Raw genomic sequence first — 114,542 nt, 5'->3', positions numbered from 1 at the left:
CCGCGTCATCGACCCAGCGCGGGCGCAGGCTTTTGGCGCCGGCGTGTCGCAGCTCGAAGGCGCGCACACCACGCACATGACGGCGGCAGACGCTTTCGGAAACGTGGTCGCGACCACGCAGACCATCAACAATTTGTTCGGCGCCAAGATCATGATCCCGGGCTTGGGGGCCATCGCCAACAACTACATGAATCTATTCGATCCGCGGCCGGGCCACGCGCTCTCGCTGGCACCGGGCAAGCGTGTCACCACCTCGATGTCGCCGATGATGGCGTTAAAGGGCGGCAAGCTGCGCTATGCGCTCGGCTTGCCGGGGGGCAAGCGCATCTTCCCGAGCGCGATGCAGGCGCTGGTCAATCTGATCGACCACGGCATGAGCCTGCAGGAGGCCGTCGAGGCGCCCAGGGTCTGGACCGAGGGCAACGCGCTCGAGGTCGAGCAGACGGTGCCGGAGAATGTGCGCGCGAAGCTGACCGGGCTCGGCCACACGGTGCTGCCCGTTGCGACCGTCGCCGGCGGCATGAACGGGATCGCCTTCCACGACGACGGCACCATGACCGGCGCCGCCTGCTGGCGCGCCGACGGTACGCCGGTCGGCATTTCGGGCGGCCTTGCGGGGAGCGGGATCAGGTTCAGGCTCGCCTGACGGCTCTCATTTTTGTGCTCCGCTGCCCGCGAGGTCGGCAGCGGCGCGCGCAACAAGGTCGGTGGCGGTCGCATTGGTCTGGAGCGATCGGATCTTGACGTCGATCGTGATCAACTTCCATTCGCCCTCCGACATGGCGTAGTCCAGCGCGTAGCTCAGCCGCGATGGAGCCGTGTCGAAATGGCCGCGCAACAATAGCGCGCCGTTCTCGCCGATCCTGGGCTCTTCCGTGGTCACAATCGGCATGCCGGCAATGGCGTCGATGTGATGTCCGGCAAAGGTCGCGAATGCCTGCTTCAGCGTGGCGGCTGAAAAGCGTTCGCGAAAGGGTCTCGCCATTTTTGCATAGAGGACATCGTAGTTGCCGGTGAGATTGGCGTCGTTGAGCGACAGCAGCGCCACCTTCACCATTACCTCCTCCACTTTCGGCGTTGGCAGCGCCGGCGATTGTGCCCAAGCCGAAAAGCTCAGCAGCGCAGTCGCTGCCGTCGCGGAAAGAGGGATGAGACGCCGCAACATGCTATTTCCGAACGCAGATGACACGGACGACGGCAGATTTAGCATCCGTCGACGTGCCGTTCGCCGCGACACCGTTCGCCTTCAGGAAATCGCGCACCGCATCGGCAGACACCATCACCGCCTGCGAGGCCGGCACCGATATCGCAGGTCCTGCCACCATTGCCGGCTTCAACAGCGCAATGCCGGCGAACTTGCCGTCGCCATCGATCGCCGGAGCACCGGAAAATCCGACCGCCGGCGGCGAGGACAGCACGGAATCGCTGCTCGGGACCGGCGCCAATGCAGCCTTGACGATCGACACGCCGCCTGCGCCGCCCTGGCTCTGCGGATCGGCGATACCGACGATATCGACACTCGTCTTCGCTGCGCCACCGGCAAGGCTGAGCGGCTTCAGGCCGCGTGCGCCGTAGATGTGCAGGAGCGCAAGACCATGCTCCTTGTCCTCGGCAAGGCGATCGGCACTACCGTGACCGGCGATGGTGATCGCAAGACAGCTGTCGGTGACGAGGCGGTCGGCAACGATCGCGCCATCGTCGCTGACGACGAGGCCGGTGCCGTATTCGACGGTCTTGCGCGGCGGCGGCCCGGCCTGCGGTCCCGGCGGGAACGGATTGAAGGCACTCGACATCGCGATCACGACCGGCTCGACCGTGTTCTCCGTCGCCTGGTCGTAGAGGATCGTCATGGTGCGGACCTCGTCGCCCTTGAAGGTGCCGCGGACGTAAAACTTCTTCAGGCCCTGCAAGCCCGACAGCACGAAGAAGTCGGGCTTCACCACGGTGTAGTCCACCTTGCGCCCGGACGGCCCCTTCTCCAGCTCCGCGAGTTTTGCCGCGGTCGGGTTCGCTTCCTTGCGGCGGCTGAGCAGCACCTGCACGGTCCCAGTCGGCGAGGTCCATTTCGAGCCGTTGGCGTCGCTCGTCTGCTGCGGCACCAGTTTCGAGGGGATGCCCAGCCGGGCGCCGCTGGTCGGCTCCGTCACGATCTTCCAGCCGACGCTGTCCTGCTTCTTTCGCGCCGTCTCTGCGAGCGCGGCGCGCTCCTGCGGATTGAGCACGCCGGTCGGCTTGCCGCCCTTGGCCTTCTGGTATTCCTTGATGGCGTTGACCATGCGCTCACTGACGTCGCCGGTGATGGCGCCGTTGTACTGGCCGACCCAGGCGAGGTCGGATTGCAGCGCCAGCCGCTCGGCTTTTGCCATGGCATCCGCCGTCGCCGACGGCGTCTGCATCGCGGGAGGCTGGATCGGCACGGTCTGGACCGTCTTCGGCTTGGTGCCGGGGATCTGCGGCGTCGTCATCTGGGCGTTCGCAGCCGTGGCAGCCGCAAACATCAAGGTTGCCGCAAGCATCGATCTCATGACAAATCCAACCAGCCCATTGAACGCAGTGCCATTGAAGCACATCTCGTTGGTCGCGAACAATATTGGGTGGTTCAGGTGTTGGCTCCTCACCATGAGGAGTGAGAGGAACGAAAGACGATGCTGGGCCCGGACGAACTCGAACGCTATGCCCGCCATATCGTGCTGCGCGATGTCGGTGGTCCCGGCCAGGCCGCGCTGAAGCGGTCCTCCGTGCTGGTGATCGGCGCCGGCGGCCTCGGCGCGCCCGCTCTGATGTATCTCGCCGCTGCCGGCGTGGGCACGCTCGGCGTGGTCGATGACGACGTTGTGTCGCTGTCCAATTTGCAGCGCCAGGTCATCCACGCCACGCCCGACATCGGCCGGCACAAGGTCGAGAGCGCCGCCGAACGGATCGCGGCGCTCAATCCGCATGTCCGCTTCGTCGGCCACGCCACCTGGCTGAATGCCGACAATGCGCTCAGCCTGATCGGCGACTACGATCTCGTACTCGACGGCTCCGACAATTTTTCGACGCGCTATCTGGCCTCTGACGCCTGCTTCTTCGCCAAGCGGCCGCTGATCACCGCGGCACTCGGTACCTTCGACGGTTCGCTTACGACCATCCGCGCGCATGAGAGGAACGAGCAGGGCGAATTCAACCCGACCTATCGCTGCCTGTTTCCGGAAGCGCCGCCGCCCGGCACCGTGCCGGCCTGTGCCGAAGCTGGCGTGATGGGGGCGCTGGCGGGAGTGCTCGGCTCGATGATGGCGCTGGAAGCGATCCGCGAGATCGTCGGTTTCGGCGACGGCCTGGTCGGCCGCCTCCTGATGATCGATGCGCGCGCGATGCGCTTCGAGACGCTGCGCTACGCGCGTGATCCGGCCAATCCGCTCAACGGCGACGGGCCTGTGGTCGCCGACCTCAGCGCCCATCGCACCTGAGCGTCGCGGCGATCAGAGCATGCTTGGCAGCACGCGATCCGGCGGCTTGTGGGCGTCGAGGAAGGTGCGGATGTTGATGATCACCTTCTCGCCCATCTCGACGCGGCCTTCGATCGTGGCTGAACCCATATGCGGCATCAACGTCACCTTGCCGGCCTTGGCGAGCCGCACCAGCTTCGGGTTGACCGCGGGCTCGTGCTCGTAGACGTCGAGCCCGGCGCCGGCGATCTCGCCGCCTTCGATCAGCTTGATCAGCGTGTCCTCGTCGGTGACCTCGCCGCGCGCGGTGTTGACGATATAGGCGTCCTTGCGGATCAGCTTCAGCCGCCGCGCCGAGAGCAAATGATAAGTCGCCGGCGTGTGGGGGCAGTTCACCGAGATGATGTCCATCCGCGCCAGCATCTGGTCGAGGCTTTCCCAATAGGTCGCGCCAAGCTCTTCAGCGATGACAGGCGCGACGGGACGGCGGTTGTGATAGTGGATCTGCAGGCCGAAGGCGCGGGCGCGGCGCGCGACCGCCTGGCCGATGCGGCCCATGCCGATGATGCCGAGGCGCTTGCCGCCGATGCGGTGGCCCAGCATCCAGGTCGGCGACCAGCCCGCCCAGGGTTTTCCCTCGGTCAGGATCGAGGCGCCTTCGATCATTCGCCTGGGCACGGCGAGGATCAGCGCCATAGTCATGTCGGCGGTGTCCTCGGTGAGAACCTTCGGCGTGTTGGTGACGGTGATGCCGCGGGCGTGGGCGGCCTGGACGTCGATATTGTCGACGCCGTTGCCGAAATTGGCGATCAGCCGCAGCTTGCAGTCGGGCTGGTTGACGATGTCGGCGCTGATATGGTCGGTGACCGTCGGAACCAGCACGTCGGCGGTGCGCGCGGCTTCGGCGAGCTGTTCGGTGGACATCGGCGTGTCATCGAGATTGATCCGCGCGTCGAACAATTCGCGCATGCGCGTCTCGATCGAATCCGGCAGCTTGCGCGTCACGACGACGAGGGGCTTTTTCTTCACCGACATGTCCTGCTCTCATGAGGCGTCGCAGGCCGCCTCTGTCGCCAAAGGCTAGTCGTTGAGGCCTCATTAACCCGGTTGTTCGACACTGCCCTTGCCGTGTCCGTCCCCGGCGTTTCCTTCAAGCTCTCCCGAGATTTCCGGCCGGAAAATCGGGGCAAACTGGTTGTTCAAGTGCCCGTCCTCTCTAGCAGAAGGCCGGGCCAAGACAAGAACCACGGGCGAGGCTTGGGGAACACCCGCGTGGGGCGGGTCGGGATCTGCGCGGCAGGGTTTGGAATTTCGGGGTGAGGGTCCGGCAAGGCCGGGTCCTCGACAGGAGACGGGTTGATGGCGTTGGGGCGTTTTTGTTCGGTGATGGCGCTCGTTTGCACCTGGTGGAGCGCCTCGGTCGGTCCCTCGCATTCGGCCAAGGATAATACCCCGCAGACCGCCAGCGGCCTGCCGGTGCCGCGTTACGTCAGCCTCAAGTCGGATCACGTCAATGTTCGCGCCGGCCCGACCAAGGACAATGACGTGGCCTGGGTCTATACCCGCGCGGGCCTGCCGGTCGAAATTACCGCTGAGTTCGAGAATTGGCGCCGGGTGCGCGATTCCGAGGGCGCCGAGGGCTGGGTCTATCACTCGCTGCTGTCGGGCCGCCGCACAGCGGTAGTCACCATGAAGCACAAGGACGATCTCGCCCCGATTTACGATCGCGCCGATCCCGACAGTGCAGTTGCAGCAAGGCTCCAGGCCGGCGTCGTCACCCAGGTGAAGAAGTGCGCCGCAAACTGGTGCCGCGTCACCGGCAACGGCTTCGACGGCTGGATCCAGCAGGAACGACTCTGGGGCGTGTATTCGGACGAGCAGGTGAATTGACGCGAAGCGTCATCCCGCGATGGTGCGAAGCACCAGACCTCAGGTGCGCGAGCGTGCACCATAGTTCGGTGCTGCGCACCGCCCCCGGAATGACCCCGTAAAACGACAATGGCCGGGACAAGCCCGGCCATGACGTCTCAGTTCGATTTCAGGACGATCTCAGCGCTTCTTGCGCAGCCGCACGACCATGTCGATGCGCGCGATCTCGTAACCCTCGGGCACCTCCGGCATCTTGGACAGCGCCAGATGCGGATCCTCGATGTCCACCAGCTCATGGCTGTTCTCGAGGTAGTAATGGTGGTGGGTGGTGACGTTGGTGTCGAAATAGGTCTTGGTGCCGTCGACGCTGACCTGTCGGAGCAAGCCGGCATCCGTCAGCTGGTTCAGCGTGTTGTAGACGGTCGCCAGCGACACCGGGACCTTGGCCAGGGTCGCTTCCTCGTACAGCATTTCAGCCGTCAGGTGGCGTGCCCCCTTGCCGAACAATAGCCAGCCCAGCGCCATGCGCTGGCGCGTCGGACGGAGCCCGGCGGACTGGAGCATTTCGTTGACGTCGTGCCAGGGGCAGCCGGTCAAAGCCGGCTGGCGGCCGGACAAGAGGGCCGCGGCGTGGACGTCGTCGTCGTGATGGGGCGCGGTATTCTCGCTCATTTCCAGATTTCGGGCACACGTGAACAATATCTCTCCGCAATATAAGAACAGAAAGATGCAGATGCAAGTTTCTCGCAACTAGAGAGGTTCTAATCAAGCTTGGAACCCGGCCGGGATCGCGTCATTTTACCTTCATGGATGCACTTTGCCACCCGAATGGCCTGTGTTAGAGAGCGCGCGGTTCCGCTTAGCCGATTTTGGCGCAGCCGGGCATGGAAGCCCGGCCGGCAGTCCATCCGGGACATGCGGGAGCCGCGCCTGACGGTGGCAATTGGCGTTGCTCTCCGACCGAGACGGGGCCCATTTTCGCCAAAAAACGCCGCTCAACCGGAATTCAAACAGAGGCTCGTCCATGCTGAACAGGCGCAACGGTTACGAATACGAAGATCTGCTGGCCTGTGCCCGCGGCGAGATGTTCGGCCCGGGCAATGCCCAGCTGCCGTTGCCGCCGATGCTGATGTTCGATCGCATCACCGACATCAACGAGGATGGCGGCGAGTTCGGCAAGGGGCTGGTGCGGGCCGAGCTCGACGTGAAGCCCGACCTCTGGTTCTTCGGTTGCCATTTCAAGAATGATCCGGTGATGCCCGGCTGCCTCGGCCTCGACGCGCTGTGGCAAATGGTCGGCTTCTATCTGGGCTGGACCGGGGGCGAAGGTCGTGGTCGCGCGCTCGGCCTGAACGAGCTGAAGTTCAGCGGCCAGGTGCTGCCCGAGGCGCGCAAGGTTGTGTACAACGTCGATATCAAACGCGTGATGCGTTCAAAGCTGGTGCTCGGTATCGCCGACGGGTGGCTTTCGGTCGACGAGCAGATTATTTATCGCGCCAAGGACCTGAAGGTCGGTCTGTTCAAGCAGGGCACGAGCCTGGGCTAACGCGCATCACCACGAAGAGAACGAGAAGACAACGAGCAGGGCGAGGCTGTCATGAGGCGGGTTGTGGTCACCGGGATGGGTATCGTCTCGTCGATCGGAAACAACACCCAGGAAGTGCTTGCGAGCCTTCACGAGGCGAAGTCGGGCATTTCTCGGGCTGAGAAATATGCCGAGCTCGGCTTTCGTTCGCAGGTGCAAGGCGCGCCGTCGCTCGATCCTGCGACCGTGGTCGACCGCCGCGCCATGCGTTTCCTCGGTCAGGGCGCGGCGTGGAATCATGTCGCGATGGAGCAGGCGATTCAGGACTCCGGCCTGTCGCCTGACGAAGTTTCCAACATCCGCACCGGCATCATCATGGGCTCTGGCGGTCCATCCGCCCGCACCATCGTCGAGGCCGCCGACATCACCCGCACCAAGGGACCGAAGCGCGTCGGACCGTTTGCAGTGCCGAAGGCGATGTCGTCCACGGCCTCCGCGACGCTTGCGACCTGGTTCAAGATCAAGGGCGTGAACTACTCGATCTCCTCGGCCTGCGCGACGTCGAATCATTGCGTCGGCAATGCCTATGAGACGATCCAGATCGGCAAGCAGGACGTCATCTTCGCCGGCGGCTGCGAGGAGCTGGACTGGTCGCTGTCGGTGCTGTTCGACGCCATGGGCGCGATGTCCTCGAAGTACAACGACACGCCCGCCACGGCCTCGCGTCCCTACGACGTCAACCGCGACGGCTTCGTCATCGCCGGCGGCGCCGGCGTGCTGGTGCTGGAAGAGCTCGAGCATGCCAGGGCGCGCGGCGCCCGTATTTACGGCGAGATCGTCGGCTACGGCGCGACCTCGGACGGCTACGACATGGTCGCGCCGTCAGGCGAAGGCGCCGAGCGCTGCATGCGCATGGCGATGTCGACGGTGAAGACCAAGGTCGACTACATCAATCCGCACGCGACCTCGACGCCGGCCGGCGATCCTCCGGAGATCGACGCGCTTCGTCGGGTGTTCGGCAGCGGCGAGAAGTGCCCGCCGATCTCGGCGACCAAGGCGCTGACCGGCCACTCGCTGGGAGCCACCGGCGTGCAGGAGGCGATCTACTCGCTGCTGATGATGAACAACGGCTTCATCTGCGAAAGCGCCCACATCCAGGAGCTCGATCCTGTTTTCGCCGACATGCCGATCGTGCGCAAGCGCATCGACAACGTCAAGATCGGCACCGTGCTGTCGAATTCCTTCGGCTTCGGCGGCACCAACGCCACGCTGGTGTTCAGCCGGATGGATGTGTGAGGGCTTGCGTACGAACTGGTAGTTTCTTCGTCATGGCCGGGCAAAAGCGCGAAGCGCGTCTTCGCGAATGATGTCCCGGCCATCCACGTCTTTGCTACCGGTTGCGGAAGAACGTGGATGCCCGGGACATAGGCGAGCGAAGCGACGCCGTCCTTAGGACGGCTATGCCCGAGCATGACGGACAGCGGAGAGTAATCGCGAGATGGAAGGTTTGATGAGAGGCAAGCGCGGTCTGATCATGGGCATCGCCAATGATCATTCGATCGCCTGGGGCATGGCGAAGACACTGCATGCCCACGGTGCCGAGCTCGCCTTCACCTTCCAGGGCGAAGCCCTGGGCAAGCGCGTCAAGCCGCTGGCCGAGCAGCTTGGTGTCGATCTGGTGCTGCCTTGCGACGTCGAGGACATCGCCAGCGTCGATGCCACCTTCGCCGTGCTCCGCGAAAAATGGGGCAAGCTCGACTTCGTCATTCACGCCATCGGTTTCGCCGACAAGAACGAGCTGAAGGGTCGCTACGCCGACACCAGCCGCGAGAATTTTTCGCGCACGATGGTGATCTCCTGCTTCTCGTTCACGGAAGTCGCCAAGCGCGCCGCCGAGCTGATGACGGAGGGCGGCAGCATGATTACGCTGACCTTCGGCGCCTCGGAGCGCGCGATGCCGAACTACAACGTGATGGGCGTGGCCAAGGCGGCGCTGGAAGCCTCGGTGCGCTATCTCGCCTCGGATTTCGGACCGCGCGGCATCCGCGTCAACGCGATCTCCGCAGGTCCGATCCGCACGCTCGCGGGCTCCGGCATCGGCGAGGCGCGCGCGATGTTCGCCTTCATGCAAAAGCATTCGCCGCTGCGCCGCGGCGTCACGCTCGACGAGCTCGGCGGCTCGGCGCTGTATCTCTTGTCGGATCTCTCCGGCGGCGTCACCGGCGAGATCCACTATGTCGATTCCGGCTACAACATCGTCCTGATGCCGCGGCCGGACGATTTGAAGTCGGAATAGGCAAGATGGCGTAGGGTGGGCAAAGGAGCGCTCTTCGCGCGCCGTGCCCACCATCTCTCGGCGATCGCGCCGCGACGTTTCCTCCTGCCCCACGATCATGGGGCTGACTCCGCAATAGAATTATGCATGCTTCCCGCGGTGGCGCCGCAGGGTCGTATCCCCTGCGGTTCGGGAGGAGTGGTCGTGCCGACGGTGCATGCGATGGGTCGCGCGAGCGCGCTGGCGTCCGTTGCGGGCGCCATGCTGCTCTGCGGGGCTTCGCATGCCTTGGCACAGTCGGCGATCTGGGACCCGACCCTCTCCAACACAAATTGGTACGTCCCCACGGCGCAGCTGCTGGCCTATGCCGCGCCGAAGACGGGCTTTTCCAGTCCGATCCCGATCGGCGACCAGACGCTGTGGTCGCTCGCGACGGCGACCAACGGCTCGTTCACGGGAACGAGCGTTGCGCAGCTCAAGCTTGGGCCGGCGCTGCTGACCGACACCTCGACCATCCAGGGTTTCGTCACGACCGCGGGCCAGATCACGATGCTGTTCAGGCCGACGTCGGGCGGCGCGGTGACGGTCGGCCTCGGCCACATGCGAACCATCAACGGCGTCACCGCGATGGAAATGCAGATGATCACAGGCGACAGTCTGCTGGTGACGCACTGGGCCTATATGCTGCCCTACGATCCCGCGACGTTCACGCCGCCGGCCTCGCAGCCCGTTCCCGCCAACTCCGTCCCGCAATGGGCGTGGACCTCGGGCACGCCGTGGCGGATTGCCAGCAACGCGTTGTTCGGCACGTCGGCCCCCGGCCGTTTCGTCATTACGAATTACCAGAACGGATATTTCTGGGGCGCGGGCGTTGCACCCGCCGGCAGCTCTGCCGCCAACTTCACGCTGCTGGGATCTGTCACTCCAGAAGGCAATGTCCTCTTCAACACGCTCTCGAAGGGCACGCTCGCCAGCCTCTATGGCACCGCCGGCGGCGACGCGTCGGGCGCACAGATGCTCGTCAGCACCTACGATCTCTCGGGCAATCCGACCGGCGGGGTCGCCTATCTCTCCCTGGTGCGCCCCTATGCCGAAACGCTTCAGGCGCAGAACAGCCGCGCGGGCTTAGGCGCGGCCGACATGCTCTATCGCCTGTCGGCGACATCGCTCGGCTGGACCGGCAGCATGGCAACCGGCTTCACCGCGCTCGACAATCTCAGCGGTTCCGGTCTGGTCAACGCGGTCAACCAGACCTTGCCGGTTCTCACCGGTGCGGCATCGCAGGCGACCTACGCCACGCAGCGCGTGTTCCAGCAGGCGATGACGGGGCGACTGGACGATGTGATTGGGCTGAACATGGGCGTCACGCCTGAGCGGAATCTTTGGATGAAGCCGCTCGGCGGCAGCATTCGGCAGGACAGCGTCGGCGGCGTACCGGGCTATAACGCGTCCGGCGGGGGCATTGCCGTCGGTGCGGACACGACGATCTCCTCGCGCGCGATGCTCGGCGGCGTGTTTGCCTATTCGCATCAAGCCATCACCGGCAGCGACGATGCCGTCCCGAACCGGCTTGCCATCGATTCCTATCAGGCGGGTCTCTACGGGGCCTATGCCCTCGGCCATGGCTTTCAGGTCGACGGCCAGCTCGACGGCGCGCTGAATGACAGCGGCGAGAGCCGTTCGCTCACGTTCATCAACGGCATGGCCGCCGCCGGTTATCGTTCCTACAGCGGTCACGTGGGGGCCGGCGTCCGCAAGCTGATTTCGGCCGAGCCGGGGCTTACGATCGCGCCGTCGCTGCGGCTGGACTATGGGCAGGTTCGCTCACCCGCCTATCAAGAGGGTGGCGCGGGCGGCTTCAGCCTCAACGTGGATTCGCAAACCTATCGCGAACTGACACTGACGGCAGGGCTGAAGAGCGCGTACCAGATCACGAAGCAGGTCTATCTCACTGGCGATGTCGGCGTCGGCTACAACACGTTGAGCCAGGGACTGCAGATCAAGTCGGCATTTGCCGGCGGCGGCGATAGTTTCGTCACAGGCGGCCTTGCGTTGTCGCCCTGGATCTACTCGACCGCACTGGGCCTCGTCGCGGCCGACGGCAAGGGGTTTGATCTCGGCATCCGCTACGGTGTTGCAGCGACATCTTCCGGACTGCTTCAGCAGTCCGGGCTCGCCGTGCTCAAGATCGAATTGTAAGCGTGCGGTTTCACCCCGCCGCGATCTTCTCCGCGCGCTGGAACGCCGGCCGCGCCATGCAGCGCGCCAGATAGGCATCGAAGGCGGGGCGCGTCGGCACCATCTTGAACAGGCGCACTGCGAAATTCAGGCCCGAGCCGATGGTGATGTCGGCGGCCGAGAAGTCCTCGCCCAGAATCCACGGTCCCTTGGCGAGCGCATTGTCCAGCACGTCGAATACCTGCGCGGCGCTGCCCCAGGCCGCGGTCGAGGTCGGAATCTCGATCTTGGTGAAGATCTGGATGATGGCGGGCTCGATGCAGCCCGGCGAGAAGAACAGCCATTGCAGATACCGTCCACGGCGCGGATCGGTCACCGCCGGCGCCAGCTTGGTCTCGGGATAACGGTCGGCAATGTAGGCGCAGATCGCGGCGGCTTCACCGAGCGCGACGTCGCCGTCGGTCAGCGCCGGCACCTTGCCCATCGGGTTGATCTTCAGATAGTCCGGCGCCTTCTGCGCGCCGGTCGAGATGTCGGTCAGCACGCGCTCATAGGCCAGGCCGCTCTCCTCCATCAGCCAGAGCGTCGTGAACGAGCGCGAGCGGGGCGACCAATAGAGCTTGATCATGGTGAGGGACCTTTCGTGGGCGAGAGGCGAAGAGCGGGCGATTCATGCCGCGTTTGCCGCGCATTCGCAACGTACTACGCCTGGGCGTATGCGGCGTCCGAGAGCCACAACTTGGTCAACAAACCCGGCGGGCGTCTTCAGTCAGCGCGGCTGAGTCTGCGCCGGTCGTTGCAGCAAGGAGGGTAATGTCTTGTCGAGGCTTTTCGTCAACATCGTGCGTACGCCCTCGCGGAGCACAGGATTGCCGACCACGTCCGCAGGCTTTTCCGGAAACATCGCGCGTTCCAACTGCATCGAGGGGCCGCCGAGAAAATTAGCCCGCATGCGCTCGATATAGGTGTCCTCGGTCATCAAGGCAGGCGCCTCCTTGAGCAACTCGAAGGTCCGGCCGTCATAGATCCGGATGAACATCATGGCGAAGAGGTGTACGGGTCCGCCATACGGGTATTGCGAGATGCCAATGCCGTATTCCCGCTGCGTTCCGCCGTGCCGGTGAACGACCAGGTAGCGTTCGCAGCGGAGCCGTGGCGCGAGAAATTGAACGAAGCTCCCGATCGCCGCCGCTTCGCGGTAGGGCCTGAAGAGTGAAGTCTGCTCCTGACGACCTCCCGATCTGAGCTCTTTCGGCGCATACGGGATTCTCCGGACCAAACTGCCGGACGCGGCGGCGCGAACGCGCGAGACGACGAGGTCGTCGAGCGCCCACGCCGCGACCGAAGTCCGCGCATACTTGTCGAGAAACTTCAGGGGACCGAATTTCTCGACCATGAACAGGTCGCCGGCAATCGGAATGACGCCGATCTGGCACGGACCCCCTTCTGCGGGAACACGTGGAGCGACAGCCGGCTTCTTCGCCGCAGGCGGCCTGACCACCTCCGGCTTCGGCGCCGGTTGCACCTGCCCGCCCGTCGGCGACAGCAGCGCATACGATACCAGTACCGCAGCGAGAATGTTCATCGTCGCACCCGAACGCGTCTTACTGCGCGAAGTAGGGCGGCAAGATCTTGTCGAGCCGCTTTGTCAGAAAGTCGCGCGTGGTGTCGTGCAGGGCGGTGTTGTTGGCGGAGTCCGCGGCCGCCTCCGGAAACATGGACTTGTCCACCTTCTGCAAAAGCTCGTTCGACACGAAGTTGTCCGCCATATGCTTCATAACACCTTCGAACGTCACGGCGGGGCCTTTCATGATTTCGAAGGTGTGGCCGTCGACCCATGTCACGCCGATATAGGCGAAGACATAGGCGTAGGAGATGAGACCGACACCCCGGCTGAAGATGCCGACGCCGCTGAGCGACTGATTGGTTCCGTCAAGCTGTCCTTCGCTACGCATGATGACGAGATAGCGCTCGCAACCGGCATTGCCCGCAATCTGTCGGATCAGGTTCGACAACTCTTGGCGCTGATTGCGGAACAGGCCCGATTTGGGGTGATAGTAGGAATCGAGCGCGCCCTTGGCGTAAGCAATGCGTCGGACCGGCGCGTTGCCTGCTGCGGCCCGCGCCCGCGCAAAGACGAGATCGTCGAGACCCCAAGATACCGGGACTTCTGCGTAGTCGTTGCCGAACACGGTCAGACCGATCTTCTGGACGACGAAGACGTCTCCGATCCCCGCAATCACGCCGACGCCACAAGGACCGGTCGTCGCTGGCTCCGCAGACTTGGCTGCCGCCTTTGGTTTCGCGGTCGCTTTCTTGGCTGTCGGCTTTGCCTGTGGCGCGGACTGAGCGGCGGGCCCGGTGGTTGCAGGCGGGGATTGTGCTGCTGCCGGAGCCAGAAAGATCAGCAGAACGAGCACTGAGGCAGCAGATCGAAACATGGATTCCAGAGGGGATCAGAAGCAGGAGGTCATCGCACGCACCACACTAAGGGGGGGTCGTGACAACCGCAAGCTGCACCCCGAGATCGTCGCCTATCCGTTGGATCGCTGCCGCTTCCACCGATAATATTTCATCATGAATCCGTTCGACGGCTCGATCTCTTCCTTCTCGAACACAAAACCCTCGCGCTCGTACCAGCGCCAGGCCTTTTCGTTCTCGCGGACGCAACGCAGGTACATCTCATCCCGCATCTGCGTGCGAGTGAAGGCAAGCAATTGCCGGCCGAGCGATCGGCCCTGATAGGCCGGCGCGACGAACAGCATGTCGAGATAATGCTTTGGCAGATGCAGCGCCAGCATGGCGGCGATGGTGCCGCGATCATCGGCGACGAACAGGCTCCAGCCGTCCTCGATCTCGCGCCGGATGCGCGCGCGCAGGTTTGCCAGCAGGAAGTCGCTGGCCTCGCCGAGGCCGGTCGAGACCCAGCTCTCCATCCAGACTCGGCCGACCTCATCGTATTCGTCTGCGCGGGCGGGACGGATGACCGGATGCGACATCTGGCGCTCAGGTCCGGTGAATGCGCGCGGCCGGACCCGCCCGCACCTTGCCAGCCGACAGGCACACCACTTCGGAGATCTGCAGCAGCTGCCGGGCCAGCGGGCTGGTCTTGCGCCAGACCATGCCGATGGTGCGCGACGGCTCGGGGTCGCGGAAGCGCGTCAGCGAGACAGAGGCCGAGCGCGTCTCCACCGGCACCGCCATCTCCGGGATCAAGGTCACGCCGATGCCGGCGCTCACCATCTGCACCAGCGTCGACAGCGAATTGGCATCGAGCATCTCGCGCGGCGGCGCCGACTGCATGTTGCAGAACGACAGCGCCTGATCGCGGAAGCAGTGGCCCTCTTCGAGCAGCAACAGCCGCATCTCGCGCATCCTCTCGCGCGAGGGGGCCGGCGTCCCCTCGTCGGAGCTTGGCCGGACCAGGAGAAATTTTTCCTCGAACAAGGCGACTTCGGTGAGCGAGGGCTCCGACACCGGCAACGCGACGATGGCGGTGTCGAGCCGCCCCTCCACCAGCTCCTGGATCAGCCGCGGCGTCATGGTCTCGCGCACGCGGATGTCGAGCTCTGGATGTAGGCGCGTGAGATTCTTGGTGATCGTGGGCAGGAGATAGGGCGCGATGGTCGGGATCATGCCGATGCGTAAGCGGCCCGCGAAGCGATCCTGCGAGGCGCGGGCGAAATCGCCGAGCTCATCGACCGAGCGCAAAATGTCGCGGACGCGTTGCGCGAGCTCCTCGCCGAACCGGGTCAGCGCCACCTGGCGCGCACTGCGCTCCAGCAGCAGGCCGCCCAGCGCCTCCTCCAACTCCTTGATCTGCATCGACAAGGCCGGTTGCGAGATGGAGCAAGACTCGGCCGCACGGCCGAAATGACCGTGGCGCGCCAGCGCATCAAAGTACCGGAGTTGACGCAGCGTCACGTTGATCATCAGAAAAACCTATCGCAGCGATCATTAAAGTCAACTTCCCCTGATCGATTGCGACGCTTAGAGTGGTTCTACCTGGTCCAAGGCGCCGTCGGACGCCACCAGAGGAGGTAATCATGGACGACACTTCGAAGTGCCCGTTTTCGGGCGGAAAACCCACGCGCGTGAACCGCGACTGGTGGCCGACGCAGCTCAATATCGAGGTGCTGCACAAGAATTCCAGCCTGTCCGATCCGATGGGCAAGGAGTTCGACTACGCCAAGGAATTCAAGTCGCTCGATCTGAACGCGGTCATCAAGGACCTGACCGCTCTGATGACCGACTCACAGGAATGGTGGCCCGCCGACTTCGGTCATTATGGTGGCCTCATGATCCGCATGGCCTGGCACAGCGCGGGCACCTATCGCATCACCGATGGCCGCGGTGGCGCCGGCGCCGGACAACAGCGCTTCGCGCCGCTCAACAGCTGGCCTGACAACGCCAACCTCGACAAGGCGCGCCGTCTGCTCTGGCCGATCAAGCAGAAATATGGCCGCAAGCTCTCCTGGGCCGACCTGATGGTGCTCGCCGGCAACGTCGCGCTGGAATCGATGGGCTTCAAGACCTTTGGTTTCGCCGGCGGCCGCGCCGACGTGTGGGAGCCGGAAGAGCTGTATTGGGGTCCCGAGGGCACCTGGCTTGGCGATGAGCGCTACAGCGGCGAACGCCAGCTCGCCGAGCCGCTCGGCGCGGTGCAGATGGGCCTCATCTACGTCAATCCGGAAGGCCCCAACGGCAAGCCGGATCCGGTCGCCGCGGCCAAGGACATCCGCGAGACCTTCGCGCGCATGGCGATGAACGACGAGGAAACCGTCGCGCTGATCGCCGGCGGCCACAGCTTCGGCAAGACCCATGGCGCGGGCGATCCCTCGCTGGTCGGACCGGAGCCGGAAGCAGGCGCGCTCGAGGATCAGGGCCTCGGCTGGAAGAGCAAGCACGCGTCGGGTCATTCGGGTGATGCCATCACCAGCGGTCTCGAGGTGACATGGACGACGACGCCGACGAAGTGGAGCAACAACTTCTTCGAGAACCTGTTCAATTTCGAATGGGAGCTGACCAAGAGCCCGGGCGGTGCGCACCAGTGGACCGCCAAGGGCGCCGACGCGATCATCCCCGACGCCTTCGACAAGTCGAAGAAGCATCGGCCGACGATGCTGACGACCGACCTCTCGCTGCGCTTCGACCCGGCCTACGAGAAGATCTCGCGGCGCTTCCTTCAGAACCCGGCTCAGTTCGCGGACGCTTTCGCCCGCGCCTGGTTCAAGCTCACCCATCGCGACATGGGTCCGATCCAGCGCTATCTCGGCCCGCTGGTGCCGAAGGAGACGCTGATCTGGCAGGACCCGATTCCGGCGGTGAACCACGAGTTGGTCAGCGAGCAGGACGTCGCCGCGCTGAAGAGCAAGATCCTGGCATCGGGCCTGTCGGTGCCCGAGCTGGTCTCGACTGCCTGGGCGTCGGCCTCGACGTTCCGCGGCTCGGACAAGCGTGGCGGCGCGAACGGCGCGCGCATTCGCCTGGCCCCGCAGAAGGACTGGGAGGTCAACCAGCCGGCTCAGCTCTCGAAGGTGCTCGGCAAGCTGGAAACGATCCAGAAGGACTTCAACGCCTCGTCAGGCGCGAAGAAGGTCTCGCTCGCTGACCTCATCGTCCTCGGCGGCACCGCTGCGGTCGAGAAAGCCGCGAAGGATGCCGGCGTGGACGTGAAGGTCGGCTTCACGCCGGGCCGCATGGATGCCTCGCAGGAGCAGACCGACGCGGAATCCTTTGCACCGCTCGAGCCGCGGGCCGACGGCTTCCGCAACTATGTCGGCAAGAAGCATCAGTTCCTGCAGCAGGAAGAAGCCCTCGTCGATCGTGCCCAGTTGCTCAGACTGACCGGTCCTGAGATGACGGTCCTGGTCGGCGGTCTGCGCGTGCTCGGCGCCAATGCGAACGGTTCGAAGCACGGCGTCCTCACGTCGAAGGTGGGTACGCTCAGCAACGACTTCTTCGTCAACCTGCTCGACATGAGCGCGCAGTGGACGCCGGCCGCCGACGGCAGCTACGAGGCCCGCGACCGCAAGACCAATGCGGTGAAGTGGACCGGCACGCGCGTCGATCTCATCTTCGGCGCGCACTCGCAACTCCGCGCCTTCGCCGAGGTCTATGCGACCTCAGATGCGAAGGAGAAGTTCGTGCAGGACTTCGCCAAGGCCTGGACCAAGGTGATGAACCTCGACCGCTACGACGTCGCGACATGAGGCACTTCACCTCTCCCGCTTGCTTGCGGGAGAGGTCGCGCCGAAGGCGCGGGTGAGGGCAGTCTCCGCGTCGGGAGTCTCGCTGAGGAAACACCCTCTCCCCGACCCTCGCCCGCAAGCAGGAGAGGGGGCGCAGATCGCCCGGAGCGAACACAAACAAAAAGGGCGGCCTTTCGGCCGCCCTTTCTATTTCTGACACAGTGAAGCGACTACTCGCCGGCGGCTTCGCGCGGGGCCTTCTCGCCCTCGCCGCCCTTGCCTTCGAGGTCTTCGCCGGTGGTCTGGTCAACCACCTTCATCGACAGGCGGGTCTTGCCGCGATCGTCGAAGCCGAGCAGCTTGACCTTGACCTTGTCGCCTTCCTTGACGACGTCGGAAGTCTTCTGCACGCGGTTGGCCGCGAGCTGGCTGATGTGAACGAGGCCGTCCTTGGAGCCGAAGAAGTTCACGAAGGCGCCGAACTCCATCACCTTGACGACGGTGCCGTCATAGATCTGGCCGACTTCAGGATCGGACGCGATCGACTTGATCCACTTGATCGCAGCCTTCATCGCTTCGCCGTCGCTGGAGGCGACCTTCACGGTGCCGTCGTCCTCGATGTTGACCTTGGCGCCGGTCTTCTCGACGATCTCGCGGATCACCTTGCCGCCGGTGCCGATCACTTCGCGGATCTTGTCGGTGGCGATCTTGAAGGTCTCGATGCGCGGCGCGTATTCGCCGAGCTCGGCGCGGGCGTTGGTGAGCGCCTTCGCCATCTCGCCGAGGATGTGAATACGACCTTCCTTGGCCTGGCCGAGCGCCACCTTCATGATCTCTTCGGTGATGCCCTCGATCTTGATGTCCATCTGGAGCGAGGTGATGCCCGCTTCCGTGCCGGCGACCTTGAAGTCCATGTCACCGAGATGGTCTTCGTCGCCGAGGATGTCCGAGAGAACCGCGAAGCGCTTGTCTTCGAGGATCAGGCCCATCGCGATGCCCGCGGTCGGCCGCTTCAACGGCACGCCGGCGTCCATCAGCGCGAGCGAAGCGCCGCAGACCGAAGCCATCGACGAGGAGCCGTTGGATTCGGTGATCTCCGAGACCACGCGGATCGTGTAGGGGAACTCGTGATGCGGCGGCAGCACCGGATGGATCGCGCGCCAGGCCAGCTTGCCGTGGCCGATCTCGCGGCGCTTGGTGCCGCCGAGGCGGCCGGTCTCACCGACCGAGTAGGGAGGGAAGTTGTAGTGCAGCAGGAACGTCTCTTTGTACGTTCCCGACAGCGCGTCGATGTACTGCTCGTCTTCGCCGGTGCCGAGCGTGGTGACGACCAGGCCCTGGGTCTCGCCGCGGGTGAACAGCGCCGAGCCGTGGGCGCGCGGCAGCACGCCGACTTCGGCGACGATGTTGCGCACGGTCTTGCTGTCGCGACCGTCGATGCGCTTGCCGGTGTCGAGGATGTTCCAGCGAACGATCTTGGCTTCGAGCTCCTTGAACACGGCGCCGATGCGCAGCTTGTCGTATTTCGGTTCCTGCCCTTCGGGGAAGTAGTGGGCGATCACCTTTTCCTTGACCTTGCCGACCGCGGCGTAGCGGTCCTGCTTGACCGGAATGGCGTAAGCGGCGCGCAGCTCCTGCTCGACGAGGCCGAGCATCTCCTTCTCGAGCGCGGCATTGTCGATCACGGTGACTTCGCGCGGCTCCTTGGCGGCCTTCTCGGCGAGCTCGATGATGGCGTTGATCACCGGCTGGAAGTGGCGATGACCGAACATCACCGCGCCGAGCATGATGTCTTCGTTCAGCTCCTTGGCTTCCGATTCCACCATCAGCACGGCGTCGGCGGTGCCGGCGACGACCAGGTCGAGCTGGGTGTCGACCATCTCGTCAAGCGTCGGATTGAGGATGAACTCGTCATTGGCGAAGCCGACGCGGGCCGCGCCGATCGGTCCCTTGAACGGAGCGCCGGACAGGGTCAGCGCCGCGGACGAGGCCACCAGCGCGACGATATCAGGGTCGTTCTCCATGTCGTGCGAGAGCACGGTGACGATCACCTGGGTCTCGTTGCGCCAGCCGTCGACGAACAGCGGGCGGATCGGACGGTCGATCAGGCGGGAGACCAGCGTTTCCTTCTCGGTCGGACGGCCCTCGCGCTTGAAATAGCCGCCGGGAATGCGGCCAGCAGCGTAGGTCTTCTCCTGATAGTCGACGGTCAGGGGCAGGAAGTCGACGCCTTCGCGCGGCGCCTTCGCCGCGACGACGGTGGCAAGCACCACGGTCTCGCCATAGGTGGCGACGACGGCGCCGTCGGCCTGGCGGGCGATCTTGCCGGTTTCGAGCTTGAGAGGGCGTCCGCCCCAGTCGATCTCGACTGAATGCTTATTGAACATAGAGGTCTTCTTTCATGGGTTCTCGAAAGAGGGGCGACCCCGAAAAACAAAAACCATGCGCAAGATTGCGGGACGCTGATCGGAGCGGATGATCAGCGTCCTGCGATCCTGCCATGGTTTTTGGATTTCGGATGGCGTCCATCCTTTCGGGTCATACGGGCGCCTTGCCCGTTGTGCCCAGCCGCCGGATTGCTGCTGGACTGTCAGTCGGCACGAATGCGAACACCGAACCTTCGGTCTTCGCCCATCATGCCCCGGATGCTGGCCGTCAACGGCCCGCATCCGACGTGCGCGCAACCTCGATCAAAAAGCTTTAAATAAGTGCTTTCGTTCGAAACCGCGTGCGAAAACGCGCGCCGGTGGCGCGCGCAGGGACTCTTAACGACGAATATTGTGCTTCTCGAGCAGCGCCTTGTACCGCGCCTCGTCCTTCTTCTTGAGGTAGTCGAGGAGCGAGCGGCGGGTCGAGACCAGCTTCAGGAGGCCGCGACGCGAATGGTTGTCCTTCACGTGGGTCTTGAAATGGCTGGTGAGGTTGTTGATGCGTTCCGACAGGATTGCGACCTGAACCTCGGGCGAGCCGGTATCGCCGGCTTTGGTGGCATTCGTCTTGATGACTTCCGCTTTGCGTTCTGCGGCAATCGACATCGTCAATTTCTCTCGTTGCGACCGGGGCTGGCAGTCAGGCCGGTCAGGTTGAACACACGCTTGGGGATGATTTCGCCATTGCCGACTTCAGCAAGCGCGAGAAGCCGGCCTGCCACCGTGACATAGACTGTGCCGCTACAAGTGGGCGCATCCCGTCCGCGCAACAAAACGGCCTGGCCCCGATGGAGCCTTGCCGCATCAGCCCGAGTGACGGCCAGTGCCGGGATGTCGTCCAGCGCGGTCTCAACGGGCAAAAGCGCGTCGGCGAGGCTGCCCTCGCCGGACGCGGCTCTATCGCACAAAGCCTCCAACTGATCCAGCGGAATCATGTCGTTTTCGCCAAATGGGCCGACCAGGGTCCGCCTGAGCGCGCAAATATGGCCGAAAGTGCCGAGAATCCGGCCCATATCGCGGGCCAGCGCGCGGACATAGGTGCCCTTGCCGCACTCGGCCTCGAATACGGCGTGGTCGTTATCCGGTTGATCCACAAGGGTTAAATGATGGATCTCGACCGGGCGGGGGGCCAGCTCCACCACCTCGCCGTCGCGAGCGAGGTCGTAGGCGCGCTCGCCCTGGACCTTGATCGCGGAATAGCGCGGCGGGATCTGCTCGATCACCCCGGTGAAGCGGGGCAACAGGGCCAGGATGGCCTCCCGGGTCGGACGCTGGTCGGAGGTCGCGGTCGCCCGGCCCTCGATGTCGTCGGTGTCGCGCTCCTCGCCCCAGCACACCGTGAATTGGTAGCGCTTGCGGCCGTCCATGACGAAGGGAACGGTCTTGGTGGCCTCCCCGAGCGCGATCGGCAGCCCGCCCGAGGCGAGCGGATCGAGCGTGCCGGCGTGTCCGGCGCGCTTGGCGTTGAACAGGCGCTTGAGCACCGCAACCGCCTGCGTCGAGGTCATCCCGATCGGCTTGTCGAGCACGACCCAGCCGTGGACGTCGCGCCGGTCGCGGCGAACCTGGTTGCCCTTCTGCTGCCTGGCGCGCGGATCGTTGTTGACGCGGCGCGGCTCGTGATGCGGCTCAGAATTGCCGCCCATGTCCGGAAAATTATTTTTCTGCACGTCGCGCTGATCGGCCTGTTCGCCGCTGATCGTGTCGTGAGCCGGGTCCATCGTCATCGTTCTTCTTCCCGATCCGTCTCCGGATCCTGTTCCAGATCCTTCTGCACCGCAGGTGTTCGCAAAAGCTTCTCGATTCGTTCCGCTTCGTCGAATCGTTCGTCGACGCGGAAGCGAAGGTCGGGTGCAAATTTCAGGTTAACGCGCCGCGCGACTTCGCCGCGCAGGAACTTCTTGTTGCGTTCGAGCGCAGCGATGACGATCTCGGTGTCGCGGCCACCGAGCGGCATCACATAGACTGTCGCGAGCTTCAGGTCGGGCGACATCCGCACCTCCGGCACGGTGATGATGTGACCTTCGAGGTCCGCATCATGCACATTGCCTTGCGCCAGAATATCGGCCATCGCGTGGCGAACCTGCTCGCCGACGCGCAACTGACGTTGCGAGCCTCCGCCGGGTGCGGAACTCTTCTTCTGATGATGGCGTGGCATTCTCGAAAATCACCTCGTCATGCCCGTGTTTGGGACACGGGCATTGTCATTTGTCCTGTTGAAACGAAGAGGGGTGGATGGCCGGAAAAAATCCGGCCATCGCACTCCCGCAATTTCAGTTCAAAAAGATCCGGGCGCTTCGGTAAGATTTGGACTTACAGGGAGCGCTGGATCGTCTCCACGCGGTAACACTCGATCACGTCACCGGCGCGCATGTCGTGGTAGTTCTCGAAGGCCATGCCGCATTCCTGACCGGACTGGACTTCCTTCACTTCGTCCTTGAAGCGCTTCAGCGTCGACAGCTTGCCCTCGTGCACGACGACGTTGTCGCGGATCAGGCGCACATTGGCTCCGCGTTCCACGGTACCGTCGGTGACGCGGCAGCCGGCGACCTTGCCGACCTTGGAGATGTTGAAGATCTCCAGGATCGCTGCATTGCCGAGCATGGTTTCGCGCAAGGTCGGCGCGAGCAAGCCGCTCATCGCCTTCTTCACGTCGTCCACGAGGTCGTAGATGATGTTGTAGTAGCGGATCTCGATGCCGTTGCGCTTGGCGGCCGCAGCGGCTTCCTTGTTGGCTCGAACCGAGAAGCCGATGATCGCGGCGTTGAAACCTTCGGCCAGCGTCACGTCGGATTCCGAGATGCCGCCGACGCCGGCATGCAGGATGCGGGCTGCGACCTCGTCGGTACCGAGCTTCTCCAGCGAGCCGAGGATCGCTTCCAGCGAGCCCTGCACGTCGGCCTTGATGATCAGCGGGAATTCCTTGCGGCCCGCGGTCTTCAATTGCGACATCATCTGCTCGAGCGAGCCGCGCATGCCGGAGATCGAGGCAGCCGCGTTCTCGCGCTTCTGGTGCGCGCGGTAGCTGGTGACCTGGCGGGCGCGGGCTTCGTTCTCGACCACGGCGAGACGATCGCCGGCTTCCGGCGGACCGTTGAAGCCGAGCACTTCGACCGGCACCGACGGACCTGCTTCCTGCACGGTCTCGCCCTGATCGGAGATCAGCGCGCGGACGCGGCCCATCTCGGCGCCGGCGACGATGATGTCGCCGACCCGGAGCGTGCCGCGCTGGACCAGCACGGTCGCGACCGGGCCGCGGCCGCGGTCGAGCTTGGCCTCGATCACGGTACCCTCGGCCGGCCGTTCCGAATTGGTCTTGAGGTCGAGGATGTCGGCCTGGAGCGCGATCATCTCGAGCAGCTTGTCGAGATTGGTCTTGTTCTTGGCGGACACCTCGACGTCGACGACGTCGCCGCCGAACGATTCGACCTGCACCTCATGCTGGAGCAGTTCGGTGCGTACGCGCTCGGGCTTGGCGTCGGGCTTGTCGATCTTGTTGATGGCAACGATGATCGGCACCCGCGCCGCCTTGGCGTGGTTGATGGCCTCGACCGTCTGCGGCATCACGCCGTCGTCGGCCGCGACCACCAGCACGACGATGTCGGTGACCTTGGCGCCGCGGGCGCGCATCGCGGTGAACGCGGCGTGGCCGGGCGTGTCGATGAAGGTGATCTTCTTGCCGCTTTCGGGCGAGACGACCTGATAGGCGCCGATATGCTGGGTGATGCCGCCGGCCTCGCCGGAGACCACGTTGGCGTGACGGAGCGCATCAAGCAGCGAGGTCTTGCCGTGGTCGACGTGACCCATCACGGTCACCACGGGCGAGCGGGTCTCGGTGTCGGTGGAATCGTCGACCTGGTCGAACAGGCCCTCCTCAACGTCGGAGGCGGCAACGCGCTTGACGGTGTGGCCCAGTTCTTCCGCGATCAGCTGCGCGGTGTCGGCGTCGATCACGTCGGTGATCTTGTGCATCGCGCCCTGCTTCATCAGCATGCGGATGACGTCGACGGCGCGCTCGGCCATGCGGTTGGCGAGTTCCTGGATGGTGATCGCTTCCGGGATGACGACCTCGCGGATCAGCTTTTCCTTGGGCTCGTTCGAGGCGTGGCCCTTCAGACGCTGGGTGCGGCGGCGGAACGAGGCGATCGAGCGCTCGCGCACCTCGTCGGCATTGAGCGCGGTGACGACCGTCAGGCGGCCGCGCTCTTTCTGCGGGCCGGGCTTGTGGGTGGTCTTGGGGGCCGCCACAGGACGCGCGGCGCCGCCGGGACCGCGACGGATCTGGCGCGGACCATCGTCCTCGTCCGGTCCGGCCGCGACCGCGGGCGTGCGACCCAAAGGTCCGCCGGCCGGCCGCTGCGTGCTGGTTCCGGGGCGCGCCGTCGTCGTTCCCGGGCGTGCCGTGGTCGTGGTGCCGGGGCGCGCTGCGGGCGCGCCGGAACGCGGCGCAGGAGCGGCCGGGGCCGCGGTTGCGGGGCGCGGAGCGGATTGCGGTTGCTCGCCTTCGCCAAAGCGCTTCTTGGCTTCGGTCTCGGCCTTGCGCTTGGCCTCGTCCTCGTGGCGGTGGCGCTCTTCCTCGGCCTTGCGGCGGGATTCGGCGGCCTCGCGCTCGGCGCGTTCGGCGGCCTCGCGGACCGCGCGGCGCTGGGCCTCTTCCTCGGCCTGGCGGCGCTCTTCGACTTCGCGCACCTTGGCATCGGCCAGCGCGCTGGCGCGGGCGGAGCGTTCGTCCTCGGTCAGCGTGCGCAGCACCACGCCGGATCCGGAGTTGCGCGGCGGCGCGGGCCGTGACGGGGCGGGCGTGGGCGCGGCCGGTGCGGGCTTCGCCACCTCGGCAGCCTGCGGCTCAGGGGTGCCGTCGATGCGGCGCTTGCCGCGCTTCTCGACCACGACCTGCTTGCTGCGGCCATGGCTGAAGCTCTGGCGCACAGTGCCCGTTTCGACGCGCGGCTTGAGCGATAGCGTCTTGCTCGGAACGCTCAGCTTCTTGTCGCCAGGGGTCTTGGTATCAACCATTCAGCAGTCCTAATCCTGATTTATCAGTGTTGTGCGTTCCCGCACCGTCCAATTGGGTCGTCGTTGTCTCTCAGAAATCCTGGCCGTGCTTTTCGGCAGTCTTGTCATCGTCCGCCATCCGGTATCGGACCAGCATCTGGCTACGTGACAGGAATGACTTGCTCGCCGGGCCCGCGAGCAGGGCAGCATGTATCACATTTGACCGGGTCAGTGCCAAATCCAATTCTACCGATTTCAGTGCGGTGACGACGGGAATCTGCGGCTTGGCGCCGCGATTTCCGGCATTTTGACGTGCCAGCGTGTCCAATTTGCGGATTCCGTCCGCGGCCCCGTCGCTGGCATGGATCAGGACCTCGACCGTGCCTTCCTTGAGGGCGCTTTCGACCTTGCCGAAGCCAGTCACGATCTGGCCGGCCTTGGCGGCGATCCCAAGGGCTTCCGTCACGCTCCGAACCAGGAGCGCCTCGATGTCGGCAGGAAGCGTCTGAGGGGGGCGCAGCTCGCGCCTGAAGGCCTTGCTAAATTGGTGACGCCGCACCGCTTCCGCAACCACCCCGCGGGAGGCCGTGAGCCACATGCCGCGTCCGGGCAGCTTGCGCTTGAGATCTGGAACTACGTCGCCGTGCGGGGAAATGACGAAGCGGATCAGCTCGTCGATCGGCCGGACCTGCCGGCTGACAGCGCACATCCGCATGGTCGCGGACCTTTCGGTCCGCGGTCCATTGTCGAGTTCGCTGTCAGTATTGGCGAGCATCCGGGCGACATCCTCCTTCGCCTTCTAAGTCGCGTGTTCTCTAAGCAAAACCGGCCTCCACTTTTGCTGAATACGCCTCAAGCCGGCTGATCTTCGGTCGCCTCAGCCTCTTCGGCGGGCTTGGCGAGGTCGGCCTCGGTGATCCAGCCGGCCTTGACGCGGGCCTGCATGATCATCGCTTCGGCATCGTCGCGGGAGATATCGATTCCATCGAGGGCGCCCGGGAATTTGGTTTGCTCTCCGCCTTCCTTGCGCTCGGTCCAGCCGACCAGATCGTCAGTGGCGCAACCGGCGAGGTCTTCGACCGTCTTGATGTCGTTCTCGCCGAACTTCACCAGCATCTTGGAGGTGACGCCGGGCACGTCCTTGACCGCGTCCTCGACACCGAGCTCCTTGCGCCTGGCCTCGATCTCGGCTTCCTGCTGATCGAGATATTCGCGGGCACGGTTCTGGAGTTCCTGCGCGGTTTCCTCGTCGAAACCCTCGATGCCGGCGAGTTCCTTGAGGTCCACCATGGCGACTTCCTCGACCGCGGTGAAGCCTTCGGACGCGAGCAGCTGGCCGACAACCTCGTCGACATTGAGCGATTCCATGAAGACGCGGGTGGAGTTCTCGAAGCCGGCCTGACGGCGCTCCGATTCCTCCTGCTCGGTCAGGATGTCGATGTCCCAGCCGGTGAGCTGCGAGGCCAGACGCACGTTCTGGCCGCGGCGGCCGATCGCCAGCGAAAGCTGGTTGTTGGTGTCGGGCACGACGACCTCGATGCGCTCGCGGTCTTCGTCGATGACGACCTTGGACACTTCGGCCGGCGCCAGCGCGTTGACCACGAAGGTCGCGATATCAGGCGACCAGGGGATGATGTCGATCTTCTCGCCCTGCAATTCGTTCACCACGGCCTGCACGCGCGAGCCGCGCATGCCGACGCAGGCGCCGACCGGATCGACCGAGGAATCGCGGGAAATCACGCCGATTTTGGCGCGCGAGCCCGGATCGCGGGCCACCGCCTTGATCTCGACGATGCCGTCATAGATCTCCGGCACTTCCTGCGCGAACAGCTTCGCCATGAACTGCGGATGGGTGCGGGAGAGGAAGATCTGCGGGCCTCTCGTCTCGCGGCGGACGTCGAAGATGTAGGCCCGGACGCGGTCGCCGTTGCGGAACACTTCGCGCGGCAGCATCTCGTCGCGGCGGATGATGGCTTCGCCGCGGCCGAGATCGACGATCACGCTGCCATATTCGACGCGCTTGACGACGCCGTTGACGATGTCGCCGATGCGGTCCTTGAATTCCTGGTATTGCCGGTCGCGCTCGGCCTCGCGCACTTTCTGCACGATGACCTGCTTGGCCGACTGCGCGGCGATGCGGCCATATTCCAGCGGCGGCAGGGTGTCAGCGATGGTATCGCCGACCTGGGCGCCGGGATTGGCGCGCTGCGCGTCGACCAGCGAGATCTGGTTGGAATGGTTTTCGACCTTCTCGACCACCAGCATATGGCGCGACAGCCGCAGCTCGCCCTTCTTCGGGTCGATCTCGGCGTGAACGTCAGTCTCGCTGCCGTAACGGGCGCGCGCGGCCTTGGCGATGGCGTCCTCCATCGCCGCGATGACGATGCCGCGGTCGATCGATTTCTCGCGCGCAACGGCGTCGGCGATCTGGAGCAATTCAAGTCGATTGGCGCTGACTGCCATGGCTAGTCTCCTTCGTCAGGCTCGATCTCGCCCCGTCGCGCACGTTCGGCGGCCAGGCGATGCTTCTTTGTATTGGTCGGGGCCGGCTTCTTCTTCGGCTTGGTGTTCTTGGTGGTCTTCGCGCTGATCTCCGCGTGCGGGGCAGCCGGCGGCTCCAGGCCGAGATCCCTGCGCATCTTGCGCTCCTCGGCCTTGCCGCGGCGCATCGATTCCGCAATCAGTTCGTCGGTCAGCACCAGCCGGGCCTCGCCGATGTCCTCCATGGTCAGGAGCACGTCGGGATCATCGCCCGCCTTGACGTCGTCGCGACGCAGATGCACGCGGTCGCCTTCGACGGCGCCGAGCATGCCGCGGAACCGCTTACGTCCTTCATGGGCGACGGCCATCTCGATCTTCACCAGATGGCCGGAATAGCGCTCGAAATCGGAGCGGCGCACCAGCGGACGGTCGATCCCCGGCGAGGAAATTTCCAGCCGATAGGCGCGATCGATCGGGTCGGCGACATCGAGCACGGGCGACAGCGCCCGCGAGATCGCCTCGCAATCTTCGAGCTGCATCGAGCCGTCCGGCCGCTCGGCCATGATCTGCACGGTGCAGCCGGCTTCGCCGGAAATGCGGATTCGCACTAGGCGGTAGCCCATGCCCTCGAGCACCGGCGCTGCGACCGCGGACACCCGTGCCGCCACGCCCGGCTCGACCACGAGTCTCGGCTCGGCCAGCAATTCGGCGTCCGTGGAACCAGGGTTCGGTTCGGTCATGTCCAGGATCAGGCGCTCGATGGTTAAGGCTTGGTTAAGATCTCAAAGCCCGCTTCGGAACTTCCCCGACACACGTCGGGCCGCGCATCTTCCGCCAAGCCGCGTTCAGGTAATAAAAAAGAGCGGGTCCTTTCGGGCCCACTCTCACTACGCGGATCGTATGAGAAGATGAATTGGCGCTGATATAGCGCTTTTGATCCGCCCGGACAAGGCCCATCGCGGGTCAAACGAGGCTTTTTGCGCCCGATTCGCGGCGTCCCGGGCCTAACGCTTCCTTCACCTGGGGAGGCTAAATTCCATGATTGTGGGGCGGCTTGGACCAAGGGCGCACCCGCGGCGTGCCCTGCTCGAGTTGCGTTTTCATGACCGTTGCCACGTCGCTCATTCCCGGACTGGACGATATCGTCAAACGCGGCGATCCGCGGCGGCGCGGCGAGATTGCGCGCGCCATCTCCGAATTGTTCTTTCAGGGTGCCGCCAATCTTCGTCCCGAGCTCATCGATCTCTTCGACAATCTCCTGATCGATCTCGTGCCGCATGCCGAGCTTGCCTCGCGCGCCGACCTGGCCGAGCGCTTCTCGCACCTGAACAACGCGCCGCCGCATCTGGTCAATCAACTCGCGCGCGAAAACGAGATCATGGTGGCCGGCCCCGTGCTGCGCCGCTCGCCCGTGCTCGATGACGCCGCTCTGGTCGAGATCGCGAGGCTGAAGGGCCAGGGTCATCTGCTGGCGATGACGGAGCGCCCGGCATTGTCCGCCGGGATCACCGACGTGCTGATCGAGCGCGGCGATCGCGACGTCGTACGCCGCGCCGCCGGCAATGCCGGTGCGGTGTTCTCACCGGCCAGCTATTCCGAGATGATCAAGCGCGCGGCGCGGGACGGCGTGCTGACGCTCAAGATCGGCCAGCGCACCGATCTTTCCGGTGAGAACCTGAAGCATCTTCTCGACGGGACACTCGACGTCATCCGCCGCCGCCTCTCCAGCGTGGTCAATCCCGTGCGCCAGGTCGAGATCAAGCGCGCGATGGCGGCGATCGAGGAAGCCGCGCTGCCGCCCGGACCCCGGCGCGATTTCTCGGCGGCCCAGCGCACAGTGCTCTCCTTGCATCGCGGGGGCAATCTTGGCGAGAGCGCGCTGCTCGGCTTCGCCAAGGCGAATAAATACGAGGAATCGATCGCCTCGCTCTCGGCGATGTCCGGTGTTCGCCTCTCGGTTCTCGACCGCCTGATTTCAGGCGACCGCTACGATCCGATTCTCATCGTCGGCCGCGTGCTGAATCTGGGCTGGCCCACGGTGCGTGCGCTCATCCTGCTCTGGTACGGTCCGCATCGCACGCCCGCCGATGCCGACATCGAGGCCGCGCGCGTGAACTTCACGCGCCTGATGCCGACGACCGCCGAACGCGTCGTGAATTTCTGGCGCAACCGGCAGACGATTTAAACTCGCTTGAACCGTAAGTATGCCGCCTTGCGGCCTTCGCGCGCGGCCTTCCGGCCGTAGCGGGTCATGGTGTAGCCCGGCCATGGCTGCCTGAAGTCATCGGCGCGTTCGGCCAGCCAGACGAAGTCCTGCGAGCGCGCAAGATGCGAGAGCGTCCAGGCGCAATAATCGTCGATATCGCAGACGAAGCGGAATTCGCCGCCGCTCCTTAGCACGCGCGCCATCGCGGCGATGGTGCGGTCCTGGACGAAGCGCCGCTTCCAGTGCCGCCGCTTCGGCCAGGGATCGGGATGGATCAGGTCGATCCGCGACAGCGATCCCTTCGGCAGCCAGGCCAGCAGCTCCGCGGCATCGCCCGCGAACAAGCGGATGTTGCCGATGTTGGCGGCCTCGATCTGCGCGAGGATCTTCGCCATGCCGTTGACGTAGGGTTCGCAGCCGATGAAGCCGGTCGTGGGGAATTTCTGTGCCTCGGCCGCAAGATGCTCGCCGCCGCCGAAGCCGATCTCGAGCCGGACATCTTCAGTTGCGGGGCCAAAGATCTCGCGGGCGTCCGTCGGTGTCTCACTGTGGATGTCGAGCGCAAGATGCGGCAGTAGGTGATCGACCAGCTCGGCCTGGTGCTGCCTGAGCTTGTGGCCCTTGCGGCGCCCGAAGAAGGCGCGCTCGCTGTCGTCGCGATCGGGGTCTGATTTGCGCTCGCTCATCGCAGCGTCTGATACAGCCGATGGAGCAGCCGCGCGCGCGGCGCGAGCGACGAGACATAGAGCTGCTCATAATGGGTGTGCGCGCCCTTGCCGTCGACCCCGAGCCCGTCCAGCGTTGCAGTGTGCGGGGCGGTGAAATTGCCGTCCGAGCCGCCGCCGGTGTGGGTGTCGATCAGCTCGAAGCCAATTTCGCTGGCGAGCGTCTTCGCATGCTCGAACAGCGAGGCGCCCGCATTGCTCTTCTCGTAAGGCGGACGGTTGAGCTCGCCCGTGACGGTGACGGCGACGCCCTCGGTTTTCGAGGTCAGAGCGAGAATCTTGCCGACGAACTCGTCTGCATCCTTGAGGCTCAGCACGCGCAGATCGACTTCGGCATAGGCCTCTTCCGGCGTGACGTTGGGGCGCGTGCCGCCGCGCACCACGCCGACATTGACGGAGACGCCACGCTCGAGGTCGTTCATGCCTTCCAGCGCCAGGATGACGTTGGCGAGTTCGCGGACGGCACTGCGGCCGTCCTCGGGCCGCGAGCCGGCATGCGCCGGCACGCCCTTGACGAACACCCGGAAGCGTCCGACGCCCTTGCGTCCGGTGACGATCTTGCCGCCGTCGCGCGCCGGCTCCGTCACCAGCACGTATTTGGCCTTGCGTCCTTCCTGCTCGATGAGCGCGCGCGAGGTCGGGCTGCCGATCTCCTCGTCGGAAGTGAACAGGTGCGTGATGCCGAGCGGCGGTCGATCGGCCGTCGCACACAGCGCGCCAAAGGCGTGATGGGCGATGTAGGCGCCGCCCTTCATGTCGTAGATGCCGGGACCGTAGGCGACGTCGCCTTCGACCTTGAACGGCAGACGCTCGATGAATCCCATGGGATGGACGGTATCGAGGTGGCTCAGCACCAGAATGCCCGGCTGGTCCTGGCCCCAGGTCGAGCGCGCCAGCAGATGATCGCCGCAGCCATCGACGCCGGCGACGCGCTCGAGCGTGACGGGCAGATCGCGGTATTGCTCCGCGACGACCGAGACGAGCTTGTTGACCTGTTCAGGCGCTTCCGTCGGCGTCTCGATCTCGACCCAGCGGCGGATGCCATCGAGAATAGTTTGAGAATCGAACCAATTGGTGCTGACCATGGGTGCATCTGTGCCTTTGAATCGTATCATCGAAGCGGACGCACGTCGAGGCGCGGCCACAAATGACGACATAGGCCAGATTTGACGTGGTCTCAAATCGCCATCGAGACGGCGCGTCAGCGCTTGTCGGGACCTTCGCGAGCCGCAATCTGCTCGACGAGATCGACGATCGAGCGACGCATCTTCGAATCGGTGATTCGCGTGAACGCCTTGGTCAAGGCCAGGCCTTCGGAGGTCGCGAGAAAATCCGATACGTAAGACGGCGAGGCGCCTTCGCTGAAGCCATCCGGCCCCGGCACGCCGCTCGGACCGCCCTCGAACAGAAACGACACCGGCACCTGCAGAATTTCGGCGATCTGCTGGATGCGGCTCGCGCCGACCCGGTTGGTGCCCTTCTCGTATTTCTGGATCTGCTGGAAAGTCAGGCCCAAAGCGTCACCGAGCTTTTCCTGACTCATGCCCAACATGATGCGGCGCATACGCACGCGACTGCCGACATATTTGTCAACAGGGTTGGGCGCTTTCGACATTTCCTCACCCCTCCAAACACCACCTTCAGCGCAATCAACCGGAGTGCCTCAGGTGCAAGCAACGTCAAATCAAACCCTGTTATTGGGAAACATTGCGGAGAAATTTAGCAATGCACCACTGTCTTTTGCAGCCGGTGCAGAATGGGGAGCCTGTGTGCAGTCTGTCAACCGTGGGACTGCGGTTGTCAAAAGTTTCCGGCTACCTCCGCGGCGACGGCGCGATCAGCTCTTCCGCTTGGTGACGCGTCGGCGGACCGCCAGAATCACGGCCAGCGCGACGAGCATGGCTGCGGGCGCATCGCCCACCCGCGCATAGACGGTGGGCGGGATCGCGGCGGGCAGGTTTGCGTCCAATATGCCTTCGATTCCAAGACCGAGGCTCGCGACGGTGCGGCCCACCGGATCGATCACCGCGGAGATCCCGGTATTGGCGGAGCGGACCAGCGGCAATCCGAGTTCGATCGCGCGCATCCGCGCCTGCTCCAGATGCTGATAGGGGCCGGTCGAGATGCCGAACCAACCGTCATTGGTGAGGTTCACGATCCAGCCCGGACGCTCGTTGCGACCGGCCACTTCACCGGGAAAGATGGCTTCGTAACAGATCAGCGGTAGCGCGGCCGGTGCGCCGGGTACTGGCAGCGCATGCCGTACCGTGCCGGGAATGAAGCCGCCGCGCACACGCGTCAATTGCTCGAATCCGAGCGTCTCCATCAACGACTGGTACGGCAGAAATTCGCCGAACGGCACCAGATGCAACTTGTCGTACACGGCCAGTATGCTGCCGTCGTGGTCGATCACGTAGATCGAATTGTAGGCGCGGGTGATCGGCGTGCCCCGCGGTAGGTCAGGCGCGCGGACCGAACCCGTGATCAGCACGGTGCCTTTCGGCAGAAGCTCGGCGATTTGCGCCATCGCGTCGGCTTCGCGGGTCAGGAAGAACGGAAAGGCGGATTCCGGCCAGATCAGGATGGTGGCATCGCGCACGCCGGTCGATCGCGGGCCCGAGGCGCGGTCCGACAACGCCAGGTATTTCTTCATCACCTCCGGCTTGGCCGAGTAGTTGAATTTCGCGTCCTGCTGAAGGTTTGGCTGCATCAGGCGCAGCTTGGCGCCTGCGACCATCGTGGTCGGATGCAGCGACAGGCGGATCGCGCCGAAGACGCTCATGACAATCAGGAGCCCGATGGCCGCCGCCGGCGCGCGCCAGGGCAGGCGGCGATCGGGCGTGCGGTCGATCAGCGTCGCGGGGCTCGCGAAGATCGCAACCGTCAGGAACGTCATGCCCCACAGGCCGATCAGCGACGCCGTCTGCGCCAGCGGCAGCGGCTCGGACAGCGCATAGCCGAACGCGTTCCAGGGGAAGCCGGTCAGCGCGTGGCCGCGCACCCATTCGCTGACGGTGAGGCTTGCCGCGAGCGCAAGCACGCGCGTGGCGTTCTTGGTCCAGAGCAGGCGCGCCAGCGCAAAGCCGATGGCCGTGAAGATGGACAGATAGGCCGGCAGGCCGAGGACGGCGAACGGCGTCAGCCAGGCGAACACATCGGCATCGACGAAGAAGGCGTAGCCGATCCAGTAGAGTCCCGGCACGAAATAGCCGAGCCCGAACCAGTAGCCGGTCAACGCCGCGGCGGGGACGCCGCCATATCGTCCGGCGCCGGTGCCGTCGATCAGCCAGACCAGCACTGGAAAGGTGATGAACAGCACTGGAAAAAAATTGAATGGCGCCAGTGCCAGCACCGACAGCGCTCCGCACGCCATGGCGATCACGGCGCGCTTCCATCCCCAGGCGAGGATGATGGCAAGCGCGATCTGCCGAAGTCGCTGGAACGGACTCACTGTTGGCCGGTCCCGTCGCTCGGCGGCGGGCTGGGCGTGTCGCCGGCCGGCGGCTGGCTGCCATCCGGCGCGGCCTCGCGGCGGCTTCTCTCGCGCTGGGTCCGCGGCGCGGGACGCTCCTTCCGCGTCGAGATGCGCAGCCGCTTGACGCGGCGCGGATCGGCATCGAGCACTTCGACCTCGTAAGTGCCGGGGCCCGAGATCACCTCGCCGCGCACCGGCAGGCGCCCGACGAAGCTGACGAGATAACCGCCCAGCGTCTCCACCTCCTCGCCGGCTTCGCCGGTGACGAAATCCTCTCCGATCACCGAGCGGACGTCGTCGAGGCTGGCGCGCGCGTCGGCGATGAAGGCGTTGTCGGGCAGGCGCACGATCGAGGGCGGCTCGTCGCTGTCGTGCTCGTCATCGATCTCGCCGACGATCTGCTCGACGATGTCCTCGAGCGAAACCAGCCCGTCGCTACCGCCATATTCGTCGACCACCAGCGCGAGGTGAATGCGCGTGGCCTGCATCTGCGCGAGCAGGTCGATCGCGCGCATCGACGGCGGCACGTAGAGCAGCTTGCGGATGATGCGCGCTTCCTCGAGCGGCAGCGCGAGATCGACGGCGCGCAGGTCGAGCCCGGCCGGCAGCGGCTTCTTGCGCTTGGTCTTGGTGGTTTCCGACGCGCGGGCGCGCGCGGTCATGAAGGCGAGCAGGTCGCGGATGTGGACGATGCCGACGGGATCGTCGAGCGTCTCGTTGTAGACCACGAGGCGCGAATGGCCGGCGCTCTCGAAGCGGTCCATCAACTCGCCGAGCGGGATATCGCGCTTCACCGCGACGACGTCGGCGCGATGCACCATGACGTCGGCGATGCGGCGCTCGTGCAGGCCGAGGATGTTGCGCAGCATGGTGCGCTCGACCGCCGAGAAGCCGGAATCGCCAGGCGTCGTCGCATCGAGCACGACCTGGAGGTCGTCGCGCACCGATCCCGCCTTCCAGCCGAACAGCGTGCGGATGGCGCGCAACAGCCAGCCGTCGGCGGTCGGGCGCATCACCTCGCCTGGCGTCACCACGGCCGGAAGATTGGCCGTGTTGCGCGGGTTGTCGTGGATCGGGTCGGAATCGGGCATCTCAGTGCGTCCCCGCGCGGTCTGCATAGGGATCGGGGATTCCAAGGTGAGCCAGGATCTGGGTCTCCAGCGCTTCCATCTCCTCGGCGTCGCCGTCGTTCTCGTGGTCGTAGCCGACCAGGTGCAGGAAGCCATGCACGGCGAGATGGCTCAAATGGTGGTCGAACGGCTTTTGTTCCTCGTCCGCCTCGCGCCGCATGGTCTCGTAGGCGATCGCGATGTCGCCGAGCATGCGCGGCGCATCGCCCGGCTTCCACTCGCCTTCCGGCTGGAGCGCGGGAAACGATAGCACGTTGGTAGGCTTGTCGATGCCCCGCCAGTTGCTGTTGAGGGTGCGGATGCCGGCGTCATCGGTCAGCATGACAGCCACTTCCGCGTCGGCAACGTCTTCGTCGACGCTTTCGGCGGCGGCCGCGACCGCGCGCTGGATCACGGCTTCGGAATCGGGTTCGCGCTGCCAGCAATCGGCGACGACGAGGACTTCGGTCATGGGAAGGTTGGGATGGGACATTGTGTTGTCTGGGACGAAAAGGCGCCGTGTCCGCGCCCTCCGGGGTCCAGCTGTTGCCTCGTCAGGATTGGCCGGTGGCCGGCCGCTGCGGCGAACCTTCGTAGGCGGCGACGATTCGCGCCACGAGTTCGTGGCGGATCACGTCCTCGGCTTTGAAATGAACTTGGGCAATGCCCTCGACGCCGTTCAACAGGCGGGTCGCTTCGGCGAGGCCCGAGGTCTGGCCGTTCGGCAGGTCGATCTGTGAGGGATCGCCTGTGATGATCATGCGGCTGTTCTCGCCGAGACGGGTCAGGAACATCTTCATCTGCATCGAGGTGGTGTTCTGCGCCTCGTCCAGGATGATGGCGGCGTTGGTGAGCGTCCGACCGCGCATGAAGGCGAGCGGCGCGATCTCGATCTCGCCGGTCTGCAGCGCGCGCTCGACGATGCGCGCATCCATGAGGTCGTAGAGCGCGTCGTAGATCGGGCGAAGATAAGGATCGACCTTCTCGCGGAGATCGCCGGGCAGGAAGCCGAGCCGCTCGCCGGCCTCCACCGCCGGGCGCGACAGGATGATCTTGTCGACCTCCTTGCGCTCGAACAGCTGCGCGGCATGAGCAACTGCGAGCCAGGTCTTGCCGGTGCCGGCCGGGCCGATGCCGAATACCAGCTCGTGGCGCTTCAGCGCGCGGATGTAGGAGTCCTGCGCGGCGGTGCGCGCGCGCACCGGGCGCTTGCGCAAGTTGATGCTGTCGAAGGCCGATTTGGCGGATTTGGTGTCGAACTCGAACAGCGAGCCCTGGGCGATCACGGCGCGGATCGCGCCTTCGACCTCGCCCTGGTCGAGATCCTGTCCCTTCACGGCTTGCGCGTAGAGCATCTCCAGCACGCGGCGCGCGGCGTCGCAGCCGTCGCGCGTGCCGCCGATCGTGATGTGGTTGCCCTTGGAATCGACGACGACGCCAAGCCGCCGCTCGACCTGCGCCAAATGCTGGCCGTAGGGGCCGACCAGTGCCGAAGCGGCGCGATTGTCGTCGAAGTCGATGACGACCTGGGTCTCGGGCGGAACTTGCATGTCGCGGTCAAATTTGCGGGGAGCGAACGAAGACGAATCCGATGCGCTTTTTGGCAAGGGTTCAGGCTCCAATGGCTTGCGATAAAGCGGGCTCGCGCCCGTTGCGCGGTGTGGCGAGCTCGCCGAGAAAACTGTAGCGCTCGAGGCTGTCGATCCGCACAGGCAGGATCTGTCCGATGATGTCGGGCGAGGCCATCACATGGGCGGGCTGGAGGAAGGCGGTGCGGCCGACGATCTGGCCGTCCTTGCGCGCCGGTCGTTCGAACAGCACGTCGACCGTTGAGCCAATCGCCGCCTTGTTGAAGGCCGATTGCTGGCTGTCGATCAGTTCCTGGAGCCGCTCCAATCGCTGGTCCATCTCGGCGGGGGACACCGTCTCCTGCATGTCCGCGGCCGGCGTTCCCGGCCGGGCGGAATATTTGAACGAATAAGCCGCAGCGTAGCCGATTTGCGTGACAAGCGCGAGGGTGGCGAGAAAATCTTGCTCGCTCTCGCCGGGGAAACCGACAATAAAATCTGATGAAAAAGCAATGTCTTGGCGTGCGGTGCGGAAACGGTCGATGACCCGGCGGTAATCATCAGCGGTATGTTTCCGGTTCATCGCCGCCAGAATCCGGTCCGAGCCCGACTGCACCGGCAGGTGCACGAACGGCATCAGGGCACCGAGATCGCGATGGGCTGCGATCAGGCTGTCGTCGACGTCGCGGGGATGGCTGGTCGAATAGCGCAGCCGCGCGATGCCGGGAATCGTCGCCAGATGTTCGAGCAATCGGCCGAGCGGCCAGGTTTTCCCGTCCGGCCCCTCGCCGTGATAGGCGTTGACGTTCTGCCCGATCAGCGTGAGCTCGCGCACGCCGTTGTCGGCGAGCCGCTTCACGTCGTCGACGATCTTCGCGACAGGGCGCGAGACTTCCGAGCCCCGCGTGTACGGCACGACGCAGAAGGTGCAGAACTTGTCGCAACCTTCCTGCACGGTGACGAAAGCGGAAATGCCGCGCGCGCGGATGGCGTCAGGCTTGGGCTGGGCGAGGAAGCCGAACTTGTCGGCCGCCGGAAATTCGGTCTCGATCGCGCGGCCTTCGTTCCCGGCGCGCTTCAAGAGCTTCGGCAGATGATGATAGCTCTGCGGCCCCACCACGACGTCCACGACAGGCGCGCGGCGCACGATCTCCTCACCCTCGGCCTGCGCCACGCAGCCGGCGACCGCGATCTGCATCGCGCGGCCCCCGCGCGCGGCCTCGTCCTTGGCGACGCGCAGGCGGCCGAGCTCGGAATAGACCTTCTCGGAAGCCTTCTCGCGAATATGGCAGGTGTTGAGGATGACGAGGTCGGCGTCCTCGGCGCTGGCCGTCTCCACGAATCCCTCTGGAGCCAGCGTGTCCACCATGCGCTGGGCATCGTAGACGTTCATCTGGCAGCCATATGATTTGATGTGCAGCTTGCGCGGCGGCGTCATGGAACCCGAAAATGGCGGTGGAGGACGGCCATCAAATAGAGGCTGGAGAGGCGAAAATCCAGCGAGTAGCCCCAAAACGGTCATTCCGGGGAGCAGCAAAGCGGCGAACCGGGAATCTCGAGCCAAAAACCTCTGATTTCGGGTTCACGCGCGCCGCGCGTGCCCCGGAATGACTGCGAGGGGCGAAGATCAGCCCGCCAGGGCGTCCGCCCCGACCCGCCGGACCAGCTCCGGCAATCGATGCATGTCGGCAAAGACCAGGTCGGCGCCGGCCTCGCGCAGCGTTTCGGCATAGCCGTCGCGGCAATGGCTGCCCCCGTAAAAGCCGAACACGGTCATGCCGGCGGCCCGCGCGCCGGCAATCCCGGCCAGGCTGTCCTCGATCACGACGCAGCGCTGGGGTGGCACGCCCATTTCGTTTGCCGCGAACAGGAACAGGTCCGGCGCCGGCTTGCCGTTCGTCACCTGTGAGGCTGAGAAGATATTTGGCGCGAGGCGCTCGTAGAGGCCGGTGCTCCCGAGGCTCACCTGCATCCGCTGATGCGAGCCGCTCGAGGCGACGCAGACGCGTTGAGGCACCACGTCGAGCACCTCATGGATGCCGCGGATCGCTTCGAGGTCGGCCTCGAACGAGCGGAACAGCTCGTCCTGCAGATCGCCGTGATAGGCTTCAGGCAGTTTTCGGCCGAGTTCGGATTCGATTTCGAGATTGGCCTGCCGCGTCGAGCGGCCGAGGAAGCGCGCGAACACCTGCTCCGAGGTGATCGGATAGCCGTGCCGCGTCAGCACATCGGCATGGGCGCGGCAGGAGATCACCTCGCTGTCCACGAGCACGCCGTCGCAATCGAAGATGATGAGATCGACCGGCACTTAGTTGGTGGGCTTGTCGTCGTCGAGCGGGACGCAATAGAGTTCAAGCCGGTGGTCGACCAGCTTGTAGCCGAGCTTGCGGGCGATCTCCGCCTGCAGCTTCTCGATCTCCTCGGAGGTGAACTCGATCACCTTGCCGTCGCGCAGATTGATGAGGTGGTCGTGATGGCTGTCGCGCATCTGCTCGTAGCGTGCACGACCCTCGCGGAAATCATGGCGCTCGATGATGCCGGCGTCCTCGAACAGCTTGACGGTGCGATAGACAGTCGAGATCGAGATCTTGTCGTCGACGGCAACGCAGCGCCGGTACAGTTCCTCGACATCGGGGTGATCGATCGCCTCCGCAAGCACGCGGGCGATGACACGGCGCTGCTCGGTCATGCGCATGCCAGTGGCGGCACAGCGCGCCTCGATGCCGGACGCCTTGGATGCGGAAGAAGGTTTCAGTGCGGTCATTGTTTGTCTGCCTGGCGGGGGCGCTTTCTGCCACCAATGTTACGACAAGTCACGTCGCATCAGAAGGGCGTTCAATTGTTCCCCGTTCGGCTGCTTATAATAGCGTTCGCGGCGCCCGACCACCATGAATCCGCACCCGGCGTAGAGCCGCCGCGCCGGCTGGTTGTTTTCCTCGACCTCGAGAAATATTGTGCGGACGCCGCGCCCCGCGAGGTGGCCGAGATGGGTCATCAGCAGCATGCGGGAGAGGCCACGGCCGCGATAGGCCTCGTCCACCGCGATCGAGAGGATTTCCGCTTCGTCCGCACCGATCCGGGACACCGCGAAGCCGATGATCCTGCGTCCCAGGCGCAAGCGGTGCACCAGCGTGTTGCGCTCACTGAGCATAGTCTCGAATTCGCCTTCGCCCCAGCCATGTGCGAAGGAGGTGCCGTGCAGCTGCGCCAGGCGCGCGGCGTCGCGCGCGGTGGCTGGCTCGACGGCGGCGGTGCCGCCGCGCCACCATTCCGACAGCCATCTCATCATGAGGTTGCGGCTTGTGCTGCGAGCGGCGGAGCTGCGGCGGGCTTGGCGTCGGGTGCCTTCAGGTAGAACGGCCGCGCCGGATTTGTCTCGGGATCGGCCGCAGCGCCGAGCCATGCGACCCAGCCGATATCGGGCGCTGCTTGCGCGTCGACGGCGACCGGCTGCTCGCCATCTTTCGGCCAGCGCTCGGCGAGGATGTTTGCCGCATTGCCGACCAGATGCGGCGCGCCGAATTGCGAGGCGGCGATCGCCTCGTCGATGGAAGCGACGCGCGGCCGCACCAATTGGCTGCCGTCGCCGGCGACGATCTGGAAATAGACGTGGTCGTGCCGCGCATCGATCGCGGAGATCACGGGCGCCGATTTGCTCTGGCCGACGATGGTGGCGGCATAGGCCGACAAGGTGGTGAGGCCGATCGCCGGCCGCTCGGCCGCGAGCGCAAGGCCGCGCGCCGCCGAAATGCCGACACGCAGGCCGGTGAAACTTCCGGGGCCCACGGTGACCGCGATGCGGTCGAGCGAGGTGAAGGCGAGATCGGCCGCTTGCATGACGCGCGCGATCATCGGCATCAAGGCCTCGGCGTGGCCGCGCTTCATCAGAAGCTGCTCCTGCGCAAGGAGCTCGGCCGTTTCGGTGTCGAGCACGGCGACGGAGCAGGCGTCGAGCGCGGTATCGATGGCGAGGATCAGCATGAAAAAGCGAATGGCGAGTGGCGAATGGCGAATAGTTTAGCGGACCACACGCCTATCCGCCATTCGTCATTCGCTATTTGTTGTCTCCGAGAGCGCTGCATTTCGTAGGGTGGGCAAAGGCGCTCTTGCGCCGTGCCCACCACTTTTGTCGCCGAGAGAGCAGGTGGGCACGCTTCGCTTTGCCCACCCTACGGCAGCTCGCCTACATCGGCCGGACTTCGACCACGTCGGGCACGAAATGCTTGAGCAGGTTCTGGATGCCGTGCTGGAGCGTCGCGGTCGATGACGGGCAGCCGGAGCAGGCGCCCTTCATGTTGAGATAGACGATACCGTCCTTGAACCCGCGGAATGTGATGTCGCCGCCGTCGTTGGCGACCGCCGGCCGCACGCGGGTCTCGATCAGATCCTTGATCATGTCGACCGTCTCGGCGTCGGCCTCGTCGAAGAACTCGTCCTCGTCGTCCAGATCAGCATCATCGGCAGCCGCGCCGTCCGCGAGCAGCGGCGCGCCGGACATGTAGTGCTCCATGATGGCACCGAGGATCGCGGGCTTGAGCTGCTGCCATTCACCGCTCGCCTTGGTCACGGTGATGAAATCCGATCCATAGAACACGCCGGTGACGCCGGGCACCTCGAACAGCTTTTCGGCCAGCGGCGAGCGGCCTGCGGCTTCGCGGCTCGAAAATTCCATCGGGCTGCCGTCGACCACGACGCGGCCGGGAATGAACTTCAGCGTGGCGGGATTGGGGGTGGCTTCGGTTTGAATGAACATGGTTTTCTCCAGACGTCGCCGGTTCAAGGCCGGCGCGTGCTCCATTCCCTAGCAGATGGCGACGGCGAACGCACGATCAAGGGGAAGGTACGATATTAGTCCACGAATTCAGAGGGTTGGCTCCGCTTTACCCTCTTCTGGAGGGCCGCAAGGGGGAGGGTAAGAGGCACCGCCGCTACGACAGCGAATCCACGCTTTGGTCGCTGAGCGCGCCGGAAATGATGGTCACGGGAATCGGGAACGTCCCCACCGCGTGCGCGAGCAGTGCGACCAGCGGCCCTGGCCCCTCCGCGCCGGGATTGGCGGCGAGCACCAGCATTGCGATGTCGGGGTCCTCGTCGATCACGGCGAGCAGCTGTTCCATCGGCGCGCCCTCGCGGATCACCCGCTCCGGGGTGATCGCGGCGATGCCGTTGGCACGGCCCGCGGCGCGGTCGAGCGCGGCCTCCGCCGCTTCCTGCGCCTCGGCGCGCATGATGTCGGCGACCCCCAGCCATTCCTGGCTCTGCTGCTCGGGCTCGATGATACGCAGCATCACCACGCCGCCACCGGCGCGGATCGCCCAGCGGCTGGCATAATAGACCGCGCGATCCCATTCGGCGGTGTCATCGACGATGACGAGGCATTTGGGCTTGTGACCCGGCTCGTAGCAAAGTCGCTTGCTGGTCATGCATGTCCCGGAATGTGCAGGGACGGCATGCTGCCACACTCCCGCAAGCTTGGGGAGAGGAGATGCGGGTCGGCGCTCAGGCGCCGACCGTCTTCAAAGCGCGATGCAATTAGGATGAATCGCCATCGCGCTTTAGGTCGTTGTTTAAGCATGATCTTTTCGGAAAACCGCTGCGCACTTTTCCGGATCATGCTTCAGCGCCGGTGGATGAAGCCGACGATGTCCTTGGAGAGCTTCATCGTCTCGTCGGCGAGCGCGCGGGCCCGGTCGGAGCCGTCGTTCAGGATCGCGTCGATATGGCCGGGGTCGGCGACGAGACGCTTCATCTCGCCCGCGATCGGCGCCAGCTTGGTGACGCACAGCTCCGCCAGCGCGTTCTTGAAGCTGGAGAACTGGCCATTGCCAAATTCGCGCAGCACGTCCGCTTTGGAGCGGCCGGAGAGCGCGGCGAAGATGCCGACGAGATTGTCGGCTTCGGGACGCGCTTCGAGGCCCTTCTCCTCGGTCGGCAGCGGTTCCGGGTCGGTCTTCGCCTTACGGATCTTCTGCGCGATGGTGTCGGCGTCGTCAGTCAAATTGATGCGCGAATTGTCCGACGCATCGGACTTCGACATCTTCTTGGTACCGTCGCGCAAGCTCATCACGCGCGTTGCCGGGCCCGTGATCAGCGGCTCCGGCAACGGGAAGAACAGACCGTCATTGGCGCCTTGCGCGCGGATGGAATCGGCGAAGTCGTTGTTGAACTTCTGCGCGATGTCGCGTGAGAGCTCGAGATGCTGCTTCTGGTCCTCGCCAACCGGAACATGGGTGGCGCGGTACAGCAGGATGTCGGCGGCCATCAGCACGGGATAGTCGAACAGCCCGACCGAGGCGTTCTCACGGTCCTTGCCGGCCTTCTCCTTGAACTGGGTCATGCGGCCGAGCCAGCCCATGCGCGCGACGCAATTGAAGATCCAGGCGAGCTCGGCATGGCCCGAGACCTGGCTCTGGTTGAACACGATGTGCTTCTTGGGATCGATGCCGGCTGCGATGAACGCCGCGGTGACCTCGCGGGTGTTGCGCGTGAGCTCGGCCGGACCGCCCCAGACGTCGACGCCTTGCGTGATCGCGTGCATGTCGACGACGCAATAGATGCAGCTGTGGGTTTCCTGCATCTTCACGAAGTTGACGATCGCGCCGAGATAGTTGCCGAGGTGCAGATTGCCCGTCGGCTGGACGCCCGAAAAGACCCGTTCAACGAATGGCATGGTAAGCCTTCCCATAGGTATTCGGCCGTCGTTTCCAACAGCGGCGCTGCCTCGTCAAGAGTATTTCGCTGGGCGCGTGGTTTAGCTGGACCGTTTCAACGCGGTAACCGCCTCGCGCCACGAGGCCGCGCCGAGGATTTGCAGCAGCAGGCCATAGACCGCGATCCCGGCCCCGATTTGCAGGCCCAGCACGATGAAGCGGACGAGGCTGTGCGCCTCCGAGGGCACGAGGCCCGTGGTCAGCCAGAGCAGGGTGCCCATCGCAGCCGCGGCGAGCACGATCCGCGGCAGCCGGTTGCGGGCAGCGGCGTCGACCGAGAAGCCGAACTCGGCCGCACCTTTCCGGAGCAGCGAGAGCGCGCTGCTCCAGGCGCCGGCCGCGATGCTCGCCGCGATCCCGCTCGCGCCGAAAAAATGGCCGAGCAACACGGCAAGCACGACAGCGACCGCAAAACCCTTGGCCGTGGCCGTGAGCGGCGTTATCGTGTCGCTGCGAGCATAGAAGGCCGGCGACAGTGCCTTGATCAGCACGTGGCCCGGCAGGCCCAGCGCCAGCCACATCAGCGCATGCGCGGTCGCCATGCTGTCCTCGGCACCGAAAGCGCCATGCTCGAACAGCAGCCGCACGATCGGCTCGGCCAGCACGATCAGGCCGAGCGTGGCGGGCAGCGCCAGCCCGGCCGCCAGCTCCAGCGCGCGCGATTCGGCATGCGCCACCGCCTCGCGATCGGAGCTGGCGACGGCGCGCGTCAGCTCCGGCACCAGCACGGTGCCCATGGCGACACCGACGATCCCGAGCGGCAGTTCGATCAGCCGGTTGGCGAAATAGAGCCAGGACACCGCGGACGGCGTCGCGGATGCGATGATCGCACCGGCCACCATCAGCCATTGCGGTCCGGAGCTTGCGATCATGCCGGGAATGGCCTTGGCGAAGAAACCGCGCATCTCCTTGTCGAAACTGACGCGCAGCGGCGTCGCTAGTCGCGCACTTCGCTGCGACAGCAGCATCAGGAGTTGCAGCAGCCCGGCGATGCCGACGGTGGCCGCCAGCAGCCAGGCGGCGAGGCGCGCGTCAGCATGTCCGACGAGCAGCGTCGCGATCGCGGCGATCAGCGCGATGTTGAACAGCAGCGGCGAGAAGGCGGTGAGGGCGAAGCGTCCTTGCGCGTTCAGCAGGCCCATCAGCACCGTGACGGGGCCGGCGAAGGCGAGATAAGGCAGCATCAGCCGCGCGTTCGCGACGGCAAGATCGAGCGTCGCGCTGCCGAGAAAGCCGGGCGCGATCACCGTAATGATCAACGGCATCACCAGCGCGATCGCGATTGAGGTCGCGATCAGGGCCGCGCTGACCGTGCCGAGCACGCGCCCTGCGAACGCGGAGGCGGCCTTCTCGCCGTCGCCCTCGCGGACCCGCAGCCAAGCCGGAATCAGCGCCGCATTCAGCGCCCCCTCGCTGAGCAGCCGGCGTACCACGTTGACGAGCTGGAAGGCCGCCAGAAACGCGTCCGCCACGGCGCCCGTGCCCAACAGGGCGGCAATCATGGAATCGCGCGCAAAACCCAGCAGCCGCGAGGCCAATGTTCCCGTCGAGACGGTCAGGAAGGAGCGGATCATGCTCTCTGATAATACCGTTGCTTGCCCGCGAAGGCTCGGTCGTGATAGGCCGCGAGCCGGATTTCAGGCTGACAGGAAGCGGATTTTCGCAGGGTTCGCAATCCGCCAAACAGGATCAAGGTGAATGGCTGACGTGAAATATGACGTTCTCGGCATCGGCAACGCGCTGTTCGACGTGCTGGTCAGGACCGACGAGGCCTTTTTGGCCAAGCACGGCATGACCAAGGGCAGCATGTCCCTGATCGACGAGGCGCGGGCGGCGGCCATTTACAAGGACATGGGGCCGGCCACGGAAGTCTCGGGTGGCTCGGCGGCCAACACCATCGTCGGCATCGGCAGCCTGGGGGCACGTGCCGCCTATGTCGGCAAGGTCAAGAACGACCAGATCGGCAAGCTCTATGTCCACGACATCCGCGCTTCCGGCGTCGCCTTCAACACGCCCGCCGCGACGGACGGTCCCGCCACCGGTTGCTCCTACATCCTCGTCACGGATGATGGCGAGCGCACCATGAACACCTATCTCGGCGCGGCGCAGGACCTGTCGCCCGCCGATATCGATCCGGCCGAGATCGCCGGCGCGGCCATCGTCTATCTCGAAGGCTATCTCTGGGACCCCAAGAACGCCAAGGAGGCCTTCGTCAAGGCGGCCAAGATCGCTCATGATTCCAAGCGCAAGGTGGCGCTGACGCTGTCGGATTCGTTCTGCGTCGACCGCTATCGCGACGAGTTTCGTTCACTGATGCGCAACGGCACCGTCGACATCGTCTTTGCCAACGAATCCGAGCTGCATTCGCTCTACATGACCTCCGACTTCGACACCGCGCTGAAGCAGCTGCGCAACGACGTCAATCTCGGCGTGGTCACCCGCAGCGAGAAGGGCTGCATGGTGGTCTCGTCTGAAGATGCCGTCGCCGCGCCGGCATTCCCGGTCGACAAGGTGGTCGACACAACCGGCGCCGGCGATCTCTTCGCCGCGGGCTTCCTGTATGGCCTGGCGCGCAATCTTGCGTACAAGCAGTGCGGCGAGCTCGGTGCACTCGCGGCCGCCGAAGTGATCCAGCACATCGGCGCCCGTCCGCTGGTGTCGCTGAAAGAGCTGGCCGGGCAGCGCGGGCTGACGGCGTAGGGCGCGTCTCTCTCCTCGTCATCGCGAGGAGCGCAGCGACGAAGCAATCCAGAATCTCTCCGAGGAGGCAGCCTGGATTGCTTCGCTACGCTCGCAATGACGGCGTGGCGAGAGCGTTCGGCCCCTCACGCCGTCTTCGCCGCCTTCAATCCCAGCCGCTGCTCCACGGCATCGCGCATCACGAATTTCTGGATCTTGCCCGTCACCGTCATCGGAAACTCGTCGACGAACTCGACGTAGCGCGGGATCTTGTTGTGGGCGATCTGGCCGTCGCAGAAGGCGCGCACCTCCTCGGCCGTCAGCGTCTCGCCCGGCCTGACGCGGATCCAGGCGCAGAGCTCCTCGCCGTAGCGGGTGTCCGCGACGCCGAAGATCTGCACGTCCTGGATCTTGGGGTGCCGGTACAAGAACTCCTCGATCTCGCGCGGGTAGAGATTCTCGCCGCCGCGGATCACCAGATCCTTGATGCGGCCGACGATGTTGCAATAGCCGGCGGCGTCGATGGTGGCGAGGTCGCCGGTGTGCATCCAGCCATTGGCGTCGAGCACGTCGGCGGTCTTTTCCTTCTCCTCCCAATAGCCCAGCATGACGCTGTAGCCGCGGGTGCAGAGCTCGCCGCGTTCGCCGCGCTTGACGATCCGACCTTCGAGATCGACGACCTTCACCTCGACATGCGGGTGAATGCGCCCGACCGTGGAGACGCGCCGCTCGAGCGGATCGTCGGTCGCACTCTGGAAGCTGACCGGGCTGGTCTCGGTCATGCCATAGGCGATGGTGACTTCGCGCATGTTCATCTCGGTGTTGACGCGCTTCATCACCTCGATCGGGCAGGGCGCGCCCGCCATGATGCCGGTGCGCAGTGATTTCAAATTGAAATTCTTGAACTCGGGGTGATCGAGCTCGGCGATGAACATGGTCGGCACGCCGTACAGCGCGGTGCATTTCTCCTGCTCGACCGCGCGCAGTGTCGCGAGCGGATCAAAGCCCTCGCCCGGGTAAACCATGGTGGCGCCGAGCGTGACCGAGGCAAGGTTGCCCATCACCATGCCGAAGCAATGATAGAGCGGCACCGGAATGCAGATGCGATCCTGTTCGGTCAGGCGCATCGCGCGCCCGGTGAAATAGCCGTTGTTGAGGATGTTGTGGTGAGTCAGCGTGACACCCTTCGGCGATCCCGTGGTGCCGCTGGTGAATTGAATGTTGACGGGGTCGTCGAACTGAAGCGCAGCGCCGAGCGCGGCAAGCTGTTCGCGGTGCGGGGGTCCGCCCATGCGCGCGACATTCTCGAAAGGGATCGTGCCTGAGGCCGCCGGGCCGCCGATCTGGATCACCATCCGCAAGGCCGGCAATCGCGCCGCCTGCAATTGTCCGGGCGTGGCGCCCGCCAGCTCCGGCAGCAGCGTGTTGAGCATCTCCATGTAATTGCTGGTCTTGAACGCGGTGGCGGTGACGATCGCCGCGCAGCCGACCTTCTTCAGCGCGAATTCCAGTTCGCTGAGGCGGTAGGCGGGATTGATCGTCACCAGGATCAGGCCGGCCTTGGCGGCGGCGAACTGGGTCAGCGTCCATTCCGGCCGGTTCAGCGACCAGATGCCGATCCGATCCCCGCGTTCGAGCCTGAGCGCGACAAAGCCCGCGGCGAGCGCATCGACCCGCTCGGCGAATTCTCTCCAGGTCCATCTGACGCCGTGACTGGGCGAGACCAGCGCCTCGCGATCGCCCCAGCGCCGCACCGCGTGGTCGAGGCTGCGACCGATGGTGTCGCCGAGCAGCGGCGTGTCCGAGATACCGCAAACGTAACTGTCCGCTTTGTCAGCCAAATTGTCAGCCAAGTCGAAATCCCCATCGAAGAATGATCAGCACGATCTTTTTGGGTCGTCATGGCCGGGACGAGCCCGGCCAATGACGCGTGGAAAGAGAGCGGCTCCCTGTCATGCCGCCTTCTGACCGCTTCCCGCATCGAGCCCGGCATAGACTCCGCGCTCGAAGCCCGCGAACGCCTCGAGGCACTTTCCATCCGCGAACGGGAGCAACTGCATCAGGATGACGCCGGTGACGTCACGCGCCGGGTCGATCCAGTAATAGGTGTTGGCGAGACCCGCCCAGGCGAGGCTGCCGGCGCTGCGCCCTTCCGCGGTCTTGGCGGTGTTGATCATGAAGCTGAGGCCCCATTTCTTCACTTGCTCCGGATAGAGGTCGACGTCGTTGGTGTACATCGGCGCCGCCGTCGTCATCTTGGTCATGTTGAGATCGCCCATCTGGTTCTGGCTCATCATGGCGATCGTATCCGCCTTCAGCACCTGGTTGCCGTTGCCGCGCCCCTTGTTGAGGATCATCTGGGCGAACTTGATGTAGTCGGCCGCGGTCGAATAGAGGCCGCCACCACCCATGTGGAATTCCGGCTCCTGCTCGAGCTCGAACGGGATCGATGCGAGCTGGCCGTCCTCGCCGCGCGCATGCATGCCGACGAGGCGCTTGCGCATGCTGTCGGTGATCTTGAACGCCGTGTCGCTCATGCCGAGCGGGGCGAACAGATTGTCGCGCAAATAGGCATCCAGCCGCTTGCCGCTGACGGCCTCCATGGCCTTGCCGACGAAATCGATGTTGGTGCCGTATTCCCAGCGCGTGCCGGGGTCGGTCATGATCGGCGTCTTCAGTGCCGCGTTCTGGCAGGTGGTGATGGCGGGAATGCCGTGCTTGTCGAGATAGACCGCGAGATCGCCGTTCCACATATTGTAGCAGAAGCCGGCGGTGTGGGTCATGAGCTGGCGTAGCGTGATCGGCCGCTTGGCCGGCCGCAACTTCGCCTCGCCCTTGGCGTCGAAGCCCTCAAGCACTTGCGGATTGGCGAGGTCGGGCAACAGCTCACCGATCGGCGCATCCAGCGACAGCTTGCCCTGCTCGACCAGCTGCATCGCGCCCGCCGATGTCACCGCCTTCGTCATCGAGGCGATCCAGAACACGCTGTCAGCGGTCATCGGATCGGGCTTGGACAGGTCGCGCTTGCCGAAGGCGCCCTGATACAGCACGTCGTTACCGCTCGCGGCGATCGCGACGACGCCGGGGATCTCCTTGGCCTCGCTCTTCTGACGCAGAATCTCATCGATCTGGGCTTTGCTTTGCATGGCGTTTCCTCGGATTTGATTATTGTTGGTAGTAGCCGATTGTCCTCCCGCACGCTCCGCGCGGCAAGCGCGTCGGGATGCCCGCTTCGGTCGCGATGTCGTGACTTGACGGTCCGTGCCCCACGCAGGACGACAGGTAAGCTGAACGGCAACACTCCGGCACAATCTGCGGTGGATGGCCGCACGTCGAAGTGACCGTGGATGGGCTCTGGCGATATGTTTCACCTGTTTGAAGCACTTGAAACATTTTGTGCGTTGCGGCGGTTGAGCACGCGGCCAATCGGCCGGCGACATTAAGACTTGATGCAAATTGGCGGCTGCTGACCGGCCGCGAGGGGGACCTCAAATGATTTCGACCTGGAGTGAATGGAAGCGCTATCCCCGTCCGGGACGGGGCGAGAATTTGGAGGCGCCGATCTCGCCCGGCATTTACGAAGTCCGAGTCGCCGGCACCGGCGCGCTCTATTCCTTCGGCGCGGTCGACAATCTGGCGCAATCCCTGGCGCTGCTGCCGGTCGGCTCGAAATCCTGGTTCGGACGTCGCAACGCGTCCGACGTGCCCGATCTCGAATACCGGACCTGCGCGACCTCCTCGAAGGCCGACGCCAAGGCCGCCGCCGAGCGCATGATCGGCCGGCGCGAAACCTATATGAGCGGCGCGGCCTGACCGCTTCCTCGATCGCGATGCCAAACCTTTCCCCGCTGGGGAGGGATAACAGCACCGCTCCCAACTTTAGCTCCCATCAGATGTGCGTTGCGGGGCGGTGCATCGGGCACCGCTTGCCCCTATATTCCGGGCCAATCCGATCGTCCCAAGTCCGATTGCCTAAGGGAGTACGCCATGACACCGACCGCCGCCGCACGCGCCCCGCAAGCCACCGCCACCCTGCGCGACCGGTTGAAGGACCCTTCGCTCCTGAAGGAGGCCTGCTACATCGACGGCGCCTGGGTCGGCCCGCCGGTCTTCGCCGTCAACAATCCCGCGACCGGCGTCGAGCTGGCAAAAGTCCCGCAGCTCGGCGCGGACGAGACCACCAAGGCGGTTGAAGCCGCTCAGCGCGCCTTTCCGGCCTGGGCCAAGCACACCGCCAAGCAGCGCTCCAACATCCTGCGCAAATGGTTCGAGCTGATCATCGCCAACCGCGAGGATCTCGCGCTGATCCTCACCTCCGAGCAGGGCAAGCCGCTCTCGGAGGCGCTCGGCGAGGTCGATATCGGCGCCGCCTATATCGAATTCTTCGCCGAGGAAGCAAGGCGCGTCTATGGCGAGACCATTCCGACGCAGCGCCCCGATGCGCGCCTGCTCGCGATCAAGCAGCCGATAGGCGTCTGCGGCGCGATCACGCCGTGGAATTTTCCGAACTCGATGATCACGCGCAAGGTGTCCCCCGCGCTCGCGGCCGGCTGCACCGTGGTGCTCAAGCCCGCCAACGAGACGCCGCTGTCGGCGCTGGCGCTCGCCGTGCTCGCCGAGAAGGCCGGCATCCCCAAGGGCGTGCTCAACATCGTCACCGGTGATGCGCCGCCGATCGGCAAGGTGCTGTGCGAGCATCCGGCGGTGCGCTTCGTCGGCTTCACCGGCTCGACCGCGGTCGGCAAGATCCTCTACCAGCAGGCCTCCGTCGGCGTGAAGCGGCTTGGCCTGGAGCTCGGCGGCAACGCGCCCTTCGTGGTGTTCGACGACGCCGACATCGACGCTGCGGTCGAGGGCGCCATCGTCTCGAAATATCGCAACATGGGCCAGACCTGCGTCTGCGCCAACCGCCTCTATGCCCAGGACAAGATCTACGACGAGTTCGTGCAGAAGCTGTCGGCAAAGGTCGCGGCGATGAAGATCGGCGACGGCACCGAGAGCGGCGTCACGCAAGGGCCCTTGATCAACATGAAGGCGGTCGACAAGGTCGAGCGCCACATCGCGGATGCCGTCAAGCGCGGCGCCAAGGTCGTGACCGGCGGCAAGCGCAGCGAGCTCGGACGCTCGTTCTTCGAGCCGACTGTGCTGGCCGACGTCAAGTCGGATTCGCTGGTGTCGCAGGAGGAAACCTTCGGTCCGCTCGCGCCGGTGATCCGGTTCAAGGACGAGGCCGATGTCATTGCGATGTGCAACGCCTCGCCGTTCGGCCTGGCCTCGTATTTCTACTCCCGCGATCTCGGCCGCGTCTGGCGCGTCGCCGAGGCGCTGGAATCCGGCATGGTCGGCGTCAATACCGGCCTGATCACCACCGAAGTCGCACCCTTCGGCGGCGTCAAGGAGAGCGGCCTCGGCCGCGAAGGCTCCCGCCACGGCATGGAAGAATATGTCGAGATCAAATACGTGATGATGGCGGGGGTGTAGCCGCCAGCATCGCTTGACGCAGGTCAAGAGGCCTCGGCCAAGACCGCCTAATTTGGGACGCGCGGCATCATAGGGATGGCGCGCGCGCAGGATTTGCGGCTCGCTGATGCTGACGAGGACCTCTTTCGTTCCGGGTGAAAAGCAGCTTCTAGGCCGCTTCTGGCAGAGCGCCTCGGGATACTGGCGCGGACCAACCGCCTGGACAGCGTGGCTTTTGGTGGTCGCGTTGATTATCAACGTCATCCTCCAACTCCTGACGCAGTACGGACTGAACTTCTGGAATCGGGATTTCTTCAACGCCGTCGGCCGGAAGGATCAGGCGGAGCTGCTGTCCCAGGCACTTCGGTTTCTGCCGCTGGCGGCGGCGAGCATCGCCTTGACCGTGTTCTCGGTGTGGGCGCGCATGACCCTGCAGCGTTCCTGGCGCGAGTGGCTGAGCAGCCGTCTCTATGGCGACTGGCTGGCGGATGATCGTTCTGCGGGGCGCAGCTCCATCGAGGGACATCACGAGGCGCCGGAATATCGCATCGCCGAAGATGCCAAGGTGGCAACGGACCTCCCGATCGATCTGGTCACCGGTCTGCTGCAGTCGGTGCTCACGATCGCAACCTTCGTCGGCGTGCTATGGTCGGTCGGTGGGAGCCTGGCGGTCAACGTCGACGGCATCGCCTTTGCGATTCCCGGCTATCTCGTCCTCGCGGTGATCGCATATTCCGGGCTGTTGGTGATCGGCATCTGGCTGACAGCCGGCCGTCTGACTCGGGTCATCGAGGAAAATAAGCGCATGGAAGCCGAGCTGCGGGCGATCGGAACGCATGTGCGCGAGACCCGCGAAGGCAAGGTGGTGGAGGAGGCCGGCACGAACGACCGCCACGCCGTCGGCGCCGCTTTGAAAGCCGTGATCGCCATCTGGCGAATCTACTGCTGGCAATTGATGCGGATGACGCTGGTCACCTATACGGGGCTTCTGGTGACGCCGGTGGTCGGCCTGCTGCTTTGCCTGCCCAAGTACCTCGATGACACCATGACGCTCGGCGAGGTGGTTCAGGCCTCGGCGGCGTTCGTCGTTGTCCAGACCGCCTTCAACTGGTTTACGGACAACTACGCCAAGCTCGCGGAATGGACGGCGTCCGCCAACCGGGTTGCCGAGCTGCTGCTGGCTTTGGATGCGGATCGCGCGACCGGCGCTGAAGCCGGTCACCGATCGATCGTTGCCGAACGCATCGTGTCGTCGGACGCTTGAGGCGACGCGTGTTGTCGCGACGGCAAAGTGGGAGCTAGATCTTCAGCTCCGCTCCGGTCACCCGCCGATACGCTTCCAGATATCGCTTGCTCGTCGCCTCCACCACTCTCGCCGGCAGCGGGGGCGGGGGGGCGTCGCCGTTCCAGCGGCCAGCGCGGCGCTCGACGTCGAGATAGTCGCGCAAGGGCTGCTTGTCGAAGCTCGCCTGCGGCTGGCCGGGCTTGTAGGCATCGACCGCCCAGAAGCGCGAGGAGTCCGGCGTCATGACCTCGTCGATCAGGATGATGCGGCCGTCCTTGTCGCGGCCGAACTCGAACTTGGTGTCGGCGATGATGATGCCCTGCTCACGCGCCAGCTCCTCGCCGAGCGTGTAGATCGCGCGCGTCATGCTCTCCAGCGTGTAGGCGACCTCGTCGCCGACGACCGCGCGCATCTTCGCGATGGTGATGTTCTCGTCATGGCCGGTCTCGGCCTTGGTCGCCGGGCTGAAGATCGCCGGCTCCAGCTTTTCGCTCTCGACGAGACCCGCCTTCAGCTTCTCGCCGGCGAGCGTGCCGCTGGCGGCGTACTCCTTCCAGGCCGAGCCCGAGAGATAGCCGCGGATCACGCACTCGATCGGGAAGACGGTGGTGCGGCGCGACAGCATGGCGCGGCCGAGGATCTCGGCGCGGTGCGGTTTCAACGCCGGCACCGCCGCGATGATCTCGTCGGTGTCGGCGCTGATCATGTGATGCGGCACCACGCCTTCGAGTTCGTTGAACCAGAACGCGCTGATCTGCGTCAGCACCGCGCCCTTCATCGGGATGGTCTCGCCCATCACCACGTCGAAGGCGCTGATGCGGTCGGTGGTGACGAGCAGCAGGCGGTCGTCGTCGACGGCGTAGATATCGCGCACCTTGCCGCGTCCGATCTTGGGCAGAGGCAGGTCGCTGGAGAGCATGGTGGTCATCGGCAAAGCTTTCGCGGACAAGGCCTTCAGGCAGAACATCCGGCCGCGCCTGATGGCACGGCCGGACACCGGATTAGCCTATTCCGGCAGCGGAATGAACTCATGTTCCTGCGGAACTGCCGCGAAACGGCCGGTTTTCCAGTCCTGCTTGGCCTGCTCGATCCGCTCCTTGCTGGAGGAGACGAAATTCCACCAGATATGGCGCGGCCCCTCCAGCGCATCGCCGCCGAGAAACATCATCCGCGTGACCTTGAGCGCCTTCACGGTGATGCGGTCGCCCGGGCGGAAGATCAGTAGCCGCGGCCCCTCATAGCGCTCGTTCGCGATCTCGACCTCGCCATCGACGACATAGATCGCGCGCTCCTCGTGGTCGGGGTCGAGCGGCATGCTCGCGCCTTCCGCGGCCGTGACCTCGGTGTAGAACCAGGGCGAGACCATCGACACGGGGGAGCAAATGCCGAAGGCGGAGCCCGCGATCACGCGTACGGTGAAGTCGCGCTCGGAGATCATCGGCAGGTCGCCCGCCGCATAATGCTGGAACGACGGCGCGATCTCTTCCGACCCGGCCGGCAGCGCAATCCAGCTCTGCAAGCCCAGCATCTTCTGGCCCGAGGCGCGCTGCGCATCCGGCGTGCGCTCGGAATGCGCGATGCCGCGCCCCGCCGTCATCAAATTCATCGCGCCGGGCGCGATCTCCTGGACATTGCCCTCGCTGTCGCGATGCATGATCGCGCCGTCGAACAGATAGGTGACGGTGGCAAGCCCGATATGCGGATGCGGGCGCACGTCCAAGCCCTTGCCGGAGACGAACTGCACCGGCCCGAAATGGTCGAAGAAGATGAACGGCCCGACCATTTGCCGCTTGCCGTGCGGCAGCGCACGCCGGACTGCGAACCCGTCACCGAGATCGCGCGTCCGCGGCACGATGACGAGGTCGAGCGCATCGCAGGACATGGGATCGCCGAGCACGGGATCGTTCGAGGGTTGCCAGCTCATGGTGGACTCCTGTTTCTTATTGGTATGATCGTAGCAGGATTTTGAAGTGGCGTCGCGACAAAGGACGTCGCGGCGAATGGCTCCGCATACTCCGCTGTCATCGTTCCACTCCGTTGTCATGTCCCGCGAAAGCGAGGCATCCAGTACGCCGCGGCCCATCGGTTCAATAACGACCCTCTCGGCGTACTGGATCGCCCGTTCCTAGTGCGCAATTGCGCATTGGCCGGGCGACGACAGTTGTGAGTGCGGATCGTCCTTGAAAAAGTCGGCGCAACGAACGATGTTCGGCTGCTTCCAGCCGCGACCGATCGCATCACCCGATGACACTTGCCGCAACCGAGCTTGCTTTCCGCGCTGCCAGCGTCGCGCTGCTGCTGATTCTGGCGGCGTCATTGCTTTCCGATTTCCGCAACGTGCTGGCGGGACGGCTCGGTGCCGCCCTCGCACTGGGCCTGGCCGCGCATGCGGTGAGCTATTCGGTGGGTGTCACGTCGCGAATCTCGGCGTCGCATGCGCCGCTGATTGCGCTGTCGACCGGCAATATCGTCGTGTTCTGGCTGTTCACGCGCGCGCTATTCGACGACGAGTTTCGCCTCCGCTGGTGGCATGGATGGGTCTGGGCGCTGGTGACGGCGTTCAGCTTCGCAGGTTGTGTCTGGATTGCGCCAAGCGGCCATGTGCGATTCTCGGTGACGGTGGTCAACCTGATCGTGCTCGGTTTCATCGCGCTTGCGATCGGGCAGACGATCGCCTCATGGCCGGCCGACCTGGTCGAGCGCCGCCGCCGCGTTCGCGTTTTCATCGTCTGTGCGGGCGCGCTCTATGGCGGCGTGAATGCGGCTCTCCAGATCGCCGTCGCGGGCAGCCAAGTCGGCGATGTCGCCGACGCGATCAATACGGGCGTGCTCGCCTGTATCGTTGCGGCCATCGCCTACGCCATGATGCACGTCGACGCCAGCGATCTGTTTCCGCTCGAAGCGAAGGCCGCACCGGCGGTCGTTTTCTCTCCGCAAGCCACCGAGGACGCCGCCGATCAAAAGCTCATCGATGCCCTGATGCGGCTGATGGCGGACGAGCGGATCTATCGCCAGGAGAACATCACCATCGGCGTGCTGGCGGGCCGGCTGAAGATTCCCGAGTACCGGCTCCGCCGGCTGATCAACCAGCGGCTCGGCTACCGCAACTTCAATGTGTTCCTGAACAACCACCGGATCGAGGAGGCCAAGGCCGCACTCGCCGATCCCGCCCAGGCCGAGGTGCCCGTCATCACCATCGCCATGGACGCGGGCTTCCAGTCGCTCGGGCCCTTCAACCGCGCCTTTAAGGCGGTCACGGGCGTGACGCCGACGGAGTACCGGCGACTCAAGGTGAATGCGGCTTAGATCCAAGTCGCTGTAATCACTGTAATATTTCAGTATCGATCAGCCTCTTTCTGACTTCAACCAGGCCATTTTCCAAATCCGGCGAGCGCTTCTCCGCCCACTCCGGCGTCCTTCCGGCCTACGCCCCAGCCGGAGAAAGCCAGTGACCCGCCGCCGTAAGATCACCCTCCTCACCACCACCATCGCCTGTGCCGGGCTCGCGCTCGGCGCGGCGCGTGCCCGCGACGTGTCGAAGGTCGCGACCGGCTTCGTCGCCGACATCCTGTGCTCGGAGACCTTTGTCTCCGGCCTTGATCCGCAGCGCACCTTCACGGAAACCACCGATGCCATGCCCGGGACCAGCCTGATCACCTGGGCGATGGACTACCGGGTCGACCGTGTCCGCAAGGACGTTACGGTGACTTTGTTCGGCCTCGGCCGCAGCCATGCCGTCTATCGCGAGGGCCTCGGTTGCACGCTCGACCATGGTGTGCCGCTCGCCGATGTGCAGGTACCGGCGGAGGACGGGCAGCCGGCGCTGCTGCCGGAGATTGCCGGCCCCGGAATCGTGCCGCCGCAGAGCCCCTCGCTTGCCGCCGCGCTCGACCGCGCCTTCACCGAGCCCGCCCAGCCGCCTCACCGGCGCACCCGCGCGGTGGTCGTGATGAAATCGGGCCGCGTCATCGCCGAGCGCTATGCCGATGGCATTGGACCGGAGACGCCGCTGCTCGGCTTCTCCATGACGAAATCCGTGGTGTCCGCCCTGATCGGCGTGCTGGTGCGTCAGGGCAAGCTGAAGCTCGACGAGCCCGCGCCGGTCGCGGCCTGGAAAAATCCGGATGATCCGCGCCACGCCATCACGGTCGATCAGCTTCTGCGCCACACCGCAGGGCTTGCGCTCGGCAGCTCGCTCCAGGCCTCGCTCGGCTCCGCCTTCGAGCCCATCAATCGCATGAAGTTCGTGGAGACGGACATGGCGGCCTATGCCGAGACCATTCCGCTCGAGACCGCGCCCGGCACCGCGTGGAATTATCACGACGGCAACATGCTCATCCTCTCGCGCCTGATCCGCAACGCCGCCGGCGGCGCGCCCGAAGCTGCCCTGCGCTTCGCGCGGCGCGAATTGCTGGCGCCCCTCGGCATGCGCCATGTCACGCTCCAGCTCGATGGCTCCGGCACGATCGAAGGGTCGAGCGAGATGCTCGCCACCGCACGCGACTGGGCGCGCTTCGGCCAGCTCTATCTCAATGACGGCGTCGCCGGCGGCAAACGCATCTTGCCGGAGGGCTGGGTAAACTATTCGGCGACGGCCACGCCAAACGCCTGGGTCGGCATCGGCGCCGGCTTCTGGACCAACCAGGGCGACAGCTTTGGCGCGAAGTTTCGCGTGGAGCACGGCTGGCCGCGCGACGCCTTCTTCGCCAAGGGCACGATCGGGCAATACACCATCGTGATCCCGTCGGAGAAGCTGGTGATCGTGCGGCTCGGCCGCTCGCCGAACGTGCCGCCGCAAGCGGACGGCGTGTTCGATCTCGTGCGCGAGGTGGTGGCCGCGACGCGCGAGAAAGGGAAATTGGCGGGGGCGGATTGAGAGCGGAGTGCCGTCTCCTCACCCGGCTGCGCTTCGCGCATCCACCCTCTCCCACAAGGGGCGAGGGTGCACCGTCTGCGCGGCGAGAATTTGCTACCGGCCCAGCTCCGTCGCCTTCGCGACGCGATCGAACCGCTCCAGCGTCATGATCGCATCGGCAAACTTCTCCGCGCGCGCGTTCAGCACGGGGCGTGCCAGCGTCAGAAACTTCTGCTGCATCGCCTGAGTATCCGGGAACGAGGTCGGCTCGCCCGAGGGATCCGCATAAAGCCGCTCGTGCACGCCGTCGTCGGTGGTGATGCTGACGCGGGCGCCGAACGGGTGGGTGCGGCCGATCTCGAGCCGGTCGTCCTGCACCACATCGAATTTGTCGGCGAGCGCCTCGATCGCGGCATCGCCGAGGCGATTATAATCGTCCCAGCCGAACGAGCCCTGGTCGAGCGCAAGCGCACCGGTGAAAAACATCGAGAACTGGCCGCCGACGATCGACGTCGGATGCCGCTTGGTCGCGGCATCGCCGGTCAGCGTGATGCCGTTGCGGTGCAGGCCGATCTCGACGCGCTTGACCTGGTCGGGTGTCAGATTGTGCTCGCGCCGCATCGCGATCAGCGCGTCGATCGCCGCATGCGTATAGCGGCAGCTCGGATAGGGCTTTACGCCGATCTTCATCGTCTCATAGGTCTTGCCGAGCTCGGCGACCGCCTTGTCCGGATGCGCATCGTCGGTGTAGCCGGCGAGCAGGCCGTGCTTGCCCTCGACCGATTCCGTCGCGCCGACGAAATCGTTGCGCGCCAGCGTCGCGGCGATCACGCCGTTCATCGCGGCGGCACCGACCTGATAGCGCTTGTTCCAGGCGCCATTGACCAGGAATTGCAGCGAGCCCGCGGCCTGGCTGCCGGAGACGCCGAAGGCGGAGATGAGCTGTTGCTCGGAGAGGCCGAACAGCTTGCCCGCGGCAGCTGCCGCGCCGTAGGTGCCGGCGGTCGCGGTCGGGTGGAAGCCGCGCGCGTAATGCGAGGTCGGGTCGAGCGCGTTGCCGAGCCGGCAGCAGACCTCATAGCCTGCGACGATCGCGGTCAGCACGTCGCGGCCCGACGCGCCGACCATCTCGCCGACGGCGAATGCGGCCGGAACGACCGGCGCGCTCGGATGCAGCGAGGAATCGGCGTGGGTGTCGTCGAAATCGAGGGAATGGCCGAGCGCACCGTTGAGGAGGGCTGCGACCGCCGGCGTCCACGTCTTGTTGTCGCCGAACACGGTGGACTCGCCCTTGGTGTCGAGCGCCAGCGCTTCCAGCATCTTCAGGATCGACGGGGTCGATTCTGCTTCGCGCCTCGCCCGGATCGCGCTGCCGAGGAAGTCCAGCGTCAGTACTTTGGCGCGATCCAGCACCTCAGCCGGAATATCCCCGTATTTCAGATTGAAGACATAGGCGGCGAGCGTTGCGGTTTCGTGAGCCATCGTGTTTCCTCGTTTTGGCGCGCAAGTTAGGCGGGCTGATTTGGCCTTTCAAGCGGCCTTGCGGCCGCGGGCATCAGCCATGCTTTTGCCTGGCCTCGAGAGGATCGGGACTTCAGACGATGGCACTCGCAAACGAGCTGTTCGACCGGATCAGGTCGCGGCGGACGCAACTGGGCTTGGCGATCCGGGTCACGGTCGCCGCGACCGCGGCCTATGCGCTCGCCACCGCGCTGCATCTGTTGCTGCCGCTCTGGGCGGTCCTGACCTCGCTGATCGTCACCCAGATGAGCGTCGGCCGCTCGCTGAAGGCGACGCGCGACTACATGCTGGGCACGATCGGCGGCGCGATCTATGGCGGCGCCATCGCGATCCTGATCCCCTATTCCAGTGAAGCGGGGCTGTTGGGGCTCTTGGTGCTCTCCGTCGCGCCGCTCGCCTTCATCGCCGCGATCAATCCGAGCCTCAGCGCGGCCACGGTGACGGCCGTGATCGTGCTGCTGGTTCCGACCATGCATCATTCCGATCCCATGACCTCGGCGATCGATCGCGTCAGCGAGGTCGGTGTTGGCGCGATCACGGGATTGCTGGTATCGTTTCTGGTGCTGCCTTCGCGCGCGGTGCGCCAGATTCGTGCCAGTGCGGCGATCCTGCTCGAGCTGATCGCGGATGCCTTCACGGAGCTGCTCGCGGGCCTCACGCGCGGCCGCGACAACGACGCGCTGCACCGGATCCAGGACGGCATCGGCACCGCGATGGTGGGCATGAATGCCATCGGCGCTGAAGCCGAACGCGAGCGCGCCGCGCGGCTGTCGAGCGGGCCCGACACCGGCCCGCTGTTGCGCACCGTGCTGCGGCTGCGCCACGACGTCGTGATGATCGGCCGCGCGACCGTGGTGCCGTTGCCGGTCGAGGTGCAGATGCGGCTAGCTGCTCCGTTGACGGAAGTGTCGACCGCGATCGCGCGCTTCCTGCGTTCGGCCGCTAGCGCCTTGCGCGAAGGCGCGGGCGCGCCGCCGATCCATCCAGTCCACGTCGCGCTCCAGCACTATGCGGAGGCGGTTGCCGCCGTCCGTCAGGACGGTTTGATCCGCGGCCATGCCGGCGACACCGCCGAACGCTTCTTCGCACTCGGTTTCTCGCTGGAGCAGATGCACCAGAATCTCTGCGATCTCGACCGCGTCGTCGGCGAATGGTCGGAGGTCGCGAGCGGCAAGTCCGTGCGTGTGGCGGAGTGAGTTCGGGCCCGACCTCGTAAACGTCGGCTTTCGACAGCAATGCGCATGTCGCGCGGCTTGGCCCCGATCGGCTGCCTGCGACCCTGAGACGTTGCGCGCACGAGGTTCCATCGGGTCATGCTGCTGACGCAATCTCTGTCTTATTGGATGAGAAGCTAAACACGACGTGAGGACCAACTCCGGTTCTCACAACGGTTCCGTAGCCAGGGGTTGGCTCGAATCCGCAAAAGATTGGCGCAAGTTCATGGACGCTTCTGCGTTCGGCTTGACCATGTTTGCGGTTCTGGAACCGGACAATCCAGAAAATCACAGGACTTATGATGCTCTTCCGCTCGAGCGCCGCAATTTGCGGCGCCCTGATTGCGCTTGCCGTTTCTGTTGCCAGTGCTCGAAGTGAAACACGTGGGGATCCCTCAAAGGACGTCGTCGATGCCGCCTCTGGCAATGCAATTGTTGGCGCGGCGTCCACATACAATCCGTTCAAGCCCGGCAAGGAGGAGGGAGGTCTGAAGACAGCGACCGGCGAGCGTTATGATCCCTCTGCCTGGACGGCCGCCATCAAGACGAGCTTGCGTCGGAAATTCGGTGGGGTTCAATTTGGCACGAGGCCGAAATATGCCCTCGTCGAGGCCGTGGGCAAGAAGGTCATCGTCAAGATAAATGACGTGGGGCCACTAAGACCTGGCCGCATCATTGACCTCAATGAGCGGACGATGCGCCATTTTGATCCAAGCATGGACCTCGGAGTCATTACTGACGTGAGAGTTAGTCCGCTTGCAGGGGACAATTGGACCCCGGGGCCCGTGGGTTGAACACGGCAGTCTTCATCGATGTTGGCCCGCACGCCGCGTCAGCCCTTTGCCCTGCATGCACCAGACCAGCAGGTCGATGCGATCCTGTCCGAAGAACGGCTCGTTCTCGAACACGAAGGTCGGTACGCCCCAATGGCCTGACGCGGCGTGGTCCTTCTCGTTGTCGGCAATCACCTGCTCGTAGCGATCCGGATCGGCGGTGATCGCGGCATCCATCGCCGCGAGATCGAAGCCGGCGTCCGCGGCCGCGCGCGCGAGATGATCGCCCTCGTTCCACCCCGCGACCGAACCGTCCCACAGCACGCGGGCGATCGCATTGGTGAACGCGAGCGCGCGGCCATCGAGCTGCGCCATCGCGCCGAGCCGGGTCAGGCGGTGGATATAGGGCTGCTCGGCCGCGACATCGAAATTCGTCTTGTCCTGCACGATCGGATCGGGGCGGGGAAAGCGGAACGGAATGCCCTCGTGCTGCGCCACGCGCGTGCTGTCGAGCACGACATAGCGAATGAAGTTCGGGCTGGCCTTCTTGAAGAAGCCGGGGACGCGCACCGCGAGCGGATAGACCGGCCGCAGGTTGACGGCGAGATCGTAGTCCTCCACGAGTTTCAGTGTCTTCGGCAGCGCCAGATAGCTGAACGGGCTGCGGAAAGAGAAGAAAAGATCAACTGACAGAGTCATCGGCCCGCTCCACGATCTGTCCCATCATGCCGCGGACGACTAGCTTGTGGAAGGGCATGACTTCGTGGACTGTCGCCGTCATCCCGCCAATCTGCGCGTCAGCATCCGGAAGCGCAAGATCAATAGCCCGGCATAGACGAAGGTGCCGACCGAGAATCCGATCCAGACGCCGACCGCGCCGAGCCCGGCATGGAATGCCAGCACCCAGGCGACGGGAAAGGCGATGCCCCAATAGCCGATCGCCGCGAACAGCAGAGTCATCCTGGTGTCGTTGATGCCACGCAGCGCGCCGCCCATGATGGTCTGGAGGCCGTCGGCGATGAAGAAGGTGGCGCCGACCAGCAGCAGCGTCGCGGTCAGCGCGACCGTAGGCGCGCTGGCTTCATTGCTGCCGAAGAACAATCGCCCCAGCTGATAACGACCGAGAATGATGGCGAGCGTCAGCGCCGACACGAGCGCGATACCGAGCACGGCGGCGGCCAGCCCCGCGCGCTTCACCGCGGCCGGGTCGCCGCGGCCGAAGGCGTGGCCGACCCGCACCGTCGCCGCCATGCCGATGCCGAGCGGCACCATGAACAGCACGGCGGTGACCTGCAGCGCGATCTGATGCGCGGCAATCGCGGTGGTCGAGATCAATCCCATCAGCAGCGCGGCCGAGGAGAACAGGCCGTATTCCAGCAGCAGTGAAAACGAGATCGGTGCGCCGAGCGCGATCAGCTGCCGCATCAGAGGCCAGTCGATCCGCCACAGGCGGGCGAGCGGGCGATAGTCCGAAAACGGCTTGCGCAGCCCCGCGATGGCAAGGGTCGCGACGAACGTGCCGAGGTTGACGATCGTGGTCGCAAGTCCCGCGCCGAACAGGCCGAGCTCCGGCAGGCCGAACAGGCCGTGGATCAGGGCGTAGACCAGCACGGCATTGACCGGGATCGCCGCCAGCGTGATCCACAGCGGCGGCTGCGGCCGGTTCACCGCGCTCATCATGCTGCGCAGCGCGATGAAGCCGAGCGCCGGCGCGATGCCCCAGGCGAGGCCATTGAGATAGCGCTGCGCCAGCGCGGCCGGCTGCGGCGCCTGTCCCAGCGCGAGGAGGATCTGCTCGCCATAGAGCGGCGAGGCCATCATCGGCAGTGAGATCAGCAACGCGACCCATAGTCCGACACGCAAGGAGCGTCGGATCAGCCTGACGTCGCCGGCACCGAATGCCTGCGCCGCCAGCGGCGACACCGCGGCCATCAATCCGAGCCCGAAGGTGAAGCTGACGAAATAGACCGTGTGGGCCAGCGCCGCCGCGGCCACCGCATCCTCGCCGAGCCGCCCGATCAGCGCGAGATCGGTCGTGATCATTGCGATCTGTCCGAGCTGCGTCAGCATCAGCGGCACGGCCAGCCGCAGCGTCTCGACGAATTCCTGCGCGAGATGGTTTTGCGGCACGCCGGCCTGCGGCTGCGCACGATGTTGCACGGTGTCGAGCATGGCGGCTCAATAGCACGGCCGCGCGACGAAAACATGGCCCGACGCTTCTTCTCCCTCTCCCCGTTCTTACGGGGAGAGGGTTTGGGTGAGGGGCTGTTTCCGCAGAAAAGATGGCAGTTGGACTCGCGGAGAGTCCCCCTCACCCGGAATTTGCTCTCGCAAATTCCGGCCTCTCCCCGCACGCGGCAGGGCAATCGCATATGAGGTGTGGGCTGGGGGCACCGACAGTACCCACAGCGTCGTGGCCGGGGCTTGTCCCGGCCATCCACGCCTTTCCACGCAGCACAAAGAACGTGATGCCCGGGACAAGCCCGGGCATGACGACCTCTGCTGAATGTTCAAATGCGATTACCCTGCCGCAAGCGGGGAGAGGCGAAGATCAGCCCTTCCGCTCCGGCACGCGCTTGATCTTCGCGCCCAGCGCATTCAGCCGTTCCTCGATGCGCTCGTAGCCGCGCTCGATCTGGTCGGCGTTGTTGATGGTGGAGGTGCCCTGGGCGCACACGGCCGCGAGCAACATCGCCATGCCGGCCCGAATGTCGGGCGAGGTCATGGTTGCGCCGTGCAGACGGCTCGGACCGGCGATGATCGCGCGGTGCGGATCGCACAGCACGATGCGCGCGCCCATCGCGATCAGCTTGTCGACGAAGAACATCCTGGATTCGAACATCTTCTCGAACATCAGGATGACGCCCTCGCATTGCGTAGCGGTGACGATCGCGATCGACATCAGATCGGCGGGGAACGCTGGCCAGGGCTGGTCCTCCAGCTTCGGCACGTGGCCGCCGAAATCGTCCTGGATCTTCAATGTTTGATTGGACGGCACGATGAGATCGTCGCCCTCGATGCGGCAGACGATGCCGAGCCGCTCGAACCCCATGCGGATCGAGTGCAGATGCTCGACGCCGGCGCGCGTGATGCGTAAGGGAGAGCGCGTCACCGCGGCAAGGCCGATCAGCGAGCCGACCTCGATATGGTCGGGCTGGATCCGGTAGGTCGCTTCTCCCAGCGTCGCCGGCCCGTACACGATCATGGTGTTGGTGCCGATGCCCTCGATCTTGGCGCCGAGCGCGACCAGGAAGTTGGCGAGGTCCTGTACATGCGGCTCGGAGGCCGCATTGCGCAAAATGGTGACACCGTCGGCGGCGACCGCCGCGACCAGCGCGTTCTCCGTCGCGGTCACGCTCGGCTCGTCCAGGAACACGTCCGCGCCGGCAAGTTTGGGCGCGCGGAATTCGAGCCGATCGGTCGCGGTGACTTTTGCTCCCAGCTGCTCGAGCGCCAGCACGTGGGTGTCGAGCCGGCGGCGGCCGATGACGTCGCCGCCCGGTGGCGGCAGCATCACTTCGCCGCAGCGCGCGAGCAGGGGGCCGGCGAGCAGGATCGAGGCGCGGATCCGCACGCACAGCTCGGGGTCGAGATCGGCGGCGCGGATGCTCTTGGCGTGGATGTGAAGCGTGTTGCGGGCGGTCCATTCCGCGGACGCGCCGACCGAGCGGATCAGCTCGACCAGCGTCTCGGTGTCGCGGATCCGCGGCACGTTCTCCAGCGTCACCGGGTGTTCGGTGAGCAGGGCGGCGGCGATGATCGGCAGCGCCGAATTCTTGTTGCCGGATGGCTCGATCGAGCCCGAGAGCCGGTGACCGCCCTCGACGATGTATTGGATGGGCGCCACGGGGTTTCTCGCTGTCCTGTTGCGTTGGGGCGGGCTGCTTCGGGAGCGGAAACTACCGAGAATTGAGCAGGGTAGCAATTCTGCACTTGTCGCGGCGAAAGCCGCTCATTGGCCCTGAACAGGCCCGCTGCGTCAGGCGTTTAGAACAAGCCGATGATATTCGCTACCACATAAAGGACGACGATCAGCAGCAAGACGCCCTTGGCCAGGAGATCGCACCTGAAGCCAAAGACCTCAAATATCGATCGTCGCGCTCAGCGAATGTTCCTGGATGAAGTCGCGGCGCGGCTCGACCACGTCGCCCATCAGCTTGGTGAAGATGTCGTCGGCCTCGTCGACCTCCTTGACCTTCACCTGCAAGAGCGAGCGGACGTCGGTGTTGAGCGTCGTCTCCCAGAGCTGCTCCGGGTTCATCTCGCCCAGGCCTTTATAGCGCTGCAGCGCGATGCCCTTGCGGCCGGCATCGGTGACCGCCTCGAACAGGTCGACCGGGCCGTAGACCATGTGCTCGACATCCCTGCGCCGCAGGTTGCCGGGGCGGGCATAAACGTCTTGAAGCTTCACCGTGTACTCGTCGAGCTTGCGTGCCTCGGCGGACCCCAGGAAGGCGTCGTCGATGACAGCGGCTTCCTTGACGCCTCGTACGGTGCGCTCGAACTGGAAGCCCTGGCCCTCCACGTATTGCCCGATCCAGCCGCGCTCGACCTCCTCGGCCTGGTTGTCCAGCCGGCCCGCGATGTACTGTGCGGCGGCCGCGGCCTTCTCGGGATCGCCGTAGATCGCCTTGTTCAAGACGCCGGTGATGGCGGCCTGCTCGATGACCTTGCGGTTATAGCGGCTGTGCAGATTGCGCAAAATGCTGCGGACCACGCGCGCGTCGTCGACCAGCGAGCGCAGGTCGCGGCCGATGCGGTCGCCGCCGGTGCCGGGAATGAAGACGCAGTCGTCGAGGCCGGCGTCGATCAGATAGTCTTCCAGCGCTCGCTCGTCCTTCAGATACTGCTCGGACTTGCCGCGTGAGACCTTATAGAGCGGCGGCTGGGCGATATAGAGATAGCCGCCGTCGATGATGTCGCGCATCTGCCGGTAGAAGAAGGTCAGGAGCAACGTGCGGATGTGGGCGCCGTCGACGTCGGCGTCGGTCATCACGATGATCTTGTGATAGCGCAGCTTCTCGATCGAGAACTCGTCGCTGATGCCGGTGCCGAGCGCGGTGATCAGCGTGCCGATCTGCTCGGATGAGAGCATCTTGTCGGGGCGGACGCGTTCAACGTTGAGGATCTTGCCGCGCAGCGGCAGCACCGCCTGGAATTCGCGGTTGCGGCCCTGCTTGGCGCTGCCGCCTGCCGAGTCGCCCTCGACGATGAAGAGCTCGGACTTGGCCGGATCCTTCTCCTGGCAGTCGGCGAGCTTGCCCGGCAGTGAGGAGACCGAGAGCGGGCTCTTGCGGGTCAGCTCACGCGCCTTTCGCGCGGCTTCGCGGGCCGCGGCGGCCTGGATCACCTTGCCGACGATCATCTTGGCCTCGGACGGGTGCTCCTCAAACCAGGCCTGCAGCGCCTCGTTGAGCACGTTCTCGACCACGGGTCGCACTTCCGAGGACACCAGCTTGTCCTTGGTCTGCGACGAGAATTTCGGATCGGGCACCTTCACCGACAAAACGGCGGTGAGACCTTCGCGGCAATCGTCGCCGGTCAGCGCGATCTTTTCCTTTTTGGCGTTGGCGTCGGCATAGCCGTTGACCTGGCGCGTCAACGCACCGCGGAAACCGGCCAGATGGGTGCCGCCGTCGCGCTGCGGAATGTTGTTGGTGAAGCACAGCACGTTCTCGTGGTAGCTGTCGTTCCACCACAAAGCCGCCTCGACGCCGATACCGTTGGCTTCCGAGCGCACCATGATCGGGGTCGGCACGATCGCCTTCTTGTTGCGGTCGAGATATTTGACGAATTCCTCGACGCCGCCGGAATAGTGCATCTCCTCGCGCTTCTCGACCGCGTGACGCATGTCGGAGAGGGCGATGTTGACGCCGGAATTGAGGAAGGCGAGCTCGCGCAGGCGATGCTCGAGCGTGGCGAAATCATATTCGATGTTCTTGAAGGTCTCGGTCGAAGCCAAGAACGTCACTTCGGTGCCGCGCTTGCCCGGCGCATCGCCGACGACCTTCAGCGGTGCGACGGCATCGCCATGGGCGAACTCGATATAATGCTCCTTGTTGTCGCGCCAGATCCGCAAGCCAAGCTTGCTCGACAGCGCGTTGACGACGGAGACGCCGACGCCGTGCAGGCCGCCGGAAACCTTGTAGGAATTCTGGTCGAACTTTCCGCCGGCGTGCAGCTGGGTCATGATGACCTCGGCTGCCGAGATGCCTTCGCCCTTGTGGATGTCGACGGGAATGCCGCGGCCGTCGTCGCGCACGGTAACGGAATTGTCGGCGTTGAGAATCACGTCGACGCGCGTCGCGTGGCCCGCCAGCGCCTCGTCGATCGCGTTGTCGACGACCTCGTAGACCATGTGGTGCAGGCCCGAGCCGTCGTCGGTGTCGCCGATATACATGCCGGGGCGCTTGCGGACGGCATCGAGACCCTTGAGCACGCGAATCGATTCCGCACCGTATTCGTTCGGATTGGAGGGCTCGTTTTCGGCAGCGGGCTGCCGAGCAGGTTCAGTCATGAGATGCCTTCGAGATGTCGCCCGAATCAGCCGCGCAGAAGGCGCTGATTTGCGAGCTATTTGTGCCATGAAAGCGGGATTGCGCCTAGCGCAAAGTATGCCGCCACAACCCTTTGAATAAATAGGGTTTTTGGGCGAGTTTTCAAGCCTTCTGGAGGCCGATTTAGGGCGCTGCAAAAAAGCGATTCGAGGGGCTGTTTTGGGGCTCCGAAAGGCGTGGTTTTGCGGGCGGTAGGAGGGGCCGGGGCGCCTGGAAAAGGCTGGTCCGGGTCTTTGGTCCCATGAGATTCAAAGCTCGCCGAAGCCTCAGAAGCCTTCAATACAACTGCAGCGGTGGCCAGGCGTCTCCGTCGCGCCCGACCGTGAGCTCCCAGGCATCGCCGGCGGCAATGGTGAGGACATTCGTGGTGGCGGAGCGGTCCGGCACGCGCAGTTCGTAGGAATATCTGCCGGGCGCCAGATCCAGTGAGACCGCGTGGGCGCCGGCGGTACGCCTGACGGTCCGCGCGTCGATCGTGAGCACGGCGTCCGTCCCGCTGATATTGCTGAACACCAGTTTCGCCTGGTCGGGCTCGGGCAGGACGTTCGCCCGGGTCGCCGCCTCGGCGTTCTTCTGCACGAGATGAACCGAGGTGCTGCCGCCCTTGCGGGCGAGCTCCAGTGCGGCGGGCCCGAGTGGGGAGGCGAAGGCGAGCTGGGCGTGGTCGGCTGCGATCACCGCGCCATCGGGCTTCTCCTGCCAGCCGAGCTTTCCGAGCTCGGTGCGATAGAAGGTGAGGACGTCGCCGAGCTCTGCAGGCACGGTGGTTTCGAGCCTGGTGCGGAGCGGGGCTTCGATGCCGGGCATCACGGTGGTGTGGGTGCCGCGATAGAGGTAGCGGGTTGGCGCAGGCAGTCTGGCCGCGGGATCCGGCGTGAGCGCGGCCGAGAACAGCGGCGGCAGATTGGAGACCAGGGCGCCGGCACTTGCCGCGAGCAGGCAGCTTGCGAGAAGCGCAAGGCCACACGCAAACAGCTGCCATCGTGCCGGAGCTTGCGCCCCATGCCTCAGCGTCGTCATGCCAATGCTCCAAGGATATCGCGTGTCCAAGATAGTCGCGCGATGGCCGCGTGTTACGGCCTCAAGCAGCTAGTCGCTGACGGAAACGAGCGGGTTCAATGCCGCTTCTACGTTCGGGCCGAGACTCGTCCGCTCTCGACGTCAAACACTTCGCCGCCTGCGCCAATCTCGGCGAAGGCCGCCGGGTCCGCGCCGGTCAGCCAGACCTGCGCGCCGAGCTTCTTCAGCTCGTCGAACAGCGCGGCGCGCCTGCTCGGATCGAGATGCGCCACGACCTCGTCGAGCAGCAGCAGCGGCACGATGCCGGTCATCTCGGCAACGAGGCTCGCATGCGCCAGCACGAGGCCGATCAGCAGCGCCTTCTGCTCGCCGGTCGAGGCGTCGCGCGCCGGCATGCTCTTCGGTGCATAGATCACCTGGAGGTCGGTGAGATGCGGGCCGTCGGTGGTGCGGCCGGCGATGGCATCGCGGGGACGGTTGTCGCGCAGGATCTGGCGGTAGCGGTCCTCGACCGACGTCGCGGTCTCGCTCAGCAGCGCGTTCTCCATCCAGCCATCGAGCGCGATTTGCGCGGACGGAAACGCGGAAGCCTGCGCGCGCGCGTTGAGCATGCCGGTCAGCCGAGCTGCGGTCTGGCCGCGCGTCGCCGCGACCGCGACCGCAAGCTCCGCGGTCTCGCGCTCGATCGCGTCACACCAATGATCGTCGTAATTGCGGGTCTCGAGCAGCCGGTTGCGCGAGCGCAGGGAGCGCTCCAGCGCGTTGATGCGGCTGGAATGCTCGCTGTCGATGGCGAGCACCAGGCGGTCGAAGAAGCGCCGCCGCTCGGACGCCGCGCCCATGAACAGCCCGTCCATCGCCGGCGTCAGCCACACCATGCGGATGTGGTCGCCGAAGGCTGCCGCCGACCCCACCGGCTCGCGGTCGATGCGGCAGCGCCGGCTCACCGCGTTGTCGGGCCGCGGCGCATCGATGCCGGTGCCGAGCGTCGCCAGCCCCAGCGCGCCCTCGACCTGCGCCGATACCGCCCAGGAGCCGTCGCCCTGGTTGTCGGCGACGTCTTCCAGCGTGGCGCGCCTTAAGCCCCGCCCCGGCGACAGGAACGAGATCGCCTCGATGCAATTGGTCTTGCCCGCCCCGTTCGGCCCGACCAGCGCCACCAGGTCAGCCGCCGTCTCGAGCCCCGCCGCCCGGTAATTGCGAAAATGCGTCAGCGTCAGGCGGTGAATGCGGGAGGGGGTCATGAGATCCGTTTTCCGTCATGCCCGGCCTTGTGCCGGGCATCCACGTTCTTGGCTCTGAAGACGTGGATGGCCGGGACGAGCCCGGCCATGACGATGTAGTAACAGGTCTGGATGCCGCTAGGTCTCACACCCGCATCGGCATCAGCACGTACAGCGCGCTCTTGTCGTCGCGGTCTTGCACCAGGGTCGGCGAGCCGGGGTCGGCGAGCTTGAGCGTGGCGACGTCGCCTTCGATCTGGGCGGCGATGTCGAGCAGGTAGCGGGAGTTGAAGCCGATATCGAGGGCGTCGGAGGCGTATTCGACCTCGAGCTCTTCGGTCGCGCTGCCGGAATCCGGATTGGTCACCGACAGCACCAGCTTACCCGGCGACAGCGACAGTTTGACCGCGCGGCCCCGCTCGCTCGAAATCGTCGAGACGCGGTCGACCGCGTTCTCAAAGTCCTTCTTGTCGACGACGAGCTCCTTGTCGTTGCCCTGCGGAATGACGCGGCCGTAATCGGGGAAGGTGCCGTCGATCAGTTTCGAGGTCAGCACGACGTTGCCGATCGTAAAGCGGATTTTTGCCTGCGACAGCTCGATCGTCATCTCGGCATCGGTGTCCTCGATCAGGCGCTGCACCTCGCCGACCGTCTTGCGCGGCACGATCACGCCGGGCATGCCCTCGGCGCCCTTGGGCTGCACCAAATCGAGCTGGGCGAGGCGGTGGCCGTCGGTGGCGACGCCGCGCAGGGTCGCGGCCTTGGCCGTGCCGGCCGCGTGCAGATAGATGCCGTTGAGGTAATAGCGCGTCTCTTCGGTGGAGATCGCGAACTGGGTGCGGTCGATCAGCCGCTTGACGTCCTTGGCGGCGAGCGAGAAGGAATGCGACATGTCGCCGGCGGCCAGATCCGGGAAGTCGTTCTCGGGGAGCGTCTGCAGGGTGAAGCGCGAGCGGCCGGCGCGGATCGCCAGTACGGCGCGGTCGCCATCCGCCTCCAGCACGATCTGCGAGCCATCCGGCAGCTTGCGCACGATGTCGTAGAACATGTGCGCCGGCACCGTGGTGGAGCCCGCGGTCGCGGTTTCCGCGGGCAGCGTTTCCGTCACCTCGAGGTCGAGGTCGGTCGCCTTCAGCGACAGTTTGGCGTTCTCGGCCCGGACCAGCACGTTGCCGAGGATCGGAATCGTGTTGCGGCGCTCGACGACGCGGTGGACATGGCCCAGCGACTTCAGGAGTTGCGCGCGTTCGACCGTAACCTTCATTGCACTACTCGCCCGATCCCCAAGGAAACACAACGTTGAGAACGCCGGGCGGCGGGACGCGCGCCACGGCACCGAAGACCCCGGAAAGCCGGATCATCCAGCCGATATGACCAAAGCTGTCAGGGTCGCGCAAGGTGGCTTGGATGGCCCCCGGTTTCAAGAGATCGGAGGCAGTTCCCCACGATTTACCCGCCCAAAACGAGAGCCGTCGCCCGGGCACAGCTGCGCTCCCTCGCCCCGTTCTTACGGGGCCGGGACGAGCTTCGCTCGCCCTGAGAGGGGTGGGGTGAGGGGCCTCTCTCCGCGGGTGAGGCGGTCGTTGGATCTGTACCCCCTCACCGGAATCCGCGCTGCGCGCGCATTCCGACCTCTCAAGCGGGGAGAGGTGAAAACGGATAGGCGTTTATTCCTGAAGCTGGCGCTTCAGCGACTCCACTTCCTCCGACAGCGCATTGTCCTTGGAGACCAGAGCCTCGATCTTGCGCACGGCGTGCAGCACCGTGGTGTGGTCGCGTCCGCCGAAGCGGCGGCCGATCTCGGGGAGCGAGCGCAGGGTCAGCGTCTTGGCGAGATACATCGCGACCTGGCGCGGGCGCACCACGTTGGCGGTGCGGCGCGAGGAGAGCAGGTCGGAGCGGCTGACATTATACTGCCGGGCCACCACGCGCTGGATGTCCTCGATCTTGATCCGCTTCGGCTCCTGCGGCCGCACCAGGTCACGCACCTCGTGCTCCGCCATCTCCAGCGTCACCGGCCGGTTGTTGAGTTTCGAGTGAGCGAGCAGACGGTTGATCGCGCCTTCGAGGTCGCGGCCGTTATGGGTGATGGTGCGCGCCAGATAATGCAGCACCTCCTCCGGCACCTCGAACGTCGCGTGATGGGCGCGGGCGGCCGCGACGCGCGACTTGAGGATGCCGTGGCGCAGCTCCTCGCCGAGCGAGCCCATCTCGACAACGAGGCCGCCGGCAAGTCGCGAGCGCACGCGGTCGTCGAGGCTTTCGAGATCGGACGGCGGACGGTCGGCTGCGATCACGACTTGGCGGCCGGCGTCGATCAGCGCGTTCAGCGTGTGGCAGAACTCGGCCTGGGTCGACTTGCCCTGCAGGAATTGGAGGTCGTCGATCACGAGCACGTCGATGCCGCGCAGCGCCTCCTTGAAGGCCAGCGCCGTCTGCGTCTTCAGCGCGGCGACGAAGCCGTACATGAACTTTTCCGCAGTCAGGTACAGCACCTTGCGCTCATTGCCGGAATTGCCGGCCCAGGTCACCGCCTGCAGCAGATGCGTCTTGCCGAGCCCGACGCCGGCATGGATGTAGAGCGGGTTGAACATCACGGGGTCGCCGCGGCGGCCTTCCGCGACCTGACGCGCAGCCGCATGCGCCAGCGTGTTGGAGCGGCCGACGACGAAGCTCGCGAAGGTCAGGCGCGGATCGAGCGGCGAGCCGCCGAGCGCGTCATGATTGGCCGAGACCGGCGCCGTCGCGGTCGAGCGCAGCTCCGGCGTCGGCATACGTCGCGTCTCGACCGGCACTGGTGCTTCCTTCGGCTGCGCCACCGGGCGCACCGCGGAGCGGACGGTGAGATCGATGCGATGCACTTCCGGCATCTCGGCCTGCCAGCACGACAGCACGCGCTCGGCATAATGGGCCTGGATCCAGCTCTTCAGGAAGCGCGTCGGCACCGAGAGCCGCACGCTCTCGTCCTGCACGCCTTCCAGATCCATGCGTGCAAACCAGCTCGTGTAAACGTCCTCGCCAACGCTCGAGCGCAGCCGACCCTTCACGCGTGACCAGCGATCCTGTTCCATTGTCATCGTCAGAAAACTTCTCTTGAGAGATTTAGTTGCGTGGTGAGCGCCATGAAGAGTTCCTGCTGTCAGGGTTTCTGTCATGGTGCGACCTCAGAGCGAGTCCATCGTCAGGCATGGCTCGGCCGCTCGGCGAGAACGCCGCGTCCGGTCAGCGATGTCAGAGATGGAGGGTTCGCGAGGTCAGCGCGTACTCGGCGCTCCGTCACACGCGGGGGGCTGGAGGTCGGACTGATCTAAACCGGCATCGTTCGAATTGGAGACGTGCTTCAATACCGCGTTGAGTCCGTAAGACATAATACCTCCCCGTCCTGCCGTGATTACTCACGACAAGGTCCTGCGTGTCCAAAAGACAGCCGCGGCTTACGATGTCGCGGATGCCTGCCCGTGTACTAATCGTCCGTTCGACTTCGCCGCCTTGCGTGCCGGGGTAGCTTTGCGATGTCCCTCATATGCGCTTGGCACGAGGCGGGAAGATCCCGCTTGGAGACATTCAGACAAACAGCTACCATTCCCATATTGCTATGGGTTGTGAACCGACATCGCTTGTTGAAGCGTCGCCTACGTGCACACCGCCGCCGATTTGCACGCTCGCCCCGTTTCCTAAACCGCGCTGGTCTGAAGATCGTGGGCGCCGCTGACGACCTAAGGAATACACTAAGCGGAAAGACTCGCAACGGAATTGATTCACACTTGAGGCATCAAAAAACTTGACCTCGGTTAACGTCGCGCGCGACTTGTGCACAGGCTTCGGAGCAAGTTTTTGGATTCGTGCACAGAATCGAGAACGCCAGACCTCATGTGACAATTCTCCGCCACCGCCAATTTTTTTTACAATTTCGTCATGCACTCGACGCGCGGGACGAATTTTCCAAATGCTTGCGGTCGCTATGTTGATAAGTGATTAGCGAGACATCGTTTTTTGAGTCTCGTTTCACAGGGTAACTCCCACGCTGCATGCGCTCCTGTGAATCTACGGTGTGTAGAACTTTCGTCGCCTGCGGATTCAATCCGGGCCCGCAGCACAGCACTTTTCGCAATGCAGTGAAAGTTTCCGCTGTTGCAACTCAGCGGCAGGTAGAACTACGGAACGAAGAATAGCGCAGGCGATGCGAACCTTCCAATCGTAGATCGATCGTGCGTGTCGCCTTTCCGTGAATATGACAGGCAACAAAAAAGCCCGGCGCGATGCCGGGCTGTTTGACGCGTGCGATGTTCGATCGATCAGTCGACCGATCGATCCGCCCTGACTTGCCGAGCTTACTTGGCGAGCTTGGCGATCTGCGCGGTGAGGCGCGAGACTTTGCGACTGGCGTTGTTCTTGTGAATGATGTTGCGCTGCGCGGCACGCATCAACGCGGGCTCGGCATTCGCCAGCGCCTTCACGGCTGCGGCGCGATCGCCGGTGGCGATGGCTTCCTCGACGGTCCGCACGACACCGCGCATCTGGGTGCGGCGCGACTTGTTGACGGCGGTGCGGCGGGCGATCTTGCGCGTCGCTTTCTTGGCGGAAGTGGTATTGGCCATGGTCTCAATATCCTTTGCGGGTACCGGTCGCGTCTTGGTCGGGTAGCGCCGGCTTGCTTGACCGCGTAATCGACGCTCGGATTTAGGGTGTTCGGTTGCTGGGCCGTCCCGGGAACATGAGGCCTCATAGAGCTCTAAGCTCAAGGAGCCTGCAACTGCTCAAAGAACAGCGGCGGCAGGATTGCGCCCGCCGCCAGTTGGCGCCCTTATAGAGAGGGTCTTCGGCACCGTCAACGCTTTCTGGGCCGGAAAAGCGGCCTCAGGGCGCTCCAGGGGGCGCCGTAACGCCCTGAAGAGGTTGAATTTCTGCCGTCGCCCGGCTATTGGCTGGCGGCGTTATATCGGGTCCTCCGATCGGGCGACCATATAAGGTGAGGCATGATCCGCGGCTTTTTCCGACTGATTGGGCTGTTGCTGCTCGCCGGCGGGTTCATCTTCATGGTCTATGACGGCGCCCGCTGGGTGGCCGACCAGACCCTGAAGTTCACCCGGTTCGGCCAGTTCTGGAACGACATCAATCAGGCCAGCCAGTCGGCCTTCCGCACCTGGGTCGAGGCCAAGGCGCCCTGGCTCTGGACCTCCGTGATCCGCCTGCTGCTGGATCAGCCGGTCTTCGCCGTGCTCGGCATTCTCGGCATCCTGCTGATGATCCTGTTCCGGCCGCGGAAACCGCTAATCGGCTATTCCCGGGATTGATCCTCAATTCCCGCCGGGATTGAGCGCTGCGCGGCGCGCGGCGTAACAACTCTGCCCACGCTCACGTAGATCGCTATATTCCCACCTGATCGCGAGCACGCCGCCTCGAGCATCTGGCTCAGGCGACGGACGGCTCGTTTCGGAGACCCATCATGCTGTTCATGCGCAAGACCACCGCATTGCCGAGCGCAGCTGACGCGCTGCCCGGCCGTGCGCAGGCCATTCCGACCGCGACCACCCATTTCGTCAACGGCAGCAGGCTCAAGCCGCCTTATCCCGCCGGCCTCGAGCAAGCGGTGTTCGGGCTCGGCTGCTTCTGGGGCGCCGAACGGAAATTCTGGGAGATCGGCGATGGCATTTACACCACCGCTGTCGGCTATGCCGGCGGCCACACGCCGAACCCGACCTATGAAGAGACCTGTTCGGGCCGCACCGGCCACACCGAAGTGGTGCTGGTCGTGTTCGATCCGAACAAGATCTCTTACCAGGCGCTCTTGAAGACGTTCTGGGAGAGTCACAACCCGACGCAGGGCATGCGCCAGGGCAACGACGTCGGCACGCAGTACCGAAGTGCGATCTACACCTCTTCCGATGCGCAGAAGAAGGCGGCTGACGAGTCGAAGGCGCTCTATCAGAAGGCACTCGCAGCAAAAGGTCTCGGTGCCATCACCACCGAGATCGCGCCATCAGGCGAATTCTATTTCGCCGAGGATTACCATCAGCAATATCTGGCGAAGAATCCCGCCGGCTATTGCGGCTTAGGGGGCACCGGCGTGTCCTGCCCGATCGGAGTGGGCGTGAGCGCGTAAGCTAGCCGCGAACTCGATGCACCTCTCCCGCTTGCGGGAGAGGTCGCATTGCATCGCAGATGCGGGTGAGGGCTCTTTCCTCTAGGAGACTGTCCCATCGTGGAGAGACCCTCTCCCCAGCCCTCCCTCCGCAAGCGGGAGAGGGAGCGTACCGCGCGCATGGCGGGCATCGTCGGGTCATCGCTCCCCGCAAACGCTTTATTAACCATAACCGGTGCATCACTGGAACTGTCTCGTTTCGAGGGATGGGTCCGGTGCCAGTTGCACGCGCGTTTCGATCGTCGATCACGGCAGTGGCCTTGGCAGCGTCCGCCGCGCTGACCCTTGGCGGCTGCATGCAGACCGCCGGTCCCGTCGCGGTGATGCCAGCTCGCGCCGATCTCGACTCGATGGCCTATGGCCAGCCTTATGGCGCTCCGCAGCCGGTCGTCGTTGCCAACAATGGCGGCGGTGCCATCGCGGCGCTCAGCAATTCCTTTGCCGCTTCGCCCGCACCCATGCCGGTCGGCTACGCCGCGCCGATGGCGGGGCCGGTGCGCTACGACGCCTCCTACCATCTCGACGCCGGCGACAAGCTCCGCGTCGTGGTCTACGGCCAGGAAGGCCTCACCAACAGCTACGCCATCGATGCCGGCGGCTCCATCACCATGCCCCTGATCGGCGCGGTGCCGGCACGCGGCCGCACCACCGCCGGCCTTGCCGGCGAGATCGCCGCGCGCCTGCGCAACGGCTATATCCGCGAACCCTCGGTCGCGGTCGAGATCGAATCCTATCGCCCGTTCTTCATTCTCGGCGAAGTCACCGCGCCGGGCCAATATCCCTATGTGCCGAACATGACGGTCGAAAGCGCGGTCGCGATCGCCGGCGGCTTCTCGCCCCGCGCCAAGCGCGACGTGGTCACCGTCACGCATACCGAGCAAGGCGGCTCCATGCGCGCCGTGGTGCCGCTCGGCACCCCCTTGAATCCCGGCGACACCGTGTTCGTCGGCGAGCGCTGGTTCTAGCTCACCGCCTGAAATCCAGCCGCCCGTTCGGAAAACATCCGTCGATCCTGTCAGCGTCGACCACGCGCCCGACCCACGGCCTGGTGATCGCCGGCGTGGTCAAATTGATGTATTTCCCGACCAGGCGCTCCGCGCCGTCGCGCGCGGCATCGATCAGCCCGTGCCGGTGGCCATGGTCCCAGTCGAAGCGCAGATAGATCCGGCTCCCCGCGATGCGGATGTCCGCGCGCCCCTGTTTCCACTTGTCCGGCGTGTCGCCGGCAATGGTCGGATCGGCGCCGCCATTCCAGCGGCTCGCCCAGAGACCCTCGATCGGATCGGATGGCGCTGCGATCGATGCCCATGCCGCCGCATTGCGGTCCGCCGCATCGCCGGGCAGCGTGGCCGTCGCGGCATAGTCCATCACTTCGGAATCATCGGGCGAGGGGACATCCATGGTTCCAAAGGGATTGCGGATGACGAGGTGCGTGATGGCTTGCTGCATGGCGATCTCCGGCGTGAGTTGGCTTGACTGGCCAGCTCTATCGCCGCGCACCACGCTGCGCCCACCCGATTTCCGCTCTGAGGGAGGAGAGAGAGGCGGGCGCTACTTCTTCAAATGCGTCGCGAAGAATTCCATGCTGCGCGGCCAGGCGATGTCGGCGCTGGTCTTGTCGTAGCTCGCCCGCTCGTCGCAATGGAAGCCGTGCTGGGCGCCAGGATAGACGAAGACCTCCACGTCCGGCCGCTTCGCCTTGACGGTCTCGACGTCGCTTAGGGGAATGCCTTGGTCCTTCTCGCCGAAATGCAATTGCGTCGGCACCTTCGGCGTCTCGTCGGCAAAGCGCACGACGGCGCCGCCGTAATAACCGATCGCGGCCTTCAGGCCGGTCAAGCGCGTCGCCGCGACAAAGGCGATGCTGCCGCCAAGACAGAAGCCGATGATGCCCACGGGCCCGACGCTTCTGGCGGCATCGATTGCCGCTTGCGTATCGCGCAGCATCGCGGCCCAATCGGGATTGGCGACGAACTTGCGCGCTTCGGCGATCTCGTCGGGCGAATAGCCCGACTGGAAGTTCGGCGCGGTGCGGTCGAAGATCGACGGCGCGATCGCGACATAGCCTTCGCCAGCGAGGCGGTCGCAGACCGAGCGGATGTGATGATTGACGCCAAAGATCTCCTGGATCACCACCACCGCGCCCTTCGGCGCGCCTGCAGGGTCAGCGCGATAGGCGCCGAGCTGGAAATTGTCCGACGCCCTCAGTTTGATGTCTTGTCCCACGCGGGTTGTCCTTCTCTTTTGTAACGTAATTCACTCTCTCCCCTCATCCTGAGGAACGCGCCCTTCGCGCGTCTCGAAGGATGCAAGGCCGAGATGCGAGGGCCGGGCCTGCATGGTTCGAGACGCGGCTACGCCGCTCCTCACCATGAGGGGATAGATTCACTCCCACATCCAGTTCTCGCCGTAATCTTCCTTCCATCCCGCCAGCCGGCCATGGCGGAATTGCAGGAACAGGCGGTGACGGTGGGGGATCAAGCCGCTGCCGCCGATGTCGCGCAGCGCGAGGTAGATCTCGTTGCCGGGACGTCCGCGCACATATTGTAGCGGCTGTCCGAGCGCGCGGGCGGTCTGTTCGGCATCCATGCCGAAGGCGAGCGGAATGTTGTTGGACGAGGTCGCGACGAAGGGCCGGCGCGGCGGCACCGCGCCGAACGGCTCGGCCTGCGCCGCCGCCGACGATAGCGCGGCGATTGCGCCCGCCGCGAAGATCGCTCGCATCATGGTCGACGTCCCCATTGCCTGAGCCTATGCCGGCAAGTTCTTCAGGAAAGGCTCGACGGCGTCAACAAAAGCCTTGGGCTGATCGATGTTGACGGCGTGACCGGCGGCGGGGATCACGACCTTTTGTGCGCCGGGAATTTTTGCCGCCATGTAATCGGACGCGGCCAGGAACGGCGTGTCGTCGGCGCCGACCACGATCAGCGAGGGCACCTTGATGTCGGGCAGCAGCTCGATCACGCGGGCATCGCGCTGGGTCAGCATGCCGCGTGCTGCGAGCGCCAGTCCCTGGGCGTTGCGGTGACTGGCTGAGGCGCGCTCACGCGTTGCCGATTTCAGGACGTCGAGGCCTTCGCGATCGAGCCTGTCGGCGGTGGCGAACGCCCGTGCATTCCAGGCCTCGCGCGCGTCGTCCTTCTTGAAGCCGGGGCCGGTGTCGATGATCAGCAGCGCGCGGGTGCGCTCGGGATGCGCGCGATAAAAGGCGAGCGACATGTAACCGCCGAGCGACAATCCGCCGATGATCGCGCGCTTGGCGCCGACGGCATCGAGGATCGCGGCCATGTCGCCCACCGTGAGCGCTTCGCTGTAAGCCCTGGGATCATCGGGGTAGTCGGACTGGCCGTGGCCACGCATGTCCCACAAGACGAGCTTGTGCTCCTTGGCGAGCGCATCGACCTGCCCATGCCACATCGCCGACGTCGATGAGTAGCCATGCGTGAGCAGCAGAGGCGGCCCCTCGCCGTGAACCTCGTAGTAGATATTGACGCCGTCCCGATTGATCTCAGGCATTTCGCCCACCCTTGTTGTTTGTTGCTGTTGTTTCCTCACGCATCCTAGCCTGCTGGGTTACTCGGAGGAAACCGCCGGAGTCGCCGAGGCACGCATGCCTGACGCACGCGCTGTTGTGTCCAGTAGCTGCGTCGGCGTCATTGGCGCGGCCCACAACGCGCGGGTGCGGAGACCGTTTCTTCTATTCGTTCCAAATTGCATTTGCCACGGCAACCGAACGCGATCATTCTCGCCGCCAAGGTTGGCGCCAGCCCGGTGGGCGTCCGCCATTCAAGTTGCCGCCGTAAGCGGCTTCATGCACCGGCAGGGGAAGACGCCTATGCCAACTCTCACCATCAACGGGCGGAGTCTGTCCGTGGATGCGGCGAACGACACGCCGCTCCTCTGGGCGATCCGCGAGCAATTGCAGATGACCGGCACCAAGTTCGGCTGCGGTGCCGGGTTGTGCGGGGCCTGCACCGTGCACGTCAACGGCGAAGCCGTGCGCTCGTGCCAGACCATGGTCGGCGACGTCGCCGGCAAGAAGATCACCACCATCGAAGGCCTCTCCGCCAAGGGCGATCATCCCTTGCAGAAGGCATGGATCGCCGAGCAGGTGCCGCAATGCGGCTATTGCCAGTCCGGGCAGATCATGCAGGCAGCCTCGCTGCTCGCGAAGAATCCCAACCCGACCAAGGAAGAGGTCGTCGCGCACATGGACGGCAATCTCTGCCGTTGCATGACCTATTCGCGGATTCAGAAGGCGATCATGCGTGCCGCATCCGAGATGCGCACCGCGTCCACCACCTCCAACGAGCGGAGGCCCACATGAACGAGCATGTGAAGAACGTCACCCCCGAGACGACGGATCTCAGCCGCCGCTCCTTCCTGGTCGGCACCGCCGCGACCGGCCTCGTGCTCGGCTATGCCGGCGTCCCCGGCATTAATTCCGCGTCGGCCGCGGCGCCCGCCAATTTCGAGCCGAGCGTCTGGTATGCGATCTCTCCGGACGGTCTCGTCACCGTGACCTGCGGCAAGGCCGACATGGGCCAGCACATCGCCTCGACGATGGCGCAGATCGTCTGCGAGGAACTCGGCGCGAAGTGGAGCGACATGCGCGTGCAACTCGCCTCCAACGATCCGAAGTTCAACGATCCGGTCTTGGGCGCGCAGATCACCGGCGGCAGCTGGTCGACGATGATGAACTTCGAGGCGATGAGCCGGGCCGGTGCGGCCGGTCGCATCGCCTTGACGGAGGCCGCCGCCGCGGCCATGGGCTTGCCGCCCTACTTCAAGGACCAGCTCGTCGTTCGCGACTCCGTGATCTCGCATCCGAAGTCGAAGAAGCAGATGACCTTTGCCGAGATCGTCAAGAGCGGCAAGGCGACGAAGACCTTTACGCCGGACGAATTGAAGGCGATCAAGCTGAAGACGCCGGACCAGTACACCATGATCGGCGTCTCGGTGCCGCAGCTCGACATCCCCTCCAAGACCAACGGCACAGCCAAGTACGGCATCGACGTGATGCTGCCGGGCATGGTCTACGGCAAGGTGGTGACCCCGCCGGTGCGCTTCGGCGCCACGGTGAAATCGGTCGACGACAGTGAAGCCAAGAAAGTGCCCGGCTTCATGAAGGCCGTCATCCTCGACGACAAGACCGGAACCACGTCCGGCTGGGTCGTCGCGGTGGCCAACACCTATGCCAACGCCCGCAAGGCGGCGGACGTGCTGAAGATCGCCTATGACGGCGGTCCGAACGCGAAGCTGTCGAGCCAGTCGCTGCTGGATGAAGCCAAGCGGCTTCAGGGCTTGGAGGATTCCGGCCAGTTCTTCGTCAAGGACGGCGATCCCAACGCGTCGTTCGGCACGGCGGCGAAAGTGGTCGAGGCCGAGTACACCACCAGCATCAACATCCATGCGCCGCTGGAGCCAATGAACGCCACCGCGGAGTTCAAGGGCGACATCCTGCACATCTATTCCGGCAACCAGTTCGCGACGCGCTCCGGCGCCATCGCGGCGGGCGCCGCCGGGATCGATCCGAAATTCGTCGTGATGCACCAGCATTGGCTCGGCGGCGGCTTCGGCCGCAGGCTCGATGCCGACATGATGGTCCCGGCGGTGCAGGCGGCGAAGGCGGTCGGCAAGGCGGTCAAGGTGATCTACTCGCGCGAGAACGACATGACGATGGATTTCTCGCGACCGCTCACCTATCAGAAGGTCAAGGCCGGCGTGGATGGCGACGGCAAGCTCGTCGCGCTCAGCCACGACGTGGTCTCGGCCTGGCCGACCGCGCGCTGGGGGATCCCCGATATGTTATCGCCCGCTGTCGACAAGAAGGGTTCGCTCGATAGTTTCACCGTGAACGGGGCCGACTTCTTCTACACCGTGCCCAACCATTATGTGCGCGCGATCAAGAACGAGCTCGCGCACAATGCCACACCGTCGGGCCAGCTCCGTTCGGTGGCGCCGGGCTGGACCTTCTGGGCGGTCGAAAGCATGATCGACGAGATCGCGGCGGCGGCGGGCAAGGATCCGGCGCAGTTCCGCATCTCGCTGCTCGACGGCGCCGGCAAGAACGGTGGCGGCGCGCAGCGGCTGCGCAACACGCTGCTCGCCGCGATGGGGCTCTCCGGTTACGGCACCAAGCAGCTGCCGAAAGGCGAGGGCATGGGGGTTGCCTGCGTCTCGTCGCAGGAACGGGAGTCCGCAAGCTGGACGGCATGCGTCGCCCATGTCGCGGTGGCGCCGTCGGGCGCGGTGACCGTGAAGAAGCTCACGGTCGCGACCGACGTCGGCACGCAGGTGCATCCCGACAACATCCGTGCTCAGGTCGAGGGCGCGGCGCTATGGGGCCTGTCGCTGGCGATGTGCGAGAAGGCGACGCTGAAGGACGGTGGCATCGAGCAGACTAATTTCGATAGCTACCGGCCCTTGCGCATGAGCCAGACGCCCGAAGTCGCCGTCGCCGTGATCGCCAATGGCGAGAAGGCCACCGGCGTCGGCGAGCCCGCGGTGACCGTGGTCGCGCCCGCCATCGGCAACGCCATCTTCAACGCCTCAGGTGCCCGCGTCCGGGCGCTGCCGATCACGGCGGAGGCGGTGAAGGCCAGCATGAAGGCGTAGGGCGAGGCTTGATTGCTGAATGAGGTGATCCGCCGGAGGGCAGCCTCCGGCGGATTTGTTTTTGGGAGATCGTCTCCACAATCTCGGTGTCATGCTCCGCGGAAGCGGGGTATCCAGTGCGCCGCGGCTTTTCGGTTCCGCGCCTTGGCATACTGGGTCGCCCGGTCAAGCCGGGCGACGACAGCGGAAGGGGGGAGCGAAAGCGTCCCAAATTCCCCTTATCCATCAAAGCCCATTCTACGGTGCATGGGGTTGTTTTCACGGTTTTGAAGTTCCCGACCCCGGAACCGAAAACCCTTAAAATTGCACCGAATTCCGCAGGGTTCCATTGAGCACGCCTCTTAAGGGCCAGAGAACCTGATCCGGCTTAGGCTTGAGGCCAAATCCCAATCCCACGCCTTGGGGAAGCCATGAACGCGCCAGCCAAATCCGCCGCCAAACGCCGGCTTCTGCTCGCCTCCGACCGGAGCGACGAAAGCTCCGAGCTCGCCAGCATCCTGAAGGCAGTCGGCGACGTCTCGACGGTGACGACGCAGGAGATCCCCGACAAGCCCTCGCGCGATCTCTCCGGGCTCGTGGTCGACATCAACCTGCGCTCGCCCGAGAGCGTGCAGCGGGTACGCAACAAGCTGCGCGGCGATGCTTATCGGTCGATGCCGCGGCTGTTCGTGCTTGCGGACGCGCTGCATCACGGCACCATGCAGGCGTGGGCGCTGGGCGCCACCGACACGATTTCGCGGCCGCTCCAGGCCGACGCCATCCTGCAGCGCATTCGCGCCGCCTTCCCGGACACCGCCGCCTATGATGCGACCGACCGCGGCAAGACGCTCAACCGCGGCGTCGAGGCGGCGCATGCGGTGCTGGCGAAGATGTTCGAGAAGCTGCCGCTCGGCGTGCCCTTGACCTTCGACGACGTCATCGCCGCGGAAAGCAAGATCCTGAAGGCGATCAAGCATTCCTCGCTGCGCGAATGGCTCACCACGGTCGGCTGCCACCATGTCGGCAGCTATCGTCACTGCCTGTTCGTCACCGGCTTCGCCGTCGCCTTCGCGCAGCATCTCGGCATGCGCGAGGACGACCAGCGCCGCCTGACCCGTGCCGCGCTGCTGCACGACGTCGGCAAGGCCTTCGTTCCCGCCGCGCTGCTCGACAAGCCCGGCAAGCTCACCGACGAGGAGATGGCCGAGGTCCGCCAGCATCCGCGCCGCGGCTATGATGCGCTCGCCGCCCAAGGCGGCTTCCCGCCGGAGATGCTCGATGTGATCCTGCATCACCACGAATTTCTCGACGGCAGCGGTTATCCGAACGGCCTGTCGTCGAACCAGATCAGCGACATCGTGCGTCTGACGACGATCGTCGACATCTATGCCGCACTGGTCGAGAAGCGCGCCTACCGCATGCCGTTCACGCATTCGCGCGCGTTCGGCATGATGGAAGGCATGGTCGGCAAGCTCGACCAGCAGCTGCTGCAGGCGTTCCGCCCGGTGGCGCTGGGGTCGTTCTAGGCGAGATGCCGTAGGGTGGATTAGCCGAAGGCGTAATCCACCAAACTTCGTTCGGCATTCTCTGAAGCATGGTGGGTTACGCCTTCGGCTAATCCACCCTACGCGCTCACCCCAGCATCCTCCGCAACTCCGCCTTCGCCACCTTCTCCAGCGTCGAGCGCGGCATGTCGTCGACGAGCCTGATCTCGCGTGGCACCTTGAAGTCGGCAAGACCCTTGCGGCAGGCTTCCATCACGCGCTCGTGCAGATCGGGCGCGGCGCCCGCGACGCCGCCCTGCGGGATGATGAAGACAACAGGCACTTCGTCCAGCATCGGGTGCGGCTTCGCCACCACGGCGGCCTCGCGCACGCCTGATACGAGCGCGATCACCTGCTCGATCTCGGAGGCCGCGACGTTCTCGCCGCCGACCTTCAGCATGTCCTTGGCGCGGTCGCCGAACTTGATGAAGCCGTTCTCGAGCCGATCGACACGATCGCCGGTGAGGAAGAAGCCGTGCTCGTCAAAACTCTCGCGCGTGGCCTTCTCATTGTGCAGATATTCGGCGAACAGCGACAGGCCGGGGATGCCCTTGATCGATAGATTGCCGGTGCCGCCGATTTCGGTCGGCCGCCCGTCATCGTCGGTGATGCGGATCTGATACTCGGGAGCGGCGCGGCCGATCGACATCGGGATGTTGGGCTGATCGACTTCGCCGACGATGCCGTGGGTGATGGTCTCGGTCATGCCCCACCAGCCGATCATCTTGATGCCGAAAGCGGCGAACGCGGGCGGCTCGTTGATCGCGGTGCCCCAGAGACGGAATTTGTGATCTCCAGGGATCTCCTGCTCGAGCAGCGCCTTCATGCAGAACGGTATCGTCGAGGTCCAGGTCGCGCCGTGCTCGCGCGCGACGCTCCAGAAGCGGCTGGCGGAGAAGCGCGGCTGAATCACGCAAGTCGCCCCGACCCACAGCGTCGCCAGCATGGAGTAGGCGAGCGCGTTGGTGTGGAACAGTGGCAAGTACGCCTGATGCACGTCGGTCGCATGCAGGTCCTCATGCGCGGCGTTGACCTTGGCGCCCCACAGCGCGTTGGCGTGGGTCCACAGCACGGCCTTGGGGCGTGAGGTCGTGCCTGAAGTGTATTGCACGCTGCATGGCGCCAGCGGATCGGTCGCGCGTTTCGGGCGGTCGACGCCATCGTCGTACAGGGATTCAAAGCTGTCGCCGCGCGAGGTCGCTTGCGCAGGTGCTGCGCCGGCATCATGCGAGGTCACCGCCATCCAGCTTATGTTGCGGCAGTTCTGCGCGACGATTTCCGCATAGGCCGGCTGCGTGATCGCGGCGACCGCGCCACAATGATCGGCAAAATACGCGATCTCGGCCGGCGCCGAGCGGGTGTTGGTGGTGACCGCGATGGCGCCGAGTTCGACACAGGCAAACCAGGCCAGCATCGCCTCGATGCAATTGTCCAGATGAATGAGCACATATTCGCCAGGCCGGACGCCGCGCCGTGCCAGCCCCGCCGCGAGCGCGCCGACCCGCTCGTGAAACGCGCCATAGCTCCAGCGCCGCGCCGGCGCATCGAACGGCGCCCAGATCAGGAACGGATGGTCACGCCGGACCTCGGCGCGCATCTTGAGCAACCAGGGCACGTCGATCCCGTCGAATGGGCCCACGATTCCGGCAGTGGTTTGTCGAAGTGGCATGGCTCCTCCCCGTGCAGCCTGCATCTTGATGGCGGCCGTCTCTTGATGATTGCGTCTTCCTGCCATCGGATGAGGCCGGGAGCAAATCGGGAAGCGCTGGCGTGAAGTGAGGCGTGTTCGGTCTCTCCCCGTCATGGCCGGGCTTGACCCGGCCATCCACGTCTTGGCCATGCAGCACGGAGAACGTGGATGCCCGGGACAAGCCCGGGCATGACGACCGAGTTTGTAGCGCCTGGTTGCCTCAATCCTCGTACGACGAGATCTCGATCAGGCTGCCATCCGGATCCCGGCAATAGACCGAGCGCAGCGTGCCGCAGGCGCCCTGCTTGAGAACCGGGCCTTCCGCGATCGCGACGCCGTGTGCCTGCAGATGCGCCACCACCTCGTCGGGCGCAGCGGAGGTGAGGAAGCAGAGGTCCTCGCTGCCGGCGGTCGCCTGGTCCGCGGTGAACCACTCCACCTTGTCGGCATCGCGCGGCCGGACGTTGATCTTCTGGTTACCAAAGTGAAGCGAAGTCCGCGGCGCTTTGCCGCCACCGGGATCGAACACCTTGACTTCCATGCCGAGAATCCTGCGGTACCACTCTGTGGTCACCGCGACATCGGCGACGTTGATCACGAGATGATCGAGAGCTTCGACCTTGACCGGCATGCCTTATCCTTTCGTCGTGATGCGTCCCGTGCACTTTCCGCCTGCGGCAAGCTTTGTTACAACCCCGCCGACGCCGGGTTCAAGCTATCCGGCTTCAAGAACAACACGTTGGGAGAACCCTTGAGATGATCACTCGCCGTACCGCGCTGGGCCTGCTCGCCGCCAGTCCGCTTGCAGCCACCCCGCTGTCGAAGGCTCTTGCCGCCGATTATCCGGCCCGGCCCGTGAAATGGGTGGTCGGCTATCCGCCGGGCGGCGCCACCGACATCCTGGCGCGACTGATCGGCCAGCGGCTCTCGGAAAAGTTTGGCCAGCAATTCGTGATCGAGAACAAGCCGGGTGCCGGCAACAACATCGCCACCGAATCGGTCATCAATGCCGAGCCCGACGGCTACACGTTGCAGCTGGTCAACCCGGCCAACTACATCAACGCCTCGCTCTACACCAATCTGAAGTTCAACTTCGTGCGGGACATGGCGCCGGTCGCTTCGTTCCAGCGCGTTCCGAACGTGATGACCGTCAACAAGGACGTGCCGGCCAAGAACGTCGTCGAGTTCATCGAATATGTGAAGGCCAATCCCGGCAAGGTCAACATGGCCTCGTCGGGTAACGGCACCTCGGTGCATCTGTCCGGCGAGATGTTCATGGCCATGACCGGCTGCAAGATGCAGCACGTGCCCTATCGCGGCGCCGCGCCCGCGATCACCGACATGCTCGGCGGCCAGGTGCAGGTGATCTTCGACAACATGCCCTCGATCATCCAGCACATCCGCTCCGGCTCGCTTCGTGCGATCGGTGTCACCACCGCAGAGCGCTCGCCGCAGCTCCCCGACGTGCAGGCGATCGCCGAGACCGTGAAGGGCTACGAGGCCAGTGCGCTGTTCGGCATGGGCGCTCCGAAGAACACGCCGAAGGAGATCATCGCCAAGCTCAACAGCGAGATCAACACGCTGATGAAGGAGCCCGACATGACCAAGCGTCTGGTCGAGCTCGGCGGCGAGCCGCGGGTGCAGACCCCGGAGGCGTTCGGCGAGGAGATCAAGGCCGAGACCGAGAAGTGGAAGAAGGTCGTCGAGTTCGCCGGCCTGAAGGTCGACTAGCGATCTTTTGATGGCCAGACATGGAGCCCTGCCTTGCGGCAGGGCTTTTTCTTGCGTGGCTTGTTTCGTTGATGCGGAATAAAACGGCACTGCGAAACCTGATGATAGATGGCGCCGTATCCCGTGCCAGCTAGAGAGGAGTTGGATCATGCGCAAGACGCAATTGGTGCTGCTGATGCTCGGGGCGGCGGTCCTTGCCGGCTTCGCCACCGTCACGCCCGCCGCGGCGCGCGACTATCCATGGTGCGCTCAGGGTGGCGAGTATGATTATCCCGGCGAATGCGCCTACAACAGCTATGAACAATGCCAGGCCAGCGTGTCGGGCCGGCTGCTGTATTGCGATCGCAATCCTCGCTTTGGCTACGGCCAGGAGCAGCCGCCGCAACCTCGGCCCCACCGACGCACGCGGCCCGTCGCGCCGTACTAGCGCGATCAACGTTCCCTACTGAGCGCTGCCTGATCACGCACTCGTGCAGAACCGTGTGCTGAGGTTCTGGCTTGACGTGTTCCCGTTTGCACTTATACTAAACCTTATGGTTAAGTATCAGGACGAGACGCTGGACCGGACGTTTGCGGCGCTATCCGACCCGACGCGGCGTGCCCTGCTGGCACGGCTCGGCGACCAGGACTGCCTGTCGGTGAGCGAACTGGCCGCACCGTTCCCGATCTCGCTGCCGGCGATCATGAAGCATCTCGACGTGCTCACGGATGCGGGCCTGATCGTGCGGGAGAAGACCGGGCGCACGGTCGCCTGCCGGCTCACCGCGCAGCCGATGGAGCAGGCGATGAACTGGCTCAATCGCTACGCGCAATTCTGGTCCGACAATCTCGATCGCCTTGCCGCCTTCGTGGAGGAAGAGACATGGCCAACGCAGCCGTCAACGCCGAACTCAGTGCCGCCGAGCACGCAACGGAACGCCCAAGCCTCACGCTCACGCGCCGGCTCCGCGCGCGGCCGGAAAGGGTCTACGCGGCCTGGACGAAAGCCGAGCAGCTAGCGCAATGGTTCGGGCCGCCGCACATGAAGCCTGCGACGCTTCGAGCCGAACTCGACGTCCGCACCGGCGGCAACTTTCGCATCAGCTTCACCCGTGATGACGGCGAATATTTCGAGGCCGGCGGTACCTATCGCGACGTCGTGCCGAACGAGCGGCTGGTCTTCACCTGGGCCTGGCATTCGACGCCGGAGCGCGAATCGCTGGTGACGATCACGCTCAAGCCGGACAGCGCCGGCACCTTGATGGTCTTCCATCACGCGCAGTTCTTCGACGAAACCGCCCGCGACAACCATCTGCGCGGCTGGAGCTCGTTCTTCGACAAGCTCGATGCCTTCGTCGCCTGATCCCGATCAGAGGAGGACACCATGCAGCAACATCGGATCGTCTCGCGCGAGCAATGGATCGCCGCCCGCAAGGCTCATCTGGCCCATGAGAAGGAGCTCACTGCGGCCCGCGAACGCCTGGCCGAGGAGCGCCGTGCCTTGCCCTGGGTCAAGGTCGACAAGAACTACGTGTTCGACGGACCGAACGGCAAGCTGACGCTCGGCGATCTCTTCAAGGGCCGGCCGCAGCTCGTAGTGCAGCACGTGATGTTCGCACCGGATTGGGACGCCGCCTGCAAGAGCTGCTCGTTCTGGGCCGACGGTTTCGAACGCATGGTGCCGCATCTTGCCGCGCGCGACACCAGCATGGTTGCGATTTCACTTGCGCCCGTTGCCAAGCTCGACGCGTTCAAGAAGCGGATGGGCTGGACCTTCGATTGGGTCTCCTCGGGAAGCAACGACTTCAACTACGATTACGAAGTCTCGTTCACGCGCGAGCAGATCGACAAGGGTGTGCCGAAATACAATTTCGGCACCACGCCGTTCTACGGACCCGAGCTACCCGGCATCAGCGTGTTCTTTCGCAATGAGGCTGGCGAGATCTTCCACACCTACTCATGCTTCGCCCGCGGCCTCGATATGATGAACGCCGCCTATCAATACCTCGACCTCACGCCGCTCGGCCGTCACGAGGAGGGCTTGCCCTATCCGATGGACTGGGTTCGCCTGAGCGACCAGTACGAACCGCAGGCGACGAAGGAGGCGTGCTGCCACGAGTGAGGGGGCACCTCGTTCAGCAATGTCGTCCTGGCCTTGCCAGGACGATGGCGGCGTTTGGGGTGCCGCAAGTCGCCGTTTTACCGCTTCGCGTCCGCCTGCTCCGTGGCGGTGCACGAGATCAGCATCGTGTAGGCGCGGGCGTTACCGGCGATGTCGGTGGTTTTGAGCTCTCCCTTGGGCTCGGCGGTCTGGTAGGGCACCACGGAATTGTCAAGGAAGTCGCGCAGCGCGCCGGTCTTGATGGCGAAGTTGATGTTCTCGGGAATATCGCCAGTCACAGCGGCGATGCGCAATCCCGGGATCTTGCCGGTGACCACGCCCACGATCTGGCCGGTGGTGTCGAACAGCGGGCCGCCGCTATTGCCGGGCTGCACGGGGGCGCTGATTTGCAGGAAACGCGTGTCATTGCGCATGCCGCTCAATGAGCTCACGATACCCGTCGTCACGGTGAAGTCCGAGCTGAGCAGTCCGTGGTAGGGAAATCCGATCGCGACGACGGAATCGCCGGAGTGGAACGAGCGGTCGCGGATACGGGCAAAGTCCTTGAATGCCGTCGTCGACGGCGCCTGAAGCAAAGCGAGGTCATTGTTGGCGTCGGTCGAAACGACGCGCAGCACCATCGCGGCCTCGCCGGTGAGGTTGCCCTTGATGTCGCCGACGCAGCCATTGATCACATGATTGTTGGTGACGAGGTGCCCGCTCGCGCTCACCACAAAGCCGGTGCCGCTCTTGCCTCTGCCGGATTTGCCGGACGCCGGCGGCGCCTGCTTGTCCGGCGCGGCCTGCGGCTTGGCGGCGACCTTGGTGAAGTCACCGGCCTTGCTGAGCCCATCGGCTTTTACCCGGGTAACGCAATTGGCCAATGCCGTGACCACGGTTCCGGCGGACGTCAGGTCGAAATTGAGGACAGTGCGCCCACTCGTTGCGACCATCAGGCCTGCCTTCTGAAACGTTCGCGTGACGTTGGCAGGCATGACCGCGGTAAGCATGTTCGGTTGATTGGCCGTGGCGAACAGCCGAGCCTGCTCCTGCCCATCGAAGATGACATCGATCGCGGCGTTCTCGCCTTGCTTGAAGCGGTAGCTGGGACTCGCGAAGCTCAGGGTCCATGAACCGGCAGCATTTTGGCCCACGACGAGCATGACGCCGTTTGCATAAGGTGCCGTTGCTGCGCAATGGGAGAAGGCGCCCGTTTGGTCGTTGCTGAAGGCACCGCCGATCCAGTTGCCGACATTGACGGAGCCGAACGGCCCCGCCGCATTCGCGGCTCCGACGACACCCATCTGCAAAAAAGACGCGACGATTAATGACCTAAGCCACATACCAGCCCCCGGAACGCTCTTGGACGCATCTTATCTGCGGAAGCGGGCGCCGCGCAACCGGCAGTTGTCCATCCCGGCGGAATCCTCTCGCGGCGACTTTCGGACTTGCCTTTACTTTGCAGCGCTATATACTTTGCAATACAAAGTAACGGGGCAGCAATCCCGAAATGAGCGGAACGAGGCTTCGGCGTTGCCAATGCGCGATCTCGACAAGGCTTTGGCCGATATCGTGGCGATCCGCAGCCAGATCGCGGCCGGCACGGCATTCCGCGGTTACGGCCCGGCGACGATGGCCGCGACCGGTGCCGTCGCGCTCATCACGGCCGTCCTGCAATTCTGGCTGCTCGGCGATCCCACCACTGAGCCGCTCGGCTTCTTCGTCGGCTGGTTTGTCGCGGCCGCACTGTCCGTCCTGATCATCGGGATCGAGATGCGCGCGCGTTCGCGCCGCCATCATTCGGGTCTGGCCGATGCCATGATCCACCAGGCGGTCGAGCAGTTCCTGCCCGCGGGCGTTGCCGGCGTGCTGCTCGCGGTGGTGATGTGGAAGTTCGCGGCCGAGACGTTGTGGCTGCTGCCGGGCCTGTGGCAGATCCTGGTGTCACTCGGCATCTTCGCCTCCGTCCGCTCGCTGCCGCGCACCGTCGCGTTCGCCGGCGCCTGGTATTTCGTGTCCGGCTTTTCAGTGGTGGTGATCGCGAGCCAGACCCACGCGCTGTCGCCATGGACCATGGGCCTGCCCTTCGTGATCGGGCAGTCGGTGATGGCGGCCATTCTGCATGTCGCATCCGGAGACCATGATGTCGAAGACTGACAGCGCACCCTTCTCCTACGAGGGGCTAGATCGCGTGATCCACGAGAAGGCGAGGCTTGGGCTTCTGACCTCGCTGATGGCGCATCCCAAGGGGCTGGCATTCGCCGACCTCAAGCAGCTGTGCGGCCTCACTGACGGCAATCTCAGCCGGCACCTTGCCGTGCTCCAGGAGGCCGGCCTCGTCGACGTGACCAAGGGCTACGAAGGCAACCGTCCGCACACCACCTGCCGCCTCACCAAGACCGGGCGCCGCCGCTTCCTCGACTATCTCGCCGTGCTGGAACGCCTGGTACGCGACGCCGCCAAGGCCGCCGGCCGCGAGGCGCCGCCGCTCGGCCGGCTCGGTATCGTCTCGACCTGATCCTCCCCTTTTTTGACCGGAGACTTTGCAATGCAAAGTGATGCGTCCCTTAACGAGAAGCTTCATGTCGGCATCATCATGGACGGCAACGGGCGATGGGCGACACGGCGCGGCCTGTCGCGCCTGCGCGGCCACGAGGCCGGGGTCGAGGCCATCCGCCGCATCGTCGAGGCCGCGCCGAAGCAAGGCATCGGCACGCTGACGCTCTACGCCTTCTCGACCGACAATTGGCGGCGGCCAAAGGCCGAGGTTGCCGCACTGATGACCTTGCTGCGCTTCTATCTCGCCAATGAAGTGCAGAGCCTGGTCAAGAACGGTGTGCGCCTCACCGTGATCGGGCGTCGCGATCGCCTGCCTGAAGGCATCGCCAGCGCGATCGCGCGCGCCGAGCAAACTACCACCGAAGGTAACGCGCTGCATTTGCGCATCGCGGTCGACTATTCCGCGCGCGACGCCATCCTCAATGCTGCGGCGAAGGCGGCGGCGCTGACCAGCATCACCCGCGAAGCCTTCTCGCAGCTCGTCACCGGCGAGGCCGGCCTGCGCGACGTCGATCTCATCATCCGCACCTCGGGCGAGAAGCGGCTGTCGGACTTCCTGCTCTGGGAAGGCGCCTATGCCGAGCTGCACTTCACCGAGCGGATGTGGCCCGAGTTCGACGCGGGCGATCTCGCCGCGGCCCTGGCCTCCTTCCACGGCCGCGAGCGCCGCTTCGGCGGCCTTCAGGCGATCATGCCCGAGGAGGTGCCGTCACTCTCCCGTGTGTGACGCGCGGCACGTGCAAACGAGCTGTTCGTTTTCAGCCGCATGATTGGCAGCCATGTCCAAGCGGCCGGCGTGCGGCCTCGGTTAGGTGTGCAACCCCCAGCAACCTGCCGAAAGCGTCACGCATGTCACAGCTGTTTCCGGGAGCCGTCGTCGAGCCGGTCGAGCTGGCCGAAGCGAAGGGCCTTGTCTGCATCAGAACCGCCAGCGCATCCGATGTGGAGAATCTGTCGGTCTATTTCACCGGCCTTTCCGCGACGTCGCGCAACAAGCGCTTCAGCGGTGCGCGAGCGGACCCCGGCGCGGTCGCGGCCGAATGCATCGCCAAGAGCGGCGGTCTCGATCATTTCACCTTGCTCGCCGAGCTCAGAGAGGACGGGCGGGGCAGGATCGTCGGCGAAGCGCGATACGCCTACGACGCGGCGGCACGGCACGGCGAATTTGCCATCTCGGTCGCCGATGCCTTCCAGCGCAACGGCGTTGGCCTTCAGATGATGACGGCGATGGAGACGCTCGCGATCGATCTCGGCCATGAGATGATCGCCGCCGAGACGGCGCGCACGAACGCCGAAATGCGCGGCCTCGCCAGGAAGGCCGGATTTAGCGATACCGGGCTCGGAGACTGGCAGTCGGTTCATCTCGCAAAACGCCTGTCGCGATAGCCGGGCCTGCCGTAAACCCGCTTGCCCGCGAAGACCGAGCGGTCGAACTGCGGCGCTGCGTCCATCCGCGGGGCTGGACTGCATCGTCGAATTCTGGTGTCGTGGCGTGCCCTCAATTGCTTGTGTGCGCATGCCGCCCTTCAAGACCATTCGCGCCCGTGCCGAGAAACGCAAGGGCGGGCCCAAGGCCCTGGAAAAGCTGATGCCGGCGAAGCCCGACCTGAAGCGTCTGGCGAAGCTTGGCGACGATCGCATGCTGGCCGAGATGACCAAGCGCGTGTTCTGCGCCGGCTTCGCCTGGAGCGTGATCGATGCGAAATGGGATGGCTTTGAAGAGGCCTTCCTGCATTTCCAGCCGGCCAAGCTCGGCTTCCAGCCCGAGGACTATTGGGAAGGCCTTTTGCGCGACGCGCGCATCGTGCGCAACGGGGCCAAGATCATGTCGGTACGCGACAACGCCGCTTTCGTGCAGGAGATCGCGAAGGAGCATGGCAGCTTCGGCAAGTTCCTGGCGAAATGGCCCTCGTCCGACCAGATCGGCCTGCTCGATCTCCTGACCAAGCGCGGCAGCCGTCTCGGAGGCAACACCGGCCAGATGCTGCTGCGCTTCGTCGGGTGGGACGGCTTTGTCACGTCAAAAGATGTCGTCGTCTGCCTGCGCGACGCCGGTCTCGACATTGCCGAAGAGGTCAAGTCGAAGGGCGATCTCGCCAAGGTGCAAGCGCAGTTCAACGCCTGGGCCGAGGAGACCGGCCTGCCCTATACTTATCTGTCACGCATCTGCGCGCTATCGGTGGGCGAGAACCGCAGCGAATAGCAGAACGCCTCGGGAGAAGCGCCTACCAGGCCGCACGACCTGCTCGGAGACGGCGCCGACCGCATCCGGATTGTCCAAGCCGCCGATTAGCGCAGCTCGCGGGCAGATCGTGTGCATCTTGTGGCGATCTCGTGCCGTGAGCGCGGCAGATGCAGCGCGCGATCACAAATTACATTTCGCCGGAACATTTGCCCGCAGCACCTGTTCGGGGTTGAGCCAGGCGGACAAAGGCGCAGGGAACGCGCGCTCCCGCCCCGGCCAATGAAACCGGACACAGAAACGGAGCAGCTCATGAAGCTCACATCCGAACAGGTGAAGCAGACCGTCAACCAACTCGGCGCTCAGGTGCTGCCCGACGAACATCCCGCCATGCCGCAGCTCAACAGCATGTTCGGCGAGCACACCTTCTTCGTCGACGAAATGGGCCTCAAGGTCCTCGAGCCCACCGCGTCGGTCGGTGCCGATCGCCAGAGCGGTGAAGTCGTCAGCCTCGCCGATTGGGGCGATTCCGACCTGACGCGTCTTATGGCGCACGAGCCCGAGCCGACCGGCGTGATCGTGGTGTTCGAGCACGTGAGGCATTGAGGGCCCGAGCGAGTCTCCTTCATCGGTGACGGGTCCTGGAAAGGCCCGCCACCGTCGCTCGTGCATCGCGAGCGCCATGCCGCTGTCGGGGAGCCTCAAATGCCCAATGTCAGCTGCGGCTCCGCATCGTCTCCAGCCTGGAGGGCGGACAGCGAGACACCCAGCAGCCTGACGCGCTTTCGCAGCGGCATCTCGGCCTCGAGCAGGCCGCAGGCTAACCGCTCAAGACCGTCGCTGTCCCTGACCGCGGCTACGACGGACCTGCTGCGCGTGATGATCTCGAAGTCGGCAAACTTGATCTTCAGGGTCACGGTGCGGCCGCGATGACCGGTGGCCTCGCAATGGCGCCAGACTTTGTGGACGAGAGGCCTGAGTTCGGCGGCCAGCGCGTCATATTCGGCAAGGTCGGTCGAGAAGGTGTTCTCCGCCCCGATGGACTTGCGAATCCGATTGGCCCGGACCGGCCGGTCGTCGACGCCGCGCGAGATCCAGTAATAATAAGCGCCCGACTTGCCGAAATTCGTGTTCATGAACTCCAGCGTCTGGTTGCGGATGTCGAGACCGGTGAACAGGCCGAGCGCGTTCATCTTCGCAGCTGTCGCCGGCCCGATGCCGTGAAACTTGCCGACTGGCAGTGTCTCGACGAAGGCCGGTCCCATCTCCGGCGCGATCACGAACTGGCCGTTGGGCTTGCGATGATCGGAGGCGAGCTTTGCCAGAAACTTGTTGTAGGAAATGCCCGCCGAAGCGTTGAGGCCGGTCTCGGCCTTGATCTTCTCGCGGATCCGCAGCGCGATGTCCCGCGCCAGCGGGATGCCTTGCAGATTTTCCGTCACGTCGAGATAGGCCTCGTCGAGTGACAATGGTTCGATGATCGGCGTGTGCTCGGCGAAGATGTCGCGGATCTGCCTGGAGACAGCCTTGTAGACCTCGAAACGCGGCCTGACGAAGATCAGATCGGGACATTGCCGCTTCGCCGTCACCGACGGCATGGCGGAGCGAACGCCGAACTTGCGCGCCTCGTAGCTCGCGGCCGCGACGACGCCGCGCTCCGCCGAGCCTCCCACCGCGACCGGCTTTCCGCGCAGCTCCGGATTGTCGCGCTGCTCCACGGACGCATAGAAGGCATCCATGTCGATATGGATGATCTTGCGCACCGGCGAGGGCTCGCCGGTCACCGTGTCGGATTCGCTCATGGAAAGATGATACAATCGCGCGATGGGAAGCGCGAGGTGATGGATGTTGCGGCTGTTGGTCTTCGTGGTGGGCGTGGTCGGCATCGGCTGGCTGATCGGCGCAACCAATCTTCCGGGAGAATGGTATGCCGGTCTCGCCAAGCCGGGCTTCGTGCCGCCGAACTGGGCGTTCCCCGTGGCGTGGACCAGCCTCTACGTCATGATCGCAATTGCGGGCTGGCGGACCTTTAGCCGCGAACCATTAGGCAGCGCGATGCTAGTTTGGGCTGCGCAACTGGTGCTCAATTTCGCCTGGTCTCCGGTCATGTTCACGATGCACCAGATCGGGGCCGCGCTCGTCATCCTCATCTGCCTGTTCGTTACAATCGTCACCTACATCGGTCTCGAACTGTCACGTGATCGTCCGGCAGCCGCGCTGTTCCTGCCCTACGCAGCCTGGGTCGGGTTCGCCGGCGTGCTCAACGCGGCGATCTGGCGTTTGAACTGACACATTCAGCCTCGATCGTGCCGCCGTGACGACGGCGGCAGGATTGGTGCACCACGGCCGATGGAGATGGGCACTGCTCATTCGCCGTGACGCTATGACGAGGGCGCCGCTGCTGCGATCGGGATCGACAATCGCATTCCGCGGTAGCCGACCACAACTTGCGGGTTGAGCCCGCCAAGGGCCCATGGCATATTATGCCATGACAAACCAGCTCCCGGAGGATGCCAAATGCCCACTCGGAACGTGGTCCTGACGGAGCGTCAGGAAGAACTCCTCGAGACCCTCGTCAAGTCTGGTCGCTACCAAAATGCCAGCGAAGTGCTGCGCGACGGGTTGCGGCTCGTGGAGCAGCGCGAGGCGGAGGATGCGGGCAAGCTGAAAGCATTGCGCGCGGCAGCTCGCGCAGGTGTCGGGGCGTTGGACCGAGGAGAATTCAGAGAGTTTGGGAATATCGAGGAGCTGCAAGTCTATTTGAATGACCTCTCGGAGAGGGTCATCTCCAGAACAGCCGAATAGAGCCCTCATGGCCGAGCGAAGATGGCGGGTTCGTCTCGGCGCTGCCGCAGAAGTCGACTTTGCCAACATCCTCAAATGGACCACAGAGAATTTTGGCACGCGACTATCGCGCACCTATCGGGACACGCTCGTTCAGGCGATCGGCGAACTCGCGAACGGCCCCGATGTCGTAGGCTCCAAGACGCGGGACGAGATCATGGCAGGTCTTCGCACGCTCCACGTTGCGCGGCGGGGTCGTCGCGGAAGTCACTTCCTGATGTATAGGGCAGCACCTAACAGCACGATCGAAATCGTACGGATACTCCACGACAGGATGGACCTTCAGCGCCACGTTCCATCTGCCTCCGACGAGAGCGCGGGATAGTGGTTCTGAAGCATTGCCGGGAAACGACGACGCAGATTTGCTACGTCAGCATGCTCTGGCGCAACTGGCGCACCCGACACGATTCGAACGTGTGACCTTTGCCTTCGGAGGGCAACGCTCTATCCAGCTGAGCTACGGGTGCAGTCGCAGGTTCATTTAGCCGATTGGCGAGGGGGGAGCAACCGTTCTCGCCGTAATGGGCCTTACGCCGATTTGCGCCGGACAGGGCCCGGAACCGTTGCGGCCTGCCGGCCGAGGCTGGCGAACTCGACCAGCACCCGTTCGGCGCAGATGACGCGATTGCGGCCGAGCCGCTTGGCGACATAGAGCGCCTCGTCGGCCGCGCCCAACAGGCGGTCGGGGGCGCCGTCGACCGAGCCGGGAATCTGGCTGGCGACGCCGACGCTGAGGGTGACGTGGTCGCCGGCGCCCGCAGCGCCATGGCCGATCCGTAAGGCCATGACGGCGCCGCGGATGTCCTCAGCGATGACGCAAGCACTATCGCAATCCATGTCAGGCAGGATCAACGCGAACTCCTCGCCGCCGTAGCGGCTGGCGAGATCGAGCGGGCGCACGGCGTGCCGGCTGACGACGGCGGCAATTGCCCGCAGGCATTCGTCGCCGGTCTGGTGGCCGTGGTGGTCGTTGAACAGTTTGAAATGATCGACGTCGACGAACAGCAGCGCCAACGGCCTTCGCGTGCGGTGGGCGCGGGCCCACTCCGTCGTCAGCATCTGGTCGAAGGAGCGGCGGTTCGCCAGCCCGGTCAGCCCGTCCTTGGTGGCGAGCTCCTTCAGCGCCATTTCGGCCCGTTTCTGGTCGGTGAGGTCGCGCAGCGTCTCCACCACGGCGATCAGATGTCCGGCCTCGTCGTGGATCGGGCCGGCGTCGATGGCGAGATAGAGCTGGCTGCCGAGCTTCGGCATCGTGCACCAGTTCTCCGCGGAAAAGCCAAGCCCGTTATGGCCGCGCGCGGCATATTCCGAATAGAACTCCGGAAGCCGTTCGGGGCGGTCGAGCGCGACGAGATCGGCGAGGCAAGGGCGTCTGGTCTCGTAGAACCCCTGCCAGTGCTTGCTGGTGCCGATCACCTCCGAGGCGGCGAGGCCGGTCAACCGCTCGCACGCCCTGTTCCAGATCACGACGCGGCGCTTCGGGTCGATCACGAAAGTCGGCACCACCAGATGCTGCATCAGCCGCACGGCATAGGAATCCGCGACGTCGACGGTCTTGGCCGAAGTTCTTCTTGGCGTCTTGCTCGACGACTTCAATGGTCTTGCCATCAGGCCACCGCCGCCACCGGCAAGATTCCGGGCAGGCCATCGCTCGGGCCGAACAGTTTACGCACCTCGGCGGCCGGCTTCGGCGCGCTGAACAGATAGCCCTGCATCTGCGTGCAGCCGAGCGCGCGCAGCATCTCGCGCTGCGCCTCGGTCTCGACGCCCTCGGCAACCGTGGTCATGCTGCTGGCGGCGGCGATGTTGACCACCGCCTGCACGATCACGGGCGCGCCACTCGTCTCCGCGATGTCGGCGACGAAGCAGCGGTCGATCTTGATCTTGTCGAACGGGAAGCGCTTGAGATAGCTGAGCGAGGAATAGCCGGTGCCGAAATCGTCGAGCGCGATGCGCACGCCGATCGAGCGGAGCTGGTGCAGGATCGAGAGCGCAGCCTCGTCGTCGCGGATCAGCACGGCCTCGGTGATCTCGAGCTCGAGTCGGCGCGGGTCGAGGCCAGAGGCGGCGAGCGCGCCGGCGATCCGCAGCGCCAGCGTGTCGCATTTGAGCTGCACCGGCGACACGTTGACCGCGACACGGATATGCGTCGGCCAGGTTGCGGCCTCGTTGCAGGCCATGCGCAGCACCCAATCGCCCAGTTCGGTGATCAGGCCGGTGTCCTCGGCGACCGGAATGAACTCCGCCGGCGACACCATGCCGCGCTCGGGATGCCGCCAGCGCAGCAGCGCCTCGCAGCCCGAGACCTCGCCTGAGCGCAGGTCGACCAGCGGCTGATAGTAGATCTCGAAGCCGCCATTCACCAGCGCCTGCCGCAAATCCTGCTCCAAGCTCAGGCGCGCCCTGGCGCTCGCATCCATTGCCGGCTCGAAGAAGCGGTGGGTACGGCGCCCTTCGGCCTTGGCGCCGTACATCGCGAGATCGGCATTCTTGACCAGCTGGTCGAGATCGGTGCCGTCCTGCGGCGCAAGCGCGATCCCGATGCTCGCGTCGGTGGAGAGCTGATGACCGAGACAATGATAAGGCTGTCGGATCGCCTGGTAGATCCGGGTCACGAAGGACAGCACGTCAGCGGAAGATTGGATTCCGGTCTGGATCACGGCGAATTCGTCGCCGCCGATCCGCGCGATCAGGTCGCCCTGCTTGAGGCAGCCGCGCAGGCGGCTCGCGATCGCCTTCAACAGCTCGTCGCCGACATGATGACCGAGCGAATCGTTGATGCCCTTGAATTCGTCGACGTCGATATAGAGCAGTGCGAACTGACCGCCGTCGGCGACTTTCGTCAGCTCGCGTTCGATCTGCTCGCGGAACAGCGTGCGGTTCGGCAGATCGGTCAGCGCGTCGTAATGCGCCATATGTGCGATCTTCTCGTCGGCCCGGCGCCGCTCGGTGACGTCATCGATGACGTGAATGAGATAGCGCGGCTCGCCGGCATCGTCGCGGATGCCGATCCGGGTCGACGTAATGTAGCGCAGCCCCATCCCCGGCATGTGCCAGCCGTGTTCGTCCTTGAACAGTCCCTTGGCCGATTGCAGCGAGTTGGTGTCGTCTTCGGTGATGCGGGCGGCGTGCGCCTCGGGGAAGATGTCGAAGGCGGTCTTGCCCATGACCTCCTGCCGCGACTGGCCGAACAGCTGCTCGGCGACGCCGTTCAGCAGAAGATATTGCCGCGTGCGGGCGTCCTTCACCGTGATCTGGGACGGGATGTGGTCGATGATCTCACGCAGGAACGTGTGGTTGCGGTCGCGCTCCTGCTCGAGGTGGCGGCGTTCGGTGATGTCCTCGATCGTGGCGACCCAGCCGCCCTGTGCGAGCGGCGTATTGATGACCTGGAAGGCGCGGCCGTTGGCTAGCTGATGCATACGCGTGGAGACCGTGCCTTCGGCGACGACCCTCATGACGTTGGCGCAGAACGCCTCGACGTCGCCGTCGAACGCATCGCGCTCCTTGCGATGGTACATCGCCTCGCGGATGTGACAGCCGGGCTTGATGACGTCGTGAGAGAGACCGAACATGTCGGCGTAACGGCGGTTGCAGGTGACGATGTAGCCGCTCGCGTCGTACAGGATCAACCCCTGGGTCATGTTGTTCAAGGCGGTGTCGAGCCGCAGCCGCTCCGCTTCCAGACGTTCCTGCGCCTCGCGGTTCTGCCGGTTGATCAGGCGGATGATCAGATAGAGGATGAGCGCGATGACGGCTGCCGAAAGTACGGCGGTGGTCACCATGAAGCTGGTCTGCTGCCGCCAATCTGCCAGGGCCGCTGCCGTAGTGTTGGTGGCGATGATGACAAGCGGGAAGTGTGTCAGAGACGCTGCCGAGCCGAGCCGCTCCTCGCCGTCGACCGGGCTCTTGCCCCGAAGCTTCTGCGGGCCGCCCTCGGTCAGCACCTTCTGCATCAGTGGAGCATCCTTGAAGCTCCGCCCGATCAGCTCTTCGACATGCGGATAGCGCGCCAGCATCTTGCCTTCGCGATCAAACAGCGAGATGGCCGTGCCTTCGGCGAGCGCGACGGATGCGAAATAGTGCTGGTAGCTGTCCGGATCGATCCGGCGGACCATCGCGCCGAGGAATGTGCCGTCCGCGCCGTTCAAGCGGCGTGCGACGATCGTGGTCCATTTGCTGATGATGAAGCTGCGGACGGATTCCAGCAGCACCGGTTCGGACCGCGGGTTCGTCTTGAATGTCTGAAAGTAGGTCCGGGACGAAATGTTGATCTTGGGCAGCGGCTGGGCCCGCGACCAGTTGATCAGGTCGCCGTCGGCATCGTAGATCGCGATATCGCCGAGGTAGGACACCGAGCTGATCTTGCTGCGCAGCATCTGGTTCGCCGCAGGTCCGGACATGCGCTCGCGGAACATCGCCGGCGAGGTGATCTCCACCAGGTTCATCTGCCCGATCAGATCGGCGGCGACGACGTCGGAATCCTCGAATTGCTGATCAAAGTGCCGCGCGATCAGCTGCACCGTGTTTTCGAGCTCCCGCTCGCGATTGGCCAGGGTGCGCTCGCGAAACTCGCCGACGGCCATGGCGGTCACTGCGAAGATGCCCGCGACCAGCAACACGCCGCACAAGGTCAACCACAGGACAGGACCACGCCGCGCCAAGACCTCCCAGCCGTTCCTTGCGGCTAGAGACATTCCGGTTGCCACCGTGGAAAAGACCTGGCGCATTCCCCCTCCCTGGAGGGACACGAATACACCGCACAAATGGCCTAAACCTTAGGAAAGCCAGTTACCTAAACATTAATCGAGTTGCGCCATCGCGTTCGCCTACAGCGGAGCGGGAATCGCCTCGCGGTTGTGCCGTGCGCGCGACAATCGCCGCGCTGCATCATTAATCGCGGTTTAATGCGACCTGCCGGCGCTCTTGCCGCCGGCGGGATTGCGCAGCCGGCCGACCACGCCGGTCGGGAAGAAGTAGACGCTGGCGATGAACAATAGCCCGAGCCACAGCAGCCAGCGGTCGGGATGCAACAACCCGGGCAGCAGCGGCAGGCCGGCTTCCGAGGCCGCCTTGGAGGCGACGCCCATCAGCGATTGCAGATAGTTCTGGGCGAGGATGAAGATGCTGGCGCCGATGATCGCGCCGTAGATCGTGCCCATGCCGCCGATCACGACCATCAGCAGGATGTCCAGCATGATCGAGAAGCTGAGCGAGGTATCGGGACCGGCATAGCGCAGCCACAGCGCGTTCAAGATGCCGGCGCCGGCGGCGACCAGCGCGGCGAGGCAGTTGGCATAAGTCAGATGAAACACCGTGCGGAAGCCGAGCGCCTCGGCGCGAAAGCGGTTCTCGCGGATGGCCTGCAGCACGCGCCCGAACGGCGAGTTTACGACGCGGAGCAAAGCGAGGATCATCAGAGCCGAGACGGCGAACACCAGGTAGAAGGTCAGGATGCGGCCGTTGATCTCGAAGCCGAGCAGGCTCTTGGAGATCAGCACCGTGCCGGGGCGCAGCAGCTCCGGCAGCTGGAAGCTGCGCCCGTCCTCGCCGCCGGTCAGCCAGGAGAGTTGCGAGGCCAGCACCTGGAAGGCGGAGGCGACCGCGAGCGTGATCATGGCAAAGAAGATCGCCGCAACCCGCAGCGAGAACAGGCCGATGGCAAGCGCGAGCAGAGCTGCGAGCGGCAGGCCGACGACGATGCCGGTTGCGACCGCGGCCCAATTCGGGCCCATCCCATACAGCGCGATGGCGATGGCGTAGCTGCCGATGCCATAGAACATGGTGTGGGCGAACGACACCGAGCCGGTATAACCGAGCAGGAGGTCATAGGAGGCGACCAGCGCGGCGAAGACGCAAATCTTGGCCGCGACGTTCAGCGCCTTGGCACCCGGAAACAGGAACGGCGTCGCCGCCAGCGCCAGGATGATGACGACGAGAACGAGCGTGAGGACGCGGCTACGCGGGGGATCGCCTGACAGGATCATCATCGGCTGGTCACCGCATAAAGGCCGCGCGGCCGCCACATCAGAACGGCGACCATCAGCAGGATGTTGGAGACGAGGGCGAGTTTCGGCACCAGGAAGCCGCCGTAATTGGCGACCATGGCCACCAGGATCGCACCGATGAAGCAGCCGCCGATCGAGCCCAGGCCGCCGATGATGACGACGATGAAGATCAGCACGGTGAGGTCGTCGCTCATGGAGGCGTGGACCTGCTCGCGATAGAGCGCCCACATCACGCCGCCAAGGCCGGCGAGCGCCGATCCCGTCATGAAGACGCCGAGGAACAGACGGCGGATGCGATAGCCGAGCGCCTCGACCATTTCGCGGTTCTCGACGCCGGCCCGGATCAGAAGGCCGAGCTTGGTGCGATTGAGCACGAGCTGGATCGCGATGAAGACGGCGAGGCCGATCAGCATCGCCAGCACGCGGTATTTGGCGATCGCGACGTCGCCGAGGATGAAGGAGCCGCGCAGCGATGTCGGCAGCGGCATCGGAATGATCTGCGGTCCCCACAGCGCATAGAGCGTCTGCTCGGCGACGATCAGGCCGCCTGTCGTCATCAGGATCTGCTTCAGATGCTGGCCGTAGACCGGCAGGATCAGCACCCGCTCGACGACGAGGCCGAGGGCGCCCGACACTGCCATCGAGAGCAGCGCGGCCGGTGCCAGCACGGCAAGGTTCATCCACAGCGAATCGGCCTGAATGGAGGCTGCGAACGGCGCCAGCACCAGGGTCGCGACATAGGCGCCGACGGCGATGAAGGCGCCGTGGCCGAAATTGAGCACGTCCATCAGGCCGAACACCAGCGTCAGCCCGGAAGCCATGATGAAGATCATCATGCCCATGGCGAGACTGGCGGCGGTCAGCGTTAGCCAGGAGGAGGTCGAGCCGATCAGCGGGATCACGAGCAGCGCGAGCGCGACCGGCAGCAGGACCGGCGCGATGTCGCGCTTCGGCTTCGGCAGGGGATCGGTTGCGGCAAGTTCAGTCACTGATGTGCCTCCAGGCTCAGGCCGAGCAGCCGCTCCTGCAGCGGCACGTCGGCGGCGAGCGCCGCCATCTCGCCGCGATGGACGATGGTGCCGTTGTCCATGACCAGCACGTTGTCGCCGAGCTCGCGGGCGGCGAAGAAGTTCTGTTCGACCAGCAGGATCGTTGCGCCCTTGCGTTTGATTTCCTTCAGGCATTCGATCAGTGCCATAACGATCGCAGGCGCAAGGCCCTTGGTCGGCTCGTCGATCAAGAGCAGCTTGCGCGGCTCGATGATGGCGCGGGCGATGGACAACATCTGCTTTTGTCCGCCCGAGAGACTTCCCGCGCGCGACAGCCAGAATCGGCGTAGCGCCGGGAAGAAGCCGAAGATCCAGTCGAGCTGGCTGTCGTCGAGCGGGCCGTCGCGCGCCGCCAGCATGAGGTTCTCCTTCACCGTGAGATCGGAGAACACCGCCATGGTCTCCGGCACGTAGCCGACGCCGAGCCTTGCGATGTCGGGCGTGGCGCGGCTCTCGATGCGCTCGCTACCGAGGCTGATCTCGCCGCTCGAGGCCTGCCAAAGCCCCATGATGGTGCGCAGCGTCGTGGTCTTACCGGCGCCGTTGCGGCCGAGCAGCATCGTGACCTGTCCTTGCGGGACGGTGAGATCGATGCCCTGGAGGATGTGATAGCGGCCGATATGGGTGTGCACGCCTGAGAGTTTGAGCAAATCGGTCATACGGCACTCTCGGCAGCGGTCTTCGGCGCGACGCCGAGATAGGCTTCCTGCACAATCGGCGAAGCGATCACTTCGGCAGGCGGGCCGTCGGCGACGAGCTGGCCGTTATGCAGCACGATGATGCGGTCGGCGAGCGAGCGCACCACGTCCATCTTGTGCTCGACCAGAAGGATGATCTTGCTGTTGTCCTGCTTGAGCTGTGCGATCAGGTTGAGGACGACAGGCACCTCGTCGATGCTCATGCCGGCGGTCGGCTCGTCGAACATGAAAACCTTCGGCTCGAGCGCGATCATCAGCGCGACCTCGAGCTTGCGCTGGTCGCCATGCGACAACGCGGTCGCGGCGGCGCCGCGGCGGCTGCCGAGCGCGACCTGGTCGAGGATGCTGTCTGCGCGTGCGATCAGGTCGCGGCGCACCATCCAGGGCCGCAGCATGTCGTAATGGGTGCCGTTTGCCGCCTGCACCGCGAGGCGGACGTTTTCTTCCACGCTGAGGTTCGGAAAGAGATTGGTGAGCTGGAAAGCGCGCCCGAGGCCCGCGCGGGTGCGCAGCGGCGCGGAAAGCTGGGTGATGTCGGCGCCGTCGAACAGGATGCTGCCGTGTGAAGCACGCAACTGGCCAGAGATCAGGTTGAAATAGGTGGTCTTGCCGGCGCCGTTCGGCCCGACGATCGCGGTGAGCTCGCCCGGACGGAACGTGCAGGAGACGTTGTTGACCGCCACATGGCCGCCGAAGCGGATGGTGAGGTCGCGGGTTTCGAGGGTGAGGGACATGTAATGTCAGGTGAATGATGAGGACCAAGACTTGACCGCGGGGGTGCGCTGCGCTCCCTCCCCCGCTTGCGGGGGAGGGCGGGGGGAGAGGGTGCTTCCGCAACGGGGCAGTCCCCTAGAGCAGAAACCCTCTCCCGGCCTCTCCCGCGAGCGGGAGAGGTGAAGCAAGCAAGATCAGCGCTTGTTCTTGACCGGAACGTCCATGTCCTCGATCTTCAGCTCGCGCACCGGCTCGAGCACGGCCCAGGCGACGTTCGGATCGACCTTGACCTTGAACGCGTACATGCTCTGCAGCGCCTGATGGTCTTCTTTCCGGAACACCATCTTGCCCTTCGGCGTGTCGAACTCCAGACCCTCCATCGCCGTGATCAGCTTCTCGGTATCGGTCGACTTCGCCTTGGTGACGGCGGCGACGACGGACATCGCGGCGGCAAAGCCCCCGGCGGTGAAGAAGTCCGGCGGCGCCTTGAAGCGCTTCTGGTGCTCGGCGACCAGCCAGTCGTTCACCGGGTTCTTCGGGATCTCGTAGAAATAATAGGTCGCGCCTTCCATGCCGGGCAGCCCTTTATAGGCGGCCAGCGCCGGCAGGATGTTGCCGCCGGTGGAGAGCTCGATGCCGTAGCGCTTCGGGTCCATGTCCTGGAGCTTGGCCAGCGGATTGCCGGCGCCGGCCCAGATCACCCAGATCACCTTGCGGCCCGGCTTGTCCTTCAGCGCGTCGAACAGACGTTGGCCGACCGCGGTGAAGTCGGTGGTGTTGGTCGGCGCGTATTCTTCCGCCGCCAGCGTCGCGCCGGTCTTGGCGAGCGCCTCCTTGAAGGCAGCGACGCCATCGCGGCCGAACGCATAGTCCTGCGCCAGCGTTGCCACGGTGACGCCCTGCTTGCCGATCGCAACCGCATTCGAGATCGCGTCCTGCGAGGAGTTGCGCGCGGTGCGGAAGATGTAGCGATTCCACTTCTCGCCGGTAATCTGGTCCGCGACGGCGGGCTCGACGATCAGGATCTTCTTGTTTTCTTCGGCGACGGGGAGAATTGCGAGCGCCGCTGCCGACGAGGTCGTGCCGATCGCGATGTCGGCCTTGTCGTCCTGATAGGCTTCCGCGAGCGCAGCCTTGGCGAGGTCCGGCTTGCCCTGGTCGTCCTTGGTGATGATGACGATCTTGCGGCCGTCGAGCGTCATCGTGCCCTTGGTGGCGTATTCAAAGCCCATTTGCAGGCCGGTCTCGGTCTGCTTGGCGTAGGCTTCGAGCGGGCCGGTCTTGCCGTAGATCAGCGCGATCTTGAGATCGTCGGCTCGCGCGGAGGTGCCCGCGGCGAGCGCGAGAATGGTTGTTGTTATGATGAATGATCGACGCACGATGGTCCCTCCTGATGTAAAGTTTCTGGCAACAGCGATTTGCACAACGCTACGAACATTGCAATTGCACCTTCCGGCCGGGCCTGTTGGCCGTTCGAACTTGCGTCATCTTTGGGCTGGCCGCGCATTGCCGGCTCCCTCGGCCAGACGCCGATCCGACTGCGCCTCGTCCGCGCTTTCGAAAATATGCGGCGCGACGCCGCGCTTCTCCAGGGCTTCGCCGAGCTTGATGCGCAGGAAGCCGGACGTGGTATAGCGCGACACGCCGGAATAGAAGCGATCGACGAGGCTGCGGAGCATGGCCGAATAGTCGTCCATCAACTCCGGCAGGATGGAAAAATTGTCATAATTGACGATGGCGTAGACGCGGCGACCGAGCGGCGCGAGCCTGGCCTCGACGATCGCGGCGATGGTATCGATCTCGGCCTTGCTGCGCAGCGGATAGCGCTCCAGATTGACGAAGAACAGGTTCTGCTGCTCGTCCAGCGTGAAGCGCTGGTCGAGCGGAATGGTGAGCAGGCGCTCGCGCAGCTCCATGAGGCCTTCGCGGAAGATGCGGTCGTCCATCAGCGCCGGGTCGCGCGGGATCAGCGGCTTGAAATCCATCAGGCGCAAAATGTCCCGCTCGACGTCGATACCTGGTGCGATCTCGGTGAGCTCGATGCCGTCGGGCCGGAGCTCGAACACGCAGCGCTCGGTGACATACAGCGTGCGTTGCTTGCGCGCGGCAGCGAACGGGCCGCTGAAGGTGACATGCTCGACGTTACCTACGAACTTGCGCGACTTGGCTTCGTCGAGAATGATGAGCTTCCCGTCGTTCACCGCAATACGTTGCTTGCCCGCACCGAAGGTGCCGACGAAGATGACCTCCTTGGCGTTCTGGCTGATGTTGATGAAGCCGCCGGCGCCCGCGAGCTTCGGCCCGAACTTGCTGACATTGAGGTTGCCGGCGCGGTCGACCTGGGCGAGCCCGAGAAAGGCGGCGTCCAAGCCGCCGCCGTCGTAGAAGTCGAACTGATAGGGCTGGTCGATCACCGCCTGCGTGTTGATCGCCGCGCCGAAATCGATGCCGCTCGCAGGGATGCCGCCGATCACGCCGGGCTCCGCCGTCAGCGTGATGAGGTCGATGATCCGCTCCTCATTGGCGACCGAGGCAATGCCCTCGGGCATGCCGATGCCGAGATTGACGACGCTGTTGGCCTTCAATTCCAGGGCGGCGCGCCGCGCGATGATCTTGCGCTCGCTGACCGGCATCGCCGGCAGCGAAGCGGCACGGACGCGGATCTCGCTTGAGAAGGCCGGATTGTATTGCGTGCCGAACGTCTGCCAATGATTCTCGGGCCTTGCCACCACGACGCAGTCGACCAGGATGCCGGGAATCTTGACCTGGCGCGGATTGAGGCTGCCGGCCTCGGCCACGCGTTCGACCTGGGCGATGACGATGCCGCCGGAATTATGCGCCGCCATCGCAATGGCGAGCGCTTCCAGCGTCAACGCCTCCTTCTCCATGGTGAGGTTGCCGTCGGGATCGCCCGTGGTGGCGCGGATGATGCCGACATTGATCGGAAAGGTTCTGTAGAGCAGGCACTCTTCGCCGTGGATCGTGATCAGCTCCACCATGTCCTCGGTGGTGCGTGCGTTCAGCTTGCCGCCGCCCTGCCTGGGGTCGACGAAGGTGCCCATGCCGACGCGGGTGACATGGCCGGGCCGGTGCGCGGCGATGTCGCGGAACAGATGCGTGATGACGCCCTGCGGCAAATTGTAGGCCTCGATCTGGCCCGCGATCGCGAGCTGCTGTAATTTCGGCGCAAGTCCCCAATGTCCGCCGATCACGCGGCGGACCAGGCCTTCATGCGCGAAATGGTTGAGGCCGCGCTGTTTGCCGTCGCCCTGGCCTGCCGCATAGACCAGCGTCAAATTGCGCGGCTTGCCCTGCGTATAGGGCGCATCGCCCTCGTTGGAGAGATAGAGCTCCTCCAGCGCGATCGCGATCTCCTCGGCAAAGCCAATGCCGACGAAGCCGCCGGTCGCCACCGTGTCGCCGTCGCGGATCAGCATGACCGCTTCGGCCGCCGTGACGACCTTGCCTTTCTCGGAATTGCGCAAATAGGGCAGAGCTGGATGATGGCTCACGGTGGTCCTCCCGATCCCTTCGACCGTATGCCGTTGTTGCTTGATCCTATCGCGAGGAGCAGCCGTGGAACAGCTTGCTCCTCGCGACGGCCGACACGATCAGGGCCATTCAGCCCTGAACTATCTTGCGTGTTTCGGTGGCGAAATAGACCGACACCACGGTGATCAGCGCGAGCGCGATCATGTAAAGCGAGATCGGCCAGGTTGCCGGCGCATAAGCCGTCATCAATCCCGTCGCGATCAGCGGCGACAGCGCGCCGGCGAAGATCGAGGCGAGATTGTAGCCGAGCGAGACGCCGCTATAGCGCACCTTGGTGCCGAACAGCTCCGACAGGAAGCTCGCCTGCGGTCCGTACATCGCGGCGTGACCGACGGCGAGACCCAGCACGATGGCGATCCAGGCCGCCTGCGGGTTCCTGGTCGCGAGCAGCATGAACAGCGGGAACGACATCAGTGCCGAGAACACCGCGCCGAAGATGTAGATCGGCCGCCGCCCGAGCCGGTCGGACAGCGCACCGAACGCCGGGATGGTGAAGGTCTCGATCGCCGCGCCAATCAGCACGCCGTTGAGCATGTCCTGCTTGTTCATGCCGAGCGATTGCGTGGCGTAAGCGAGCACGAAGGTCGCGTAGATGTAGAAGAAGCCGTTCTCGGCAAAGCGCGCGCCCATCGCCAGCAGGATGTTCTTCGGGTACATGCGGATCGCCTCGAGGATCGGCATCTTCACCTCCTGCTTGGTGTCCTTGACCTTCTGGAACTCCGGCGATTCCGCGATGGTGAAGCGGATCCAGAGGCCGACCAGCACCAGCGCGACGGAGAACAGGAACGGGATGCGCCAGCCCCAGGCATAGAGCTGCGCGTCGGTCAGCATTGCTGAGACCACCGAGAACACCAAGGTCCCGAGCACGAGGCCGAGCGGTGCGCCGAGCTGCGGCCAGCTGCCGTAAAAACCCTTTTTGTCCGCGGGCGCATGCTCGACCGCCATCAGCACCGCGCCGCCCCATTCGCCACCGAGGCCGAAGCCCTGGATCAGCCGGCAGGCGACCAGCAGGACCGCGGCCCAGATGCCCGCGGACTCGTAGGTCGGCAGGAAGCCGATGGCGGCGGTCGCGGCGCCCATGATCAGCAGCGTCAGATAGAGCATGGTCTTGCGGCCGATCTTGTCGCCGTAATGGCCGAACACGATTCCGCCGAGCGGGCGCGCGATGAAGCCGAGCGCGTAGGTCGCGAACGCCAGCAGCGTTCCCATCATGGGGTCGAAGGTCGGAAAGAACAGCTTGTTGAAGATCAGCGCGGCGGCGGTGCCGTAGAGGAAGAAGTCGTACCACTCGATGGCCGTGCCGATCAGGCTCGCGGTGGCGACCGTGACGTGCGAGGGCTGTTTCGCCTGAAGCTGATGGACCGAGATCGCTTCACTCATCTTGCGTCCTCCCTGGTTTAAGAATGCGCATGTGCAGCATGCGTCATTGTGCAGAGCGAAGAGCAAGGTCCGCGCCAGATGCGGACGGTTTGCGCAAACTGGCGGAAAACACGGCAATTTCCGCCGTGACCGGCCGAAAGAGGGGCGCGGCGCCCTGTCCGGAATCCGAGACTCCGGACAGGTCCGTGTCTCGAAACTCAGACGGAGGCCGGTCCCGCGGCAAGACCGAACTTGGCGAGCTTCTTGTAGAAGGTCGCGCGCGAGATCCGCAGCAACCTGGCGGCCTCGGTGATCTGGCCGTTGCTGGCGGCGAGCGCCTGTTCGAGCGTGTGCTTCTCGAACTCCGCCTCGGCCTCGGCATAAGGCACGACGATGCCGGCCGGGCGCTCGGATGCCGCAGGCCTGACCTCGGTGCCGACGGAAAGGATGCGCGCGACGTCCTCGCCGGTCAGCCGGCCGGAATCGCTGAGGATCAACGCCCGCTCCAGGATGTTGCGGAGCTCGCGGACGTTGCCCGGCCAGTCGTAGCGCGCGAGCGCGGCGAGCGCGCTCGGCGTGATCTTCGCCTTGACGTAGTCGCCGGATGCGCTGATGTCCTCGAGCAACCGGGCGCAGATGTCTGGAAGATCGTCCAGGCATTGGCGCAGCGGCGGCAGCTCGATCGAGAGCACGTTCAGCCGATAATAGAGATCGGGCCGAAACGCGCCGTCGCTGACGCGCTTGCGCAAGTCGACATTGGTGGCGGCGACCACGCGCACGTCGACCTTGGATATCTTGTCCGAGCCGAGCGGCTCAATCTCGCGCTCCTGCAGCACGCGCAGCAGCTTGGCCTGCAATTGCAGCGGCATCTCGCCGATCTCGTCGAGGAACAGCGTGCCACCGTCCGCGATGCGGAACTTGCCCTCGCGTCCCCTGCGGTCGGCTCCGGTATAGGCGCCCGGCGCGGTGCCGAAGAATTCCGACTCGATCAGCGTGTCGGGAATCGCGGCGACATTGACGCTGACGAACGGCTTCTCCGCACGCGTGGAAGCATTGTGGATCGCCTGCGCCAGCATCTCCTTGCCCGTTCCGGTCTCGCCGGTGAGGAGCACCGTGACGCTCTGCCGCGCGGCGCGGCTTGCGAGCGCCTTGGCCTGCGCGATAGCAGGCGTGGTGCCGACGAAGTCGGCGAAGGTGAAGCGCGCCGCACGCGCGTTCGACAATTGCCGCCGCGCCAGGCGCAAATCGCTCTCGAGCTGGGCGACGCGGGCGAGCAGCGGCTTCAGGCTTTCGAGATGGTCATAGAGCACGAAGCCGATCGCGCCGATCACCGTCCCGTTCTCGTCCTCGATCGGCATGCGCGTGACGACGAGCTGCTCGCCGCCGAGCTCCATGATGTCGAGCAGGATCGGCTCGCCGGTCTCGACCACCTTGCGCATCAGGCTGTTCGGAATGACCTCCTCGATCGGCCGGCCGATCGCCTCGCTGGTCCGCTTGAGGCCGAGCGCCGCGAGATATTTTTCGTTGACGTAGACGACCCGCCCGCCGCGGTCGATCGCGATGGCGCCCTCGCAGAGCTTTTCCAGCCGTTCGAACAACGTCTCCATCGCGCGCGCACGGAGATAGGAGGGGTCGCTGATCGAGGAGGAAGCGGACATGACATGCCTCGGGGAGGTCCGCCCGTGTATTAGCAAAAGGGCAGCAATTTCAAAGGGGGAAATGGGTCTCTGAGCCGATCGCAAGTCTATCCCCCGTCACCCCCGCGCAATGGCGAAGCCATTGTCGCTGGAGGTGGCCGCTTCTTCAGCGGCCCTCGAAGGGCGACGGCCCGGCTGACAGCTCGGCCGTTCATCCTTCGAGGCTCGGCCCACGATGCGTTCGCATCGCGGGCTTCGCACCTCAGGATGACGGAGAACGATCAGCGCTCAGCGCATCGTCAAGGAGCGTCCCTACCGCCGATACCCGCTCGCGCGCGAATAGCCCTGGCGGTTCTGCTGGTGTGGGCGGCTCGCGACGCTCGCCCGCGCCTCGCTGGAGAGCGGGGTTGCGAGCTTCAGCTCCTCCAGGAAGATCGGACGGGAGAAGTAATAGCCCTGCGCGTAGCGGATCTTGGTCGCGGCCTGGAGATAGGCGAGCTCCTCGAAGGATTCGAGGCCTTCGGCGATCACGGTCATGCCGAGCGCTTCGCTCAAGGATTCGATCGCGCGAAGGATGCCCTGGCTGCGCGGGCGCTTATGGATGTCGGTGATGAAGGAGCGGTCGATCTTGATCTCGTCCGCGGTGATGTCGGCCAGCGCCGAGAGCGAGGAATAGCCGGTGCCGAAATCGTCGATCGAGATGCCGACGCCGAGCTTGCGGAACATCGGCAGGATCTCGGCCTGGAAGTGATTTTTGGCGACGAAGGCATCTTCCGTCACCTCGATCATGAAGCGCTGGGGAAAGCCGGTCGCGTCCAGCGCCCGCGCAAAGCTGCGCATGAATTCGGGATTGCCGGCCTGCTTGGCGGCGACGTTGATGCTGATGGTCGCGTCAGTGCCGAACGTCGCGTTGATCGGGTCGATCGATTTGACGATCTCGGCGAGCACGAGGTGAGTCAGCTCGTCGATCAGGCCGAGCTCGCCGGCCAGATTGATGAACGAGCCGGGCGCCTGGATCACGCCTTCGTCGTCGCGCAGGCGCACCAGGGCCTCGATGCCCTTCACGGCCTGGGTGCGGATGTCGACCTTGGATTGGAAAGCGCAGCAGAAGCGCTTTTCCAGGATGGCGAGCCGCAGCGATTGCTCGATCTTCATCCGCGCCAATGCCTCGCGCTCCATGCTGGAGTCGAAGAAGGCCGCCGATCCCTTGCCGTCGTTCTTGACGCGGTACATCGCGATGTCGGCGTTCTGGCGCAGCGTCTCGAAGCTGCGGCCGTGATCGGGATGAAGGCTGACGCCGACGGAGGTGGAGGCGAAGACTTCCGAATTGTCGATGAAGAATGGCGCCGTCAGCCGCTCCAGCGTCGACTGCATGAATTCGGCGACCTCCTCCAGGCTCTGAATCGGCGACAGCAGGAGCAGGAATTCGTCCCCGGAGATGCGCGACAGCATGTCGGAATCGCGTAAGTCGCGTCCGAGCCGCTTCGATAATTCGACCAGCAGCGCATCGCCAACGGCGTGGCCGTAATAGTCGTTGATGTGCTTGAAATTGTCGACGTCGAGGAAGGCCAGCGCGAAACGCTCGCCACCGCTGTTCTCCGCAAGCAGGGTGTTGGCGCGGTGTTCGATCACGCGCCGCGAGGGCAGTCCGGTCAACTCGTCGAAATAGGCCGAGCGGAACAGCTGATCCTCGAAATTCTTTTGCTCGGTGATGTCGGAGGACGCCGAGATCAGGAGCTCGCGCCCGGCGAGGCGAACCGGACGATGGGTCGTGAGCAGCACCTGGCGCACGGCGCCATCGTGAAGCGCCTCTTCGGTGACGACAGGCTGGCCGGCGCTCAGGGCCCGGCGACAGGCTTCGCGGCGCGATGACGGATCAAGCGAGGGACGGCTGCCGTCCAAGCCGAGCTGCGCGGCGGCGGCATCGTTGACCAGCAGAAGCTCGCCATGCGCATCCTGCACGGTCAGGCCGGCCGGCAGCATTCTAACGATTTCCTTGAGAAAACCGAGCTCGGCTTCAGTCGCGCCGGAATATTCGTTGTCGTTCATAGACGTCATGAATCTTGTTGTTTCAGCGCGCTTTTGCAATAGACGCGATCTTGCGCGGTTCCCTCTTAAGTTTGGTTAAGGGGTCCGGAGAAATACGGGGCTGTTTTGGAGGAAACCTGGGACAAAGCGGCGCGCGCTGACGATCGTCATTAACAGAGCGTCAACAGCGCGGGTAGCGTTCAGGCTTCTCTTTCGTTTGTTTCGAGTCTAGCGAAAGGCTTGCTTAGGTTGAATCGGTTGGCCGCAAGGGCGGTGCACCAGGTCGCGCCAGAGGCGCGGGTGAGGGCTCTTTCTCTTGGGGGTTCTTGATTGCGGAGATACCCTCTCCCCAACCCTCCCCCGCAAGCGACCCTCCA

The 114,542-nt window shown here is 64.8% G+C and carries 102 protein-coding genes, 1 tRNA gene and 1 pseudogene (1 of these 104 running past the window's edge); 37 read left to right on the top strand and 67 right to left on the bottom strand.

Features of this window, described 5'->3' with window-relative positions; genetic code table 11:
- On the top strand, positions 1–646 hold the final stretch of the coding sequence (ggt, locus tag UNPA324_RS20560; protein WP_141935676.1) for a gamma-glutamyltransferase. Its footprint begins 1,034 nt before the window's first position; the window shows 646 of its 1,680 coding nt (coding positions 1,035–1,680); its start codon lies off the left edge, out of view; it ends in the stop codon at positions 644–646.
- Between the two features lie 6 nt (positions 647–652).
- Here the strand turns inward: ggt and UNPA324_RS20555 are convergent, their stop codons facing one another.
- Complete coding sequence (locus tag UNPA324_RS20555) at positions 653–1,057, bottom strand: hypothetical protein (protein WP_141935674.1); 405 nt, start codon at positions 1,055–1,057, stop codon at positions 653–655.
- A gap of 109 nt (positions 1,058–1,166) precedes the next feature.
- Complete coding sequence (locus UNPA324_RS20550) at positions 1,167–2,525, bottom strand: peptidoglycan-binding protein (protein ID WP_181769457.1); 1,359 nt, start codon at positions 2,523–2,525, stop codon at positions 1,167–1,169.
- Positions 2,526–2,645: 120 nt separating this feature from the next.
- Here UNPA324_RS20550 and UNPA324_RS20545 point away from each other — a divergent pair, with 120 nt between their 5' ends.
- Positions 2,646–3,449, top strand: coding sequence for a HesA/MoeB/ThiF family protein (locus UNPA324_RS20545; protein WP_128921210.1), 804 nt, complete (start codon positions 2,646–2,648; stop codon positions 3,447–3,449).
- 12 nt (positions 3,450–3,461) lie between these two features.
- Here the strand turns inward: UNPA324_RS20545 and UNPA324_RS20540 are convergent, their stop codons facing one another.
- On the bottom strand, positions 3,462–4,463 hold the full coding sequence (locus UNPA324_RS20540) for a 2-hydroxyacid dehydrogenase (protein ID WP_128921211.1): 1,002 nt from the start codon (positions 4,461–4,463) through the stop codon (positions 3,462–3,464).
- A gap of 324 nt (positions 4,464–4,787) precedes the next feature.
- Between UNPA324_RS20540 and UNPA324_RS20535 the strand changes: the two genes are divergently transcribed.
- Positions 4,788–5,318 carry an SH3 domain-containing protein gene (locus UNPA324_RS20535; protein WP_128921212.1) on the top strand — a complete coding sequence of 177 codons (531 nt, stop codon included), beginning with the start codon at positions 4,788–4,790 and terminating at the stop codon, positions 5,316–5,318.
- A 159-nt stretch (positions 5,319–5,477) separates the two neighbouring features.
- Here the strand turns inward: UNPA324_RS20535 and irrA are convergent, their stop codons facing one another.
- Complete coding sequence (gene irrA / locus UNPA324_RS20530; protein WP_008131763.1) at positions 5,478–5,969, bottom strand: iron response transcriptional regulator IrrA; 492 nt, start codon at positions 5,967–5,969, stop codon at positions 5,478–5,480.
- A gap of 352 nt (positions 5,970–6,321) precedes the next feature.
- Here irrA and fabA point away from each other — a divergent pair, with 352 nt between their 5' ends.
- From fabA to UNPA324_RS20510, 4 genes are all read left to right on the top strand, one after another.
- Positions 6,322–6,843 carry a bifunctional 3-hydroxydecanoyl-ACP dehydratase/trans-2-decenoyl-ACP isomerase gene (gene fabA, locus UNPA324_RS20525; RefSeq protein ID WP_128921241.1) on the top strand — a complete coding sequence of 174 codons (522 nt, stop codon included), beginning with the start codon at positions 6,322–6,324 and terminating at the stop codon, positions 6,841–6,843.
- 51 nt (positions 6,844–6,894) lie between these two features.
- Positions 6,895–8,118, top strand: coding sequence for a beta-ketoacyl-ACP synthase I (gene fabB / locus UNPA324_RS20520; protein WP_141935673.1), 1,224 nt, complete (start codon positions 6,895–6,897; stop codon positions 8,116–8,118).
- A gap of 202 nt (positions 8,119–8,320) precedes the next feature.
- A complete protein-coding gene (gene fabI / locus UNPA324_RS20515; protein WP_128921214.1) occupies positions 8,321–9,118 on the top strand; it encodes an enoyl-ACP reductase FabI in 798 nt (265 codons plus the stop codon).
- A 201-nt stretch (positions 9,119–9,319) separates the two neighbouring features.
- Positions 9,320–11,296: an autotransporter family protein gene (locus tag UNPA324_RS20510; RefSeq protein ID WP_502705467.1), complete on the top strand. Its 1,977-nt coding sequence runs from the start codon at positions 9,320–9,322 to the stop codon at positions 11,294–11,296.
- Between the two features lie 10 nt (positions 11,297–11,306).
- Here UNPA324_RS20510 and UNPA324_RS20505 read toward each other — a convergent pair whose 3' ends face one another.
- The 5 genes from UNPA324_RS20505 to UNPA324_RS20485 form a co-directional block, all read right to left on the bottom strand.
- Positions 11,307–11,903, bottom strand: a complete 597-nt coding sequence (locus UNPA324_RS20505) for a glutathione S-transferase family protein (RefSeq protein ID WP_128921215.1) — start codon at positions 11,901–11,903, stop codon at positions 11,307–11,309.
- Positions 11,904–12,044: 141 nt separating this feature from the next.
- Positions 12,045–12,860 (bottom strand): hypothetical protein, encoded by an 816-nt coding sequence (locus tag UNPA324_RS20500; RefSeq protein ID WP_128921216.1) that lies wholly within the window; start codon positions 12,858–12,860, stop codon positions 12,045–12,047.
- Positions 12,861–12,879: 19 nt separating this feature from the next.
- Positions 12,880–13,518, bottom strand: coding sequence for a hypothetical protein (locus UNPA324_RS20495; RefSeq protein WP_246667191.1), 639 nt, complete (start codon positions 13,516–13,518; stop codon positions 12,880–12,882).
- A gap of 291 nt (positions 13,519–13,809) precedes the next feature.
- Entirely contained in the window at positions 13,810–14,274 is a 465-nt protein-coding gene (locus tag UNPA324_RS20490; protein WP_128921218.1) for a GNAT family N-acetyltransferase, read from the bottom strand.
- 7 nt (positions 14,275–14,281) lie between these two features.
- Complete coding sequence (locus UNPA324_RS20485; protein WP_128921219.1) at positions 14,282–15,208, bottom strand: hydrogen peroxide-inducible genes activator; 927 nt, start codon at positions 15,206–15,208, stop codon at positions 14,282–14,284.
- 113 nt (positions 15,209–15,321) lie between these two features.
- On the opposite strand from UNPA324_RS20485, the gene katG reads away from it, so the two are divergent.
- The gene (gene katG, locus UNPA324_RS20480) at positions 15,322–17,487 is read left to right on the top strand and encodes a catalase/peroxidase HPI (RefSeq protein WP_128921220.1); all 2,166 of its coding nucleotides are present in this window, start codon (positions 15,322–15,324) and stop codon (positions 17,485–17,487) included.
- Positions 17,488–17,696: 209 nt separating this feature from the next.
- On the opposite strand, the gene pnp is transcribed toward katG, so the two are convergent.
- The 8 genes from pnp to rimP form a co-directional block, all read right to left on the bottom strand.
- Positions 17,697–19,853 carry a polyribonucleotide nucleotidyltransferase gene (gene pnp / locus UNPA324_RS20475; RefSeq protein ID WP_128921221.1) on the bottom strand — a complete coding sequence of 719 codons (2,157 nt, stop codon included), beginning with the start codon at positions 19,851–19,853 and terminating at the stop codon, positions 17,697–17,699.
- Between the two features lie 378 nt (positions 19,854–20,231).
- Complete coding sequence (rpsO, locus tag UNPA324_RS20470; RefSeq protein WP_028133641.1) at positions 20,232–20,501, bottom strand: 30S ribosomal protein S15; 270 nt, start codon at positions 20,499–20,501, stop codon at positions 20,232–20,234.
- Between the two features lie 2 nt (positions 20,502–20,503).
- Positions 20,504–21,622 (bottom strand): tRNA pseudouridine(55) synthase TruB, encoded by a 1,119-nt coding sequence (truB, locus tag UNPA324_RS20465; RefSeq protein ID WP_164936483.1) that lies wholly within the window; start codon positions 21,620–21,622, stop codon positions 20,504–20,506.
- Positions 21,619–22,053 (bottom strand): 30S ribosome-binding factor RbfA, encoded by a 435-nt coding sequence (gene rbfA / locus UNPA324_RS20460; RefSeq protein WP_128921223.1) that lies wholly within the window; start codon positions 22,051–22,053, stop codon positions 21,619–21,621. The genes truB and rbfA overlap by 4 nt, the downstream gene beginning before the upstream one ends.
- Before the next feature lie 155 nt (positions 22,054–22,208).
- Positions 22,209–24,911, bottom strand: coding sequence for a translation initiation factor IF-2 (gene infB / locus UNPA324_RS20455; protein ID WP_128948496.1), 2,703 nt, complete (start codon positions 24,909–24,911; stop codon positions 22,209–22,211).
- 70 nt (positions 24,912–24,981) lie between these two features.
- Entirely contained in the window at positions 24,982–25,665 is a 684-nt protein-coding gene (locus tag UNPA324_RS20450) for an RNA-binding protein (RefSeq protein ID WP_141935669.1), read from the bottom strand.
- Between the two features lie 77 nt (positions 25,666–25,742).
- A complete protein-coding gene (gene nusA / locus UNPA324_RS20445; RefSeq protein ID WP_141935667.1) occupies positions 25,743–27,353 on the bottom strand; it encodes a transcription termination factor NusA in 1,611 nt (536 codons plus the stop codon).
- Between the two features lie 2 nt (positions 27,354–27,355).
- Positions 27,356–28,111, bottom strand: coding sequence for a ribosome maturation factor RimP (gene rimP, locus UNPA324_RS20440; RefSeq protein ID WP_128922692.1), 756 nt, complete (start codon positions 28,109–28,111; stop codon positions 27,356–27,358).
- A gap of 362 nt (positions 28,112–28,473) precedes the next feature.
- Between rimP and UNPA324_RS20435 the strand changes: the two genes are divergently transcribed.
- The gene (locus UNPA324_RS20435; RefSeq protein ID WP_128922693.1) at positions 28,474–29,556 is read left to right on the top strand and encodes a DUF2336 domain-containing protein; all 1,083 of its coding nucleotides are present in this window, start codon (positions 28,474–28,476) and stop codon (positions 29,554–29,556) included.
- On the opposite strand, the gene trmB is transcribed toward UNPA324_RS20435, so the two are convergent.
- From trmB to murJ, 16 genes are all read right to left on the bottom strand, one after another.
- Positions 29,553–30,263 (bottom strand): tRNA (guanosine(46)-N7)-methyltransferase TrmB, encoded by a 711-nt coding sequence (gene trmB, locus UNPA324_RS20430; protein WP_128922694.1) that lies wholly within the window; start codon positions 30,261–30,263, stop codon positions 29,553–29,555. The genes UNPA324_RS20435 and trmB overlap by 4 nt on opposite strands.
- Positions 30,260–31,417, bottom strand: a complete 1,158-nt coding sequence (locus UNPA324_RS20425; protein WP_141935665.1) for a M20 family metallopeptidase — start codon at positions 31,415–31,417, stop codon at positions 30,260–30,262. Before UNPA324_RS20425 ends, trmB begins: the two co-directional genes overlap by 4 nt.
- Before the next feature lie 86 nt (positions 31,418–31,503).
- Positions 31,504–31,917, bottom strand: a complete 414-nt coding sequence (locus UNPA324_RS20420; protein WP_028133651.1) for a helix-turn-helix domain-containing protein — start codon at positions 31,915–31,917, stop codon at positions 31,504–31,506.
- Between the two features lie 222 nt (positions 31,918–32,139).
- Positions 32,140–33,753 carry an apolipoprotein N-acyltransferase gene (gene lnt / locus UNPA324_RS20415; protein ID WP_141935663.1) on the bottom strand — a complete coding sequence of 538 codons (1,614 nt, stop codon included), beginning with the start codon at positions 33,751–33,753 and terminating at the stop codon, positions 32,140–32,142.
- A complete protein-coding gene (locus UNPA324_RS20410; protein ID WP_246667190.1) occupies positions 33,750–34,868 on the bottom strand; it encodes a hemolysin family protein in 1,119 nt (372 codons plus the stop codon). The genes lnt and UNPA324_RS20410 overlap by 4 nt, the downstream gene beginning before the upstream one ends.
- A 1-nt stretch (position 34,869) precedes the next feature.
- On the bottom strand, positions 34,870–35,379 hold the full coding sequence (ybeY, locus tag UNPA324_RS20405; protein ID WP_128922698.1) for an rRNA maturation RNase YbeY: 510 nt from the start codon (positions 35,377–35,379) through the stop codon (positions 34,870–34,872).
- 61 nt (positions 35,380–35,440) lie between these two features.
- The gene (locus UNPA324_RS20400; protein WP_141935656.1) at positions 35,441–36,436 is read right to left on the bottom strand and encodes a PhoH family protein; all 996 of its coding nucleotides are present in this window, start codon (positions 36,434–36,436) and stop codon (positions 35,441–35,443) included.
- 61 nt (positions 36,437–36,497) lie between these two features.
- Positions 36,498–37,892 (bottom strand): tRNA (N6-isopentenyl adenosine(37)-C2)-methylthiotransferase MiaB, encoded by a 1,395-nt coding sequence (gene miaB / locus UNPA324_RS20395; RefSeq protein WP_141935653.1) that lies wholly within the window; start codon positions 37,890–37,892, stop codon positions 36,498–36,500.
- Positions 37,893–38,081: 189 nt separating this feature from the next.
- Positions 38,082–38,762, bottom strand: a complete 681-nt coding sequence (locus UNPA324_RS20390; protein WP_128922701.1) for an HAD family hydrolase — start codon at positions 38,760–38,762, stop codon at positions 38,082–38,084.
- Positions 38,763–39,218 (bottom strand): Fur family transcriptional regulator, encoded by a 456-nt coding sequence (locus tag UNPA324_RS20385; RefSeq protein ID WP_128922702.1) that lies wholly within the window; start codon positions 39,216–39,218, stop codon positions 38,763–38,765.
- Positions 39,219–39,257: 39 nt separating this feature from the next.
- Positions 39,258–39,743, bottom strand: coding sequence for a ribosomal protein S18-alanine N-acetyltransferase (rimI, locus tag UNPA324_RS20380; RefSeq protein ID WP_141935649.1), 486 nt, complete (start codon positions 39,741–39,743; stop codon positions 39,258–39,260).
- The gene (tsaB, locus tag UNPA324_RS20375) at positions 39,740–40,435 is read right to left on the bottom strand and encodes a tRNA (adenosine(37)-N6)-threonylcarbamoyltransferase complex dimerization subunit type 1 TsaB (RefSeq protein ID WP_128922704.1); all 696 of its coding nucleotides are present in this window, start codon (positions 40,433–40,435) and stop codon (positions 39,740–39,742) included. Before tsaB ends, rimI begins: the two co-directional genes overlap by 4 nt.
- A gap of 202 nt (positions 40,436–40,637) precedes the next feature.
- Entirely contained in the window at positions 40,638–41,207 is a 570-nt protein-coding gene (locus tag UNPA324_RS20365) for a NifU family protein (RefSeq protein ID WP_128922705.1), read from the bottom strand.
- Between the two features lie 175 nt (positions 41,208–41,382).
- Positions 41,383–41,877: a universal stress protein gene (locus UNPA324_RS20360; RefSeq protein ID WP_164936663.1), complete on the bottom strand. Its 495-nt coding sequence runs from the start codon at positions 41,875–41,877 to the stop codon at positions 41,383–41,385.
- Positions 41,878–42,071: 194 nt separating this feature from the next.
- A complete protein-coding gene (trpS, locus tag UNPA324_RS20355) occupies positions 42,072–43,124 on the bottom strand; it encodes a tryptophan--tRNA ligase (RefSeq protein ID WP_141935646.1) in 1,053 nt (350 codons plus the stop codon).
- An 81-nt stretch (positions 43,125–43,205) separates the two neighbouring features.
- A complete protein-coding gene (gene murJ / locus UNPA324_RS20350) occupies positions 43,206–44,738 on the bottom strand; it encodes a murein biosynthesis integral membrane protein MurJ (RefSeq protein ID WP_141935643.1) in 1,533 nt (510 codons plus the stop codon).
- Between the two features lie 124 nt (positions 44,739–44,862).
- Between murJ and UNPA324_RS20345 the strand changes: the two genes are divergently transcribed.
- Complete coding sequence (locus UNPA324_RS20345; protein ID WP_141935640.1) at positions 44,863–45,864, top strand: adenosine kinase; 1,002 nt, start codon at positions 44,863–44,865, stop codon at positions 45,862–45,864.
- A gap of 125 nt (positions 45,865–45,989) precedes the next feature.
- Here UNPA324_RS20345 and UNPA324_RS20340 read toward each other — a convergent pair whose 3' ends face one another.
- Together UNPA324_RS20340 and UNPA324_RS20335 are read right to left on the bottom strand one after the other, a co-directional pair.
- Complete coding sequence (locus UNPA324_RS20340) at positions 45,990–47,684, bottom strand: AMP-binding protein (RefSeq protein WP_141938929.1); 1,695 nt, start codon at positions 47,682–47,684, stop codon at positions 45,990–45,992.
- 111 nt (positions 47,685–47,795) lie between these two features.
- Positions 47,796–48,989, bottom strand: a complete 1,194-nt coding sequence (locus UNPA324_RS20335) for a serine hydrolase domain-containing protein (RefSeq protein ID WP_141935639.1) — start codon at positions 48,987–48,989, stop codon at positions 47,796–47,798.
- 346 nt (positions 48,990–49,335) lie between these two features.
- Here UNPA324_RS20335 and UNPA324_RS20330 point away from each other — a divergent pair, with 346 nt between their 5' ends.
- From UNPA324_RS20330 to UNPA324_RS20320, 3 genes are all read left to right on the top strand, one after another.
- Positions 49,336–49,656: a hypothetical protein gene (locus UNPA324_RS20330; RefSeq protein ID WP_128922711.1), complete on the top strand. Its 321-nt coding sequence runs from the start codon at positions 49,336–49,338 to the stop codon at positions 49,654–49,656.
- A gap of 174 nt (positions 49,657–49,830) precedes the next feature.
- Positions 49,831–51,324: an NAD-dependent succinate-semialdehyde dehydrogenase gene (locus tag UNPA324_RS20325; RefSeq protein ID WP_141935637.1), complete on the top strand. Its 1,494-nt coding sequence runs from the start codon at positions 49,831–49,833 to the stop codon at positions 51,322–51,324.
- A 106-nt stretch (positions 51,325–51,430) separates the two neighbouring features.
- Positions 51,431–52,567 (top strand): SbmA/BacA-like family transporter, encoded by a 1,137-nt coding sequence (locus UNPA324_RS20320; RefSeq protein ID WP_128922713.1) that lies wholly within the window; start codon positions 51,431–51,433, stop codon positions 52,565–52,567.
- A gap of 34 nt (positions 52,568–52,601) precedes the next feature.
- Here the strand turns inward: UNPA324_RS20320 and UNPA324_RS20315 are convergent, their stop codons facing one another.
- Together UNPA324_RS20315 and UNPA324_RS20310 are read right to left on the bottom strand one after the other, a co-directional pair.
- Positions 52,602–53,516, bottom strand: coding sequence for a phosphoribosylaminoimidazolesuccinocarboxamide synthase (locus UNPA324_RS20315; protein ID WP_141938928.1), 915 nt, complete (start codon positions 53,514–53,516; stop codon positions 52,602–52,604).
- 78 nt (positions 53,517–53,594) lie between these two features.
- Positions 53,595–54,512, bottom strand: coding sequence for a pirin family protein (locus tag UNPA324_RS20310; RefSeq protein WP_128922714.1), 918 nt, complete (start codon positions 54,510–54,512; stop codon positions 53,595–53,597).
- 320 nt (positions 54,513–54,832) lie between these two features.
- Here UNPA324_RS20310 and UNPA324_RS20305 point away from each other — a divergent pair, with 320 nt between their 5' ends.
- Positions 54,833–55,894 (top strand): AraC family transcriptional regulator, encoded by a 1,062-nt coding sequence (locus tag UNPA324_RS20305; protein WP_128922715.1) that lies wholly within the window; start codon positions 54,833–54,835, stop codon positions 55,892–55,894.
- Between the two features lie 142 nt (positions 55,895–56,036).
- Positions 56,037–57,464 carry a serine hydrolase domain-containing protein gene (locus UNPA324_RS20300; RefSeq protein WP_141935635.1) on the top strand — a complete coding sequence of 476 codons (1,428 nt, stop codon included), beginning with the start codon at positions 56,037–56,039 and terminating at the stop codon, positions 57,462–57,464.
- A gap of 93 nt (positions 57,465–57,557) precedes the next feature.
- Here UNPA324_RS20300 and UNPA324_RS20295 read toward each other — a convergent pair whose 3' ends face one another.
- Positions 57,558–58,925 (bottom strand): MmgE/PrpD family protein, encoded by a 1,368-nt coding sequence (locus UNPA324_RS20295; protein ID WP_128922717.1) that lies wholly within the window; start codon positions 58,923–58,925, stop codon positions 57,558–57,560.
- A 119-nt stretch (positions 58,926–59,044) separates the two neighbouring features.
- Here UNPA324_RS20295 and UNPA324_RS20290 point away from each other — a divergent pair, with 119 nt between their 5' ends.
- Complete coding sequence (locus tag UNPA324_RS20290; protein ID WP_128922718.1) at positions 59,045–60,160, top strand: FUSC family protein; 1,116 nt, start codon at positions 59,045–59,047, stop codon at positions 60,158–60,160.
- A 317-nt stretch (positions 60,161–60,477) separates the two neighbouring features.
- Positions 60,478–60,972, top strand: coding sequence for a septal ring lytic transglycosylase RlpA family protein (locus UNPA324_RS20285; RefSeq protein ID WP_181769455.1), 495 nt, complete (start codon positions 60,478–60,480; stop codon positions 60,970–60,972).
- Between the two features lie 12 nt (positions 60,973–60,984).
- Here UNPA324_RS20285 and UNPA324_RS20280 read toward each other — a convergent pair whose 3' ends face one another.
- The 9 genes from UNPA324_RS20280 to rpsT form a co-directional block, all read right to left on the bottom strand.
- The gene (locus UNPA324_RS20280) at positions 60,985–61,650 is read right to left on the bottom strand and encodes a 2-hydroxychromene-2-carboxylate isomerase (RefSeq protein WP_141935633.1); all 666 of its coding nucleotides are present in this window, start codon (positions 61,648–61,650) and stop codon (positions 60,985–60,987) included.
- Between the two features lie 78 nt (positions 61,651–61,728).
- Positions 61,729–63,123 carry an MATE family efflux transporter gene (locus UNPA324_RS20275; protein ID WP_128922720.1) on the bottom strand — a complete coding sequence of 465 codons (1,395 nt, stop codon included), beginning with the start codon at positions 63,121–63,123 and terminating at the stop codon, positions 61,729–61,731.
- A 379-nt stretch (positions 63,124–63,502) separates the two neighbouring features.
- On the bottom strand, positions 63,503–64,798 hold the full coding sequence (gene murA, locus UNPA324_RS20270) for a UDP-N-acetylglucosamine 1-carboxyvinyltransferase (RefSeq protein WP_128922722.1): 1,296 nt from the start codon (positions 64,796–64,798) through the stop codon (positions 63,503–63,505).
- Positions 64,799–65,032: 234 nt separating this feature from the next.
- Entirely contained in the window at positions 65,033–67,468 is a 2,436-nt protein-coding gene (gene gyrB / locus UNPA324_RS20265) for a DNA topoisomerase (ATP-hydrolyzing) subunit B (protein WP_141935631.1), read from the bottom strand.
- A gap of 316 nt (positions 67,469–67,784) precedes the next feature.
- On the bottom strand, positions 67,785–68,528 hold the full coding sequence (locus UNPA324_RS20260) for a hypothetical protein (RefSeq protein ID WP_141935629.1): 744 nt from the start codon (positions 68,526–68,528) through the stop codon (positions 67,785–67,787).
- Between the two features lie 107 nt (positions 68,529–68,635).
- The gene (gene recF, locus UNPA324_RS20255; RefSeq protein ID WP_128922725.1) at positions 68,636–69,772 is read right to left on the bottom strand and encodes a DNA replication/repair protein RecF; all 1,137 of its coding nucleotides are present in this window, start codon (positions 69,770–69,772) and stop codon (positions 68,636–68,638) included.
- A 124-nt stretch (positions 69,773–69,896) separates the two neighbouring features.
- Positions 69,897–71,015 carry a DNA polymerase III subunit beta gene (gene dnaN, locus UNPA324_RS20250; protein WP_128922726.1) on the bottom strand — a complete coding sequence of 373 codons (1,119 nt, stop codon included), beginning with the start codon at positions 71,013–71,015 and terminating at the stop codon, positions 69,897–69,899.
- Between the two features lie 403 nt (positions 71,016–71,418).
- The gene (dnaA, locus tag UNPA324_RS20245) at positions 71,419–72,822 is read right to left on the bottom strand and encodes a chromosomal replication initiator protein DnaA (protein WP_430641926.1); all 1,404 of its coding nucleotides are present in this window, start codon (positions 72,820–72,822) and stop codon (positions 71,419–71,421) included.
- Positions 72,823–74,082: 1,260 nt separating this feature from the next.
- Positions 74,083–74,349 carry a 30S ribosomal protein S20 gene (rpsT, locus tag UNPA324_RS20235; RefSeq protein WP_128922728.1) on the bottom strand — a complete coding sequence of 89 codons (267 nt, stop codon included), beginning with the start codon at positions 74,347–74,349 and terminating at the stop codon, positions 74,083–74,085.
- Between the two features lie 378 nt (positions 74,350–74,727).
- Between rpsT and UNPA324_RS20230 the strand changes: the two genes are divergently transcribed.
- The 3 genes from UNPA324_RS20230 (at position 74,728) to UNPA324_RS20220 (ending at position 76,858) form a co-directional block, all read left to right on the top strand.
- Positions 74,728–75,045 carry a hypothetical protein gene (locus tag UNPA324_RS20230; RefSeq protein WP_028139549.1) on the top strand — a complete coding sequence of 106 codons (318 nt, stop codon included), beginning with the start codon at positions 74,728–74,730 and terminating at the stop codon, positions 75,043–75,045.
- 152 nt (positions 75,046–75,197) lie between these two features.
- A complete protein-coding gene (gene msrA / locus UNPA324_RS20225; protein WP_141935627.1) occupies positions 75,198–75,854 on the top strand; it encodes a peptide-methionine (S)-S-oxide reductase MsrA in 657 nt (218 codons plus the stop codon).
- A gap of 254 nt (positions 75,855–76,108) precedes the next feature.
- On the top strand, positions 76,109–76,858 hold the full coding sequence (locus UNPA324_RS20220; RefSeq protein WP_128922730.1) for a polysaccharide biosynthesis/export family protein: 750 nt from the start codon (positions 76,109–76,111) through the stop codon (positions 76,856–76,858).
- Position 76,859: 1 nt separating this feature from the next.
- Here the strand turns inward: UNPA324_RS20220 and UNPA324_RS20215 are convergent, their stop codons facing one another.
- The 4 genes from UNPA324_RS20215 to UNPA324_RS20200 all read right to left on the bottom strand — a co-directional run bounded on the left by UNPA324_RS20215 (position 76,860) and on the right by UNPA324_RS20200 (position 79,409).
- A complete protein-coding gene (locus UNPA324_RS20215) occupies positions 76,860–77,342 on the bottom strand; it encodes a hypothetical protein (RefSeq protein ID WP_141935625.1) in 483 nt (160 codons plus the stop codon).
- 102 nt (positions 77,343–77,444) lie between these two features.
- Positions 77,445–78,119, bottom strand: a complete 675-nt coding sequence (locus UNPA324_RS20210) for a dienelactone hydrolase family protein (protein ID WP_128922732.1) — start codon at positions 78,117–78,119, stop codon at positions 77,445–77,447.
- A gap of 159 nt (positions 78,120–78,278) precedes the next feature.
- Positions 78,279–78,620 carry a hypothetical protein gene (locus UNPA324_RS20205; RefSeq protein WP_128922733.1) on the bottom strand — a complete coding sequence of 114 codons (342 nt, stop codon included), beginning with the start codon at positions 78,618–78,620 and terminating at the stop codon, positions 78,279–78,281.
- Between the two features lie 24 nt (positions 78,621–78,644).
- Positions 78,645–79,409 carry an alpha/beta fold hydrolase gene (locus UNPA324_RS20200; protein WP_128922734.1) on the bottom strand — a complete coding sequence of 255 codons (765 nt, stop codon included), beginning with the start codon at positions 79,407–79,409 and terminating at the stop codon, positions 78,645–78,647.
- Positions 79,410–79,728: 319 nt separating this feature from the next.
- Here UNPA324_RS20200 and UNPA324_RS20195 point away from each other — a divergent pair, with 319 nt between their 5' ends.
- The 3 genes from UNPA324_RS20195 (at position 79,729) to UNPA324_RS20185 (ending at position 84,016) form a co-directional block, all read left to right on the top strand.
- A complete protein-coding gene (locus UNPA324_RS20195; RefSeq protein ID WP_128922735.1) occupies positions 79,729–80,220 on the top strand; it encodes a (2Fe-2S)-binding protein in 492 nt (163 codons plus the stop codon).
- Positions 80,217–82,511, top strand: coding sequence for a xanthine dehydrogenase family protein molybdopterin-binding subunit (locus UNPA324_RS20190; RefSeq protein ID WP_141935622.1), 2,295 nt, complete (start codon positions 80,217–80,219; stop codon positions 82,509–82,511). Before UNPA324_RS20195 ends, UNPA324_RS20190 begins: the two co-directional genes overlap by 4 nt.
- Positions 82,512–82,921: 410 nt before the next feature.
- Positions 82,922–84,016 carry an HD-GYP domain-containing protein gene (locus UNPA324_RS20185; protein ID WP_141935620.1) on the top strand — a complete coding sequence of 365 codons (1,095 nt, stop codon included), beginning with the start codon at positions 82,922–82,924 and terminating at the stop codon, positions 84,014–84,016.
- Positions 84,017–84,122: 106 nt separating this feature from the next.
- Here the strand turns inward: UNPA324_RS20185 and UNPA324_RS20180 are convergent, their stop codons facing one another.
- Positions 84,123–85,703, bottom strand: coding sequence for an AMP-binding protein (locus tag UNPA324_RS20180; protein ID WP_141935618.1), 1,581 nt, complete (start codon positions 85,701–85,703; stop codon positions 84,123–84,125).
- A 241-nt stretch (positions 85,704–85,944) separates the two neighbouring features.
- Positions 85,945–86,355 carry a VOC family protein gene (locus tag UNPA324_RS20175; protein WP_141935616.1) on the bottom strand — a complete coding sequence of 137 codons (411 nt, stop codon included), beginning with the start codon at positions 86,353–86,355 and terminating at the stop codon, positions 85,945–85,947.
- A gap of 125 nt (positions 86,356–86,480) precedes the next feature.
- On the opposite strand from UNPA324_RS20175, the gene UNPA324_RS20170 reads away from it, so the two are divergent.
- The 5 genes and pseudogenes from UNPA324_RS20170 (at position 86,481) to UNPA324_RS20150 (ending at position 89,556) form a co-directional block, all read left to right on the top strand.
- Complete coding sequence (locus tag UNPA324_RS20170) at positions 86,481–87,455, top strand: Bug family tripartite tricarboxylate transporter substrate binding protein (RefSeq protein ID WP_128922740.1); 975 nt, start codon at positions 86,481–86,483, stop codon at positions 87,453–87,455.
- Positions 87,456–87,603: 148 nt separating this feature from the next.
- Entirely contained in the window at positions 87,604–87,882 is a 279-nt protein-coding gene (locus tag UNPA324_RS20165; protein WP_128922741.1) for a DUF3551 domain-containing protein, read from the top strand.
- Between the two features lie 106 nt (positions 87,883–87,988).
- A complete protein-coding gene (locus UNPA324_RS20160) occupies positions 87,989–88,453 on the top strand; it encodes an ArsR/SmtB family transcription factor (protein ID WP_141935614.1) in 465 nt (154 codons plus the stop codon).
- A gap of 11 nt (positions 88,454–88,464) precedes the next feature.
- Positions 88,465–88,797, top strand: a pseudogene (locus tag UNPA324_RS20155) (SRPBCC family protein); the annotation flags it as partial.
- 21 nt (positions 88,798–88,818) lie between these two features.
- Positions 88,819–89,556, top strand: a complete 738-nt coding sequence (locus tag UNPA324_RS20150; protein WP_141935612.1) for a DUF899 domain-containing protein — start codon at positions 88,819–88,821, stop codon at positions 89,554–89,556.
- Positions 89,557–89,633: 77 nt separating this feature from the next.
- Here UNPA324_RS20150 and UNPA324_RS20145 read toward each other — a convergent pair whose 3' ends face one another.
- Positions 89,634–90,878 (bottom strand): S1C family serine protease, encoded by a 1,245-nt coding sequence (locus tag UNPA324_RS20145; RefSeq protein WP_141935609.1) that lies wholly within the window; start codon positions 90,876–90,878, stop codon positions 89,634–89,636.
- A 196-nt stretch (positions 90,879–91,074) separates the two neighbouring features.
- On the opposite strand from UNPA324_RS20145, the gene UNPA324_RS20140 reads away from it, so the two are divergent.
- From UNPA324_RS20140 to UNPA324_RS20115, 6 genes are all read left to right on the top strand, one after another.
- Positions 91,075–91,692 carry a hypothetical protein gene (locus tag UNPA324_RS20140; protein ID WP_141935606.1) on the top strand — a complete coding sequence of 206 codons (618 nt, stop codon included), beginning with the start codon at positions 91,075–91,077 and terminating at the stop codon, positions 91,690–91,692.
- Positions 91,679–92,053, top strand: a complete 375-nt coding sequence (locus UNPA324_RS20135) for a transcriptional regulator (protein ID WP_164936664.1) — start codon at positions 91,679–91,681, stop codon at positions 92,051–92,053. Before UNPA324_RS20140 ends, UNPA324_RS20135 begins: the two co-directional genes overlap by 14 nt.
- Positions 92,054–92,083: 30 nt before the next feature.
- A complete protein-coding gene (locus UNPA324_RS20130; protein ID WP_128922748.1) occupies positions 92,084–92,821 on the top strand; it encodes a di-trans,poly-cis-decaprenylcistransferase in 738 nt (245 codons plus the stop codon).
- 122 nt (positions 92,822–92,943) lie between these two features.
- Positions 92,944–93,480, top strand: coding sequence for a GNAT family N-acetyltransferase (locus UNPA324_RS20125; protein WP_128922749.1), 537 nt, complete (start codon positions 92,944–92,946; stop codon positions 93,478–93,480).
- Positions 93,481–93,610: 130 nt separating this feature from the next.
- The gene (locus UNPA324_RS20120) at positions 93,611–94,297 is read left to right on the top strand and encodes a DNA-3-methyladenine glycosylase I (protein WP_181769454.1); all 687 of its coding nucleotides are present in this window, start codon (positions 93,611–93,613) and stop codon (positions 94,295–94,297) included.
- A gap of 291 nt (positions 94,298–94,588) precedes the next feature.
- Entirely contained in the window at positions 94,589–94,882 is a 294-nt protein-coding gene (locus UNPA324_RS20115) for a hypothetical protein (protein ID WP_128922751.1), read from the top strand.
- Positions 94,883–94,977: 95 nt separating this feature from the next.
- Here the strand turns inward: UNPA324_RS20115 and dinB are convergent, their stop codons facing one another.
- Positions 94,978–96,078, bottom strand: a complete 1,101-nt coding sequence (gene dinB / locus UNPA324_RS20110; RefSeq protein WP_141935600.1) for a DNA polymerase IV — start codon at positions 96,076–96,078, stop codon at positions 94,978–94,980.
- Positions 96,079–96,121: 43 nt separating this feature from the next.
- Here dinB and UNPA324_RS20105 point away from each other — a divergent pair, with 43 nt between their 5' ends.
- From UNPA324_RS20105 to UNPA324_RS20095, 3 genes are all read left to right on the top strand, one after another.
- On the top strand, positions 96,122–96,565 hold the full coding sequence (locus UNPA324_RS20105; protein ID WP_141935598.1) for a TspO/MBR family protein: 444 nt from the start codon (positions 96,122–96,124) through the stop codon (positions 96,563–96,565).
- A 228-nt stretch (positions 96,566–96,793) separates the two neighbouring features.
- Positions 96,794–97,081, top strand: a complete 288-nt coding sequence (locus UNPA324_RS20100; RefSeq protein WP_128922754.1) for a type II toxin-antitoxin system ParD family antitoxin — start codon at positions 96,794–96,796, stop codon at positions 97,079–97,081.
- Positions 97,041–97,445: a type II toxin-antitoxin system RelE/ParE family toxin gene (locus tag UNPA324_RS20095; protein ID WP_349630215.1), complete on the top strand. Its 405-nt coding sequence runs from the start codon at positions 97,041–97,043 to the stop codon at positions 97,443–97,445. Before UNPA324_RS20100 ends, UNPA324_RS20095 begins: the two co-directional genes overlap by 41 nt.
- Positions 97,446–97,510: 65 nt before the next feature.
- Here UNPA324_RS20095 and UNPA324_RS20090 read toward each other — a convergent pair.
- The 12 genes from UNPA324_RS20090 to UNPA324_RS20035 all read right to left on the bottom strand — a co-directional run bounded on the left by UNPA324_RS20090 (position 97,511) and on the right by UNPA324_RS20035 (position 114,186).
- A tRNA-Arg gene (locus UNPA324_RS20090) sits at positions 97,511–97,587 on the bottom strand.
- Between the two features lie 61 nt (positions 97,588–97,648).
- A complete protein-coding gene (locus UNPA324_RS20085; protein ID WP_141935595.1) occupies positions 97,649–98,728 on the bottom strand; it encodes a sensor domain-containing diguanylate cyclase in 1,080 nt (359 codons plus the stop codon).
- Positions 98,728–101,850, bottom strand: coding sequence for an EAL domain-containing protein (locus UNPA324_RS20080; RefSeq protein ID WP_181769453.1), 3,123 nt, complete (start codon positions 101,848–101,850; stop codon positions 98,728–98,730). Before UNPA324_RS20080 ends, UNPA324_RS20085 begins: the two co-directional genes overlap by 1 nt.
- Before the next feature lie 174 nt (positions 101,851–102,024).
- Complete coding sequence (locus UNPA324_RS20075) at positions 102,025–103,110, bottom strand: branched-chain amino acid ABC transporter permease (RefSeq protein ID WP_181769452.1); 1,086 nt, start codon at positions 103,108–103,110, stop codon at positions 102,025–102,027.
- Complete coding sequence (locus UNPA324_RS20070) at positions 103,107–104,117, bottom strand: branched-chain amino acid ABC transporter permease (RefSeq protein WP_128922760.1); 1,011 nt, start codon at positions 104,115–104,117, stop codon at positions 103,107–103,109. The genes UNPA324_RS20075 and UNPA324_RS20070 overlap by 4 nt, the downstream gene beginning before the upstream one ends.
- On the bottom strand, positions 104,114–104,836 hold the full coding sequence (locus UNPA324_RS20065) for an ABC transporter ATP-binding protein (protein WP_141935589.1): 723 nt from the start codon (positions 104,834–104,836) through the stop codon (positions 104,114–104,116). Before UNPA324_RS20065 ends, UNPA324_RS20070 begins: the two co-directional genes overlap by 4 nt.
- Positions 104,833–105,609: an ABC transporter ATP-binding protein gene (locus tag UNPA324_RS20060; protein ID WP_141935587.1), complete on the bottom strand. Its 777-nt coding sequence runs from the start codon at positions 105,607–105,609 to the stop codon at positions 104,833–104,835. The genes UNPA324_RS20065 and UNPA324_RS20060 overlap by 4 nt, the downstream gene beginning before the upstream one ends.
- A 174-nt stretch (positions 105,610–105,783) precedes the next feature.
- Positions 105,784–106,968, bottom strand: coding sequence for a substrate-binding domain-containing protein (locus UNPA324_RS20055; RefSeq protein WP_128922763.1), 1,185 nt, complete (start codon positions 106,966–106,968; stop codon positions 105,784–105,786).
- A gap of 105 nt (positions 106,969–107,073) precedes the next feature.
- Positions 107,074–109,101, bottom strand: coding sequence for an acyl CoA:acetate/3-ketoacid CoA transferase (locus tag UNPA324_RS20050; protein ID WP_141935584.1), 2,028 nt, complete (start codon positions 109,099–109,101; stop codon positions 107,074–107,076).
- A gap of 109 nt (positions 109,102–109,210) precedes the next feature.
- Positions 109,211–110,521 (bottom strand): MFS transporter, encoded by a 1,311-nt coding sequence (locus UNPA324_RS20045; protein WP_128922765.1) that lies wholly within the window; start codon positions 110,519–110,521, stop codon positions 109,211–109,213.
- 197 nt (positions 110,522–110,718) lie between these two features.
- Complete coding sequence (locus UNPA324_RS20040; RefSeq protein ID WP_128922766.1) at positions 110,719–112,158, bottom strand: sigma-54 interaction domain-containing protein; 1,440 nt, start codon at positions 112,156–112,158, stop codon at positions 110,719–110,721.
- Positions 112,159–112,449: 291 nt separating this feature from the next.
- Positions 112,450–114,186, bottom strand: coding sequence for a putative bifunctional diguanylate cyclase/phosphodiesterase (locus tag UNPA324_RS20035; protein WP_164936702.1), 1,737 nt, complete (start codon positions 114,184–114,186; stop codon positions 112,450–112,452).
- Between the last annotated feature and the right edge of the window lie 356 nt (positions 114,187–114,542).

The sequence above is a fragment of the Bradyrhizobium sp. UNPA324 genome (assembly GCF_006658635.1).
Lineage (GTDB): Bacteria > Pseudomonadota > Alphaproteobacteria > Rhizobiales > Xanthobacteraceae > Bradyrhizobium > Bradyrhizobium nanningense.
Note: the sequence above shows the minus strand (reverse complement) of the source record. Positions and strands in the feature narration are given on the sequence as shown.

Bases quoted from the DNA above. Each gene is read 5' to 3' on its own strand.
- UNPA324_RS20555 (WP_141935674.1), bottom strand. From the start codon at position 1,057: ATGGTGAAGGTGGCGCTGCTGTCGCTCAACGACGCCAATCTCACCGGC.
- UNPA324_RS20550 (WP_181769457.1), bottom strand. From the start codon at position 2,525: ATGAGATCGATGCTTGCGGCAACCTTGATGTTTGCGGCTGCCACGGCT.
- UNPA324_RS20545 (WP_128921210.1), top strand. From the start codon at position 2,646: ATGCTGGGCCCGGACGAACTCGAACGCTATGCCCGCCATATCGTGCTG.
- UNPA324_RS20540 (WP_128921211.1), bottom strand. From the start codon at position 4,463: ATGTCGGTGAAGAAAAAGCCCCTCGTCGTCGTGACGCGCAAGCTGCCG.
- UNPA324_RS20535 (WP_128921212.1), top strand. From the start codon at position 4,788: ATGGCGTTGGGGCGTTTTTGTTCGGTGATGGCGCTCGTTTGCACCTGG.
- irrA (WP_008131763.1), bottom strand. From the start codon at position 5,969: ATGAGCGAGAATACCGCGCCCCATCACGACGACGACGTCCACGCCGCG.
- fabA (WP_128921241.1), top strand. From the start codon at position 6,322: ATGCTGAACAGGCGCAACGGTTACGAATACGAAGATCTGCTGGCCTGT.
- fabB (WP_141935673.1), top strand. From the start codon at position 6,895: ATGAGGCGGGTTGTGGTCACCGGGATGGGTATCGTCTCGTCGATCGGA.
- fabI (WP_128921214.1), top strand. From the start codon at position 8,321: ATGGAAGGTTTGATGAGAGGCAAGCGCGGTCTGATCATGGGCATCGCC.
- UNPA324_RS20510 (WP_502705467.1), top strand. From the start codon at position 9,320: ATGGGTCGCGCGAGCGCGCTGGCGTCCGTTGCGGGCGCCATGCTGCTC.
- UNPA324_RS20505 (WP_128921215.1), bottom strand. From the start codon at position 11,903: ATGATCAAGCTCTATTGGTCGCCCCGCTCGCGCTCGTTCACGACGCTC.
- UNPA324_RS20500 (WP_128921216.1), bottom strand. From the start codon at position 12,860: ATGAACATTCTCGCTGCGGTACTGGTATCGTATGCGCTGCTGTCGCCG.
- UNPA324_RS20490 (WP_128921218.1), bottom strand. From the start codon at position 14,274: ATGTCGCATCCGGTCATCCGTCCCGCCCGCGCAGACGAATACGATGAG.
- UNPA324_RS20485 (WP_128921219.1), bottom strand. From the start codon at position 15,208: ATGATCAACGTGACGCTGCGTCAACTCCGGTACTTTGATGCGCTGGCG.
- katG (WP_128921220.1), top strand. From the start codon at position 15,322: ATGGACGACACTTCGAAGTGCCCGTTTTCGGGCGGAAAACCCACGCGC.
- pnp (WP_128921221.1), bottom strand. From the start codon at position 19,853: ATGTTCAATAAGCATTCAGTCGAGATCGACTGGGGCGGACGCCCTCTC.
- rpsO (WP_028133641.1), bottom strand. From the start codon at position 20,501: ATGTCGATTGCCGCAGAACGCAAAGCGGAAGTCATCAAGACGAATGCC.
- truB (WP_164936483.1), bottom strand. From the start codon at position 21,622: ATGACGATGGACCCGGCTCACGACACGATCAGCGGCGAACAGGCCGAT.
- rbfA (WP_128921223.1), bottom strand. From the start codon at position 22,053: ATGCCACGCCATCATCAGAAGAAGAGTTCCGCACCCGGCGGAGGCTCG.
- infB (WP_128948496.1), bottom strand. From the start codon at position 24,911: ATGGTTGATACCAAGACCCCTGGCGACAAGAAGCTGAGCGTTCCGAGC.
- UNPA324_RS20450 (WP_141935669.1), bottom strand. From the start codon at position 25,665: ATGCTCGCCAATACTGACAGCGAACTCGACAATGGACCGCGGACCGAA.
- nusA (WP_141935667.1), bottom strand. From the start codon at position 27,353: ATGGCAGTCAGCGCCAATCGACTTGAATTGCTCCAGATCGCCGACGCC.
- rimP (WP_128922692.1), bottom strand. From the start codon at position 28,111: ATGACCGAACCGAACCCTGGTTCCACGGACGCCGAATTGCTGGCCGAG.
- UNPA324_RS20435 (WP_128922693.1), top strand. From the start codon at position 28,474: ATGACCGTTGCCACGTCGCTCATTCCCGGACTGGACGATATCGTCAAA.
- trmB (WP_128922694.1), bottom strand. From the start codon at position 30,263: ATGAGCGAGCGCAAATCAGACCCCGATCGCGACGACAGCGAGCGCGCC.
- UNPA324_RS20425 (WP_141935665.1), bottom strand. From the start codon at position 31,417: ATGATACGATTCAAAGGCACAGATGCACCCATGGTCAGCACCAATTGG.
- UNPA324_RS20420 (WP_028133651.1), bottom strand. From the start codon at position 31,917: ATGTCGAAAGCGCCCAACCCTGTTGACAAATATGTCGGCAGTCGCGTG.
- UNPA324_RS20410 (WP_246667190.1), bottom strand. From the start codon at position 34,868: ATGCCCGATTCCGACCCGATCCACGACAACCCGCGCAACACGGCCAAT.
- ybeY (WP_128922698.1), bottom strand. From the start codon at position 35,379: ATGTCCCATCCCAACCTTCCCATGACCGAAGTCCTCGTCGTCGCCGAT.
- UNPA324_RS20400 (WP_141935656.1), bottom strand. From the start codon at position 36,436: ATGCAAGTTCCGCCCGAGACCCAGGTCGTCATCGACTTCGACGACAAT.
- miaB (WP_141935653.1), bottom strand. From the start codon at position 37,892: ATGACGCCGCCGCGCAAGCTGCACATCAAATCATATGGCTGCCAGATG.
- UNPA324_RS20385 (WP_128922702.1), bottom strand. From the start codon at position 39,218: ATGACCGCACTGAAACCTTCTTCCGCATCCAAGGCGTCCGGCATCGAG.
- rimI (WP_141935649.1), bottom strand. From the start codon at position 39,743: ATGATGAGATGGCTGTCGGAATGGTGGCGCGGCGGCACCGCCGCCGTC.
- tsaB (WP_128922704.1), bottom strand. From the start codon at position 40,435: ATGCTGATCCTCGCCATCGATACCGCGCTCGACGCCTGCTCCGTCGCC.
- UNPA324_RS20365 (WP_128922705.1), bottom strand. From the start codon at position 41,207: ATGTTCATTCAAACCGAAGCCACCCCCAATCCCGCCACGCTGAAGTTC.
- UNPA324_RS20360 (WP_164936663.1), bottom strand. From the start codon at position 41,877: ATGACCAGCAAGCGACTTTGCTACGAGCCGGGTCACAAGCCCAAATGC.
- trpS (WP_141935646.1), bottom strand. From the start codon at position 43,124: ATGCCATTCGTTGAACGGGTCTTTTCGGGCGTCCAGCCGACGGGCAAT.
- murJ (WP_141935643.1), bottom strand. From the start codon at position 44,738: ATGATCCGCTCCTTCCTGACCGTCTCGACGGGAACATTGGCCTCGCGG.
- UNPA324_RS20345 (WP_141935640.1), top strand. From the start codon at position 44,863: ATGGCTGACGTGAAATATGACGTTCTCGGCATCGGCAACGCGCTGTTC.
- UNPA324_RS20335 (WP_141935639.1), bottom strand. From the start codon at position 48,989: ATGCAAAGCAAAGCCCAGATCGATGAGATTCTGCGTCAGAAGAGCGAG.
- UNPA324_RS20330 (WP_128922711.1), top strand. From the start codon at position 49,336: ATGATTTCGACCTGGAGTGAATGGAAGCGCTATCCCCGTCCGGGACGG.
- UNPA324_RS20325 (WP_141935637.1), top strand. From the start codon at position 49,831: ATGACACCGACCGCCGCCGCACGCGCCCCGCAAGCCACCGCCACCCTG.
- UNPA324_RS20320 (WP_128922713.1), top strand. From the start codon at position 51,431: ATGCTGACGAGGACCTCTTTCGTTCCGGGTGAAAAGCAGCTTCTAGGC.
- UNPA324_RS20315 (WP_141938928.1), bottom strand. From the start codon at position 53,516: ATGACCACCATGCTCTCCAGCGACCTGCCTCTGCCCAAGATCGGACGC.
- UNPA324_RS20310 (WP_128922714.1), bottom strand. From the start codon at position 54,512: ATGAGCTGGCAACCCTCGAACGATCCCGTGCTCGGCGATCCCATGTCC.
- UNPA324_RS20305 (WP_128922715.1), top strand. From the start codon at position 54,833: ATGACACTTGCCGCAACCGAGCTTGCTTTCCGCGCTGCCAGCGTCGCG.
- UNPA324_RS20295 (WP_128922717.1), bottom strand. From the start codon at position 58,925: ATGGCTCACGAAACCGCAACGCTCGCCGCCTATGTCTTCAATCTGAAA.
- UNPA324_RS20290 (WP_128922718.1), top strand. From the start codon at position 59,045: ATGGCACTCGCAAACGAGCTGTTCGACCGGATCAGGTCGCGGCGGACG.
- UNPA324_RS20285 (WP_181769455.1), top strand. From the start codon at position 60,478: ATGATGCTCTTCCGCTCGAGCGCCGCAATTTGCGGCGCCCTGATTGCG.
- UNPA324_RS20280 (WP_141935633.1), bottom strand. From the start codon at position 61,650: ATGACTCTGTCAGTTGATCTTTTCTTCTCTTTCCGCAGCCCGTTCAGC.
- UNPA324_RS20275 (WP_128922720.1), bottom strand. From the start codon at position 63,123: ATGCTCGACACCGTGCAACATCGTGCGCAGCCGCAGGCCGGCGTGCCG.
- gyrB (WP_141935631.1), bottom strand. From the start codon at position 67,468: ATGACTGAACCTGCTCGGCAGCCCGCTGCCGAAAACGAGCCCTCCAAT.
- UNPA324_RS20260 (WP_141935629.1), bottom strand. From the start codon at position 68,528: ATGACGACGCTGAGGCATGGGGCGCAAGCTCCGGCACGATGGCAGCTG.
- recF (WP_128922725.1), bottom strand. From the start codon at position 69,772: ATGACCCCCTCCCGCATTCACCGCCTGACGCTGACGCATTTTCGCAAT.
- dnaN (WP_128922726.1), bottom strand. From the start codon at position 71,015: ATGAAGGTTACGGTCGAACGCGCGCAACTCCTGAAGTCGCTGGGCCAT.
- dnaA (WP_430641926.1), bottom strand. From the start codon at position 72,822: ATGGAACAGGATCGCTGGTCACGCGTGAAGGGTCGGCTGCGCTCGAGC.
- rpsT (WP_128922728.1), bottom strand. From the start codon at position 74,349: ATGGCCAATACCACTTCCGCCAAGAAAGCGACGCGCAAGATCGCCCGC.
- UNPA324_RS20230 (WP_028139549.1), top strand. From the start codon at position 74,728: ATGATCCGCGGCTTTTTCCGACTGATTGGGCTGTTGCTGCTCGCCGGC.
- msrA (WP_141935627.1), top strand. From the start codon at position 75,198: ATGCTGTTCATGCGCAAGACCACCGCATTGCCGAGCGCAGCTGACGCG.
- UNPA324_RS20215 (WP_141935625.1), bottom strand. From the start codon at position 77,342: ATGCAGCAAGCCATCACGCACCTCGTCATCCGCAATCCCTTTGGAACC.
- UNPA324_RS20205 (WP_128922733.1), bottom strand. From the start codon at position 78,620: ATGATGCGAGCGATCTTCGCGGCGGGCGCAATCGCCGCGCTATCGTCG.
- UNPA324_RS20200 (WP_128922734.1), bottom strand. From the start codon at position 79,409: ATGCCTGAGATCAATCGGGACGGCGTCAATATCTACTACGAGGTTCAC.
- UNPA324_RS20195 (WP_128922735.1), top strand. From the start codon at position 79,729: ATGCCAACTCTCACCATCAACGGGCGGAGTCTGTCCGTGGATGCGGCG.
- UNPA324_RS20190 (WP_141935622.1), top strand. From the start codon at position 80,217: ATGAACGAGCATGTGAAGAACGTCACCCCCGAGACGACGGATCTCAGC.
- UNPA324_RS20185 (WP_141935620.1), top strand. From the start codon at position 82,922: ATGAACGCGCCAGCCAAATCCGCCGCCAAACGCCGGCTTCTGCTCGCC.
- UNPA324_RS20180 (WP_141935618.1), bottom strand. From the start codon at position 85,703: ATGCCACTTCGACAAACCACTGCCGGAATCGTGGGCCCATTCGACGGG.
- UNPA324_RS20175 (WP_141935616.1), bottom strand. From the start codon at position 86,355: ATGCCGGTCAAGGTCGAAGCTCTCGATCATCTCGTGATCAACGTCGCC.
- UNPA324_RS20170 (WP_128922740.1), top strand. From the start codon at position 86,481: ATGATCACTCGCCGTACCGCGCTGGGCCTGCTCGCCGCCAGTCCGCTT.
- UNPA324_RS20165 (WP_128922741.1), top strand. From the start codon at position 87,604: ATGCGCAAGACGCAATTGGTGCTGCTGATGCTCGGGGCGGCGGTCCTT.
- UNPA324_RS20160 (WP_141935614.1), top strand. From the start codon at position 87,989: ATGGTTAAGTATCAGGACGAGACGCTGGACCGGACGTTTGCGGCGCTA.
- UNPA324_RS20150 (WP_141935612.1), top strand. From the start codon at position 88,819: ATGCAGCAACATCGGATCGTCTCGCGCGAGCAATGGATCGCCGCCCGC.
- UNPA324_RS20145 (WP_141935609.1), bottom strand. From the start codon at position 90,878: ATGTGGCTTAGGTCATTAATCGTCGCGTCTTTTTTGCAGATGGGTGTC.
- UNPA324_RS20140 (WP_141935606.1), top strand. From the start codon at position 91,075: ATGCGCGATCTCGACAAGGCTTTGGCCGATATCGTGGCGATCCGCAGC.
- UNPA324_RS20135 (WP_164936664.1), top strand. From the start codon at position 91,679: ATGTCGAAGACTGACAGCGCACCCTTCTCCTACGAGGGGCTAGATCGC.
- UNPA324_RS20130 (WP_128922748.1), top strand. From the start codon at position 92,084: ATGCAAAGTGATGCGTCCCTTAACGAGAAGCTTCATGTCGGCATCATC.
- UNPA324_RS20125 (WP_128922749.1), top strand. From the start codon at position 92,944: ATGTCACAGCTGTTTCCGGGAGCCGTCGTCGAGCCGGTCGAGCTGGCC.
- UNPA324_RS20120 (WP_181769454.1), top strand. From the start codon at position 93,611: ATGCCGCCCTTCAAGACCATTCGCGCCCGTGCCGAGAAACGCAAGGGC.
- UNPA324_RS20115 (WP_128922751.1), top strand. From the start codon at position 94,589: ATGAAGCTCACATCCGAACAGGTGAAGCAGACCGTCAACCAACTCGGC.
- dinB (WP_141935600.1), bottom strand. From the start codon at position 96,078: ATGAGCGAATCCGACACGGTGACCGGCGAGCCCTCGCCGGTGCGCAAG.
- UNPA324_RS20105 (WP_141935598.1), top strand. From the start codon at position 96,122: ATGTTGCGGCTGTTGGTCTTCGTGGTGGGCGTGGTCGGCATCGGCTGG.
- UNPA324_RS20100 (WP_128922754.1), top strand. From the start codon at position 96,794: ATGCCCACTCGGAACGTGGTCCTGACGGAGCGTCAGGAAGAACTCCTC.
- UNPA324_RS20095 (WP_349630215.1), top strand. From the start codon at position 97,041: ATGACCTCTCGGAGAGGGTCATCTCCAGAACAGCCGAATAGAGCCCTC.
- UNPA324_RS20085 (WP_141935595.1), bottom strand. From the start codon at position 98,728: ATGGCAAGACCATTGAAGTCGTCGAGCAAGACGCCAAGAAGAACTTCG.
- UNPA324_RS20080 (WP_181769453.1), bottom strand. From the start codon at position 101,850: ATGCGCCAGGTCTTTTCCACGGTGGCAACCGGAATGTCTCTAGCCGCA.
- UNPA324_RS20075 (WP_181769452.1), bottom strand. From the start codon at position 103,110: ATGATGATCCTGTCAGGCGATCCCCCGCGTAGCCGCGTCCTCACGCTC.
- UNPA324_RS20065 (WP_141935589.1), bottom strand. From the start codon at position 104,836: ATGACCGATTTGCTCAAACTCTCAGGCGTGCACACCCATATCGGCCGC.
- UNPA324_RS20060 (WP_141935587.1), bottom strand. From the start codon at position 105,609: ATGTCCCTCACCCTCGAAACCCGCGACCTCACCATCCGCTTCGGCGGC.
- UNPA324_RS20045 (WP_128922765.1), bottom strand. From the start codon at position 110,521: ATGAGTGAAGCGATCTCGGTCCATCAGCTTCAGGCGAAACAGCCCTCG.
- UNPA324_RS20040 (WP_128922766.1), bottom strand. From the start codon at position 112,158: ATGTCCGCTTCCTCCTCGATCAGCGACCCCTCCTATCTCCGTGCGCGC.
- UNPA324_RS20035 (WP_164936702.1), bottom strand. From the start codon at position 114,186: ATGAACGACAACGAATATTCCGGCGCGACTGAAGCCGAGCTCGGTTTT.